This is a genomic window from Priestia sp. YIM B13489 (assembly GCF_042787645.1).
Lineage (GTDB): Bacteria > Bacillota > Bacilli > Bacillales > Bacillaceae_H > Priestia > Priestia megaterium.
Genome location: NZ_JBHZOQ010000053.1, coordinates 2,123,457 through 2,236,517, shown reverse-complemented (window position 1 = coordinate 2,236,517; position 113,061 = coordinate 2,123,457). Strand labels below are relative to the sequence as shown.

Sequence of the window (113,061 nt, the reverse complement as noted above, 5' to 3'; positions counted from 1 at the left end):
GACAATTCAAGACGAAGATGCAGTTATTTTCTACAACTTCCGTCCGGATCGCGCAATTCAAATTTCAAATACGTTCGCAAACGAAGATTTCCGTTCATTTGATCGTGGTGAAAAACATCCGAAAAACTTACATTTTGTATGTTTAACTCACTTCAGCGAAACAGTTGACGGATATGTAGCCTTTAAGCCAATTAACTTGGATAACACGCTTGGTGAAGTATTATCTCAAAATAACTTAAAGCAGCTTCGTATTGCCGAGACAGAAAAATATCCTCACGTAACGTTCTTTATGAGCGGTGGACGTGAAGCAGAGTTTCCTGGTGAAACACGTATCTTAATCGATTCACCAAAAGTAGCAACATATGACTTGAAACCTGAGATGAGTGCTTATGAAGTGACGGACGCGTTGCTTGCAGAAATCGAAGGCGATAAGCAAGACGCTATTTTATTAAACTTTGCAAATCCTGATATGGTAGGCCATTCAGGTATGTTAGAACCAACGGTAAAAGCAATTGAAACAGTAGATGAGTGCTTAGGCAAAATTGTAGATGCAATTTTAGCTAAAGGCGGTACAGCAATCATCACAGCAGACCATGGTAATGCTGATGAAGTGATTACGCTTGAAGGTAATCCAATGACGGCTCATACAACGAATCCTGTTCCAGTAATCGTAACCAAACAAGGCTTAGAGCTTCGTGAAGACGGTATTCTAGGAGATCTAGCTCCTACGATGCTTACTCTTCTAGATGTAGCACAGCCAAAAGAAATGACAGGTAAAACATTAATTAAATAATTAATTATAAAGGAGAGTTTTAAAATGCCAGCAATTCTTGACATTTATGCACGCGAAGTATTAGATTCTCGCGGTAACCCAACAGTTGAAGTTGAAGTATATACTGAATCAGGCGCTTTCGGACGCGCTTTAGTACCAAGTGGTGCTTCTACTGGTGAATACGAAGCAGTAGAATTACGCGATGGTGACAAATCTCGCTACCTAGGTAAAGGTGTATTAAAAGCAGTAGAAAACGTAAACGAAATTATCGCTCCTGAATTAGTAGGTATGGACGTAACTGATCAAATCGGTATCGACCGACTTATGATCGAGTTAGACGGTACTGAAAACAAAGGTAAATTAGGTGCCAATGCTATTCTTGGTGTATCTATGGCAGTAGCTCACGCAGCAGCTGATTTCGTAGGTCTTCCATTATACCGTTACCTTGGTGGATTCAACGCTAAGCAATTACCAACTCCAATGATGAACATCATCAACGGTGGTTCTCATGCTGATAACAACGTTGACTTCCAAGAATTCATGATCTTACCTGTAGGAGCTCCTACATTCAAAGAAGCAATCCGTATGGGTGCTGAAGTATTCCACGCGTTAAAATCTGTTTTATCTGCTAAAGGCTTAAACACAGCTGTAGGTGACGAAGGTGGTTTCGCTCCTAACTTAGGTTCTAACCGTGAAGCATTAGAAGTAATCGTAGAAGCAATCACAAAAGCTGGTTACGAAGCTGGTAAAGACATCCAATTAGGTATGGACGTAGCTTCTTCTGAGTTCTTCAACAAAGAAACTGGTAAATATGATTTAGCAGGCGAAGGCCGTACAGGCGTAACTTCTGCTGAAATGGTAGATTTCTACGAGCAGTTAGTTAACGAATTCCCAATCGTTTCAATCGAAGACGGTTTAGACGAAAATGACTGGGATGGTCACAAGCTATTAACTGAGCGCATTGGCGGAAAAGTACAGCTTGTTGGTGACGATCTATTCGTAACAAACACGAAAAAACTTGCTCAAGGTATCGAACAAGGCGTAGGTAACTCTATCCTTATCAAAGTTAACCAAATCGGTACATTAACTGAAACGTTCGAAGCTATCGAAATGGCTAAACGTGCTGGTTACACAGCAGTAGTTTCTCACCGTTCTGGTGAAACTGAAGATGCAACAATCGCTGATATCGCTGTTGCAACAAACGCTGGTCAAATCAAAACTGGTTCTATGAGCCGTACAGATCGTATTGCGAAATACAACCAATTACTACGCATCGAAGACGAGCTAGGTGTTCTAGCTGTATACGATGGCGCTAAATCTTTCTACAACTTAAAAAAATAAGTTGAAAGTATAAAAAACGGATGACGATTGTCATCCGTTTTTTTACGTTAAAATCCGTTGTATTTCACTGCCATTACTTGTACGAGAGGGTTTTTTATGATAAATTAACGTTAGCGTAGTGCGCGTACTTTATCCCCGGTAATGCCAATCAGAAGGGATGAAGAAACCCCGCTGATTGACTATTACTTGGTGTAGGAGGTGTGTCTTAGTGCATACATTGCTGATTACTTTGCTAGTGATTGTTTCAATTGCTTTGATTGTTGTGGTCGTTTTACAATCAAGTAAAACTACTGGATTATCTGGAGCTATTTCCGGTGGAGCTGAAACGTTATTTGGGAAACAAAAAGCACGTGGAATTGACTTAGTTTTACACCGTTTGACAGTAGTGTTATCTATCTTATTCTTTGTGTTAACACTTGCTGTATCTTATTTCAAACTTTAATATGTTACTGGATAGACTGCCACCTAATGCATATGTACTTGGTGTATACCAACTTATGTATTAGGTGGTTTTTTAATGGGCGTGTTGAATACTTTAATTTCATTTTTAAGTAATGATATAATATAGCTTTAGAAAAAAGTACTAAATATAGTATAAAAGCGTAAAAGTTGATGGCTACATCTCTTTTTATGTGATGACCGTCACATAAATACATGTTTTTTTCTATTAGGACTGCAGATATTATAACTAAAAGGAGTTAAATGATATATGAAAATTGCACAACCAAAGCCATTTACATTTGAAGGCGGCGAAAAAGCTGTTTTATTACTTCATGGTTTTACCGGAAATTCTGCTGATGTTCGTATGTTAGGTCGTTTTTTAGAAAAAAAAGGATACACATGCCACGCACCTCATTACAAAGGACATGGCGTAGCGCCTGAAGAACTTGTTCATACTGGTCCAAAAGATTGGTGGAAAGATGTCATGGACGGCTATGAGTTTTTGAAAAGCAAAGGGCATGAAAGTATTGCCGCTGTAGGTCTTTCACTAGGTGGCGTATTTTCACTGAAATTAGGTTACACTGTACCTATAAAGGGTATTGTGCCTATGTGCGCCCCTATGTATATAAAGAGTGAAGAAGTCATGTATGAAGGTGTTTTAGCGTATGCACGCGAATATAAAAAGCGTGAAGGTAAATCGTCTGAACAGATTGAACAAGAAATGGAAGAGTTCAAGCAAACACCAATGAACACATTAAAGTCTTTACAGGAATTAATCGCTGAAGTGCGAAATTCAGTTGATATGATTTATGCACCGACATTTGTTGTACAAGGTCGTCATGATCATATGATTAATACAGACAGCGCCAATATTATTTATAATAGCGTCGAGTCTCCTACAAAAGATATAAAATGGTACGAAGAATCTGGTCATACCATTACCTTTGATAAAGAGCGTGATCAGCTTCACGAGGATGTATATGCATTTTTGGAATCACTTGATTGGTGATAGAGATAATACGAATAAAGAAAAAGGAGGGACATGATGTGAAAGAAGAAAATCAGCCCTATATAAATGAAATATTGGATTTTATGAAAAGGGATAATTACAAACCTTTGACTGTCCAAGAGCTTGCAAAAGAATTTAATACTGAGGATGCAGAGTCATTCAAAGAGTTTGTGAAGGCACTTGTTATTATGGAAGAGAAGGGTTTAATTATCCGAGCAAGAAACGATCGCTACGGGCTGCCGGAACAAATGAATTTTGTCAAAGGGAAAGTAAGCGGACATGCAAAAGGGTTTGCGTTCGTAGTTCCTGAAGAAAAAGGTGCGGGTGATGTATTTATTCCCCCTACTGAAACAAACAATGCTATGCACGGAGATATTGTGCTTGCAAGAGTGTCATCAGAATCATCAGGTGCTCGTCGTGAAGGAACCATTGTAAAAATCTTAGAACGAGGTACCCAGCAAATTGTAGGTACGTATACGCAAAGCAAAAATTTTGGCTTTGTGATTGCGGATGACAAAAAAATTGCAGGTGATATTTTTATTCCCAAAGCAGCAAGAAACGGTGCGGTTGAAGGCCATAAAGTAGTAGTAGAACTGACAACCTATCCGGAAGGCCGCATGAATGCAGAAGGAAAAGTTGTTCAAATTCTTGGACATAAAAACGATCCGGGGATCGATATCATTTCTGTTATCCATAAGCACGGTCTTCCTCAAGAATTTCCTGCTGATGCTTTAACACAAGCAATTGATACACCTGAAACGATTGACGAAAAAGATATTGGCAACCGCCGCGATCTTCGTGATCAAGTTATTGTAACCATTGACGGAGCAGATGCAAAAGATTTGGATGACGCCGTAACGGTTACAGAGCTTGAAAATGGAAACTACAAATTAGGCGTCCATATTGCAGATGTAAGTCACTACGTTAAAGAAGGTTCTCCGATTGATGTAGAAGCAGCAGAGCGCGGAACAAGCGTCTATTTAGTAGACCGAGTTATTCCGATGATTCCTCACCGTTTATCTAATGGAATTTGCTCATTAAATCCAAAAGTTAACCGTTTTACGCTTTCTTGTGAGATGGAAATCGATCCACAGGGTGAAGTAGTGAAACATGAGATTTTTGAAAGTGTCATCAAAACGACAGAACGAATGACGTATTCAGACGTTAACAAAATCTTAGTGGATAAAGATGAAGAAGTGTTAGAACGCTACGAGCCAATCGTTCCGATGTTTGAGCGTATGGAAAATCTGGCAGCTATTCTTCGTAAAAAGAGAATGGATCGCGGGGCCATTGATTTTGATTTCAAAGAAGCAAAAGTATTAGTAGATGATGATGGCCATCCTCACGATGTTATTTTGCGTGAACGTTCGGTTGCTGAAAAGCTAATCGAAGAATTTATGCTAGCGGCGAATGAAACAGTAGCAGAACATTTTCACTGGATGAACGTACCGTTCATTTATCGTATTCATGAAGATCCAGATGCAGAGAAGCTTACTCGTTTCTTAGAGTTCATTACAAACTTTGGTTACACGGTGAAAGGAACAGGAAACGATATTCATCCGCGTGCGCTACAGGATATTTTAGAAGAAGTAAAAGGCACGCCTGAAGAGATGGTTATTTCAACTGTTATGCTTCGTTCGATGAAACAAGCGAAATATGAAGCAGAAAGTTTAGGCCACTTTGGTTTATCAGCTGAGTTCTATACGCATTTTACGTCTCCAATCCGTCGTTATCCGGATTTAATCGTTCATCGTCTCATTCGCACGTATTTAATTGAAGGAAAAACAGATCAGCAAACGCAAGAAAAATGGCGCGAGCTTCTGCCTGATGTTGCTGAGCATTCTTCTAATATGGAACGTCGTTCAGTTGACGCTGAGCGGGAAACGGACGATATGAAAAAAGCTGAGTTTATGGCTGATAAGGTTGGGGAAGTATTTAATGGTATTATTAGCTCTGTTACTAACTTTGGAATGTTCGTGGAGCTAGAAAATACGATTGAAGGTTTAGTTCACGTCAGTGACTTAACAGATGACTATTATCGTTACGACGAACGTCACTATGCGATGATTGGAGAAAAAACGGGCAATGTCTTCCGAATTGGAGACGAAATTGAAGTGAAAGTCGCCGATGTGAATAAAGACGAGCGTTCGGTTGACTTTATTATTGTAGGAATGAAAGAAAGTCGCAAACGCTTATCTAAAGACCGTCCTAAAGTGATTAAAGCAAAACAAAAGTCACGCAAAGATGATAAAGGAAAAGGTCGCGAGGGCAGCCGAAGCAAAAATGAAGAGTGGTCTACTCAAAAGCCAAAGAAGAAAAAGAAAAAGAGATTCTTCGAGGGTGCCCCAAATGTTAAGCGCAAAAAGAAAAAGCGTAAATAATCGAAATCGACAGCAGTGAAGCAGAAGGGTATTCCTTCTGCTTCAAAACAGCTCCATTAAACGTTTTAGTTGTTGTTTAGATTTCCATACAGTAAAATGATACATAATATCATACATATACGTAAGTACGGCTGAAGGGAAGGAACGTTTTATGCCAAAAGGTGAAGGGAAATTAATTGCACAAAACAAAAAAGCCCGCCACGACTTTTTTATTGAAGAAACATATGAGACGGGTATTGTTCTACAAGGAACGGAAATTAAATCAATTCGTAATGGGCGTGTAAATTTAAAGGACTCTTTTGCTCGTGTGCAAAACGGAGAAGTATTTCTACACAATATGCACGTTAGTCCTTACGAACAAGGAAATCGATACAATCATGAGCCGTTGCGTACACGAAAGCTATTGCTGCATAAGCGTGAAATCAGCAAGCTAATTGGCTATTCAAAAGAAACGGGTTATTCATTAGTTCCTTTAAAAGTGTATTTAAAAAATGGATACGCAAAGGTTTTACTAGGGCTTGGTAAGGGTAAAAAGAAATATGACAAGCGTGAAGACTTAAAGCAAAAAGAAGCGAAGCGCGATATCGAACGAGCATTTCGTGATCGTCAAAAGATGTAACATTACAAAATCTTACAATTGCAAAATGCTCATTTTGTGATATAATAAGTATTGTTATCAGTTAGATTTCATTTTGCACACTGAAGTCGCTATCTGATGTAAGATTTTTTCTTACACATTCCGACTCCCTTTTATATGGGGACGTTACGGATTCGACAGGGGTAGTTCGAGCTTAGGTTGCGAGTCGAGGAGATGGCCTCGTTAAAACATCAACGCCAATAATAACTGGCAAATCTAACAATAACTTCGCTTTAGCTGCATAATAGTAGCTTAGCGGTTCCTCCCTCCATCGCCCATGTGGTAGGGTAAGGGACTCACTTTAAGTGGGCTACGCCGGAGTTCGCCGTCTGAGGACGAAGGAAGAGAATAATCAGACTAGCGACTGGGACGCCTGTTGGTAGGCAGAACAGCTCGCGAATGATCAATATGCCAACTACACTCGTAGACGCTTAAGTGGCGATATTTCTGGACGTGGGTTCGACTCCCACCGTCTCCACCAATACATATTGTATGGTGGCTTACCTTACCTATAACAGGAGTTAATCAAATGTATGCTCTTCATTTGATTAGCTCCTTTTTAATTTATAATTTATGTAAAATTGAAAAAAGCAGGAAAGAAATAAAAGGATGCCTGTTACACAAAGAGGCATCCTTTTATTTTTGTTTAAGCTGAACAAAAAGCAGCATAAGAAAGGAAAGAAAGACGATTGAAATAACCCATAGCCAAGCGAGATTCATGTTTCCAGAGTCAATCGCTACGTAGATAGCGGTAGGCACAGTTTGAGTTTCACCTGGAATATTGCCGGCAAACATCAAAGTGGCTCCAAACTCTCCGAGTGCTCTTGCCAGACTTAGCACTCCTCCTGTTACGATGGCTTTAGAAGCTAAAGGGATAGAAATAAAGAAAAAGACTTTCCATTCGCTTGCACCATCTACTCGAGCTGCGTCTTCAATTTCGTAATCAACGCCTTGAAAGCCTGTTTTGGCAGATTGATACATAAGCGGAAACGCAACGACAACGGAGGCAATAACAGCTGCCCACCATGTGAAAATAACGGGTTGTTGAAAGACCCATTCAATTGCCCGGCCGAGCAGGCTGTGTTTCCCGAATATGACAATCAATAAAAATCCAACAACGGACGGAGGGAGCACCAACGGGAGCATTAACGCCGTTTCAATCATCACTTTTCCCTTAAAGTGTTTCCTGGATAACAGTTTTCCTATAACAGTGCCTAAAATAATAACGACAAATCCTGCTACTAATGCAATTTTAAGCGATAGCTGAAGAGGAGATAAAAATTCTTGAATCATAGCGGCCTCAATTTGCAGTGAAACCGTATTTCTTTAAAGTGTCAAGAGCCGTCTTACTTTGTAAAAATTGATAAAAAGCTTTTGCTTCTTGTGGATGTTTCGAATCCTTAATAACGCCTACAGGATATACAATTGGTTTGTGAGTGCTATTATCTGCAGTAGCGACAATCTTCACCTTTTTTGAAATCAAGGCATCGGTTTTATAAACCACCCCAGCTTCAACGTTTCCTGTCTCTACATAGGAAAGCACCTGGCGTACGTCTTTCGCATAGACGGTTTTTGGCTCAATGTTTTTCCAGAGATTCATGTGTTCAAAAGTCTCCTTCGCATACTGTCCGGCAGGAACGGATTCTGGTATTCCAAGTGCAATTTTTTGAACAGTCGGCTTTGATAGATCTTCAAAATTTGTGATAGCAGACGTATTATTCTTTGGCACGATAAGCACAAGGTCATTGCCAACCAAGTCAGCACCATTCTCTTTGGAGATAGCTCCTGCTTTTACTAGTGCATCAAACTTGTCTTCCGCTGCTGAAAAAAATAAATCAACAGGTGCGCCGTTTGTAACTTGCTGTTGCAGCGAGCCTGAAGCTCCAAAATTAAATTTCAAGTCTATATTTGGATGCTTTTTTTCATATTGCTTTTGAATATCAGTGAGCGCATCTTTTAAGCTGGCCGCAGCGGATATCGTTAAGCTGATGTTTTTGTGCTGAGCTGCGGATTGATCGGTATTTGTTTCGTTCGAACAAGCAGCAGTAAACATAATTAAAAATAATAGTGCGAATAAGGGTTTAAAGTATTGTTGCATCGTGTCACCTCAGTTAGTTGTAGTAAAGCAATTTAGTATAACTATATCACGTTCATTTTAAATTTGACTTCCTAAAAAGAAAACAGCGACTTGAAAGGGGGAAAACTTTCAAGTCGCTGCTTCATTTATTCTTCCAACGCTTTGCCCATTCCTTTTAAAAAGTGAAGCCCAAATCCAATTGCACGATTGACATCTGGATCGTTTAGCGCTTTTATAAGAGCTAATGCACTTACTTTTTTTCCGGTTTTTACATATTCATTCGCTTCGTTCATACCAGCTGTTGCGCTATTTACAAGTTTAGCAGTTACCTCTGGATCTGCCTTCATCAAACCGCTGCTTGCACCCATAAGAGTATTAATTAAATTGGTTACCGGTTCTCTGGAAATTTGATGAAGCGCAATTTTTGAGATTTTTTCTTTCGCTTGAATCATTGAATCAGCAGCTTCAAGAACACCCATGTCGTTAAGTTCGCCAACAATACCGAGAATACGGTTCAATGCTTCTTCATTATCTGCCAGCAGAGAAGTTAAATCTTCTAATTTTTGTTGTTTTTCTTCTTCCTCGCTTAGAAGAGGTTTCTTAATTTCTGTAATAGGTTGTGCCATCTTTTCTCCTCCTATTTACTTGTTAAATGGACGTAGCCAGGACGGTTCCATTTACGCTGAACCTCGACCCCATTTTGAGGATGACGTTTTTTGTTACGCGGATTTGTAGACGGTAAAGGCGTTTCTCCACCTTTACTTAATACTTCCATCCGTACTTTTGTTTGTTTGTAAGCCGGCGTATTTGTTCGTTGGTCGACTGCAGGTCCGGTCAAGAAGTTAATAGCCGAATCTTTATGAACAGAGTGCATTGGAAGATACAGCTCATTTGCTTTTACTCGCTCTGTAATTAATGCCTGTACTTTTACTGCTCCAAACGGTGAGATTAATCTGACAAGCGAACCTTCTTCAATTTCACGCTCCTTGGCAAGCTGAGGTGAAATTTCTACAAATACTTCCGGTACTTTTGATTGGATGCCGCTCGATTTATTGGTCATATTCCCTTCATGAAAATGTTCTAACATTCTTCCATTATTAATGTGTAGATCATATTCTTCTGGGAATTCGGCAGGAAGTACCCAATGTGATAAAGCAAAGCGCGCTTTTTTATCTGGGAAATTAAACCCATCGACGTAAAGTAACGGCGTGCTTTTTCCCTCTAAGCTCCCCCATAAGAAGCTATTCCAGCCTTCAAGATTTTCGTAGCTGGCTTGGCTGAATAAAGGTGATAGACTAGCCATTTCTGCAAAGATATCACCAGGATGTGTATACGTCCAGTTCGCACCTAAGCGGTTGGCAATCTCTTGAACAATCCACCAATCCGGCTTTGAATCACCGAGCGTTGGTAATGCTTGATACAATCTTTGGACACGTCGCTCCGTATTGGTAAATGTTCCGTCTTTTTCAAGAGAAGGAACAGCAGGAAGTACAACATCAGCATATTGAGCCGTTCTCGAAAGGAAAATGTCTTGGACGACAAAAAAATCTAAATTTGATAATATTTCGTGTACATGGTTAGCATTTGAATCAACAAGAGCCATATCTTCTCCGACAAGGTACATGGCCTTCATTTTTCCTTCATCAATTGAATGCAGCATTTGAATATTATCAAGCCCTGGCTTATCTTTAATTTTTACACCGTATGCTTTTTCAAATTTCGCTCGGGCGACTGAGTCTGTGACGTGCTGATAGCCTGGAAGCCAAGCAGGAAGAGTTCCCATATCACATGCTCCTTGGACGTTATTGTGGCCTCGGAGCGGATAAGCGCCCGCTTCAGGGCGTCGATAGTTTCCAGTAGCAAGCAACAGGTTTGAGATAGCCGCTGATGTATCAGAGCCTCCCGTATTTTGCGTTACGCCCATGCCCCACAGCACACAGGTTCCATCGGCGTCTCGAATCATTTCAGCTATTTGAATGAGCGTTGCTGCTGGAATACCCGTAATTTGTTCAGCATATTCAAGCGTGTACTTTTCAAGCAAAGAGTGAAAGTCTTCAAAATAGTTGACGTTTTCTTGGATGAATTTTTCATTGTGCCATCCTTGGTCAATCATGTATTTTGTTACAGCCATTAGCCATACTTGGTCCGTACCTTGTTTTGGACTGATGAAAATGTCAGAGCGTTCAGCCATTTCGTTTTTGCGCAAATCTGCGACGATTAGTTTTTGGTCATGAAGCTTGTGCGCGCGTTTGATGCGAGTTGCTAATACAGGATGACCTTCAGCAGGGTTAGCTCCAACGATGATAACCAGTCCAGCTTTTGCGATGTCTTTTATCGTGCCGGCATCGCCTCCCATTCCCACTGTTCGAAATAATCCATCAGTTGCAGGAGACTGACAGTAGCGAGAGCAGTTGTCTACGTCATTTGTTTCAAACATTTGGCGAGCCAGCTTTTGAATAACATAGTTTTCTTCGTTTGTAATCTTAGAAGAAGAAATAAAACCAACTGATCCATGTCCATACTGCTGATTAATAGAGCTTAACCTGCTTGCTACTAAGTCGAGGGCTTCTTCCCATGACGACTCTACAAATGCACCATTTTTTCGGATTAAAGGCTTAGTAATACGTTTTTCAGAGTTTACAAAATCCCAGCCGAATTTTCCTTTTACACAGGTTGAAATGGCATTTGCGGGAGCATCAGAGCTAGGCTGAACTTTAAGGATTTCACGGCCTTTTGTCCATACTTCAAATGAACATCCAACTCCGCAAAATGTACAGACAGTTTTTGTTTTTTTTGTGCGTGTTTCGCGCATAGCGGCTTCCACTTCTGAAACAGCAAAAATTCCGCTGTATCCAGGTTCTACTTCTTTAACTAAATCAATCATTGGATTTAAAACGTCTTTTGGAAGCCCAGTCATAAATCCAGCTTCTCCAAGCATGGATTTTTCCATCAAGGCATTACAAGGGCATACGGTTACACATTGACCGCAGCTCACACAAGAAGATTCATTGATTGCTACACCGTCATCCCAGAGAACGCGGGGGCGTTTCGCTTCCCAGTCGATAGAGAGTGTTTCATTAACTTGAAGATTTTGACAAACCTCTACGCATTGGCCACAAGCGATGCATTGATTAGGGTCATAACGGTAGAACGGATGAGACATATCGACTTCATTCTCTGAGGCCTTTGGCGTATAGGGGTATTTTTGATGTTCAATCTCCATCATTTCGGCTGTGTTATGTAATTTACAGTTTCCGTTGTTATTGTCGCAAACGGTGCAGTATAGCAAATGATTTTCTAATAAACGATCCATTGCTTCCGTCTGTGCCGCTTTTGCGGGTGCTGATTGTAATTCAATCTTCATGCCGTTTTCAGCTTTTGTAGAACAAGAACGAACTAACTCGCCATTCATTTCAACGATACATGTGTCACAAGTTTGAATAGGATCCACTTCAGGAACATAACAAATCTGAGGGTGCTCAATGCTTTGCTGATTAATAATTTCGAGTATGGTAGAGCCTGAAGCTGCCTTGTATTCGTTACCATTTATATGAACAGTGATGATTTCACGACTCATTTGTTTTCCTCCTTTATATAAAAACAAAAAACCACCATGAATACACACGCCTAATTAAATAAGGGAAGTGCAATCATGGTGGAATAGTTTACTAGCAGGTCTTACTAATATGCCAATCCGGCCCATTTATATCGTTAAGAAAAAGTGATAGAGTAATAACAATTCATTATTATTATTCCATCTCGGTTATTTATAATTATATCGCTACGTTTTTAAATGCACAACTTTTTTAAATACCCAACTCTCTTCAAAAGTTTTGCTGCAAAGATTTTGGGCTTTTATTTTTTGAAGTGTTGATTTATGATAAAAAAACTGTAGGAATAAAATGCACAATTTAATTTTAATCGGTGGGAGAGCGTTGATTATGTCAAAAACTATTCATGAATTTAATGATATTATTCGGAAGCTTCGAAAAGATTTATTTGGAAAAGGACCGGAAAGAATACATACGGTTTTTGTTGAAAATATGGCTGTCTCAACACTGTATGGAAATTTAACTCCGACAGAAACATTTATTGCAAGCACTGCTGAAGGATGTGACATGGTTCATCTAGCTCGAACAAAAATGATCCAAGATGTATATGCATCGAATCCGCCGGAAGGGTTAGAAGAATTGGTAGGAGCAAAGTTGGTTAATTTATTTTCAGATATGAAAATAAAAGAAAATATAGCGGTTTCCGTATTCGTTTTTGATAAAAACATTATTTAAAAAAGGAGACATCACATGAACTCGACCGTTAAGAAGCGTACAGTTCTTAGATTTAAAAATGGTCAAATGGAAAGCGTGGAAGATAAAATTGTAACGGAGTTTCCTGTGACTGTGAAAATTAATGAAGAAGAGTTTGTCACGATGGTATGTAGCCCACAATACATTGAAGATATGGTAATTGGCTATTTAGCATCTGAAGGGGTTATCCGAGCATACACAGACATTAAAAACATATGGGTTCAAGAAAAAGAAGGGTATGTTCATGTTACAATAGATAAATTAAACCCGTATTTTCAAAACCTTCAAAATAAACGATATATCACGTCTTGCTGCGGGGCGAGCAGACAAGGGTTTGTCTTTATAAATGATGCACTGACTGCTAAAAAAATGAACGATATATCGGTAGAACTTTCAATTAAGGATTGTTTTCAATTGATGAATAAGCTGCAGCAATCTGCTGCTACGTTTCAAGAAACGGGTGGCGTTCATAACGCTGCTATTTGTGATAAAAATGGCTTTATGCTTAGCAGAATGGACATTGGTAGGCATAATGCTCTAGATAAACTATACGGGTATTGCTTAAAACACCATATTTCAATTAGAGATAAAGTAGTCGTTTTCAGCGGCCGTATTTCTTCAGAAATTTTGTTGAAAGTAGCGAAGATCGGGTGTGAAGTGGTTCTTTCAAAATCCGCCCCGACTGAACTTGCTTTAAATCTAGCAGAAGAATTGGGAATTACAACGGTAGGGTTTATTCGAAATGATTCGTTGAATATTTATACATGCCCGGAAAGAATTTTAAGAGAGAGTTAATCTGCTGTGGAGAAGCTGACAGCTAGAGAGAGGAGAGATGAGGCAGATGTCATACGCTATAGTTGATACTTTAAAGCGTCCTTTACGAGACTTGCGTTTGTCAGTAACAGATCGCTGTAACTTTCGCTGTCGATATTGTATGCCTGAAGAAATTTTTGGGGCAGACTATCCATTTTTACCTGCCGAAAACATTCTTTCGTTTGATGAATTAGAGAGACTCACTAGATTATTCGCATCGCTAGGAGTAAAAAAAGTGCGTATAACGGGAGGAGAGCCGCTGCTAAGAAAAGGCTTGCCAGATCTAATCAATCGTCTGAAGCAAATTGAGGGTATAGATGATATTGCCATAACAACAAACGGCTCACTGTTAAAGAAGCATGCAGAAGCCTTATCAAAAGCGGGATTATCAAGAGTAACCGTTAGCTTAGACTCGCTTGATGAAGTGAGATTTCAAGAGTTGAATGGAAACCGAGGAAGCGTAAAACGAGTATTAGAAGGAATAGAAGCAGCAGCTCTTGCGGGGATTTCAGTCAAAATAAACATGGTTGTCCAAAAAGGCAAGAATGAGCAGGATATTCTTCCGATGGCCCACTATTTTAAAGACAAAAAACATACGCTGCGTTTTATTGAATATATGGATGTTGGAAATTCAAACGGATGGAAAATGGATGAGGTTATAACAAAGAAACAAATTCTTGATATAGTTGGACAAGAAATGCCTCTTGAAGAAATTACACCTCATTATACGGGAGAAGTAGCCACCAGGTATCGATACGTCGGGACAGAAGAGGAAATTGGTATCATTTCATCTGTCACAGATTCATTCTGTTCCACTTGTTCACGCGCAAGAGTATCGGCTGAAGGAAAGCTCTATACCTGTTTGTTCGCATCAAAAGGATATGACCTCCGCACACTGATACGGTCAGAAGCCTCTGATCATACTGTTTGTGACACCATTTCTGATATCTGGAATCATCGGAAAGATCGTTACTCAGACGAACGAGCTAATGGAAGACAGGTCCAAGGCGCTGAAAAAGTGGAAATGTCTCATATTGGTGGATAATTCAAAGAAGCTTTATACTTCCCAATCACTGCGATGATTCACATTTATAAAAGTGGGATCTTCTGCTGAAAAAGGCACGCGAAGGACGTTTGTCTGATTCAACAATTGCGTAAGCCTTCCTTCACCTTGTGTAACGAGTTGTTCAATAAGAGGAAGCGTTCTACGGTGATAGAGTGCTAGAAGCGGGTGAATGTGATCAGGCTGAACAGGAAGAACAATGTCAGGTGAGTCCGTTTGGGTCAGTGTGATCATGTGATGAACAAACTCAGCATTAATAAAAGGAATATCGCAAGAAAGAATAAAGAACCATTCAGCGCAGCAATCGATCGCAGTTAAAGCGTGATGAATTGCATACAAAGGACCTTGATACGGGCATTTTTCAACTGCAAATGCAACATCCTTTCTTTGAAAATAAGGGAGTAAATCTTGGTTGGTAGACACAAGTATAGGTGTGACGTGATTTTCTTTTAATGCATCTATACTATATTCGTAAAATGATTTCTTGTTATAGGTTTCAAACATTTTTGGTTTACCGTAGCGAGAAGATTTTCCTCCTGCTAATACAATGCCTGCAATGGACATTTATTAAATACCTCCATCAAAATATATTTGTATATTTATGCAAAAAAGTCTCTGTAAAGCAGCGTAGCTTTATGTGTATAATAGCATGTTTCTAAAGAAATATCTTTGACGAAGGAATAGATAGTGAAGTCAGAGATTGAATGAGAAAGGGAGAGAAAAGAGTGACAGAACGTTATTCACGTCAGCAGCTTTTCCAGCCCATTGGAAACAAAGGGCTGCAGCAAATTAGAAGTAAGCATGTTTTAGTTGTAGGTGCAGGGGCTCTAGGCAGCGCTAGCGCAGAAGCCCTTGTGCGTGCTGGAATTGGAAAATTGACTCTTGTAGATCGTGATTATGTAGAATGGAGTAATCTACAGCGTCAGCAGCTTTATACAGAACAAGATGCGCAAAACAAACTACCTAAAGCTGTAGCAGCAAAAAATCGTTTGCGTCAAATAAACACGGAAGTGAAGATTGAAGCGCTGGTGATGGATGCTCAGCCTGCTAATTTAGAAAGTATCGTCCAAACAGCCGATGTGATCATCGATGCGACAGACAACTTCGACATCCGTTTTATTTTAAATGATTTGTCACATAAGTATGAAGTTCCTTGGATATACGGCTCATGTGTAGGGAGTTATGGCGCCACTTATACTGTTATCCCAAATGTAACCCCTTGTCTGCACTGCATATTGAAAAAAGTGCCTGTCGGAGGAGCAACCTGTGAGACAGCAGGAATTATTAGTCCCGCTGTTCAAATTGTGGCAGCCTATCAAATAACCGAAGCATTAAAAATTTTAGTCGAAGATGTTGAAGCTTTGCGCCACACATTTCTAACCTTTGATGCCTGGAATAATCAGCATGCTGAATTTAAGACGGGCAAAATGAAAAGTGATAAATGTTCTTCTTGCGGATCAACCCAAACTTATCCGTACTTAGCGTATGAAAATCAGCTTAAAACAGACGTTCTGTGCGGCAGAGAGACGGTTCAAATCAGGCCCTCGCAGCGCCATTTGTACAACTTCGATGAATTGGAAAAACGGTTAAAAAAACAGGGGAAAGTGGACCGCAATCCATATCTTCTGTCATGTCAGCTTCCAGAGCAGCGCTTTGTAATTTTTCAAGATGGCCGTGTATTTATTCATGGAACGAATGATATTCAATTTGCGAGAAGCTTATATTATCGTTTACTAGGATGAGTAAAGGAGTGAAAAGAATGAGAGAAAAGCGAACTCCTATCCCTGTCGGAGAATGCGTTGGACGAGTGATGCAGTATGCAAAAAACGGAAAGCAAGAAATCATTGCGCTTGAAGAAGCTCACGGCAGATTTTTAGCTGAAGATTTAATAGCAGATCATGACATTCCTGCTTTTGATCGTTCTCCATATGATGGTTTTGCCATTCGGTCGCAAGATACGAAAGAGGCATCATCACTTCATCCAGTAGAACTGGCTGTTCGAGGAGAAATAGGAGCGGGTTCTATTTTTGAACATACAGTCAGCGCGATGCAGGCTGTGCGTATTATGACAGGAGCTCCTATTCCCAAAGGCTGCGATGCGGTTGCCATGCTTGAAGTAACAAAAGAATATACGAAAGACAATCAGCCGATCGTTCAAATCAAGCGTTCGTTTAACAGCGGAGATAACATTTCTTTTCAAGGAGAAGAAACAACAAAAGGAACTGTGTTAGCTTCGAAAGGAACGTATATCACTCCGGGAGTAGCTGCTCTTTTAGCCACATTTGGCTATAGTAACGTAGCTGTCTTCAAAAAACCTGTAGTTGGATTACTTGCAACTGGAAGTGAACTAGTGGAAGTGAGTGATCCTGTTGAACGGGGCAAAATTCGTAATAGCAATACTCATATGCTGCGTGCGCAAATTGAAAAAGCTGGAGGCGAAGTGAACTATTTTGGTATCATGCCCGATGATTTAAGTGAGTGCTACAATGCGGTAAAATCTGCACTATCAGAAGTGGACATGCTGATTACAACGGGCGGCGTTTCAGTAGGAGACTATGATTATCTACCAGATGTTTATAAGCAATTACAAGCCGAAGTTCTTTTTAATAAAATAGCGATGAGGCCAGGCAGTGTAACAACGGTTGCTCGTATGGAAGAAAAGCTTTTATTTGGCCTCTCGGGAAATCCTACAGCGTGCTATGTCGGTTTTGAACTTCTGGCTCGTCCGGTAATCAGTACATATGCGGGTAAGAGCGCCCCTCATCTTCGGAAAGAAAAAGCTTTGTTAGGAAAAGACTTTTTAAAGCCAAATCCTTTTATGCGATTTGTATCTGGCAGGCTTTCATACAGGGAAGGACAGCTCATTGCTTCTCCATTAAGCTTTACAAAATCTAGTGCTGTTTCTTCTTTAGCTCATGCAGATACATTAATTATATTTCCTGGAGGGACGAGAGGATACAAAGAAGGAATGCTGGTTGACGTCTTATTGCTAGATGACGTGCGGGGAAGTGAATGGCCTTGGTAGCTTGTTGTACCGTTTTACAAGTAGTTGGATTTCAAAACAGCGGAAAAACTACTTTAGTGGAAAAGCTCATTAAAAGAGCGAAGCAATTCAATCTATGTGTAGGTTCTATTAAGCATCATGGACACGGCGGACCTCCAGATAGCAGCAGTGAGCTAAAAGACAGTCATCGCCACCAGCAAGCAGGTGCCGATGTGGCAGGTGTAGAGGGAGGTGGAATCCTTCAGCTTACGGCAGTTAGTAAAGACTGGAGCCTAAAAAAGCTGATTGATTTTTATCAATTTTTCTCGCCAGATGTCATTTTTGTTGAAGGATATAAAAAAGAATCCTATCCAAAAGCAGTCTTGATTCGAAGTGAAGAAGATCTTGTTCTGCTTTCCTCTCTAACCAATATTATATGCGTGATTAGTCACGTTCCGCTAAAAAAAGAAGTGCAGGGAGCATATCCAATATTTCACTTACAAGAAGACGAACTTTATCTTAATTTTTTATTGAAAGAAGTGGGGGAAAGAAGATGAACCAGCACTTATTTGAAGTAGTAAATCAGCCAATTGCCGTAGATGAAATAATTAAAAAAGTTTCTAGAAGAGACGCGGGAGCTATTACGACATTTATTGGAACGGTAAGAGAATTTACAAAAGGCAAGAAGACGCTCTCTCTTGAATATCAAGCCTATGTGCCAATGGCAGTGAAAATGCTTAGCCAAATTGGTGACGAAATTCAGGAAAAGTGGCCCGATGCTTTGACAGCTATTACTCATCGAATCGGGAAGCTTGATATAACAGAAGTCGCAGTAGTTATTGCCGTTTCTTCTCCGCATCGCAAAACAGCTTATGAAGCAAACGAGTATGCTATTGAACGTATTAAGCAAATTGTGCCAATTTGGAAAAAGGAATTTTGGGAAGACGGAACAAAATGGATTGGAGATCAGTTAGAAACGAAAGAATATCCTGAAGGAAAGCCAATGAAGGAGATGTAAAAATGATTAACGTCTTATTTTTCGCTGCTATACGTGAAGAGGCTGGAGTGGAACAAGTAACAGTTGATAAGCAAGATATAACAGTGAAGGAATTAAAGGAATATGTGCAAAAAACGTATAAGTTGTCCTCTCTGAAGCAAACGATGACCGCAGTCAACGAAGAGTTTGTAACAGATGAAGAAACCATTGGAACGGGAGATACCGTCGCATTTATTCCGCCCGTTAGTGGAGGATAAAAAAAGGTGCTGAATACACAGCACCTTTTTTTATTATCTAAATTGAGCTACTTTTTCGATTGGTAAACGTACAGACGGGTAACCGCTATTTGCTGCTTTGCCGATTGAAAGTAACATAACCGGCGCATAGCGCTCTTTGTCTAAACCGAATGCTTCGGCAATTTGATCTTTTTCATAACCGCCAATAGCGTTTGTATCATAACCGTGAGCACGTGCAGCAAGCATTAACTGCATAGATACTAAACCGCCGTCAATTAATACTGTTTCTTTATTTAATTCTTCAGAAGCAGCTGCGTAGTGCGCTTTGATTTTAGGAATTTGCATATCTCTAATTTCTTGTGGCATATAGCCTAGTTCAACAGCTTTATCGTAAATTTCATCTAAATTTTCTTCACTTTTTAAATCGCCGAAAATCGCAATAACAGCTGCTGATGTTTCTACTTGTGATTGATTAAATTTAGCAAGCGGAGCTAATGTTGCCTTTCCTTCAGGGCTATCAATTACTAGAAAGCGCCAAGGCTGTGCATTAACAGAAGATGGAGCTAGCGTCGCTTCGGTTAAAATTTCTTTCATTTCTTCACGGCTGATTTTGACAGATGGGTCGTAATAACGAATAGATCTGCGCCCTGTAATAATATCTTGGAAATCATTGTTTAGTGTTTTTGTTTGCGTCATGATGAACTCTCCTTTATGTTAAAAATGTTATGACCGTTCAATGGCCGAAATGTTTACTTTTAAACGCTCAAGCATTTTGGAAAGCAGGAGCTGTTCTTCTTCGCTGAAATCTTTAAATGCTTCATCAATAAAGCGAGCTTTTTCGTTTCGAAATGCACCGATTTTTTCATGTCCGCTTTTCGTAAGCTTTACAAATGTTACGCGGTTGTCATCAGGGTTTTTACGGCGTGATACAACATCTCTTTCTTCGAGCTGCTTTAAATGCCTTGTAATTGCAGCATTGTCAATGTTTACTTGCTGTTGAAGCGCCTTTTGACTCATTTCACCTGTTTCATAAAGCTGATGTAAAATATCAAGACGTGATTGGCTAACACCGGTACAATGCTCAAACTTTTGATTAATTTGTTTATTAACTTCTTGCAGAGCATACAGAACATTTGCTTTTTCAGAACATGAATGTGACAAGAAAGTCGCTCCCTTTTTCTATGATATTTATTGATGAATTAATATTTGATACATCAATGTTTGATACATCAACTAATATAAAATAAATAAAAGTGAAAGTCAAGAAAGTGAACTTTGTTTTTTAAAAATAATAAAAAAGAGGCTGAGACGTAACGAAATGAATCCCATTCAAAGGTGAACAATCTGGCCTGCTTGCTCGACCGCAGTTGATTTCCGTGCAAGGCTTCGCTTTCCGCGAGCGGCCGCTGAGCCTCCTCGTCGCTTGCGCTCCTGCGGGGTTCTCACCTGTTCCACTGTTCCCGCAAGAGTCTTCGCCTTGCCCTCCAATCAACTGCTGGAAGGAACGAAACAGATAAAATCTACGTTCACCATAACAAAAAAAACGAACCACTAATCAAACAGTTTGATTAGTGGTTCGTTTTTCATTTCAGCTAAACTATTTTTGCCTCAGCCTCTTTAAGCTGAATGATTTTTTTTGCTAATTTGTTCATGCGTATAGGAAGATAGAAACGGAATACGCTTGATAATCAAATCGTGAATCCAGAATAATCGCTGAATAAGAGGAGTTGTTTTAGCTGAAACGTATATAATAAAGCATCCGATAGCTCCCGCAATCACCATGCCTCCAAGTACATCTGCTGGATAGTGAACGCCTACGTAAATACGTGAAAGGCCAGAAATGACAGCCCATATAAAAATGATGCTTCTCCATTTGTTTTTTCGTAACCACATGATCCAAGCAGCAGAAAAGACTAAAATCGAATGATCACTCACAAAAGATGAATTAGCCGGGTGCGGAATCAGCTTATGAACGTGATGAGTCACAAACGGACGCGGGTGGTAATACACCAGGTGAATGACCTCATTGATACATAGAGAAAGTACAATTGTAAACAACATGTATAAAGCCGTATAACGGTGATAAATTGTTCTTTCTGTTTTTCCGCTAAACCAAAGCAAAAGCAAACAAGCCATTATAAAATAAGGAACGCTATTCGTGATGATAATCATTACAGAATCCATTGCGCTGGATTCACCAGCAAACGAGTTAATCCATTGAAATACTTCGTAATTGAGGTTCATTTGTTTTCTCCTTATGCAGTACTTTTCACTCTTAGTTTAGATTGACACTCTAAAAAAACGATGAATTTCACATTAAAAATCAATTAAAATCCGAAATTTAAGGGTATTTAATGATATAAAAAGGAGAGGAAGAAACTGCTTTTAGAATAGGAGATGAAACAGTTGAAAAAGGTTTTATTTTTACCTCTTCTAAAAATGCCTTCTGGCCATCATCAAGTGGCAGAGGCGTTAATGGATATATTGGAAAGAAGAACAACAAATATTTGTTATAAAAAAATAGATTTATTAAGCTATACAAACGAACTATTAGAAAAAGTGGTCACAGGCACATATTTGAAATGGATTCGTTATGCTCCAGAAACGTACAATATGGCATACAAACATCTCTTTTATGAACCGCCTGTTCATTCATTCAAATGGTATCATCACGTATTCGCAAAAAAAATGGAGCACTTAGTTAAAGAAGAAAATCCGGATTTAATTATATGCACACATGGGTTTCCTTCTTATTTGCTCAGTCAATTAAAAGCAAAAGGCAAGTGCGATGTACCTATTATAAATGTCTACACGGATTTCTTTATTAATAATTTATGGGGAAAAGAAGAGATTGATTTTCACTTTCTCCCTAGTGAAGAAGTAAAAAAAGGACTTCGTGCTCAAAGTGAAATTCCACTTCAAAATATGATGGTCACAGGAATACCGGTACATGAAGAAATAACAAAAACAAGAACATTTAAGCATCCTGGTAATCGAAATATTTTAATTGCTGGAGGCAGCAGCGGTTTAGGCAATATTATGGATTTCTACAATGATTTAAAAGATGCGAGCCATTTTCATTACTTTGTCTTATGCGGCAAAAATCAAAAGCTATATGAAGAAATCAAGGGATGGGAATTACAGCACGTTACACCGATTCCGTACATTTCATCACGCACAGAAATGAATGAACTGTATGAACAAGTGGATGCTATTGTAACAAAGCCAGGTGGTATCACGGTCAGTGAAGCTCTTCGCAAGAATTTACCGATTTTTGTTCATTCTGCTTTACCAGGTCAAGAAGAAGTGAATTTACGCTATTTAACAGAACGAAACTTAGTTCAAGAACTAAAGGCAGATCAATCGTTAGAAAGTCAGCTGCAGGCAGTGCTGCAGGATGCTGATAAAATGAGCACATTATATAACGCGATTGCTGCTTACCATAAAGAAATCGAAGCACAAACGCCTGAAGAACTTTTAGCAGTAGTCAATTGGATTTTAGGCGAAAAGCAAACGATTGGTCTTCATGCGTAAAACATTCATGTTTACAAACAATAAGGATAAGCTAAAAGACAAGTATGTTGAAAAAGTAGGGTTTAGATAAAAAAACAAACATCTTTTGAAAAAGGTGTTGTTTTTTTATCTAAAGAAGCTATTCTTTCACTTAAGACATTTGGTGAGAGGTGTATAACATGAAAGAGAAAATTTTAATTGTGGAAGATGAAGCGCAAATTGCGAAAGTGTTAAAGATTGAATTGGAATTTGAAGATTATGAAGTAGATGTTGAGTACGACGGGAAAGCGGGGTTAGAGACGGCAACATCCGCTCAATATGACCTCATTTTGCTAGACGTGATGCTTCCAAGTCTGAGTGGTATTGAGGTGTTAAGAAGACTTCGGAAAGCGGAAGTATTTACGCCAGTTATTTTATTAACTGCCAGAAATACGACGCTGGATAAGGTAATGGGCTTAGACCAAGGGGCTAATGATTATGTTACAAAACCGTTTGAAATTGAAGAACTGTTAGCACGGGTTCGCTCTTGTATTCGCTATCGTTCGCTCGTAGAAGCATCAGGAACGAAAGAAGCTGAAGCGGAGCTCTTAACGATAAGTGATTTGACCATTAATCTTGAAACAAGGGAAGTCCTAAGAGACAATGAATCCATTACGTTGACACCGAAAGAGTATGATTTAGTCGTGTATTTGCTTACGAATAAAAATAAAATTGTCACGAGAGAAGGAATTCTCACAAACGTTTGGGGCTATGAATATGAAGGAGAAACGAACGTAATTGATGTATATATTCGCCACTTAAGAAAAAAAGTAGATGAAGGTTTTTCTACTTCTCTCATTCATACGGTGCGGGGCGTAGGATATATGATGAAAGAGGAGAAACATGAAGATCACGACGAAGATTAATTTACTGACAACAGCATGGCTAGTGGTTATTTTATTAATCATGAACATCGTTGTTTTTTTCTCCTTTACTAAATCTACCGTGAATATGGAACAGGACATTTTATTCGAAAAAGCACGCGAGATTATTCAAAAAGGTCAGCAAGATCATTCCGTGGAGCTCTCGCCGGAGTTACTAAAATTTTATTTGACCAACCATTCATTTATCCGAACAGTCTCAGAAAATTCTACAGTCATTAACCAGGTATCAAATGACCCTCATCTGGTGAAAATTAAGCCCGAATTTTCAAAGAAAAAAAAGGTGAAACTTCGCAAAATCAGAGAAAAGCAAGTATTGGTTATTCGCATGCCTGTCAAAGTCAATAATCAAGTCGTTGAAACGCTTGAGATTGGTGAGCTCCTGACTGGTTTTGAAACCCGTAAAGATATTTTGCTATCAATTTTGATTTTTTGTTCGCTTGTGTCCATTTTACTGTCTCTTTTAGGAGGAAGATGGTTATCACGCGTCATTATGCATCCTATTAAAAATATGGTCACAACGATGAAAGAGATCGAAGAGAGCGGTGTTCCTAAAAAAGTCCTCATTCAAACCGAAACGAGAGATGAACTGCAGGGGATGACCGTTACCTTTAATCATATGATTGACCGCTTACGAGAAAATATTGAAAAGCAAAATCAGTTTGTTTCCGATGCTTCTCATGAATTAAAAACCCCTCTAACCGTTATTCGCAGTTATTCTAATTTATTAAGAAGAAGAGGGATTAAAAATGAAGAAATTACGCTCGATGCGATCGACACTATCTATGCCGAAGCAACCAAAATGCAAAAAATGATTGAAACGCTGCTTGATCTGGCAAGTGTGGAAAAAGAACAAACGCTTGATCTGAAGCAAACAGATCTTGTTCTTATTTTTGAACAAATCGTTAAGCAGCTGCAGCAGGTATACAAAAGAGAATTAGTTCTTCATTATGATCAAACGCCCATTATGATTGAAGTGGATGAACTAAAAATGAAGCAAGTATTGATTATTTTGCTTGATAATGCAATTAAATACAGTACGGATAAAATTGAAGTGACCGTTGAAAAAAAGCAGGAAGATGTCATTATCAAAGTAAAAGACTATGGAATTGGCATTCCAAAAGAAGATCTTGCACATATTTTTGAACGTTTCTATCGAGTCGATAAAGCCAGAAGCAGAGCTACGGGAGGAACGGGGCTTGGACTGTCGATTGCACAAACTATTGTCCGTCAGCATAAAGGCGAGATTTTTATTAAAAGTGAAGAAGAACAAGGGACGGAAGTTGTGATTCACCTTCCCGTTTCATCTACAAACTGAGAAAGCCGCCGTTAGGCGGCTTTTGTGTGATTATGATGCTGATTTTTGTTTTCTTACTCTTAATTTTTTTAACTCCGTTTGGAAGAATAGATACAGTGATGCAACTGTAAATACACTAAATCCAATTATTTCAAGGGGTTCTCCACCAGCTTCAAATAGCTTAACCAAGCCTTCACCGCATAACTCTCCTCCAATAAAAATAAGGAAAACACCAAGCGCTTTAAAAATAATCCACAGGTTCAGCTTAATAGCTGTTTTGAACAGAATGTATGTAATAACGATGGCCAGCAAAATGCCACTTATACTGCCGAATACAATAGAAGAGGCGTGTTGATTCACTTGTGTCAGATTAAAAATAATTAGTTCTGTTCCTTCACGAAAGACAGATAAAAAGGCTAAAACGATTAATCCCCATTTGGAAGAGCTTCTGGAAATTTTTGATGTAACCGAAGATGTCATTTCTTTGCTCCGATGCAACCACAGAATAAAGTAAGCGATAAGACCTGCAGCTAAAAGCATCATGACTCCTTCAAAAATTTCTTCTGACTCTTCTTCTAACTCTCTCGCCTCATTAAAGCCAATAAAGCCAAATACTAAGCTGAAAATAAGGCCAGCAGCAGCGCCAATGAAGACGGAATACTTTAAGTCTTTTCGGCCAATTTTTGTAACATGAGCTAAAATAATTCCAATAATAAGTGACGCTTCTAAACCTTCACGAAGCGACAAAGCCAAACTCGACCACATAAAAAGCTCCCCTTACTTTAAATGATAGTAATAATTAAATTCTCTCTAATTTTAATGATAATGATTATCGTTGTCAATTTGTTTTTTTGCTCTTTAATAAAAATCTAATATAGGATTTTTCAGACTAAAGTATGAAGGTATTTCATTATAAAGTCGTTCGAAACGCACGAAAAAAGCGAATAAAATAAGAGTATGAACAATCAGTGGAGGTTTTAGTATGAGTTATACTCTTTTTATAAAAGCAAATGACAGATCGGCAAGTGAAGCGGTTAGCATGAAATTATATGATGCATTTTTAAAAAGCTATCAACAATCGCATCAAGATGAAGAAATAATAGAGCTAAATTTGTTTAAAGAAGAACTTCCTTATTTAGGTGCCGACATGATAAACGGTCAGTTTAAATTAGCAAGAGGGCTAGAAGTGACGGCAGCGGAAAACAAAGCAGCAGAAACTGCTAATTCCTACTTAGAACAATTTGTGAGAGCAGATAAAATTGTTATTGCCTTTCCGCTTTGGAATTTTACTGTGCCAGCCGTGCTTCATACGTACCTTGATTATTTAAATCAAGCAGGCAAAACGTTTAAGTATACGCCCGAAGGTCCGGTGGGATTACTAGGCGATAAAAAAGTGATGTTATTAAACGCGCGAGGCGGAGTGTATTCAGAAGGTCCAGCAGCTGAGGTCGAAATGGCCGTTAAATATGTCAGCAGCGTACTTCAATTCTTTGGAATCACGGATGTGAACTCTGTTATTATTGAGGGACATAATCAGTTTCCAGATCGTGGGCAAGAAATTATTGAAAGTGGTCTAGAACAAGCAGCACAAGCAGCCAAAACATTTTAAATCATATTCGTAAAAGAAGACGGGACAACAGTATTTTAGGTGAAGGTATATCCGAACGATGAATCGTTCGGATTTTTTGATGTTATGGTAAGCGTAGGTTTCATGCATGTAGTAGCTTCTAGATGTTGATTGGAGGGCAAGGCGAAGACTCCTGCCGGAAAAGCGGAACAGGTGAGACACCGCAGGAGCGCAAGTGAAGAGGAGGCTCAGCGGTCGCCCGCGGAAAGCAACAGCGGTGTCACAAGCGGTCCATACCAGCGCCTTTATCCCATTTGTCCTTATTTAGATTAAATTGATTTATTATGTGTCCATCTTTTCTTTATATTTTTACTGTATATCCTAAAAAATAATAGGTAAAATGAATAAAAAATATAAAAGATATTCGCCTTATCTATAGGAGGAGCAGAGATGGATATTCGTCAGCTTAATTATTTTTTAGAAGTCGCTAAATTAAGGAGCTTTACTAAAGCATCTCAAAGTCTCCATATTTCACAGCCGACCTTGAGCAAAATGGTGAAAAACTTAGAAGAAGAATTGGAAGTAGAATTAATTGATCGGTCCGCAAGACAGATTGATTTAACGGATGCCGGGGAAGTGGTGTATGCGCAAGGACAAAAAGTCATGACATCCATTGATGAGCTATCGACTTATTTATATGATGTGATGAATCTGAAGAAAGGAATGATTAAAATTGGAATTCCTCCATTGATTGGAGTTCTGTTCTTTCCAAAGATTATCAAAGGGTTTCAGCAGCTTTATCCAGATATTACGATTAAACTTATTGAATACGGAGCCAATCGTGTTCAAAAAGCAGTAGAAAAAGGAGAGTTAGACTTAGGTGTAGCGGTGCTTCCGGTAAATGAACATCTTTTTGATATTAATCCTTTTATCTCTGAAAAAATGCTTTTATATGTTCACCATTCCCATCCTTTAGCCTCTAAAACTCATGTGGAAATTAATGAATTGGCCCAAGAGAAATTTATTTTATTTAATGAAGATTTTACGCTTCACGACCGGCTTATTCATGCATGTCAACAAGCAGGATTTGAACCTAACGTAGCTTACGAGAGCTCTCAATGGGATTTTATTGGTGAAATGATTGCCGAAAACTTAGGAGTATCTATCTTTCCACAGTCCATTGCGGCAAAAGTAGATTCCTCTATTGTAAAAGCAGTTCCTATTACTAACCCTTCAATTTCATGGGATTTAGGATTGATTTTAAAAAAAGATAAGTATATTTCATATGCCTCTAAGCAATTTCTTCACTATATGAATGAACAGCATTCTGCTTTATATAGATAAAATGCATATGTTGTATTGAATATATGTATTTTACGAAAGAGAGAACGTGCGTTAAAGTAGATAGTGTAGAAAACATACAAGAAAACAAACATTGATTCCGCGCGGTGTCAGTAAAAAATACGGAGGTTGATTTTACATGGCACAAGATAGTTATCAAAAAGGTTTAGATAAATTAATGGAATATACATTAACGAGTAACGATGATATTTCAACTCATTTAAAAATTACAGAAGACTTAAAAGACCTAGCTCCTGACGTTGGGAAATATATTATTGAATTTGCCTATGGAGACATTTATTCACGGCCGGGTCTAACCAATAAGCAACGAGCATTAGTTACCATTTCATCATTAGTCACTCAGGGTACAGAGCCTCAGCTTGAGCTGCATTTAAATACAGGTTTAACAGCTGGACTAGAGCCGAAGGAGATTGTGGAGAGCATTATTCAATTAATCCCATACACAGGCTTCCCTCGCGTGTTAAATGCTTTAAGCGTAGCCAAGAAAGTATTCGCTCAGCGTGACGTGGAAGTAGAGGCAGATGAAAAAGAGCTGGTAGAAAATAAATAATAAGCACAACAAAGACGCTCTAAAAGAGCGTCTTTGTTTATACGAGCTGCTTTTGTTTGGTTTCTTTTCCTAGAAAAACAACCGAACCAACACCGATTAAAATAGCTCCACAAAAGATTGAGAACGTAACGGTTAAAGACGTACCTTGCGTTGACATATATCCAACTAACAGCGGCCCTAAAATTCCTCCAATTCGTCCAAAAGAAGCAGCCATTCCAGCTCCTGTGCCTCGGATAGATGTCGGATATTGCTCAGGTGTATACGCGTATAAAGCACCCCAAGCACCTAAGTTGAAGAAAGACAACAGCATACCTGCTGTTAGCAGCAGCCAAAGTGACTCCGCATTTCCGAAGATATATGCGCTGGCAGCCGTACCTAACAGATATGTGACCAATACGAATTTTCGGCCCATGCGTTCAATAAACCAAGCAGCCGTATAATAGCCAGGCAGTTGAGCTAATGTCATAATCAATACGTATTCAAAGCTTTTGATCAAGCTAAAACCTTTAATGACCATGACGCTAGGTAGCCATAAAAACATGCCGTAATATGAAAATACAACGCAAAACCACAGAACCCAGAGCATAATGGTAGATTGACGATAAGGCTTAGACCACACGCTTCTTACATTGTCCGCAATCGACGGTTTCTTTTCTTTTGTCGCTTCCACAAACTGAGGAGAATCGGGCAGTTTAATGCGCAAATAAATGGCATAAAACGCTGGAATAGCCGTTAGGATAAGCGCTAGCTGCCACCCGTAAGCTGGGATTACAAAATAAGAAATAAGCGCTGCCAGTAGCCAACCGAACGCCCAAAAACTTTCTAACAGCACGACCACTTTACCGCGTTTTTCCGGCGCCACGGTCTCAGAAACAAGTGTAGAAGCAACAGGCAGCTCTCCTCCTAAACCCATTCCAATTAAAAATCGAAATACTAAAAAAGCAGCAAGGGTAGTAGTAAGAGCCGAAAGGCCGCTTGCCACTGAAAAAAGAACAAGAGTTACAATAAAAACAGTTTTTCGCCCAATTCGATCAGCCAGTAACCCAAACACCAAAGCTCCAACCGCCATTCCGATCGAGTTAACGCTGCCTATCCAACTCATTTCAGTAGGGGAAAGTCCCCATTCAGCGTGAAGAGCTGCAATGATAAAAGACAAAATGCCAACATCCATTGCATCAAAGAGCCACCCGAGCCCTGCGATGCCAAGAAGCTGACGTTCTGATAATTGTTTTGTTTTCATGTCTTCCTCCTAGAAGCAAAGAATTTTGCTTTAAGTTTACACCTGTCTTGACATAATGTCACGTCTATTTTAAAGAAAAAATTCAAACGGAAAAGCTCTATACCTACTGGTATAGAACTAATTTTATTCTCACATTTTATCGTAAAGCATTTTTCCAGGCCACGTATACGCCATATGACCGCCGTCTACAGTAATGCAATCACCTGTCACATATGAGCTGTCATCAGATGCTAAAAATAATACAGCACCGGCTACTTCTTCCGGTTTTCCTAGACGCCCCATCGGATCGACCCATTCATATGCTTTTCTGAATTTTTTTCCTTCTTCAGCGCCTGATAAATCATCAAGAAGAGGTGTTTCGATTGTTCCAGGAGCAATTGAGTTAACGCGAATACCTTCACGAGCGTAGTCAATTGCCATGGTTCTTGTTAGGTTGGTAATAGCACCTTTCGCCGCGTTATAGCCAGAACGATCTAAGTCTGCTGCCAGTCCGGACACAGATGAATTATTAATAATCGATCCGCCATTTTCTAACATCAGCGGAATAACGTATTTGCTTACAAGAAACGTTCCGCGTAAATCTACCGACATTAAGCGATCCCAAAGTTCTACTGGATATTCGTGAAGCTTGCCGCCTTCTGTGTCTGTACCGGCATTATTAAAAAGAATGTCCACTTTACCAAATTTCTTTTCAATTTCTGCTGTCAATTCTTTTACTTTTTCTTCTTCAGCTACATCGATATAGTAGGCGTAGGCTTCACCGCCAGCATCTTTAATTTCTTGTGCTACTTTTTTCACACCGTCTAAATTAATATCGGCACAAATAACAACCGCGCCTTCTTTCGCGAAGCGCTCAGCGGTTGCTTTTCCTATGCCAGAGCTTGACCCTGTAATAACAGCAATTTTTGATTCTAAACGTCCCAATTGTATCCCTCCGAAAAAATAAATATATAAGTATGTATGTTCATGTACCCATCTATTATTTTGATAAAACGTCGCTAGTTTATACGTATGTGAATAAGAATAAAGAGGGGCAGCGAAAATAAATCCATTGTATAATGAACAGCAGTATGTTAGAAAAAATGAGGTGTTTGCATGAAAGCAATCATAAAAAGTTTTATTAATGGGCTCTTAACGATTGTTCCTATTATCCTCGTTATTTATATTTTGGTAAGAGTGTTTAATTTTTTAGACAGCATTTTAGGAAACGTATTGAAGCCCTACATGAAGCAGGATTATATACCGGGGGTTGGGATCTTAGCGACTCTTGTCTTAATTACGTTCTTAGGATGGTTATCAACTCGTTTTTTTGCAGGGAAAATCATTAACTTAATTGACCGGTTGTTAGAAAGAATACCGCTTGTTAAAACGCTATATATCGTCATTAAAGATACGCTTCAATCTTTTCTTGGAGAAAAAAAGTCCTTTTCAAAAGTAGTTTTAGTGATGATGCCCGGCACGTCAATGAAAGTCATAGGGTTTGTGACCTCTGAAGAAGTAGAAGAGGTGATTCACTCGTTAAAAGACCACGTAGCCGTCTATGTTCCGCAAACTTTTCAAGTAGCTGGTTTTACTTTTTTGATTCCAAAAGAAGAAATTGAATGGTTAGATATTAAGCCGGAAGAAGCAATGAAGTTCGTGTTATCTGGGGGAGTATCTAGTTCAAAAGCAGAAAAATAACAGAAGGCTTGTTGAAGCCTTCTGTTATTTTTGTTGGAGTAAGGCTGTTAAAAGATTAAGCGGTTCTTCCAACGGTTTAAGTTCCGTTAAATTTCCAACCATGCCTTTTACAATAGCAGCGGTAGGCTTATCTTTTTTTAGCTCCGTTTGTAAAATGTGAAAGCTGTCTGCGTGTTCATCAGAAATATGATCGCTGGTGTCTAGCAGATGTTTAATTTCCTCAAGAGCTTGTTTTACCTGCTCATTTTTACTGAGAAAAGTCGTTCTTTCCTTTCCATATATATCTTCACCAAAAGAAGCAGGAATAAGGGGACGAGGTTTTCTAGCTAATAAATCTTCTACTAATACATCAACTCGATCCATTATGTACTGTGCTACTTCTTTAAATGTAAGTTCGAATTGATTGAAGATAATAATTTCTAAAAAGGAATGATGAATACCTTCAATCATTTTCGTTAAATCCGAGATATAAGGAGTTACGTCTTCTCCGTATACGCTAACGAGGCTTTTGCGATGAAAGTAAAACGTTTCTCGCTGCATTTTATGAACAAAGGTCTCCACTTCTTTGTTAAATGGAATAGATTTTTCACGAATTTGCATGATAATAAAATCTCTGTGCTCCGTAATAAATTCATAGAAATAGATGAGCTGATTCATATAGCGGCTGCGGGCATCGTTTACTTCCTCGTCGAGAGCATAAACAGAGCTAAACAGCTTTTCATAGTAAAAGTTTAGAATTGATAATAAAAGTGCATCCTTAGATTTGAAGTGCAGGTAAAATGCACCTTTTGAAATGTTGCATTCATCTACAATTTCTTGCACAGAGGTAGCATTAAATCCTTTTTTTGCAAAAAGCTTAATCGAAGCTTCAATTATTCTCTTTTCTTTTTCTTTCATGTATTCTACCTCCTTTATTGAACAATTTAGCCATTCATTTCGTTAGATAATAGTATCATACACTAAAAAAGATAAAGGTATATATCAAAGTTAAAACCGGGAGTCAGTTCCTTTAAAAAACGATTTATCGTAAATATGTCTTTATTATGAACATGTTAGGAGAAAGCCTGCTTAGGGTTGACACTGACCGGTTAGTCATTTATATTTTAAGTTGTTGTGACCGATCAGTCAATTTTATTAGTATACATATATTTGAAGGAGGATATGCATTGGGGAAGTTTATTAAATTTTCATTGAAAAATAAATTTGCAGTATGGCTGTTAACACTCTTTGTCATTATTGCAGGGCTGTATTCAGGGTTTAATATGAAGCTAGAGACCATTCCTGATATTTCAACGCCTGTTGTAACAGTCAGTGCAACTTATCCGGGAGCCACTCCGGAACAAGTGGCAGATAAGGTGAGTAAGCCGATTGAACAAAAGCTTCAGGGACTGAGCGGCGTTGACACAGTTAGCTCATCTTCTTATGAAAATATGGCTACTATTCAAGTTGAATATAGCTTTAGTAAAGATATGGAGAAGGCAGAAGACGAAGTTAGACGAGCTCTTTCAAACGTAGATCTGCCAGATGATGTAGAGGAACCAAATGTTTCAAGACAAAGCATTAGTGATTTTCCGATTATTTCATTAAGCGTTTCAGATGATAAAAAATCATTAGAAGAATTAACGAAGTATGTAAAAAATACTGTTGTTCCACAAGTTGAAAAAGTGCAGGGGATTTCTTCGGTCAGCGTGTCAGGAGAACAAGTTGAAGAAGCAGAACTTGTATTCAAACAAGACAAGCTCAAGCAGCTGGGACTCAATGAAGATACGGTGAAAAAGCTTATCCAAGCATCTGATGCAAAAGTGCCGGCTGGTACGTATACGATGGATGGATCTCAAAAATCTGTTGTGGTAGACGGAAAGATGACAACAGAAAAAGATTTGGAAAACTTAGAGATTCCAGCTGTGCCTAGTCAAGGAGCTGCTCGAGATCAGCAACAAGGAATGAGCCAGCAGCAGACACAAGGAGCCGTTCAGCAGGCGCCGTCCGCAGCTTCTATTCCCACTGTGAAATTAAAAGAAATTGCGGATATTAAAGTGACGGGGAAAGCAGAATCTATTTCTCGCACGAATGGAAAACCTTCAATTGCTGTACAAGTTGTCAAAGCGAAGGATGCGAACACAGTAAATGTTGTAAATGATATTAAAGAAAAAATGAATAGCCTAGAAAAGAAAAACAAAGACCTTCATGTTGACAATATTTTTGATCAAGGTAAACCGATTGAAGATTCTGTTCATACGATGCTAAATAAAGCTATTATCGGTGCGGTCTTTGCGGTTATTATTATTCTTTTATTTTTACGTGATATTCGTTCAACGATTATTGCCGTTATTTCGATTCCGCTTTCGTTATTAATCGCCATTTTAGCGCTCAAATCAATGGATATCTCTTTAAATATTATGACGCTCGGAGCGATGACTGTAGCCATTGGAAGGGTTGTAGATGATTCCATTGTCGTTATTGAAAATATTTACCGCCGCATGGCTTATCAGGAAGAAAAGCTTAAAGGAAAAGATTTAATTGTCGCGGCAACGAAAGAGATGTTTGTTCCAATTTTCTCTTCTACAATCGTAACCGTGGCCGTATTCTTACCGTTAGGTCTAGTAGAAGGACCGGTAGGAGAGCTATTCTTACCGTTTGCGTTAACCGTTGTTTTTGCACTGTTAGCATCACTGCTAGTAGCGGTAACACTCGTGCCAATGCTTGCTCATTCGTTATTTAAAACAAATGTAAAAGTAAAAGAAGAAAAACCAAGCAAACTAGCGCACGGATATAAGCGAATTTTGAACTGGACGCTAAACCATAAGCTTATTTCCTTTGGGTTAGCCGTACTACTGTTAGTAGGAAGTTTATTCTTAGTTCCTTCTATTGGCGTGAGCTTCTTATCATCCGATCAAGAAAAAACGCTGACGCTTACGTATACACCGAAAGCCGGACAGTCTCAAAGCGACGTAGAAAAAGCAGCAAATCGCGCAGAAGCGTACTTGATGAAGCGAGATGGTGTCAAAACGGTTCAGTATTCGTTCGGTGAAGGTAACTCTTTTAATCCGGGAAGCAAAAATAACGTTTTAACATTTGTGCAATATGACGAGGATACACAAAACTTTGATAAAGAGCAGGATAAAGTATTAAAAGCTCTTAATAAACAAGCGAATCAAGGTGAATGGGGCTCAATGAATACGGCGTCTAGCGGTAGCAATAATTCATTAAACGTCCTTATTTACGGAGATAGCTTAGATGAAATCAAACCTTATGCTGATAAAGTTCAGCATGTTTTAGACAAGCATAAAGAACTGAAAAATGTCGATTCTACGCTTTCAGATACGTTTGATGAATATACGCTAGTACCGAATCAAAAGAAAGCCGCTAAACTGGGCTTGTCTGCTAGTCAAATCGGCATGCAAATTTCGAACCTTGGCCAGCGTGAAGTATTAACGACTATCCAAAAAGATGGAAACGAAATTAACGTATACCGTCCAAAAGAAAAAGAGGATTTCTCTACTTTTACCGAACTTTCAAGCACAAAAGTGACCTCTCAAACTGGACAGGAAGTTACATTAAATGAAGTTGTCGATATTAAAAAAGGTAAAACATCGAATACGGTAACTCGCCGTGATAATAAAATTTATGCAGAGGTAAGTGCCGATATTAAGAGTGACGATGTAGGCGGCGTTTCTTCTAACGTTCAAAAAGAAGTGAAGAAAATTGATTTGCCAAGTGATATGGATATTAACTTTGGCGGAGCATCAGAGCAAATTAATGACTCATTTAGTCAATTAGGAATTGCTATGCTCGCAGCCATCGGTATCGTGTACTTCGTACTAGTACTGACATTTGGTGGAGGGCTAGCACCGTTTGCTATCTTATTCTCACTTCCATTTACACTTATTGGTGCACTAGTGGCGCTGTTAATATCTGGAGAAACAATCAGCATTTCTTCGATGATTGGAGCTCTTATGCTGATTGGAATTGTGGTAACCAATGCAATTGTTCTGATTGACCGCGTGATTCATAAAGAGCAAGAGGGTCTGTCGACGCGTGAAGCGTTACTAGAAGCTGGAATGACCCGTCTTCGCCCGATCTTAATGACAGCTATTGCAACGATTGGTGCACTGCTTCCATTAGCGTTTGGATTTGAAGGTGGAGGCCTTATTTCAAAAGGGCTAGGGGTTACGGTAATCGGAGGACTAACAAGTTCTACGCTGCTTACGCTCATTATCGTTCCAATTGTCTATGAGTTTTTTATGAAGTTTAAGCGCAAAAAAGTAAAAAAGTAGAAGCAAAACAAATTTCCGCTTTTGAGGTGAATAGCGATGAAGTCAATTGATAAACTAATGAAACAGCTGATTCAACAAGGAATTAAAGCAAAGAAAGTAACGATTGATAAATCAAAGCGCCAGCAGTGGATGTCCATGTCATTGCCTAAAACGGCATGGCAGCATTCAAAATAAAAAAGAGCTGACTTAGAGTCAGCTCTTTTTTTATTAACGATCTGTATCTTCAAATGATCCTTCTTGATAGGCATCGCTTACTTGCTCATGTGTTTCTGCTAGGCCTTGTGAGAGTGCATCTTGTCGGTTATAATCTTCTGTTTCGAACTGACGGTCAGCCATTTCATTTGTATCAGGCTGCTTTTTAGGCTGTTTTTTTGAATTCATTTTCACCACTCCTATTTAATAAAGTGAGACCACGGTTAGTGTGCGATGAAAGGAAATACATTATACATGCAAAAAGAGCTTCGGTTCGTCGAAGCTCTTTCTTTCATATTATTATTGTTTTTTATCTAAGAAGATTTTTTCAATATCATCAAGTACGATATTAGCTGCTAACACACCGCCTGCTGTATTCCAAGTAGCATCATCTACTTTATGAACATGGTCTTCTTGAGCTACTTTTAACTTTTTGAAAAGCGGATCGTTTATCCATTCTTTTTCAAGCTTTGTTGCTTCGCCGTCTCCCGTTTCATAAGAGAAGTAGAATAGCTGATCGCCGTCCATTGCCGGAATGCGTTCTTTTGTTGCATTCATTTCAGCAAAATCATTTTTGTCTTGAGATTCAGGGCGAGCAAAGCCAAGCTGATCTAAAATAACGCCTGAGAACGAATCTTTATGATAGATACGAACGTCTCCAGCTGTAAAGCGTACAACTGAGATTTTTTGTTTTAACTGATCACCAAGACGTTTCTTTAAATCTGCTACGCGATTGTCATAGTCAGCTAATACTTCTTTACCTTTTTCTTCTTTATTCACAGCTTTTGCATATAACTTAAAGTTTGATTTCCAGTCTCCGCGCAGCTCTTCAGAAAATACAGTCGGAGCAATTTGACTCAGCTGATCGTATACTTTTTCTTGGCGCATCTTATTTCCGATAATCAAGTCAGGTTTTAAAGCTGCGATTGCTTCTAAGCTTGGTTCGCTTTCTGTACCTACACTTTTAACGCCTTTCATCTGACCTTTAATATGGTCATACCACGGATTTCCTAACCATGATTGAACAGCACCCACAGGCTTTACACCCATTGCAAGAAGAGCTTCAGTACCTTCGTTTGTTAAAACGACCACTCGTTTAGGTGTTCCTTTAATCTCTGTTTTATCCATTGCGTGTTTTACTGTATAAGTTTCGCCAGAACCCTCAGTTTTTTCTTTTTTATTATCGTCAGCGCTGTTTGAATTACCGCAGGCTGCCAGCACAAGCAGTGTCATAATGGTAAGAATAGATAACAAATATGACAACTTGCCTTTAGAATATGTATTCACATCTCTTCCTCCTCTTAAGTGATAATGATTTTCATTAACAATTAAGATAATATTCTAACTTTTAAGCGGTGTCAATTAAAAATTGAAAATGATTCTCAAAATCATTGACACTTTTTTCAATGTTTCCTAAACTAAAGGTTAGATATATATAGGAATCATCTTAGAGGAGAGCAATGAAAATGATGCTACGCAGTGTTCAAATGAAAGTAATGGGGCTCATCATTGGAATCATGCTGCTTTTAATCTGTATTGGATTAAGTATCGTACTCGGATACACAGATACAAGTATCAAGACAGCATTTGAAGCTTTTCAAGCGTTTAACGGTTCGAATGAGCACATAGTTATTCAAAATATTCGATTGCCGCGCGCTATAATCGGTGCTGTGGTAGGTATTTGTTTAGGAATTGCAGGAGCAATGATGCAGGCGTTAACGAAAAACCCACTTGCTTCACCAGATATTATTGGTGTGAACGCTGGGGCCAGCTTTTTTATTGTTGTTGCAGTGATGATTTTTTCGGTCAATTCACTTCAAGCTTTTACATGGATTGCATTTTTAGGAGCGGCATTAACCGTAGTGGTTGTCTATTTTCTTGGGTCCATCGGAAAAGAAGGATTAACGCCTATTAAATTGACGCTCGCAGGAGCGGCTATTGCAGCCTTTTTCTCTTCTTTAACACAAGGTCTGCTGGCTGTCGATGAATCTTCACTTGATCAAGTTCTCTTTTGGCTGGCTGGGTCTGTTCAAGGGCGCAAGGTGGAAATGCTGTATGACATACTGCCTTATGTAGTGCTAGCAATTATTGTCACGTTTTTTATTGCTTCAAAAATTAATATTTTAACGATTGGTGAAGATGTAGCTAAAGGATTAGGTCAAAGAACGGCTCTTGTGAAAATTATAAGCGGGATCATTATTGCCATTTTAGCTGGTGGAGCCGTTGCAGTAGCCGGTCCGATTAGCTTTGTTGGAATCATTGTTCCTCATGTTGTAAGAGCAATTGTAGGACAAGATTATCGCTGGGTATTTCCCTATAGTGCGGTTGCCGGCGGGATTTTAATTTTATTAGCTGATGTTGCGGCTAGATATGTCATTATGCCTCAAGAAATCCCTGTTGGAGTCATGACTGCTGTTATTGGTACACCTTTCTTTATCTACATGGCAAGGAAAGGGGCCAAGGCGTCATGAAAACATACTTATCTCTTCGCTTAAAGCGGATTTCATTTTTAATTAACATAAAAGCAGCTTTGATTATCACTGGTTTTTCAGCTGCACTTATTGCTCTTTTTTTATTAAGTGCAGGTACGGGTGACTTATTTATCAATCCCTTTCGTGTGATTAACATTTTAGCGGGTCATGGACTGGAGTTTGAACGGTTAGTTGTTACCTCCTTTAGACTTCCGCGCATTATCGTTGCCATTTGTGCCGGTATTTGTTTAGCCATTGCAGGTGCTATCTTGCAGGGGCTTGTGCGAAATCCGCTTGCTTCACCAGACTTAATTGGATTAACAGGGGGAGCGTCAGTCGGTGTAGTGTTATTTTTGACACTATTTAGTGATAAAAGCAACTCGTTAACCGTAAGTATTAATTGGATGCCTGTTAGCGCATTTTTAGGTGCATTGGCAGTGGCGCTTTTACTTTATGTGTTTGCCTGGAAAAATGGCGTCTCTCCTATTACACTAGTATTAATAGGAATTGGATTAACAGCGTTAACGAAAGCTATGACCACGCTGTTTATGATTATGGGTCCTATCTATCGCGCAAGCCAGGCAAATATTTGGATTACAGGAACGGTGTATGGCTCAAACTGGGCCAGTGTTTCCGTACTAGTTCCTGTTACAATAGGGCTGGTTATAATCACGATTTTAATGATTCGAAATTTAAATGTTCAAGAATTAGGTGAAGAAATTGCGACTAACGTTGGAAGTCGCGTTCAAAAAAATCGATTGGCACTATTACTGATGAGTACAGCTTTAACAGGAAGCGCCGTTGCATTTGCCGGCGGGATTAGCTTTGTAGGATTGCTTGCTCCACATATTGCCCGAAAGCTGGTAGGTTCTTCGTTCGGAGCTTTAATACCGCTATCGGCACTAATCGGAGCGATTTTAATCACAGCAGCAGATTTAATTGGCCGAACATTTTTCTTGCCAATCGAAGTGCCAGCAGGTGTATTTACAGCTGCAATTGGCGCACCGTACTTCATTTATTTACTATACAAACAAAGAAACGTATAGCATTCTTTGTAGAAGGAGCGATTCGCATGCATTCGTTAGAAACAAAATCGCTAACATTATCATATGGAGAAGCGATGATTATAGATGAGCTTGACGTTACCATCCCAAAGGGTGAGATTACGGTTTTTATCGGCAGTAATGGATGCGGAAAATCTACGCTGCTGCGTTCACTAGCAAGACTATTAAAGCCACATGCAGGCTCTATTTTACTAGAAGGCTCTAAAATTTCCTCTCTTCCGACCAAGGAAATTGCAAAGCAGCTAGCAATTCTTCCGCAAGGTCCTGTTGCACCTGAAGGGCTGACAGTGCTTCAGCTTGTTAAACAAGGGCGCTATCCGTATCAAAATTGGTTCCGTCAGTGGTCTCAAGAAGATGAAGAAAAAGTACAAAATGCACTCGAAGCAACAGGGTTAGCAGACTTGGCTGATCGTCAAGTTGATTCGCTTTCTGGAGGACAGCGTCAGCGCGCATGGATTGCTATGACATTAGCACAAGATACGGATATTATTTTACTTGATGAACCGACAACGTATTTAGATATGACGCATCAAATTGAGATCTTGGACTTGTTGTTTGAACTGAATGAAAAAGAAAATCGTACCATCGTAATGGTGCTGCATGATTTAAACTTAGCCTGCCGCTATGCTCATCATATCGTGGCGCTTCAAGATAAAAAAATCTATGCACAGGGAAGACCAGAAGAAGTCATTAACTGCGATTTAGTACAGCGAGTCTTTAATATGAACTGTGAAGTGACGGTGGATCCGTTATTTGGAACGCCTCTTTGTATTCCTCATGGGCGCGGACGATGTATTGTGAATAAGCTGCGCGTTGAAACGCAGCATGCTCAATAAGAAAGAGCAAAGCGAGTTAGCAGAAAAATTCCGCTGTACGTTTAAAGATAACTCGCTGTATAGGTTGTCTCCCTCCAGCTGCATGGATGAAAGCACGCTGCGGATGCAGCTGCTATGGATTCAACAGACGATGGAGGCTGATAACTTGAGAGCAGCTGCCTCCATGTTAGCTAAGCGGTATAGCTTTGTTGTGGTGGCGGCTTTGTATTCATTTATTGTGTTTCAAAAAAAGATAAATGCATCGACTAAAAATGTTTCGTTGCATACAGAAGACGCTGAAACGATGTGGCTCCCAAAAGTGTTCATCTCAGAAACTGAGACGAAAGAAGTAACAGAGGACAATCGGAAAATTCTTCTTGATGAACTTCTTGATGAATTGTTTGCTCATCACATTGAGCGGATATGGTCGTCACTGCGTAAAGTGACAAAAATCTCGAAGCTGACGCTGTGGGAAAACGTAGCTGTTTATATCCACTGGCTTTGTGATTTGCTTTTAGCAAATAAAGAAATAGAAAATGTGCAAGTACAAAAGAATTTACGATATGTGTTGGAAGAAGCTGAGGGTCATCACTTTGGTTCATACCATCATAATCCGTTTGCTAGGTACAGTTCACCTCTTCAAGTAGAGAAGCAAAAGCAGGAGATAAGAGGTCGGCAAACGTGCTGTTTGTCTTACCAAACAGGAGATAAAAAGACTTATTGTCGAACGTGTCCGGTTATTTGTAAACCAAAGAAAGGAGTGATTGTGCATGAGTAAAACCTTTCAAGAGCAATTCGACGGTTTAATTGAAAAGTATACGGAACTAATGGTTGGTCAAAGTGACGAGCAGCTACAAGAAAAAGTAAAAATGTGGGCACTTTACAACCATATCTCAAAATCCATGCCGCCTTTAACCAAGCATTGGAATCAATTATACCCAGAAGCAAAAGCGGAAATGGTCGAGATTGTGAAGGAAATAAAAGAGCTGAATGAAGCGCATCGAGCGTCACAGCGAAAACCAGAATAAAAACATTCATCACAAAGCTGATGGATGTTTTTTTATCCAAAAGCTCTCGGTCGCTTTTTGGTTTTGTGTGCATACGTTAATAAAGGGTGCCTATCTAGTTTGAAAAATGGTAAAATTAATGATAATTAAATAAATTTTGTGAGGCGTATGACAAGTGAAGGCGGGGGGTTGCTTTGGAACAAACGATAAGAAACTTTTTTTTATTGTTATCAAAAAGCAAAAAGTTAACAAAGCTGGCTAAGCGCTATGGCTTACGTTTTGGAGCAGCACGTTTTGTTGCAGGGGAAACCATCGATGAAGCTGTTAGTGTGATAAAAAAGCTAAATGAACAGGGATTAAAAGTAACGATTGATTATCTTGGCGAGTTTGTGGAAAGTGAAGTTGAAGTGGATCATGCTGCAGCTCAATGCATAAAGGCCATTCACCTTATACACAAAGAAAGATTAGATTCAGAAATTTCTTTAAAATTAACGTCTATGGGACTAGATATTTCAGAAGATTTGGCGCTTCATCATATGCGGCGTATTCTTGAAGAAGCGGAAAAACATAGCGTATTTGTGACGATTGATATGGAGGACTATAAGCGATGCAGCAAGACGATTAAGCTATTTAAACAATTAAAAAATGAGTATGAACACGTAGGGACGGTGCTTCAAGCATACTTATATCGAACAGAAAGTGACATCCGTGAATTAGATGCTTATGCTCCTAAATTAAGGTTAGTGAAAGGGGCGTACAAAGAAGCAGCAGACGTGGCGTTTCCTGATAAAGAAGACGTGGACGAAAACTTTCAAAACATCATTGGACTTCACTTATTAAACGGTCACTACACAGCAGTTGCTACTCACGATGAACGAATCATTCAGTATACAAAAGAGTTTGTTAAAAAGCATGGAATTTCAATGAATCAGTTTGAGTTTCAGATGCTATACGGGATTCGATCAGAAAGGCAAGTTCAGCTCGTAGCAGAACAATATAAAATGAGAGTGTACGTTCCTTATGGAACGGACTGGTATGGGTACTTTATGAGGCGCCTTGCAGAAAGACCTGCAAATGTCGCATTTGTCTTAAAAGGAATTGTAAAAAAATAATAATGAAATGGTCGTGATGACAAAGTAAGAAATAATCAAAAATCGAACATGATTCGATTACTCATGTTCGATTTTGAGGTTAATGTCCTTGAGTGTTATGCTTTGTGTACTGTTGGTTTTGAGATGTCTTTTTGCCGCGTCCGTGCGGTTCATTGACCGGTCCAGCATTTCCTTTAACGCTTGCTGCGCTTACGCCTGCTGACGATGGATCCTTCTTTAATTTGCTCACAAAATCACCTCCTGTGTATTAAGATAACCAAACACATTAAAAATAGTTAGAGATAATATTGTGAATATATTGCGAAAATTTAAAAAATGTTTTATAGTAAAAACAGAGATTAACAGTGACTCTCTTTTTTTACGCATAAAATGAATGACCATTCATTCAATATATTAAAGGGGATGTGGGGATAATTATGAACATAAAAAAAGCCGCCGTTTTAGGTTCAGGAGTTATGGGCTCTGGAATTGCAGCTCATTTAGCAAATGTAGGAATTCCAACGCTTTTGCTAGACGTGGTTCCAACTTCATTAACAGCAGACGAGGAAAAAAAACAGCTAACGCTTGAAGATAGACAAGTGAGAAATCGGTTGAGTACAACTGCTCTAGCTAAATTAACGAAGCAAAAACCGGCACCTTTAACGTCGAAGTCGTCACTATCGTTAATTACGCCAGGAAATCTTGAAGATCATTTACAGCAGTTAAGCGAGTGTGATTGGATTATTGAAGTAGTAGTGGAACGTCTTGATATTAAACAGCAGTTGTTTGAAAGAATTGACAGTGTACGAAAAAAAGGAAGTATCGTAAGTTCAAATACTTCAGGAATATCGATCCACGAAATGGCTAAAGGACGCTCAGAAGATTTTAAAGCGCATTTTTTAGGAACGCACTTTTTTAATCCACCGCGTTATTTAAAGTTATTAGAAATCATTCCAACTCATGACACAAAATCAGAAATTGTTGAATATATGAAAACGTTTGGTGAAGATGTATTAGGTAAAGGAGTAGTTATTGCAAAAGATACGCCTAACTTTATCGCCAACCGTATCGGTACGTACGGTTTACTTGTGACCGTTCAAGAAATGTTAAAAGGCAATTACAGTGTGGGAGAAGTTGACTCTGTGACGGGCCCCTTAATTGGAAGACCAAAAAGCGCAACGTTTCGAACACTAGACGTAGTGGGTCTAGACACATTTATTCATGTGGCCAACAATGTATTTGACAAAGTAGAAGGCAAAGAAAAAGAAGTGTTCGATGTCCCTTTATTTATGAAACAAATGCAGGAAAATGGCTGGCTGGGAAGCAAGTCAGGGCAAGGCTTCTTTTTGAAGAAAGGAAAGGAAATTTTGGAACTTGATCCTAGTACACTTCAATACGTCGAGAGAAAGAAGTTAAAAACAGCTTCTACCGAATTAAGCAAGCAGGCAAAAGGGCTGCAAAATAAAATGAAAGCGCTTATATATTCTGATGATCGTGCCGGACAGCTTCTTTGGAATGTGATCAGTCCCGTTCTTGTATATGCAGCACAGTTAAAAAATGAAATCGCCGACGATATCGTGGCCGTTGATCAAGCTATGAAGTGGGGATTTGGCTGGAAAATGGGTCCTTTTGAGACGTGGGATGCAATTGGTTTAGAAAAGTCAATTGAGAAGATGGAGCAGTCTGGTTTAGCAGTTCCGCAGTGGGTAAAACAAATGCAGGAAAATGGATTTACAAGCTTCTATAAAGAAATGGAAGGTCAAACGCTTTACTACGAAGATGAAGAGTATAAAGCGGTAAAAGAAAATAAAAAGGTGATTCACCTGTCATCTTTACGTTCTCAAAATAATGTCATTTTAGAAAACAGCGGAGCGAGTTTAATTGATTTAGGAGATGATGTGGCGTGCCTGCAGTTCACCTCTCCTAACAATGCAATCGGGCTAGATATTATTAGTTTATTAAATCAGTCTCTTGAAGAAGTGAATAAGAACTATAAAGGGCTGGTCATAGGAAATCAAGGGAAAAATTTCTGCGTTGGCGCTAACTTAGCTATGATTTTAATGGAAGCACAAGATGACAATTATTTTGAAATTGAATTTGTCATTAAACAATTTCAGCAGGCAATGATGAAGGTGAAATACAATGAAAAGCCGGTTGTTGCAGCTCCATTTGCGATGACTCTTGGAGGCGGAGCAGAAATTTGCTTACCGTCAGCTAAAATTCAAGCTTCTGCTGAAACTTACATGGGCCTTGTAGAAGTAGGAGTCGGACTCATTCCTGGTGGAGGAGGTAATAAGGAGCTTTATATCAAACAGCTAAATGGTTTACCTAACGGTGTAACGCTCGATCTTCAGCAAATTGCCAATAAAACATTTGAAACAATTGCTACTGCAAAAGTATCTGCTTCTGCTGCAGAAGCTAGACAGCTAAACTTTTTAAATCGTCATGATGGCATCAGCGTAAACGGAGATCACTTGCTGAATGATGCGAAGAACTCAGTCCTTGCTTTACATGACACGGGCTATAAACCACCTGTAAGAGCTAAAATTCCTGTGGTTGGAGAAACAGGATATGCAACGTTGCTGCTAGGAGCTCAATCCATGAAGTATTCAGGGTATATATCAGAACATGATTATAAAATTGCTAGTAAGTTAGCATTTGTGTTAGCTGGAGGACGTGTAGCGTTTGGTTCGGAAGTTGATGAAGAGTATTTGCTGGACTTAGAGAGAGAAGCGTTTTTAAGCCTTGTTGGAGAAGCGAAGTCTCAAGAACGTATGCAGCACATGTTAGTTAAAGGAAAACCACTGCGTAATTAAGGGGGAGAAAAAATGAGAGAAGCAGTTATTGTAGCAGGTGCTAGGACACCGGTTGGAAAAGCAAAAAAAGGTTCACTGGCAAGTGTTAGGCCTGATGATTTGGGAGCCATTGCGGTTAAAGAAACTCTTCGCCGAGCAGGCGGATACGAAGGACCAATTGATGATTTAATTATTGGTTGTGCGATGCCTGAAGCAGAACAAGGTTTGAATATGGCTCGAAATATTGGCGCTCTTGCGGGTTTGCCTTATACGGTGCCAGCAATAACGATTAATCGTTATTGTTCATCAGGTTTGCAAAGTATTGCCTACGGTGCAGAACGAATTATGCTAGGGCAAGCCAAAGCAGTGTTAGCTGGAGGAGCAGAATCAATGAGTTTTGTTCCGATGTTTGGAAACGTAGCGCGTCCAAATGTTCAGCTGGTTGAAAATGCGCCGGAATATTATATGGGCATGGGACATACAGCAGAACAAGTAGCGATGAAATACGGCATTTCACGTGAAGACCAGGATGCGTTTGCTGTACGCAGCCATCAAAAAGCAGCAAAAGCACTTCAAGAAGGGAAGTTTAACGACGAAATTGTTCCGGTGGAAGTGACGCTTCGAAAAGTGGATGAAAACAATAAGCTCCGTGAACAAAAGCTGATGTTCTCTCAAGATGAAGGAGTTCGTCCTGGCACAACTGCGGATGTATTAGGAAAACTTCGTCCAGCTTTTTCGGTTAAAGGATCCGTAACAGCTGGAAACTCTTCGCAGACAAGTGACGGAGCTGCATCCGTTTTTCTAATGGATAAAGAGCAAGCTGAAGCAGAAGGGTTAAAGCCTTTGCTTAAGTTTCGCTCATTTGCAGTTGGAGGAGTTCCGCCTGAAGTAATGGGGATTGGCCCGATAGCTGCCATTCCTAAAGCTCTTAAACTAGCAGGGCTGGAGCTTTCTGATATCGGATTGTTTGAATTAAATGAAGCATTTGCTTCTCAAGCACTTGGCGTTATTCGTGAATTAAATATTAATGAAGATAAAGTAAATGTAAACGGAGGCGCTATTGCCTTAGGTCATCCATTAGGCTGTACCGGAGCTAAGCTGACTCTTAGCTTAATGCACGAAATGCAGCGTCGAAATGAGCAGTTTGGAATTGTCACGATGTGTATTGGCGGAGGAATGGGAGCTGCTGGTGTATTTGAATTGTTAGCATAATCATTTCAAAGGGGGATATGAACATGTCAAATAAAACAAAACAAATGATTAAAGGTGGAAGCTTTTTAATTGAAGAAGGCGATGCAAGCCGCGTCTACACGCCGGAGGATTATACATCTGAACAAAAGATGATTGCCAAGACGACAGATGAATTTGTAGAAAATGAAGTCCTTCCACAAGTGGAATATTTAGAAAAGCATGAGTTTGACCGTTCTGTAAAGTTATTAAAACAAGCTGGTGAATTAGGTTTGCTTGGTGCAGATGTACCGGAAGAATACGGTGGACTCGGTTTAGATAAGATTACCTCGGCTTTAATTGCTGAAAAAATGTCTCGAGCAGGCGGATTTTCCATCACTCATGGTGCTCACGTAGGAATTGGGTCATTGCCAATCGTCTTATTTGGAACAGAAGAGCAAAAACAAGCATATTTACCTGCTTTAGCAGTTGGGGAAAAAATAGCAGCATATGCGTTAACAGAACCTGGTTCCGGTTCCGATGCCCTCGGTGCTCGCACAATAGCTCGCCTTAACGCAGAAGGCACACACTATGTGTTAAATGGAGAAAAGCAGTGGATTACAAATGCCGGATTTGCTGATGTGTTCGTCGTGTACGCGAAAATCGACGGCGATAAATTTTCTGCTTTTATCGTTGAACGCGAATTTCCAGGCGTATCGGTTGGACCGGAAGAGAAGAAGATGGGAATCAAGAGTTCATCAACAAGAACGTTGATTCTTGAAGATGCACTTGTTCCAAAAGAGAACGTGTTAGGTGAAGTGGGAAAAGGTCATGTGATTGCTTTTAACATTTTAAATATTGGGCGCTACAAGCTTGGAGTTGGAGCAGTTGGAGCAGGGAAACGTGCGTTAGAAATCACGTCTCAATATGTTAACCAGCGTCAGCAGTTTAAAACGCCAATCGCTAAATTTTCATTAACCCAAGAAAAATTAGCAACAATGGCTTCTAAATTATATGCAACTGAAAGCTCCGTCTATCGTACGGTAGGACTTTTTGAAGACCATATGGGCCAGCTTTCAGAAGAACAGCAAAAAGACGGAAAGCAAATTGCCGCTTCCATTGCTGAATATGCGATTGAATGCTCATTAAACAAAGTGTTTGCCACGGAATCTCTTGACTACATCGTAGATGAAGGCGTCCAGCTTCACGGAGGCTATGGTTTTATGAGTGAGTATGAAATTGAGCGCCTGTATCGTGATTCCCGCATTAACCGTATTTTTGAAGGAACAAATGAAATTAATCGACTCTTAGTACCAGGCACATATTTACGCAAAGCGCTAAAAGGAGAGCTTCCGCTGCTTCAAAAAGCACAAACGCTTCAAGAAGAATTGATGATGCTTATGCCGCAGGAAGTAGGAAATGAGCCGTTAGATCAAGAAAAAATGCTTGTGCAAAATGGAAAGAAAATTGCGCTCTTGCTTTTAGGTCTAGCTGCACAGAAGTATGGGAAAGAGTTAGAGAAAGAACAAGAAATTCTCGTTAATATTTCCGATATGATTAGTAACGTATATGCAATGGAATCCACTGTTTTACGTACTGAAAAAGCGATTTCCAAAACAGGTGCAGATCAAAACAGCTTGAAGGTAAAATATACGCAAGTATTTTGCCAAGAAGCATTTAATCGAATTGAAGCAGATGCAAAGGAAACGTTAATTGGCGTTGAACAAGGTGATACGCTTAGAGTCATGCTTTCGTCTCTTCGCAAGTTAACTCGCTATACACCAATTAATGTAATTAGTGTAAAGCGCGAGATTGCAAAAACGCTTCTAGAAGTAGAGAAGTTCACAGTTTAAGGGAAAAGGAGCTCGTTTTACGAGCTCCTTTTTGTTTAAGAAGCCTCTATCTAGGTAAATGATAAAGGATGTGTTAAAATACGAAAAAAGCTTAAAATAAAGGGTGGTTGACGAAATGTCATTATTTTTTTATTCATATCCAAAGTGTGGTACGTGCCGAAAAGCCAAGAAGTGGCTGGATGATAACGGAGTAGCGTATGAAGAAATCCATATTGTAGAAAACCCGCCAACAAAAGAGCAGCTGCAATCTTATTATCAGAACAGCGGCTTAGAATTAAAAAAATTCTTTAATACAAGCGGTAAAAAATATCGCGAATTAGGACTTAAAGATAAAGTAAGCAGTGCGAGTGAAGATGAACTTCTGTCGATTCTTGCGTCAGATGGCATGTTAATTAAGCGTCCGCTGCTAACAGATGGACAAAAAGTAACGCTTGGTTTCAAAGAAGAGCAGTTTGAGGACGTGTGGAAGTAAGTTTTCAAATAGAAAATTTTTACCTTTTACGTTACACTGTTAATAGGAAGTTATTTTAGGTTGTAGAAAGTGTTCTCCACGTTGAAGGCGCTTTTTATATAAACAAATTACGATACATATTTTGGAGGGATTAAGATGAGTACACCAAAAGATTTGCGTTATTCTGAAGAGCATGAATGGGTAAAAACAGAAGGAGACGTTGTCCGCGTAGGTATTACGCATTTCGCTCAAGCTGAGCTTGGCGACATCGTATTCGTTGAACTGCCAGAAGTAGGAGCAACAGTAGAAGCTGACGAGCCGTTTGGCAGCGTTGAATCAGTAAAAACAGTTTCTGAGCTTTACGCACCAATTAGCGGTGAAGTTGTAGCAGTAAACGACAACTTAAGCGATAGCCCTGAACTTGTTAATGAATCTCCATACGAAGAAGCATGGATGATTACAATCAAACCGTCTGATGCTTCTCAAGTAGATAAGCTAATGACAGCAGAGCAATACGAAGAAATGACAAACGAAGGATAATATTCCTCCATAAATTGTCTTTATGAAAAGTTTTTGACTGGACACTCTATTAGTAAACAAGCTAAAGGAGTGTCTTTTTATGTTTGAAAAACAAAAAATGGACGTTACAGATCGCGTTACAGCTAAATTTCATGACGGCGGTATGAAATTATATGTTGATAAGCAGCCAATTGGTGAAGTTAGTTACGGAACAAGCGGCAATGAATACCGCTTTGAAGAAGGTTATTCGCAAGAAAATAATAAGTTCTATCAATATACGGATGTACAAAAACAAGGTGAAACGCAAAAATATACAGACTGCGACGAAGAAGCAGGATGGTGCTAAACAGTGGCAACTGCCACTGTTTTTCTTGTCTTATGGAAACAATATGGCCTAAGCTGCTTTTTAAAACAGTTCTTTCTTGCAAATTTCTTTTAAAAAACAGGTGAACTGTGATACATTAACGAATATTGTATAGCATAAAGAAATGATGTTACTATACAACTGACGATTATGGGTGATGAAAATGGGGCTAATTGAAATTGAAAAAGTAATTATTGTCGAAGGAAAATCAGATAAAAAGCGTATCCAAGATATCATTCGAGAACCAATTGAAATTATCTGTACAAACGGTACGATTAGTTTATCAAAGCTGGATGAAATTATTGACTGTACGTTTAACAAAGAGGTATACATACTTGTTGACTCTGATGATTCAGGGAATAAGCTAAGAAAACAATTTAAACGAGAGCTTCCGGAAGCAGAGCATCTATATATTGATAAAATGTACCGAGAGGTTGCTGCCGCCCCTAGACATCACATAGCAACAGTATTACTGAGTGCCAATATCGATGTTAATGCAGAATTTTTAACATAAAAGGAATGAGCAACATGCAAGAATGGAGCGAAAAACAGCTTGAAGATCAGTTAAAAGAAGGACAAAGAACGTTTATCTTTTTCCATACACCTTTTTGCGGGACATGTCAGCTGGCAAAAAAAATGTTAACCGTAGCAGAAGCGATGCTGCCCGGTGTGACCATCGGAATGAGCAATTTAAATTATATGCCTTCAAAAGCAGAAATATTTTCAATTGAAAGTGTACCTTGTTTGATTGAAGTGAAAAATGGCGAAATGGTAAAAAAACTCTATGCGTTTCATTCCATCGAGCACGTACTTGAAGAGCTTCGATAATCAAACGTTTGTTTAAAATGAAGAAATTGAAAGAGAGTGAACCGTTGGGGCTGTTGGAATCTTGGGATATTATCCCAAGAACAAAACCTGTTGACAGCCTATCTGACACATGCTAAAATCACACTCATGAATGTTCATAAATGAATGAATATTTCCCAAAAACAAAATAATTGTTGCGAACTCTTATCAAGAGAGGTGGAGGGACTGAGCCCTGTGAAACCCGGCAACCGTCAGACTAACTGAAATGGTGCCAATTCCTGCAAAGCTATGTGCTTTGAAAGATGAGAGAAAGGATTAAATATCGAGCCTTTCTGTCATGCGCAGAGAGGCTTTTTTGATGGGGAAAATTGTTTTACGGCTTTTTCATCCTATAGGGCAACCTAACATAATTAAGTTTTTACTAAAGAAGGTGAAGAAATATGATTACATTAACAGACGTTACAAAAATTTATCAGGCCAAAAGTGGTCAAATAACAGCTGTTGATAATGTGAATCTAACCGTTAACCAAGGTGAAATTTACGGAATTATTGGTTATAGCGGAGCGGGGAAAAGTTCTTTAATTCGCTTGCTAAACGGGTTAGAAACACCAACGACAGGAACGGTAGAAGTAGCAGGTAATGATATTGGAAAAATTAAAGGCGGAAAACTCAGAAAAGCTAGACAAGAAATTAGTATGGTATTTCAGCACTTTAATATCTTGTGGTCGCGTACGGTGCGAGAAAATATTGCTTTTCCGTTAGAAATAGCAGGGATCTCAAAAGAAAAAAGAATGAAACGAGTAGACGAGCTTATCAAGTTAGTCGGGCTTGAAGGGCGTGAAAATGCTTATCCATCACAGCTTAGCGGTGGACAAAAGCAGCGTGTTGGTATTGCTCGAGCGCTAGCCAATAACCCAAAAGTATTGCTGTGTGATGAAGCAACATCAGCGCTTGATCCTCAAACGACAGATTCCATTTTAGATCTGTTAGTAGATATTAATGAGAAGCTAGGGTTAACCATTGTATTGATTACTCATGAAATGCACGTTATTCGTAAAATTTGTCATCGGGTAGCCGTTATGGAAAATGGGGCAGTGGTAGAAGAAGGACAAGTGCTAGAAGTATTCAGAAAACCTAAGCAGCCGATTACAAAACGGTTCGTTCAACAGATTTCTGAACCAGAAGAAACGTTTGAAACAATTGAACAAGTACAGGGGTTATATCCAAGCGGGCAAATTATTCAGCTTACGTTTGTTGGCGGAAAAGCAGAGCAACCGCTCATTACAACGATTTTAAAACAGTTTGATGTAACGATTAATATTTTGCAAGGAAAGATTTCTCATACACAAACAGGTTCATACGGGACGTTGTTCGTTCATTTAGATGGAGAATTAACAGAAGTTGAAAAAGTCATTGCATACATTCATGAGCAGCAGGTAGAAGTGGAGGTAATGACAAATGCTTGAGAAACTATTTCCGAACGTTATTTTAGATGATTTTATTCAAGCGACAAATGAAACACTATATATGACGGCTATTTCAGTTATAGCCACGTTTGTTCTAGGTATTTTATTGGGCTTGCTTTTATTTTTAACGTCCAAAGGACAGCTCTGGCAAAACAAACCTTTATATGCCATTGTGTCAGCAGTTGTAAATATCTTTCGTTCCATTCCATTCATTATTTTAATTGTTTTACTGATTCCATTTACCAAAGCATTGGTAGGAAGTATTTTAGGCGCTAATGCAGCGTTACCTGCTTTAATTGTGGGAGCAGCACCATTTTATGCGCGTCTTGTAGAAATTGGTCTGCGTGAAATTGATAAAGGTGTTATTGAAGCTGCTAAATCAATGGGAGCAACAACAAGCACTATTATCTTTAAAGTGCTGTTACCTGAATCGCTGCCAGCTTTAATTTCTGGTTTGACGGTAACGACGATTGCGCTAGTCGGCTATACGGCAATGGCGGGTGTGATTGGAGCTGGAGGTCTTGGGAATCTTGCATATTTAGAAGGATTCCAGCGCAGTCATAATGATGTAACGCTAGCTGCTACGATCTTAATTTTGATTATTGTATTTATTATCCAACTTATTGGAGATGCGATTACTGCAAAAATTGATAAAAGATAAAGGGAGGATTATTTATTATGAAAAAATGGCTTTCGGCTTTAGCACTAACATCTGCGCTAGTAGTAGGATTAGCTGCATGTGGATCTAACAATGGATCAAAAGATGAAAAGAAAATTGTTGTGGGTGCATCTAATACGCCTCATGCTGAAATTTTAGAACAAGCAAAACCGATTTTAGAAAAACAAGGAATCGACTTAGAAATTAAAAAATTCCAAGATTACATCTTACCGAACACAGCTCTTGCAAACAATGAAATTGATGCAAACTACTTCCAGCACGTTCCTTATATGAATTCAGTGCTGAAAGATCACAAGGGTGAAAAAGGGTATGATTTTGTAAGTGCCGGTGCCATTCACATTGAACCAATCGGTATCTACTCTAAAAAATACAAAAGCTTAAAAGATCTTCCGAAAAACGGCACAGTTATTATGCGTGATGCAGTAGCAGAGCAAGGACGTATTTTATCGATTTTTGAAAAAGCCGGCGTAATCAAATTAAAACCAGGCGTAAAGAAAACAGATGCACAAATTAAAGATATCGTAGAAAACCCGAAGAATTTAAAATTTAAAGCCGATGTTGAAGGCGGATTGCTACCTCAAATGTACAAAAATAATGAAGGTGACGCTGTTGTTATCAATGCTAACTATGCTATTGATGCTGGCTTAGATCCAGTAAAAGATCCAATCGCAGTGGAAAGCAAAGAAAATAACCCTTATGCAAACATCATTACGGTTCACAAAGGCGACGAAAATAAAGATACAGTGAAAGCTTTAGTGAAAGTTCTTCACTCTAAAGAAATTCAAGACTACATTAAAGAAAAATACAAAGGCGGAGTACTGCCGGTAAATAAATAATAGAAGAAAAGCGCTTGTCCACTCTGGGCAAGTGCTTTTTTTGTATGCGTGAAAACGAATAACTCTTATTTTTCTCACGCATACTAACCGTGAAAACTTTACTGATGATGGGAGCTGACGTTATGCAGCAAGAAGCACGTCATTCAACTGAGCAAGCACTTCATGATTATAAAATGGGTGTTGGGAAATTTAGCGAAAAATTGCCGGAAGTAACAAAAACGTTTAATGCGTTTACTGAAGCATGTTTTGGAGAAGGTTCTCTTTCTAAAAAAGAAAAGCAGTTAATCGCGCTAGGAATCAGCGTAGTAGCTCAAGACGAGTACTGTATGATTTATCATACAAAAGGCTGCATCGATCAAGGCGCAACTGAGCAAGAAATTTTAGAAGCATGCGGAGTGTCAGCAGCATTTGGCGGAGGCGCAGCGATGAGTCAGTCCGTTACGCTTGTCCAAGAGTGTATTTCAGAACTGACTAGCCACACGCACTAAGTAAATAAAGAGGGTAAAAAAGCTTGTCTTAGAAGGCTCTATGGAGTCTTTTAAGGCAACTTTTTTATGAGTGGATTTAGTCTTGAAAAACGTACATAATGGTTTAAAACCTTTTGGGTCAAAAGGTTGCTATAAGTTTTCATTTGTTATAAGATTGTAATGAGAATAAAATGAGAATAATTAAAAAGATATAGGTATATCGTTTTTTACTATATACGTCTATAACTGGAGGTTTTAATATGGCAGGGTCAACTTTAACAATTAAAGATCTTCATGTTGCAATTGAAGGTAAAGAAATTTTAAAAGGTGTTAATTTAGAAGTTAAGGGCGGCGAAATCCATGCAATCATGGGACCAAACGGTACTGGTAAATCAACATTATCTTCAGCAATCATGGGACATCCTAAATACGAGGTTACACAAGGAAGCATCACGCTAGACGGCGAAGATGTACTTGAGATGGAAGTAGATGAGCGCGCTCGTGCAGGTCTATTCCTAGCTATGCAATATCCAAGTGAAATCAGCGGGGTAACAAATGCTGACTTCTTACGTTCAGCAATTAATGCTCGTCGTGAAGAAGGCGAAGAAATTTCACTAATGAAATTCATCCGTCAATTAGACAAAAACATGGATTTCTTAGAGATGGATCAAGACATGGCTCAGCGTTACCTAAACGAAGGTTTCTCTGGCGGTGAGAAGAAACGTAATGAAATTCTGCAATTAATGATGCTTCAACCAGGAATTGCAATTTTAGATGAAATCGACTCTGGTTTAGATATCGATGCGTTAAAAGTTGTATCAAAAGGTATTAATGAACTGCGCGGCAGCGAGTTTGGTTGCTTAATGATTACTCACTACCAACGTTTACTAAACTACATTACACCAGATAAAGTTCACGTTATGATGCAAGGTCGCGTTGTAAAATCAGGCGGACCAGAATTAGCACAGCGTCTAGAGGCAGAAGGTTATGATTGGATCAAACAAGAATTAGGTATTGAAGACGAAACTGTAGAGCAAGAAGCTTAAGAGTTAGGAGGATCTCTATGACTATTGATACGAAATTACCATTTGATCAAGAGTACATCAGCAGCTTTTCAAAAGAAGCTAATGAACCAAGTTGGCTGCTAGATCTTCGCTTACAAGCTCTTGCGAAAGCAGAAGATCTTGCACTTCCAAAGCCAGATAAAACAAACATTTCGAAATGGAACTTTACTGCATTTGACAAGCACACTTCACAGGCAAGCACAATCTCATCTGTAGACGAGCTTCCAGAAGTGGTTAAAGCATTGATTGATACAGAAGCTGTTAAAAATCTATATGTTCAGCGTGACCAAACAGCTGCATATTCAACATTAACAGAAGAGCTAAAGTCTCAAGGCGTTATCTTTACAGATATTCAAACAGCTGCTAAAGAGCATAGCGACCTTGTCGAGAAGTACTTCATGAAAGACGGAGTTAAAGTAGATGAGCACCGTTTAACTGCATTAAACGCAGCGTTATTAAACGGCGGTGTATTCGTGTACGTTCCTAAAAATGTAGAAGTACAAGAGCCGCTTCAAGCTGTATTTGTCCGTGAAGATGAAGAAGCTGCTTTATTCAACCATGTGATTGTTGTAGCTGAAGACAACAGCTCAGTAACATATGTAGAAAACTACATTGCTACTGCTGAAGAGTCAAAAGGTGTTGTCAATATCGTGACGGAAGTATTTGCTAACAGCAATGCAAAAGTAACATTTGGGGCTGTTGACTACTTAGCTAAAGGCACAACTACTTATGTGAACCGCCGCGGCGTAGCGGGCAAAGATGGTCGCATTGAGTGGGCTTTAGGCTTAATGAGTGAAGGAAATACAGTTTCAGAAAATACAACGTATCTAATGGGCGACGGTTCATATGGAGATACAAAAACGGTAACAGTTGGACGTGGAGAACAGTCTCAAAACTTAACAACAAGTATCGTACATTTTGGAAAACATTCTGAAGGCTACATTTTAAAACACGGCGTTATGAAAGAAAGCGCGTCTTCAATCTTTAACGGTATCGGTAAAATTGAACACGGTGCTTCTAAATCAAACGCTGAGCAAGAATCTCGTGTGTTAATGTTAAGTGAAAAAGCACGTGGAGACGCAAACCCAATTCTTCTAATTGATGAAGACGATGTAACAGCAGGACACGCTGCATCTGTTGGACGCGTAGATCCAATTCAGCTTTACTACTTAATGAGCCGCGGTATTCCGCAAACAGAAGCAGAACGTCTAGTTATCCACGGGTTCTTAGCACCAGTTGTAAACGAGTTGCCAATCGAAACGGTTAAAAAGCAATTAACAGATTTAATTGAAAGGAAAGTTCGATAATGAATATCTCTGATATTCGTAAACAATTTCCTATTTTAGACCAAGAGGTAAATGGCAGCCCGCTCGTTTATTTAGACAGTGCAGCAACTTCACAAAAGCCGCTTGCTGTAATTGAAGCAATTGAGAAGTATTATAAAGAATATAACTCAAACGTACACCGAGGTGTTCACACGCTTGGTACAAGAGCAACAGACGGATACGAAGGCGCTCGTGAAAAGGTTCGTAAGTTTATTAATGCAAAATCAACGGAAGAGATTATCTTTACGCGCGGTACAACGACAGCTCTTAATACAGTAGCTGCAAGTTATGGCCGTGCTAATCTCAAACCTGGTGATGAAATTGTGATTACTTATATGGAGCATCACAGCAACATCATTCCTTGGCAGCAAGTTGCCAAGGAAACAGGTGCAACGTTAAAATATATTTCATTAACAGAAGATCATGCACTTTCACTAGAAGAGGTAAAAAGCACGATTACATCCAACACCAAAATTGTATCGATTATGCAAGTATCTAACGTATTGGGCACGATTAACCCAGTAAAAGAGATTGCAGAAATTGCACATGCTAACGGTGCAGTAATGGTTGTGGATGGTGCGCAAAGTACGCCTCATATGAAGGTGGATGTACAAGATTTAGACTGTGATTTCTTTGCTTTCTCTGGACACAAAATGGGCGGACCGACTGGAATTGGCGCTCTTTATGGAAAGAAAGAGCTTCTTGAAAAAATGGAACCAATCGAGTTTGGCGGCGAAATGATTGACTTCGTAAACCTATACGAATCAACGTGGAAAGAGCTTCCTTGGAAATTTGAAGGAGGTACGCCAATCATTGCAGGTGCAATTGGTTTAGGTGCAGCGATTGATTTCTTAGAAGAAGTTGGTTTAGATAATATTCAAGCACATGAGCACAAGTTAGCGCAGTATGCACTGGATCGCTTATCGCAAGTAGATGGAATTACGATTTACGGACCGAAAGAGCGAGCGGGTGTTGTGACGTTTAATATTGAAGATGTGCATCCGCACGACGTTGCAACAGTAGTAGACGCTGATGGAATTGCGATTCGTGCAGGTCATCACTGTGCGCAGCCGCTGATGAAATATTTAAACGTATCTTCTACTGCACGTGCAAGCTTCTATTTGTATAACACGGAAGAAGAAGTAGATAAATTGGTGTCATCATTAATAAAAACGAAGGAGTATTTTACAAATGGCTTTTAATAATTTAGATACTCTCTATCGTCAAGTAATTATGGACCATTATAAAAATCCGCGTAATCGTGGAACGTTGAATGAAGATACTGTGAACATTCATATGAATAACCCGACTTGTGGAGACCGCATTGAACTTTCTTTAAAAGTAGAGGACGGCAAAGTGGTGGATGCAAAGTTCGAAGGCGAAGGATGTTCAATTTCAATGTCATCAGCTTCAATGATGACACAAGCAATTAAAGGTCAAGAAGTAGACAAAGCGTTTAAAATGGCCCATATCTTCTCTGACATGATGCAAGGTAAAGAGTATGATGATAGTATAGATTTAGGAGATATTGAAGCACTTCAAGGTGTAGCAAAATTTCCTGCGCGTATTAAATGTGCAACACTAGCGTGGAAAGCGATGGAAAAAGGTCTTAACGAACAAAAATAAGACCTTCATTCATTCCCAATCCTATCAAGTAGGGGGTAATAAAAGATGGCTAAAAAAATGCCAGAAATCGGCGATTATAAATATGGATTTTCCGATAAAGACGTATCAATTTTCCGCTCAAAACGCGGTTTAACGAAAGAAATCGTAGAAGAAATTTCTCGTATGAAAGAGGAACCACAATGGATGCTTGACTTCCGTTTGAAATCTCTAGAGCACTTCTACAACATGCCAATGCCACAGTGGGGCGGAGACATGGCAAGCTTAGACTTTGATGAAATTACGTACTACGTAAAACCATCTGAGAAGTCTGAACGCTCTTGGGATGAAGTTCCTGAAGAAATTAAACAAACGTTTGATAAACTAGGTATTCCTGAAGCAGAGCAAAAGTATCTTGCGGGTGTATCAGCTCAGTACGAATCTGAAGTTGTTTATCACAATATGAAAGAAGATCTTGAAGCACAAGGTATCGTATTTAAAGATACGGATACGGCGCTAAAAGAAAACGAAGATATTTTCCGTGAGCATTTTGGAAAAGTTATCCCGCCAACGGATAACAAATTCTCTGCACTTAACTCGGCGGTTTGGTCTGGTGGATCATTCATTTACGTACCAAAAGGCGTAAAAGTAGATACACCATTACAAGCTTATTTCCGTATTAACTCTGAAAATATGGGACAGTTTGAGCGTACGTTAATTATTGCTGATGAAGGCTCACACGTTCACTATGTAGAGGGCTGTACAGCACCTGTTTATACAACAAACTCTCTTCACAGTGCCGTTGTAGAGATCATCATCAAAAAAGATGCGTATTGCCGCTATACAACAATTCAAAACTGGGCGAACAACGTATACAACCTTGTAACAAAACGCGCGGTTTGTGAAGCAAATGCAACAATGGAATGGATTGATGGAAACATCGGTTCTAAGTTAACAATGAAATATCCAGCTGTTATCTTAAAAGGTGAAGGTGCACGTGGTATGACATTATCTATTGCCCTTGCTGGTAAAGGACAGCACCAAGATGCTGGTGCAAAAATGATTCACTTAGCACCGAACACATCTTCAACGATCGTATCAAAATCAATTTCAAAACAAGGCGGTAAAGTAACATACCGCGGTATCGTACACTTCGGCCGTAAAGCAGAAGGTGCACGTGCGAACATTGAGTGTGATACGCTGATTATGGATAATCAATCAACTTCTGATACAATTCCGTACAATGAGATTTTAAATGACAACATCTCACTTGAGCATGAAGCGAAGGTATCGAAAGTATCTGAAGAACAATTATTCTATCTAATGAGCCGCGGTATTTCTGAAGAAGAAGCAACAGAAATGATTGTAATGGGCTTTATTGAGCCATTTACAAAAGAGCTTCCAATGGAATATGCAGTAGAAATGAACCGTCTAATCAAATTTGAAATGGAAGGTTCAATCGGTTAATAATAGATCAAAACTCGTTTGCTGTTTATGCAAACGAGTTTTTTTGTATCGTTTGTATTAAAATAAAGAAAAGCGAAGCTAAGAACATAGAGGAGGAGTGGCATGATTTATATTGGAGTTACAGGCTGGGGAGATCATGATTCATTATATGAAGCGGGGGTTTCATCAAGAGACAAGCTTGCCGTATATGCAGGCCATTTTCCAATTGTTGAAGTCGATTCATCTTTTTATGCAATTCAACCAACATCAAATGTAGAAAAATGGGTGAACGATACACCGGAATCTTTTCGTTTTGTGGTAAAAGCCTATCAAGGTATGACAGGCCATATGAGAGAAGGAAATCCGTTTGATAGCAAAGAAGAAATGTTTCATGCGTTTTTAGAATCAGTGAAGCCTTACGTAACATCGAATAAGCTTGGTATGATTTTATTTCAAATGCCGCCCTGGTTTGACTGTACAAAAGAAAATGTAGCCTATTTGAGATATAGCCGCGAGAAGTTTGGCGATTTGCCAGTAGCGCTTGAGTTTCGAAATCAATCTTGGTTTAAGCCATTTTTCTACGATAAAACGCTGACGTTTATGGAACAAGAGAAGTGGATTCACGGTATTTGTGATGAACCGCAGGCAGGAGAAGGCTCTATTCCTATTGTGATTCATGCTACAGATAAACAGAAAACACTTATCCGTTTTCACGGACGAAACGTACACGGTTGGAATAAGCCCGCAGAAGGCAATTGGCGAGCAGTAAGGTTTTTGTATCGTTACAATGAAAAAGAGCTCCTAGAGTGGAAAGAACGGCTTGAAAAGCTACAAAAACAAACGAAGGACATTTACCTGTTATTTAATAATAACTCGGGCGGAGATGCTGTACATAATGCCAAACAGCTCATGAGTTTATTAAATATTGAATATGAGAATTTAGCTCCTAAACAATTAGATTTTTTTAATGAATTTTAGAACTGAGTCCTATAAAAGTTTATATAAATAAGGAAGAAGGAATATAAACGTCAAATAGGTAGAAAAGTATATGTAAAACCTCACTTTTTTCTTTCAAAATCATAAATTGATTAAGAAAGGAGTGAGTTACTATGATTACCTTAGTGCCTATCGTAATTGAAGGTCATACGTTTAATGCAGTTACCGTATTGCTGCCAAAAACAACTCTGTTAACAATCTCATCAGATAAAGGGTACATTATGTGCGGAGCACTAGACGTAGGTCTATTAAATGATAAATTAGCTGATCGTCAAATAATAGCTGGAAGAGCTGTAGGTGTACGTACAATTGAGCAGCTTCTTGAAGCGCCTCTTGAATCTGTAACGCTTGAAGCTGAAAAAAGAGGGATTTTTAAAGGGACAATTGGTAAAGATGCTTTATTGAAAATGCTTTAATATAGTGGAAAATTTAAGATAAAACTTTTTAAAAGAAGCGTGAACCTCCTTATACATGCATACATATAGCTTGTAAGGAGGGATTTTTTTTGGTTAAACTTCGTCGGAAATTAACAAGAAAAGGCCCGCTTCCTTTTCGCTACGTTCTGTTGCTCACCTTTCTTTTTTTTATGCTTTCCACAGGGGTAGGATTATGGCTAATTAATAGAGGGATTGAACCGACGTTAATGAAATATGCTGAAGCACAAACAAAAGAGATTGCAACTTTAGTTATTAATAAAGCGGTGAATAAACAGGTACTTGATCAACTGGACGTAGATGTTATTAAAGTGGAATCCACACCTAACGGTCAAGTAGCCAAAATTGACACAGCGCTTGTAAATCGGGTCAGAGCTCAAACTACGTCATTTGTCCAGGCTAACTTAAAAGAAGCAGAGAAAGGGAATTTAGATGCACTTGAACTTCCAACAGATATTCGTATTGAAAAAAGTGAAAAGTTGCGGAATCAAGGAATTGTATACCAAGTTCCGCTTGGGCAAGCGACTAATAATGCGCTGCTTGGAAATCTAGGTCCGCTGATTCCGGTTAAATTTCATGCTATTGGTGACGTTCAAACAGACGTAGTGCGAAAAATCGAAGAGTATGGAATAAATAATGCGTTTCTTGAAGTATCTATCAAAGTAAAAGTAAACATGCAAATCATTATCCCATTTGCAACTAAAAAAACAACCGTTACGGCTACAATCCCGGTCGGAGGCACCGTTATTCCTGGAAACGTTCCTGACTATTTTAACGGTGGAAACTCGTCTTCTCCGGCGATTGAACTTCCGAAGAAAAATTAACAATATTATATTAACGTGATAAAGTATTATTAAAAAAGCAGGTGCGGAAGTTCAAAAAGACTTTCATACTTGCTTTTATTCATTAGAAAATTTGTCTGAATTTTCTATAAAAAATATTTTGACATACTATCTTCTCCCTTCTATAATTTGAGATAGGAAGTTATAGAAAGAATAATCTAAAAATTATAAAAATTCTCGGTGATCTACGATAAAAAGAGAGTAGGGAGAGAACAAGAGGGGGAATTACAGTGGAAAATAGGCCGCAGTGGGGATCGAGAGCAGGGTTTATTTTAGCAGCAGCAGGTTCAGCAATTGGACTAGGGAATATATGGAGGTTTCCAGCTACTGCATATGAAAACGGAGGAGGAGCATTTTTTCTTCCCTATTTATTTGCTTTGTTGACGGCAGGAATTCCTATTTTAATCATGGAGTTTGCTATAGGTCATAAATATAAAGGTTCTTCTCCTTTATCATTAGCGAGACTAAGTCCAAAGGCTGAGTGGCTAGGCTGGTGGCAAGTAGCTATTTCCTTTTTTATTTCAGTTTACTATTCCGTTATTATCGCGTGGGCGATGTCGTATTTTATCTTTTCATTTAAGTTAAGCTGGGGAAAGGATACGGAAGCGTTTCTATATGGAGATTACTTAAAGTTAGCTGAAGCACCAGGACAAACAGGAAGCATCGTATTACATGTTTTAATTCCGCTTGTACTTGTATGGATTGTCACGTTAGGTGTGTTATTAAAAGGAATCAAAAAAGGAATTGAAGCGGCAAACAAAATCTTTTTACCAACACTAATTGTTCTATTTTTAATCATCGTTATTCGAGCAGTAACATTGGACGGAGCAATGGAAGGTCTGCACGCTTTCTTTAAACCAAACTGGAGCGCAATTGGAGATGGAAAGGTTTGGATTGCGGCATATGGTCAGATTTTCTTTAGTTTATCTGTTGGTTTTGCTATTATGATCACTTATTCCAGTTACCTTCCAAAAAAATCTGATTTAACTAATAATGCGTTTATTACTGGATTCGGTAATTCCGCTTTTGAATTACTAGCAGGAATCGGTGTGTTTAGCGCACTTGGTTTTATGGCTACTCAGCAAGGTATCCCAATCGATAAGGTGGTTCAGGGAGGGGTAGGACTAGCCTTTGTTGTTTTCCCGCAAATTATTAATGAATTTCCGGCCTTTAAACAGCTGTTTGGAATGTTATTCTTTGCTTCCTTAACATTAGCAGGATTAACGTCGCTTATTTCAATTATCGAAACCTTTGTAGCAGGCATTCAAGATAAATTTACTATCTCACGTACAAAAGCTGTATTAATAGGCGGAGGAATCGCTTCAATTTGCTCGCTGTTATTTGCAACACAAGGCGGACTTTATTTCTTAGATGTGGTCGACTATTTCATTAATAACTTCGGAGTTGCTTTAGCAGGCTTAGTAGAAGTTGTATTAGTTGCTTGGGTATTTAAAAAGTTGAGCAGCCTTCAGCAGCATGCAAATGAAGTCTCTGATATCCGAATCGGATCATGGTGGAAGATATGTTTAGGAGTCGTTACACCACTTGTACTTGGGTATATGATGTTTGATAACTTCCGGAAAAATATTTCGGAAAATTACGAGCAGTATGCAACGACTTTTGTAGGTCCTTTTGGTTGGGGCGTGGCAGCTCTGGCTGTTATTTTAGGAATTGTTTTCTCTTTTGCACGATGGAAAGATGGGACGATCCGTTTATCAGTTAAAGAGAAGGGGGTTTCTAAATAATGGATGGAAGTTCAATTACAATGATGGTTGTAGGAATGGTCATCATATGGGGCGGCTTGGCCGCGAGTATTGCTCATGCTGTGAAAAAAGCAAAAGAAAGCAAAGCGTCAGGATAAAAAAACAGGAAGCGTCGGCTTCCTGTTTTTTTATTTTTTCTTTAGTTCTAAACGATCATTTCTTTCCCACGTTCTTAACTGAGGATATGGGTCAAACGACCACTCATTTTTGCCGTTATCTTTATACATTCCATAATGCAAGTGAGGAGGGAATTTCCCAGAAGTCCCAGGAGGTCCATAACCGGAACTTCCTACTCCGCCAATGAGCGTTCCTGGTTCTACAATTTGTCCTACTTTTAAATTTTTTGCAAATCCGCTTAAATGAGCTAAATAGTGATAGTTATTATGAAGGTCACGAATACCGATTCGCCAGCCTCCATATTTATTCCATCCTTTAAGCTCAATAATGCCATAGCAAGGGGATTTTACTGGAACTCCGTAATCTGCAAAAATGTCTGTTCCTTCATGAATTCGTTTGCCACCCCAGCCGCGCGCATCTCCCCATGTACTTCGATAACTGTAGTTCGCACGGAGAGGCACCGGAAATGAAGAACCTTTTAAATCAATCCGACCGTAATGGCGAAAAATTTTGGCATTCCCTAAAATAATATCAACTGCTTTAGCCCGGTGATAATAGTTCCAAAGCGCAATTTTAATATAGTCTTCGGACACCCCGAACGTCCGAATATAATCTGCCATTGTAAAAAGCATATCTTCATCATTAAATTGGTCTGCTTTTTTGTCTCCGTTCCCATCTTTGCCCATTCCCCCGAGCAGAGAAATAGTAAGTGGGTTTGTATCTTCCAAATTTGGATTTAAAGAACCTGACCATTTTTCTGGAGGATAATAAATGGCGATCGCGCCTTTTTCTCTTGGAATATCTTTATGAGAGCGTCGAATATTTCGTTCATACTGGTCAATCCCAGCAAAGTAGTACCAAGGAATTGTAGTAGCGGCTTCCATTTGTTTATACAGCTCTAATCTCTTTTGAATAAGCATTTTTTCTTGATCTGCTGATGATTCAGCTATTACATGGTGCCATCCTGTGAATATAGACATGAACATAAAAAGTAAGATAATCGTTTTGCGCATCGTGTTTCCCCCTTTCTAAAGATAGTGTGTAATACTAGTTTGCAGCGAGAAAAAAGATTTCATAAATATTAATTAATGGAAATCGCTTCAAAACTTTTTTAAAGAATTTTATTCAGAAGATAAATGGAAATTATACGGAGGATGAAAACGCACACATTTGAATGGGAAATAGAAGAAAACTGAGGAAAATAAAGAGCAGACAACTTGTCGAATCTCACTTTTTTATGATAAAGTGACATATAGTTATGTTTTTAATATGTAGTTAAAATTAAGCATATAGGTTATAGACATTTTCTAGATTGGTGGAGTTGATAATATGGCAACAAAAGAAGAGCATGTCCGCAAACCCGAGTGGCTGAAGATTAAGCTAAACACAAACGAAAATTACACAGGCTTAAAGAAAATGATGCGTGAGAAAAACCTTCATACAGTTTGTGAAGAAGCAAGATGTCCGAATATTCATGAGTGTTGGGCTGTTCGTCGTACGGCAACTTTTATGATTTTGGGAGAAGTATGTACACGTGCCTGTCGTTTTTGCGCGGTTAAGACAGGTTTACCAACAGAATTAGATTTAGAAGAGCCAGAACGCGTAGCGGATTCTGTTCAGCTAATGAACTTAAAACATGCGGTTATTACAGTAGTAGCTCGCGATGATTTAAAAGACGGAGGAGCAAGCGTATTAGCTGAAACAATTCGTGCGATTCGTCGTAAAAATCCATTCACAACAATTGAAGTATTGCCTTCTGATATGGGCGGTGTGGAAGAGAATTTACGTATTGTAATGGACGCGCGTCCTGATATTTTAAATCATAATATTGAAACAGTGCGCAGCCTTACGCCTCGTGTTCGTGCTCGTGCTAAATATGAGCGTTCTCTTGAGTTCCTTCGCCGTGCAAAAGAAATGCAGCCGGATATCCCTACGAAATCAAGTATCATGCTTGGTCTAGGAGAAACAAAAGAAGAAATTATTGAAACGATGGATGATTTGCGTGCAAATAATGTAGATATTATGACGCTAGGCCAATATCTACAGCCAACTAAAAAGCACATAAAAGTTCAAAAATATTACCATCCAAATGAATTTGAAGAGCTAAAAGAAATTGCATTATCAAAAGGATTCAGCCATGTTGAAGCAGGTCCTCTTGTACGTTCTTCTTACCATGCAGATGAGCAAGTTAACGCTGCTGCAAAAAACAAAGCACAAGAAAGCAAATAAGGTAAAAAAGGTGATGATATGCTCATCACCTTTTTTGTTTATTCCACCATATCTTTGTCCGTCATCGGTTCATTCAATTCGTTTTTCTCTCTTCCATTTGCATCTTCTCCACCGTTCATTTTACGCCCTTGGGGAGATTTCAGCATCTGTTGAATAACGGCATCGATTCGTTTTCTAGCATCATTCGTTTGCGTATTCATTTCACTGATATTTTCAATTTGGTCCATCTGTTTCGGATTATCTGAGACGTATACATGATAATAACGAGGAACTACAGACATAGCTGTACGTTTTACCTGATCGGCTGCGTTATTCCGGTTTTTAGCATCTGTTTTATAAGCAACAAGCACATCTTTATCGGTTACTAGCGTAGCGGCTTGCTTAATATTTGGTATAGCGGTGCTCAGTTTACTAATATTGTCGGCTGCTTCTTCTCGATTAAATGTTCCTACTTGGTTCATATTGGAATTTTGCTCATTTGTGTTTTTAGTGTATCGGACATATCCATAATTTGTGCCGCTATTATTATTTGGATTATAATAATGATTAGGCTCGTTTACATTAATGGCATCTGGGTTGTTTGGTGATAAATTTTCATTTTCAGCTGTGTTTTTATTTTGACAGCCAATGGTTAAAATACTTGTTATCAAAGCGATTCCAAGAATAGATTTCTTCACCATTTCCACCTCCTGTAGTTAAATATCGTACGCCAGGTAAACCGGCGAACCTTCATGTGGAGCATAAAAGATCAGTAGGTATACCGATAAAACTCCTACAGGATTAGAGTGCTGCTTATACGTGAAAAATTTCATGTTAATTGATGGTTTCATCATCATAATTATGGTATGGTAAATTTTAAGAGAAGAGGTGTGAGCAATGGTCTGTATCAATAATATTTGTTATGAAGTATTAAAAGATGAGCGTGAGGCATTTAATGAAGAGGCATTTAGAGGTCGCTTTATTGATGTGCTGAGCCGCTATGACTATATTGTGGGAGATTGGGGATACAATCAGCTTCGACTGCGAGGCTTTTTTGATGACCGAAATCAAAAGGCAACGTATGATACGAAGATTAGTACGCTTCAAGACTATTTACATGAATATTGTAATTTTGGCTGTGCGTATTTTGTCTTAAAAAAAGTCCATAAGTAAAAAAAGGCAAGCCGAAGACACTAATTGTCCTTCACGCTGCCTTTTTTTTTAGATGATTTCATATAAAAATTCGCGAAGTTCCTGACCGTCTTCACTGTTTAATTTAAATACTTCTTCAAGATAGTTTGGTTCTTCAAGGTCATCTTGTCCAATGATGGCAAAGCGTCCTCCTTGAATATCAAGAACAACTTGTTTGCCATAATAACGGTCGGTTTGGATAATAGCTAAATCAAATCGTTGATTTTCGCCCATAAAGCTGACAAACCGGGTCTTTGTAGATACAACATCGTCATATAGATAAAAGCGTTCGCTCATAGGTATACTCCTTTCATAGGTTGTATGTGTATCATATCAAATAAGGTCAAAAACAAAAATGAATTTATCAAATGGATAATGGGTCATGATAAAATAGAACAGGAACCCCGTTTGTTTATGAAAAAAGATTTATAGAGAGCTGACAACTAGGGAGGAAATAATATGTACTTTGTAGATCGTGAAAAAATAGAAGCCACGCTTGTTTTTTTTGATGAACATGTTCGCTTGTTTGCTGAGCATTCGAGCTGGAACACAGAAATAGAGAAAAAAGCATTAGAGAGAATTGTACACCTTTTAATTGAAAACGTTTTAGATGTAGGAAATGCAATGATTGATGGGTTTATTATGAGAGATCCAGGCAGTTACGACGATATCATTGACATTTTAGTTGACGAGAAAGTGGTTAAAAAAGAGGAAGAAACGCCATTAAAAGAGATCGTTCAATTGCGTAAAAGCGTTGTTCAAGAATATGTGGATGTTAATCATCAGGATATTTATCAAAAAGTGATGCAGCATAAAGACGTACTGGCAGCATTTTCAGAGCGCGTAAGGACATATCTAGAGACAGAGTTAGGGCCTGTGTCTGCTTTTCGTAACTAAAGGCAAGCAAGTTGTAGTTGTATAAAAAATAAGCTATGATTTCAAGTATGAGACTTGAAAGGAGATCACACAACATGAAGGAATATAAAGGATATTTGATTGATTTAGACGGAACAATGTACAAAGGAACAGAGCTAATTGCCGAGGCGCGTGATTTTGTTATTAAATTAAAGGAAAAAGGAATTCCTTATTTATTTGTAACAAACAACTCAACAAAAACGCCTGATAAAGTAGCTGAAAAGCTAGAGGCATTTGGCATTCCTGCAACAGAAGAGCAAGTTTTTACAACGAGCCAGGCAACAGCTAATTATTTACACGAACGCAAAGCAAACGCTTCAGCTTATGTAATTGGTGGAGAAGGAATCCGACATGCGCTGCTTGAAAAAGGATTTACCATTGAAGAGGAAGATACGGATTTTGTAGTTGTTGGTTTAGATCAAGAAATTACATATGAAAAATTAGCAAAAGCATGTTTAAACGTTCGAAACGGCGCCTTTTTTGTTTCAACGAACGGAGATATTGCGATTCCTACTGAAAGAGGCTTACTGCCCGGTAATGGATCTATCACGTCTGTTATTACGGTTTCTACTCAAACAAATCCAGTATTTATTGGCAAACCAGAAAGTATTATTATGGAGCAAGCCCTTGAAGTCATCGGTACGCCAAAAGAAGAAACAATCATGATTGGTGATTACTATGATACAGATATTTTAGCAGGGATGAATGCAGGCTTAGATACATTATTAGTCCATACAGGTGTAACAACAAGAGAGTTACTAGAAGGATATGAGAAAAAGCCAACATATACGGTAGATTCACTAAAAGAGTGGATGGAGCGAATTTAAAAAGCTGTCAATTGACAGCTTTTTTTGTTTTTTAACCTATTCTTGACTGGCAGCCCGATGCGCTAACCGGCTAGAAGCAGCGGCGGCAATTGCGCCTACTAAATCATCTAAGAAAGTGTGGCACTCTCCAGTCGATTTATCGTTTAATCGTTCTAGAATACCCGGCTTTTGTTTATCAATATACCCGTAATTGGTAAAGCCGATTGATCCGTACACATTTACAATCGATAATGCTAAAATCTCGTCGATACCGTATAAACCTTCGTCTTTCTCAAGAATATCCAACAGAGGCGGCTCAATCACTTTTTTTTCTGTGAGGACGTCTAGTTGAATACCCGTTAAAATAGCATTTTGAACTTCCCGTTTAGAAATGACGCGCTCAACGTTATATAAACAGTCTTCGATTGTTAAATTTGGGTGATACTTTTTTTGCAAGTAATAGACCAGTTCAGCAATGTCTGTAAGAGCCACGCCGCGTTCTATTAACCATTCTCTTGCTTTTTTTTCTAACTCACTTTGTGTATGTTTTTTCTCCAAGTATCATCACCTGTTTTCTATATATTTTTAAGTCTAAAGTTGTTTCATACTACTAACCCGGAGTAAATAACTATAAATGGTGTATTTCTAATCTATTCATTCCTCCGTAAATATTATGACAAGTAATGTTGTTTTCCATCATATAATTTCTTGAATGAATGAAGAGAGGGATTAAAATGATACAAACCATTTATGAGCATTACGGATTACGTCCAAATGAATTTATGCCCGTAGGTAAATTTGAAGGTTTTCAGTATCGAGATATTTTATATACAATCATTAATGTAAAACAAATGGAACAAGACGAGTTAAATGAACTATATCAAATGAGTCAATTTCTGATGGGCCAAGGTGATCGCCATGTGGCAACATTTATGCCTAATTTGAATGGTGAAATGATTACAGAAACTGAAACTGAAAAATTTATCATTTGCCGCTGTCTTGCGGAAGAGAAAAACCCCAACTTTTCACCTGGGCACGAGCTAGCTGTTTTTCATCAAAAAGGGAGACTGTTTCCTTATGAAGTGGAAAAAGCAAACCGGCTAGGGCAATGGAAGTCCATGTGGGAGAAGCGTCTCGACCAGATGGAGCAATTTTGGTATGGAAGATTACGTGCTTTGCCTAATCAAGAGATGGAAAAACGTTTTTTAGAAACTTTTCCTTATTACCTAGGATTAACGGAAAATGCTATTCAATACCTAGTAGACACGGAAATTGACGATTTGCCTCGTTCAGTTGACGCTGCGACGATTTGTCATCATCGGTTCGGGCAAAAAACATGGGGGGAAGACTACGTTTACAAGCTCCCAGCAGATTGGGTCTTCGATCATCCGAGCAGAGATATAGCTGAATATATAAGGGAACAATATTTATTAACATACGCTGTCGATGAAAGGCACATGCATCAGTTTTTAAGTGAATATGAAAAGGTAAATCCGCTTTCTTCTTTTTCATGGAGACTGTTATATGCTAGACTTCTTTTTCCGGTTCATTATTTTGAGGTCATTGAAGGGTATTACAGTGTACAAGATGAGAGGCAAAAACAAAAGTATTATGAGAAGCTGGAAGGAGTATTAGCTCATTCTTCTCACTACGAAGCTTTTCTGAAGCGCTTTTACCAGTCGGTGGGTATTTCAACGTCTCGTTATCACATTCCTGAATTAACATGGATTCATTAAAAAGCGATTACTATAGAATATGATAAAATAGAAAAATAGGTGTTGGATAATCCAAACCTGTTTTTCTATTTTGTTTTTGTGCATGCAGTTTAAAAAGGATAAAGAGGTGGCGTACATATGGACAAGCCGTTTGTATTTATTACGAGAAAAATACCGAATGAATTAATCGAACCTTTAAAGGCAGTAGCGAATGTGGAAATGTGGAATAAAGAAGATGAGGCAGTCCCTCATGAGCTGCTTTGTGAAAAAGCTAAGCGCGCACATGCTCTATTAACAATGCTTTCAGATCGTATTGACAGTGAATTGCTTACGCAAGCTCCTCATTTAAAGCTTGTAGCTAACTTGGCGGTCGGATTCGATAATATTGATGTAGAAGCGGCAACTGAACGAGGAATTATCGTTTCTAATACCCCCGATGTTTTATCTGATACAACAGCAGATTTAACGTTTGGTTTATTAATGAGTGTAGCTAGACGTTTAGTAGAAGCTGCTGGATATGTGAAAGAAAATCAGTGGAAAAGCTGGAGTCCATTTTTGTTAGCGGGTAGAGATATTCATCATAAAACATTAGGTATTGTTGGAATGGGGAAAATTGGAGAGACGCTTGCGAAACGTGCTACAGGTTTTGATATGGAAATCTTGTACCACAATCGAAGCCGCAACCTTCAAGCAGAAAAAAAGCTCAATGCAGTTTACTGTGAGTTAAATGAGCTGCTTGAACGATCTGATTTTGTTGTTTGTTTGACACCGTTAACGGACGAAACCAAACATTTATTTAATGTTTCAGCATTTGAACAAATGAAAACAACTGCGATTTTTATTAATGCTTCAAGAGGAGCAGTGGTTGATGAGCAAGCATTGTTACATGCGGTTCAATCCGGTGAAATTGCTGGAGCTGGCTTGGATGTATTCGATCAAGAGCCTATTTCTGCTTCTCACCCTCTTCTTCAGTTGCCTAATGTTGTAGCTCTTCCTCATATCGGCAGTGCGAGTATCGAAACGCGCACGGAAATGATTTCTTTATGTGTTAAAAACATTAAAGCAGTACTTACAAACGAGTCTCCTATTACAATTGTAAATAAAGAAGCGTTTGCAAAAAAATCATAACAGAAAAAGGCAATTTCATTTCCGTGAAATTGTCTTTTTTTTGTTAAAAAACAGTGGGAGCCATGTTATGATAATAAAATGAAATATTTTAAAAATTTACATTTATCTTTATATACCAATTTTTTTAACGAATTTACGAGAAAAGATGGCAAGTAAACCTTGTAAAAAAGAAAAATAAGGTCTATAATGTCCTCTATAAGAGAACAAATGTATACGTAGAAAGAACACAGAGGTGAGGAATATGACAAAAAGTATTTCAGTAGGATTATTAGGGTTAGGAACGGTAGGAAGCGGAGTAGTCAAAATTATTGAAAATCATCAGGATAAATTAAGTCATCAAGTCGGGTGTCCTGTAGAAGTTAAAAAAGTAGTAGTTAAAGATATTGATAAGAAACGTGACGTAGAAATCAGCGAAGAGAAATTAACAACGAATGTTGAAGACGTTTTACATAACGCGGAGATTGACGTTGTCATTGAAGTAATGGGTGGCGTTGAAGAAACAAGAGACTATATCTTAACAGCCCTTCGTAATAAAAAGCATGTTGTAACGGCAAACAAAGATTTGATGGCAGTTTACGGCTCAGAATTGTTAACAGTAGCTTCTGAAAATAACTGTGATTTATTTTATGAAGCAAGTGTAGCAGGCGGTATTCCAATTCTTCGTGGATTAGCAGATGGATTAGCATCTGATCGTATTACCAAAATGATGGGAATTGTAAATGGTACAACAAACTTCATTTTAACGAAAATGACAAAAGAAGGAAGCGCTTATGATGAAGTGTTAAAAGAAGCGCAGGATTTAGGATATGCTGAAGCGGATCCAACTTCTGACGTAGGTGGTTTAGATGCTGCTCGCAAAATGGCAATCTTGGCTACACTAGGATTTTCAATGAAAATTGACTTAGACGATGTTCGTGTTCAAGGTATTACAGAAGTAACGGAAGAAGACTTGCAATATAGTAAACAATTAGGCTATACGATGAAACTGATTGGATATGCACATCGTGACGGCGACAATGTAGAAGTGAGTGTTCAGCCAACTCTTTTAGCAGACACACATCCTCTTGCTTCAGTAAGCGATGAGTACAATGCTGTATATGTATACGGAGAAGCTGTTGGAGAAACGATGTTTTATGGACCGGGGGCAGGAAGCCTGCCAACTGCCACTGCTGTCGTATCAGATTTAGTAGGTGTTATGAAAAACATGCGTTTAGGTGTGAATGGTAAAAGTGCGGTAACGCCTCAGTATCCAAAACAGTTAAAAGCAGAAGATGAAATGTTCTCGAAGCATTTCTTACGTATTCATGTTAAAGATCAAGTTGGAGCATTTGCAAAATTAACAACGCTATTTTCAGAGCGTGGCGTGAGCTTCGAAAAAATTATTCAACTTCCTGTGAAAGGAAGCGAATTAGCTGAGATTGTTGTTGTTACACACAAAACATCTCAAAAAGATTATGAGGAAATCCTTCAGCAGCTTCGGGATTTACCAATTGTAGAAAATGTAAAAAGCAGTTACCGCGTAGAGGGAGTTGGCACAGTATGATGTGGAAAGGTCTATTAGCTGAATATAAAGAGTTTTTACCTGTAACAGAGAAAACACCTATGCTTACACTACATGAAGGAAATACACCTTTAATTCATCTTGCTCATTTATCAAAAGAGCTAGGCATTGATTTACATGTGAAAGTAGAAGGGTTAAATCCAACGGGGTCATTTAAAGACCGCGGAATGGTAATGGCTGTAGCAAAAGCCAAAGAAGAAGGAAGCAATACGGTTATTTGTGCATCTACAGGTAACACATCCGCAGCTGCAGCAGCTTATGCATCACGCGCTGGCATGCGCTGTATCGTTGTTATTCCAAATGGAAAAATTGCGATGGGGAAATTAGCTCAAGCTGTTATGTATGGTGCAGAAATTGTAGCAATTGAAGGAAACTTTGACCAAGCACTTTCTATGGTTCGTAAGCTGAGTGAAACATCACCGGTTGCACTTGTAAACTCTGTAAACCCATACCGTATTGAAGGGCAAAAAACAGCTTCTTTCGAGATTTGTGAACAGCTTGGAAAAGCGCCTGACGTTTTAGCTATCCCAGTGGGGAATGCAGGAAATATTACAGCTTACTGGAAAGGCTTCAAAGAATACAGTGAGCGTCACCAAACGTCTCTTCCTCACATGCACGGGTTTGAAGCAGAAGGTGCAGCGGCGATCGTGCGTAATCAAGTTATCGAAAATCCAGAAACAATTGCAACGGCTATTCGAATCGGAAATCCAGCAAGCTGGGATTATGCTGTAAACGCAGCAAAAGAATCAAACGGGAAAATTGATGAAGTAACAGATGAACAAATCTTAGAAGCATATCGTACAATTGCACGCAAAGAAGGTGTATTTGCAGAGCCAGGTTCTTGCGCTTCAATAGCTGGGGTGTTTAAAGATGTAGCTTCTGGTAAAATTGCAAAAGGTTCAACGGTTGTAGCTGTACTAACAGGTAACGGATTAAAAGATCCAAACGTAGCAATCGATGCTCATAACGTAAAGCCAGTGGTTTTACCAAATGATGAAGAAAAGGTATTTGAGTATATCCAAGGTGTCGTTGCTTCATGCTAGAAAATGAGCGTTTTGTCATTACGGTCCCAGCTAGCTCTGCTAATTTAGGGCCAGGATTTGATTCCATTGGAGTGGCTTTATCTCGCTACTTAAGATTAACAGTAGAGTGTCATGAGGAATGGATTTTTATCCCTGAAACGAAAGAAGTGCAAAGTATTCCTACAGGTACAGATAACTTAATGTATGAAGTGGCACAAGACGTGGCTCGTCAATTTAACATTGACCTTCCAAGTGCGAAGGTCAATGTTTGGAGCAACATTCCATTAGCAAGGGGACTTGGAAGCAGCGCATCGGCTATCGTAGCTGGAATCGAGCTGGCTAATGTACTGTGTGACTTGCGTTTATCAAAAAGAGAAAAGCTTCGCATCAGCAGCTTAATGGAAGGACATCCTGATAACGTCAGCCCGTCTATTTACGGGGGCATCGTTGTTGGTTACCATCATGAAAATGAAACATATATTGCTCAAATACCTGAATTTGATGTCGATATCGTGATGGCCATTCCAGAATATGAATTAAAAACAACCGATGCTCGTGATGTGCTGCCTTTGGATATTAATTATCGCCACGCAGTAGAAGCTGGGGCAATCGGGAACATGCTAGTAGCAGCCCTTTTAAATAAAGATTTACCTCTGGTAGGCGAATTTATGGAGAAAGATTTATATCACGAACCTTATCGTATGAGACTCGTGCCAGAGCTTTCTCTTGTGCGAAAAGAAGCAAAAGCTCTCGGCGCATACGGTGTGTCACTAAGTGGAGCCGGTCCGAGTGTATTATGTTTAGCACCAAAAGGAAAAGGCAAAGCGATTGCCGAACATATGTATGCTTTAATGCCGAGCTGCGAAATAGATGTTTTACAAATTGACCGCAAAGGTGTATTTGTAGAAGCTGAAGTCACAACGAGTTAATAAAAAAATCCTCATTCATTTGAATGAGGATTTTTCATTCGCAAGCCCCAATAAAATGGGAGGTTGCTTTTATAATAAAATCAAAGAGATTAGAATACTTGTTCTACTTCAACTACACCAGGTACTTCTTCTAAAAGGGCACGTTCGATACCAGCTTTTAGCGTGATTGTTGAACTTGGGCAGCTTCCGCAAGCGCCTAAAAGACGTAACTTTACAATACCATCCTCTACGTCTACTAGCTCACAGTCTCCACCGTCGCGAAGTAAAAACGGACGAAGTTTTTCTAATACTTCTTGAACTTGCTCGTGCATTTCTGACATAACTATCGACTCCTTTCTTCTACTCTTATTATAAACGGTCTTTCATGAAAAATCTATTGGAGTATACATCGTAATATTACCTTAAAAGAAAAAGATGTGCAATGAATCAGTTTTGTGTAAAATAGTATTCATAATGAAGTAAAAGTGTGAATAATCGTACAGTTTGAATGTAAAGATTTAAGGGGGATGTGCTATGCAATCAACTGAGGTAGAAGTGTGTATTTATGGAGCTGAAATTGTTTGTGCAAGCTGCGTTAACCTGCCGTCTTCAAAAGACACCTATGATTGGCTAGAGGCAGCTATTTCTCGTAAATATCCGAATCAGCCGTTTGCTATCACGTATGTAGATATAAACGAGCCGCATACGGATCCGGAAAAAACAGCTTTTTCCAAGCGTGTGATTGAAGAAGATTTATTCTATCCTGTAGTGGTCATTAACGGAGAAATTGTTGGGGAAGGCAACCCGAAATTAAAGCGCGTATTTGAGGAAATGGAGAAGTATGGTTTCTGCGCATCATAATGAAAAAAGCCGTTAGATTGTCAGTCATCTAACGGCTTTTATTTTATCCACTATGGTGTTTATACATCCAAAGAATACCTGATTTTAATAATCGAGCTACGCGTCCTGTAATTGGACGTTCGGCAACTAAGCCAAATCCATGCTTTTTGCCTAATGAACCAAGTATGCCTTTTAATTTAATAGTTGGCAATTCATCCGGAAGCGCTTCGCCTTTCCAGCGGTGAAGAAGTACTTGCACGATTTGTTCAGCTTGACCTTCTGCCAGCTGAGCGCTTGGTGCATGCGGTAGGCTTGCACAATCACCTAAAATGTAGACATTTTCGTCGTCAGGCAAGTTATGGTATTTCGTTAAGACGACGCGTCCTTGAGGGTCTTTTTCTACGTCTAAATCGCGTACCACTTTATTTGGCTGGATACCTGCTGTCCACACGATTGCATCGCTTTGAATGGGCTCATCATGATTATAAAGAATGTTCGGTTCTACTTTTGTAATATTAGCACTATTTACGATTTCAACACCGTTTGAAGTAAACCAAGTTTGAACGTAATTACTTAAACGTTCTGGGAAAGCAGACAAAATTAATTTACCGCGGTCAAATAAGATGATTTTTAAATCCGGGCGGCTTTCTCTTAGCTCGCTTGCTAGTTCTACTCCGCTTAATCCAGCTCCTACAATTGAAACAGTAGCGTGGGCTGGCAAGTTGTTTAATGTCTGATAAGTTGCTCGTGAAGCATCAATGGATTGAATGCTGTATGTATGCTCAAGAGCTCCGGGAACTCCATGATATTTATCTTCGCATCCGAGTCCTACAATCAGGTCATCATAAGCGATCATTTGATCATCCACATAGACACATTTCTCTTTTAGGTCTATGCGTTTTACACAGCCGTAGTGAATCTTTAAGCGAGGGTGTTCAGGAAAAGCAACACGAACATGCTGATCAGAAATTGTTCCAGCTGCAAGTGCATAGAATTCAGTTTTTAGTGAGTGATAAGGTGCTTTGTCAATAAGTGTTACTTCTACATCGTTAGGCAATTGATTCGGAAAAAGGCGCTGCAAAACGCGCATACCACCGTATCCGCCGCCCAGTATGACAAGGTTCTTCATGTGAATTTCCCCTTTAGCTTCATGCATTTTTGTTTTCTCTCTATTATTCTTGCTTTTAAGAATAGGAGAGTACAAATTACCGTTAATAAGGATGGTTGCCAAAAAGATATGAAAGGCTATATAAGATAACATATTTTACTTAAATAATAATTTAATATAACCTCTTTTGGTTTTCTATACATAAAAGTATAACTAAATTAATAAAAAACCACAATATGTTTCAACATAATTTCAAGCTATCCCTATAATAAAGCTTTATTTATACGTTTTTTTGAAAAAGTCTGTGAAGCTAAAAAGCGTGCGCAAAATGAACGTGAATTTCCAAAGTTGACGTTGAAAATGAAAGAAGATAGGATAAACTAATAGTAGAGAGGTGAAAAACGTGATACAGCCAATTATTGAATTTTGCGTTAGTAATTTAGCCAGTGGTTCTCAAGCAGCTTTAGCAAAGCTTGAAAAAGATCCAAATCTAGATATCATTGAATACGGATGTTTAGGTTATTGCGGGAAATGTTCACAATCTTTATTTGCCTTGGTAAATGGAGAGATTGTTACAGCGGAAACACCTGAACAGTTAGTGGATAATATTTACATTCATTTAGAAGAAAATCCAATGTTTTAAACTATCCCCGCTGTCGTATCTCTTTTTATCAGGAGAGGGACATGAGGCTAATAGAATAGATGATGTAAGCACGGCTGTCTTGCCGTGCTTTTTTATGCGTTTTTGCGCAAATATCTGCGCTTTAATCATTCTCTTTGCAATCATAATGCTTCTTGTGTTTTTTAATACTCCAAATGAGGACAAAATAAAAAACCCCTTAATCTTTATGATTAAGGAGCTAAAAAAACGGGGGATGATATTATTGTGTACAAAAGAGAATCACTTTATACTAGAGCTACATAAAAAAATAATGGGTGATAATATGAAAGAATTTCAGTTTACAAAAATGCATGCACTTGGCAACAACTATATCTACGTAAATATGTTTGAAGAACATATAGAAGAGCAAGAGTTAGCACCGCTTGCTGTAAAAGTCTCAAATGTTTATACGGGAATTGGATCGGATGGAATGATTCTTATTTGTCCATCTGAACGTGCAGATGTGAAAATGCGCGTATTTAATAATGACGGCTCGGAAGCAAAAAACTGCGGAAACGGTTTAAGATGTGTAGCTAAATATGCATATGAACATAATTTAGTAACAAGCGAAAGATTTTTTATCGAAACGCTTTCTGGAGTTGTAGAAGCAACGGTGCATCCGCAGGGAAATGAAGTTCCAGAAGTGACAATCGATATGGGAGCGCCTATTTTAGCTAGAGAACAAATTCCAATGACGGGAGCAAGCCAAGACCAAGTCGTTAATGAAGAGATGGAATTTGGAAAAGAACGGTTAAAAGGGACGGCTGTATCAATGGGAAATCCTCACGTTGTCTTTTACGTAAATAATATTGAACAAGCGCCTCTTACTACATTAGGGCCTGTGGTTGAAAAAGATTCGCGTTTTCCAGAAGGAGTGAACGTTGAATTTGTTGAGGTAGTGAACGAAAGAGAGCTGAATTTTCGTGTATGGGAAAGAGGTTCGGGTATCACTCAAGCATGTGGAACAGGAGCATGTGCTGCTGTTGTTTCGTCTGTATTAAATGAGAAGACGAAAAAAGATGTTCCTACTGTCGTACACCTCGCTGGAGGAGATTTAACGATTGTTTGGCAAAATAAAGGCAATGTATTAATGACAGGTCCAGCCAATGTGATTTGTGACGGCGCGTATTATTATTAGAAACGAAGAAGCAGACGATTTGTCGTCGCAGACATTTCGTCGTATACTAAACAAAAAAGGAGGTCTGTTTAAAAATGAGTCAAGATATCCTAACAATTACAGAAGCTGCAAGCTTTCAAATAAAAGATATGATGAAAGAACATGAAGAAGAAAATGCTTATTTACGTGTTAATGTAAATGGAGGAGGCTGTTCAGGTCTTTCTTACGGCATGGGTTTTGCTCACGAAGTAAATGAAAACGATATGTTGTTTGAACAACATGGCATTAAGATTCTTGTAGATAGAGAAAGTGCTCCAATTTTAAAAGATGTAAAAATTGATTACAAGCAATCTATGCTAGGCGGAGGGTTTACAATTGATAACCCGAACGCCATTGCAGCATGCGGCTGCGGCTCTTCTTTCCGTACAGCAAGCAACGCAGGTGCTCCTGAAGAGTGCTAAGTATATTTTTATAAAAAAGCTTTCTTCACCTCATCTGGTGAAGAAAGCTTTTTTAGTGAGAAATTTTTGTATGTTACATCATCTGTCAAACTTGTTGACTGAATAATCAGTCTTTTTTATACTCAATAAAAAAGAGGAGATGAACGGATTTGATAGATGCGACTCGTTACGAAGCGGAACAAGTAGGAGGGTACGGAAGTTTTCGCAAAAAAAACACCCTGCCTATTCTATGGAAGGGGTTTATAAACTGGTTAAAACTTGAAAGTAGGAAAATGGAGTCTAAGGATGCAAAAAGTATTCACTTCAGTGAATCGCATTTATTTGTTCAACATTTGCCTTTTTCCTCAGGTGAAGCCTGTCATCAAAACTCGTCCTCTGCGCCTCTTAACCATTCTGAACCTTACATTCGCTATTATGAAAATGCTAACGCATCTCTGGCTGAAAGCTACGGAGCAGTTGAAGGAGAGCATATTTTACTTATTGAACGTATTGTCGGTCAATCAGAGGTAGTAAAATATTTAAGTAAGCTCGAAGGTTTGAAGGCCTACAGAATGAGCGTAACTAGTCAAGAAGGAAACCATTCCTTTTATGAAATCTGTTTAGTAAGCAGTGATGCAGAAATGATGAGTGAAATCATCCATCGAATGGTTACACCAATCCAGCAATGAAAAAAAGCAGGCGAGAGCCTGCTTTTTTTATGAGAACATTGACGTACTGTGCATAGGCTGTAAGCGAGCCTTTGGATCAATGTATGCTTTAGCGTTATTAACGGCAGTCGGACCTTCGCCAAATCCTGCCACGATGAGTTTTACTTTTCCATCATATGTGCAGACATCACCTGCTGCATAGATGCCAGGAATATTTGTTTCTTGCTTTGAGTTAACAACAATTGCATTTTTCTCTAAATCTAAGTCCCATTCTTTAATTGGACCTAGAGAAGAAACAAATCCAAAGTTTACAATAACATCATCTACGTCTACTACTGTCTTTTCTTCGCCTTTTGTATTTTCTAACACAACTTGTGTAATACGGTCATCTCCAATAAATTCAACCGGTACATACGGTGTTTTAATATCAACTGATGAATTATGCAAGTTTTCTACGCTGTGTTCATGAGCGCGGAACTTGTCTCGGCGATGCGTTAACGTTACTTTTTCTGCGATCGGCTCTAACATAAGAGACCAGTCTACAGCAGAATCCCCGCCCCCGCACACTAATACTTTGCGGCCTTTGAATTTATTCATATCATCCACAAAATAATGAAGATTCGTTTGCTCGAACTGTTCTGCGTTTTCTAGCTCGATTTTACGGGGCTTAAATGCACCGTTTCCAGCCGTAATAATAATTGTTTTTGAATAGTGGACTTCAGAATTAGTAGTTAATCGAAATACGCCGTCCGCTTGTTTTTCTACCTTTTCTACGGCTTGCTCTAGCGCAACTGCAGGTTTAAATTGATCCATTTGCTCTTTTAGGTTATTGACTAATTCTTGAGCGCGTACTTTTGGAAAACCAGCTACGTCATAAATATATTTTTCAGGATATAAAGCAGAAAGCTGTCCACCAAGCTGTGGTAAGCTTTCAATAATTTTTACGCTCGCTTGACGCATACCGCCATAAAATGCTGTAAATAAGCCTGTAGGGCCGCCTCCGATGATGGTAATATCATATACTTGTTTATCTTCTTTCATTTATAATCACCTCTAGATTGTTCTGTGCCAATGCATATTCTACTTTATGATAGCATAGTAAATTATAAAATATCATTAAAACACGCTGGAATGTTTGAGAAACTTTCTCAACTTAAAGATCAGTATTTGTAATCATTAACATAACCACACGTTTTGGTCAAATATAAAACTGGGTATACAGGAAAGTAATTGAAAATTTAAAAGCTTGTAAATACAAAGTGAAGGGTTGAAAAACCGATTAAAAAAGCATAAGATGTTTGTGTAAATCAAGCTAGGGCTTATGCTTACATTTTTTTTGAAAAAGAAAAATGTATTTTTTTAAAAAAGAACGTGAAGTGATTCACATTATTTTTCTTATATGAATAATAAATGGATAGCGATGATCGTTCTTGCTCAAACTAACATAAAAAAGCAAACCAAATAAAATTGCTCTTATCATTATATTTGTAAGACATACTTGTGACTATAACTAAAAAAGGTGGATGACATTCCTATGAAAAAGCCTAAAATCGTCATTTTGGGTGCCGGGTATGGCGGCATTATGACAATTGTTAATTTACAAAAGAAACTGGGTGCTAGTGATGCGGAAATTGTTTTGGTAAATAAAAACGATTACCATTACGAAACGACATGGCTTCATGAAGTATCAGCAGGTACAATTCATCAAGATCGCTCTCGTGTTCCTGTTAAAAATTTAATTAACACAAATAAGGTTACATTTATCAAAGACACGGTCGTAGATATTAAGTTAGATGAAAAGCGTGTTCTTCTTGAAAACAGTGAGCTAACGTACGATTATTTAGTTGTTGCTTTAGGGTATGAAGCAGAAACTTTCGGAATTAAAGGTTTAAAAGAACATGCATTTACCATTACGAGCATTAATGCAGCACGTCAAATTCGTGAGCATATTGATTATGTGTTTGCGACGTACAACAATGAAGTGGAAAAAAGAGACGAACTTCTGACCATTATTGTTGGGGGTGCTGGCTTTACTGGCATTGAATTTGTGGGAGAATTAGCAAATCGAGTCCCTCAGCTTTGCAAAGAGTTTGATATTCCGCGTGAAAAAGTACGCGTTATTTGTGTAGAAGCAGCCCCTACGGCTTTGCCAGGTTTTGATCCAGAACTTGTAGAATATGCGGTAACACAACTAGAACGAAAAGGAATCGAGTTCAAGATCGGAACAGCGATTAAAGAGTGTACAGAAGAAGGAATTATTGTATCAAAAGATGACCAAGTAGAAGAAATCAAATCAGCAACAGTTGTATGGGCTGCGGGTGTTCGAGGCAGTCATGTGATTGAAAAAGCTGGATTTGAGAACATGCGCGGACGTGTAAAAGTAAGCAATAGCTTGCTGGCACCAGGGCATGAAGATGTGTTTGTTATTGGAGATTGTTCACTAATGATTAACCCTGAAACAGAACGTCCTTATCCGCCAACAGCTCAAATTGCTATGCAGCAAGGCGGTACCTGCGCTGAAAATATTAGCCGTTTGATGAAAGGTCAAAAGGAATTAAGCGAGTTCAAACCAGATATTAAAGGAACGGTATGTTCGTTAGGGCATGATGACGCAATTGGCGTTGTATATGGTCGAAAACTATTTGGTTCAAGCGCATCTTTTATGAAAAAAGTTGTTGATAATCGCTCGCTTTTCCTTCAAGGCGGAGCAGGTCTTGTATTGAAAAAAGGAAAATTTAATTTCTTTTAAAACAAAAAGCAAAAGGTCTTTAAACCTTTTGCTTTTTTTGGTATTAACTTACTTTTCTGTGATTGACGCCTTCATTACTCTTAAGTAAACTGAGAGTATAAAGAGTAACGGAGGCGAAAAGCAATGGAAATGAGTGTGCCTGTACTAATTATCTCCATCTTGTTGTTTTTTGTTTTGTTTTTTGGAATCGGTTTCTTATTGAATATGCTGCTTCGCATGTCTTGGATTATGGCCATTATTTATCCCGTGATTTTTATTTTTATTATTGATGATGTAAGAGCGGTGGATTACATTCAACATCCCACTCACTCCTTTCAGCAGCTAGGGACAAAAGTGCTGTCTTTAGCCACAGCTGACATTGTGATTTTAATGGCTGGTTTTATAGGTGCACTAGCTTCAGGCATTACTATTAAATCTTTACGAACAAGAGGGTACCAAATGTTTTAAATGTAAATTCTTCTCGCAAACGAATAATTTGTTTTTATGTTGGAAACAAATAGATTCGTGAGAGGAGTTGTGGAAATCACAATGATTGGAAAAATAGCAAAGCGATTCATTATGTGCCTACTACTGGTCGGAGCGCTGTTTACAACATATGAAGCAATTACCGGCGTCCCAATAACTACAGTCATCAAATATATGCCTTTTATAAACAGTACAGGGCATCCTCTAATGAATGAAAGGCTCTTGCCATCATTTCTAAAACCACTAAGAGCTGAAGCGGCTAGCAATGACAAAGAGCGTCTGACGATTGAAGAAGCATTTGATTGGTCGCGTTATCCAACTAAGAATGTATTGGCTACGGGTTACACAGCTGGTTACGAATCAACTGGGAAAAATCCCAATCATCCAGGGTATGGTATTACATATTCGGGCGTTAAAGTAAAACGTGACTTGTATTCAACCATCGCTGCTGATTTAACCATATTTCCAATCGGCACGATCTTGTTTATTCCGGGCTATGGCTATGGAGTGGTAGCAGATAAAGGTGGGGCTATTAAAGGCAATCATCTTGATTTATATTTTGAGACTGTTTCCGATGTGTACAACATATGGGGTAAAAAAGAATTAAACGTCTATGTAGTAAAATCAGGGGACGGCCGCTTAACTGAAGAAGAGTTAACAATGCTGAATGAAAAAAAGTCGATGCAAGTTTTTCGCCAGCAGGTAAAATAAACGAGAAACACATGAAGAACTCTTCATGTGTTTTCTTATGTTTTATGGCCATACATAATACGTTACAAAAGCAACTGCTATCCCGGTTAAGGCCCCAAAGAAAACTTCAATAGGCTTATGTCCAAGTAGCTCTTTTAGCTTCACTTGTTTTTCGTCTTCTTCATTGGTCGTCCACAGCTTTGCCTCTTTTACTGCGCGCTGAAAGTCTTCAACCAAACGATTTAAAACCGTTGCTTGCTCTCCTGCATGTCTTCTTACTCCTTTAGCATCGAACATGACAATAATGGCAAAAATAGCGGAGAGAGCAAAAATAGGGGATTTAAGACCTTCTGCTAGCCCAATGGCAGTTGCTAAGGAAGTTACTGCTGCGGAGTGGGAGCTTGGCATGCCTCCCGTACTAAAAAATAAGCTGCCGTCTATTTTCTTAGTAGCTACAAAAGAAAGGGGAATCTTAATAAATTGAGCAAAGAAAATAGCGATTAATGAACTCCAAAGTGGAAAATTTGAGAATAAATCCATTGAGACGTCCTCCCTCAACTTAAAATGTCTGAAAAGCTAAACCCGTATGATGAAAAAAGCGGTAGATGAAAGTATATGTGTGAAACTAAGGTTTTTGAACTGTGATTAAAAATTGTATTTCTGCTATCATATGTATATAGATGAAAACAGTGGTGAATATGATATATATTCCACTTGCTGAATAGATTAAACAAAGCAGATGATAAATAAAAATAAAATCTCTATACGTAAAAGGGAGGAATTTTATGTTTTCGCATGTAGAAACATTTGGTGCTGATCATCAAACAGAAGCGCTCGTAATCGGGTTATTTAATCAAAATCAACAATTTGAAGGCCTTCTAAAAGAAATTGATGAAGCTTTAGGTGGACAGCTCATTCATTTGATTAAAGAAGGGGATATACGTGTACAAGAAAAACGTATATCAACGATTCATACACTAGGAAAATTAGGAGCAAAACGTCTTTATTTTGTGGGACTCGGACGAAAGCAAGCGCTAACTAAAAATGGGCTCAAAGAGAGCTTTGGGCTGTTATTTAAAAAGTTAAAAGAAGCGAAGATTTCAAACGCATCGGTTGCCCTTTCTACATTTGATACGGGAGCGTGGTCAGAGCAAGAAACTGCAGCTTTATTAGGAGAAGCTCAACAGCTTGCTATGTACGAGTTTGAAAACTACAAAAAGAAATCAAACGAACCTGACAAGCAGCTTGAGAAAATTGAACTGTTTTCTTTTTATAAAGACGTGGTACAATCTGCTTTGGTTGGATATACGTATGGAAAAGCAACAAACTCAGCGCGCACCCTTGTTAACTTACCAAGCAACATGCTAACGGCTACAGATTTAGCTAATTATGCAGTAGAAATGGCACATACATATGGTTTTGAATATGAAATTTTAGAAAAAGAAGAGATGGAAACATTGGGAATGGGCGCACTGTTAGCAGTTAATCAAGGTTCCGCAGAGCCTCCTAAAATGATTGTCCTGAAATATCAAGGAAAAGAAAAATGGGAAGACGTTATTGGGTTAGTAGGAAAAGGGATTACCTTTGACACAGGTGGTTACTCTATTAAATCTAAAGACGGGATTGTAGGTATGAAAACAGATATGGGCGGAGCTGCATCTGTTCTTGGTGCAATGGAAGCGATTGGAGAATTAAAACCTCATCAAAACGTAGTAGCTGTCATTCCATCAACTGACAACGTTATTAGCGCGCGTGCTTTTAAGCCAGATGACGTAATTACAGCAATGAATGGAAAGACAATAGAAGTACTGAATACAGACGCTGAAGGGCGTTTAGCGTTAGCTGATGGTATCTCCTATGCCAAACACCACGGAGCAAATTATTTAGTAGACGTGGCGACATTAACGGGTGGTGTAATTGTAGCTCTTGGTACACATACAACGGGGGCAATGACGAATGATTCTGCTTTATTGCAGCAAATAGAAAAAGCGAGCATTGAGACAGGCGAACCGATTTGGGAGCTGCCTATTACGGAACGAGACAAAAAGCGTGTTCGGGGAAGTAAGGTAGCAGATTTAAATAACTCTCCTGGACGAGAGGGGCACGCAATTATGGCAGGAACTTTTATTGGTGAGTTTGCAGAGCAAACACCATGGGTTCACTTGGATATTGCTGGAACTGCAACATCCGCTGCTTCTCATGAGTTAGGACCTTCAGGTGCAACAGGCGTGATGGTGCGAACACTAGCTGCAATGGTTTGTTTATTTGAAGCCAATTAATGAAAAAAGTATAGCAGTGATAGAAAAAAACGTAAAAAGAAGCATCGATGATGCTTCTTTTTTAATATGTTTACATAATGTTTTTTCTTTTTAGTAAGAAAAGATTATTTAGAAAAATCCTTATATCGTTAAGGGTGTAGAGAAGTTAAACAAACTTTTATTTAGTAAGATGATTGACTTTTTTTCTATACCTAATATAATGAATATGTTGTTTATCTCTCTAATGTTTTAATGAGATAAAGTAAAAAGAAAAATGGAGGTTTCAAAATGAATGCAGTATTAATAGCTGTGCTCGTGATGCTGATTTTGAGCTTAATGCGCATCAACGTTGTCTTTTCTTTAGCAGTAGGAGCGCTAATTGGAGGACTTGTTGGCGGTATCAGCCTCACAGATACAGTAAGTATATACACAGATGGTCTTGGAAATAGTGCTTCTGTTGCATTAAGCTATGCTTTGCTTGGAGGATTTGCAATGGCTGTTTCGCGGACAGGGCTGCCTGATGCCGTTGTTCAACTAGCGTTAAAAATAGTAGGGAAAGAAGGAGAAACGAAAAAGAAGTCACTGTCAAAAGTACTGATCTTATTGATCATCCTTATTATTTCATGTTTTTCTCAAAACGTTATTCCGGTTCACATTGCATTTATTCCGCTTTTAATTCCACCTCTATTAAAAGTATTTAATCAGTTAAAAATCGATCGCCGATTAGTCGCAACCGTTATTACGTTTGGACTGGTTACACCTTATATGTATTTGCCGGCAGGATTCGGTAAGATTTATCACGACATTTTATTTACTAACATTAAAGAAAGTGGACTAACGATTGATAAAGGAGATATTACCGCAGCGATGGCTCTGCCAGCTTTAGGAATGATAGCGGGCTTATTGTTTGCTGTTTTTATTTCATACCGCAAACCACGTCGGTATGAAGACATTGATATTGATCAAGGTGCAGAAGAGAGTACAGGTTATACAACAAGAGGCATTATTATAGCTTTGGTTGCGATTGTAGCAGCTTTAACTGTGCAGCTCTTAGTAGATTCTATGATTTTTGGCGCGCTGGCAGGAATTGTTGTACTTTACTTCAGCGGAGCTTTGAAGTGGAGTGAAGCAGATCCAGTATTAACAAACGGAATGAGAATGATGGCTTTCATTGGATTCGTTATGCTGTCAGCCTCTGGTTTTGCAAAAGTTCTTCAAGAAACTGGAGATGTAGAAGCGCTTGTAAAAGATTCTGTTGCTCTTATTGGAGGGAATCAAATGCTGGGGGCATTTCTTATGCTTGTCATCGGGCTTTTAGTGACAATGGGCATTGGTTCTTCTTTCTCTACTATTCCAATTATCGCGACTATTTTCGTTCCTCTTTGCTTAGAACTTGGTATGAGTCCAATGGCAACGATTTGTATTGTTGGTACAGCAGGAGCGCTTGGAGACGCTGGTTCACCAGCTTCAGACAGTACGCTTGGACCCACATCTGGATTAGCAGTCGATCGTCAGCATGATCATATTTGGGATACGTGTGTACCAACTTTTCTTCACTATAACATTCCACTTATTATTTTTGGGTGGATTGCCTCGGTTATCTTGTAAATAGAGGCCCGATAATGAAAAAAAGCAGCCGATCAAAACCGGCTGCTTTTTTCATGCTTGAGAAAGAGTAGAAGCAGTACTGTCACAAGCTCCTAATGCTTGCTCTACAGCCTGAAGAGATTGTTCAATACGTTCACGATTTGAATCTTTCTCTACTGTTTGAAGAGCTTGTTCAAGGCTTGCTTTTGCCTGATTTAATGATGTGCAAGAATCTTGCACGTAACCTCTAGCGTTTTTAGACATTCTTCTTCCTCCTAACTAACCAAAAATGAGAATCAATAAGTAGTATGAGTAATTTGCAGGGAATTATGAGGAGAAATAATAAAAAGGATTAACTCTTATGAAAGGAGTTAACCCTGTCAGCCTAACTGTTTAAATTGGTTGGAATGTAGAAGTTCAAGCACTTTCTTATCAAGCTCCTTAATTTTCTTTACAGCCAGATTATATTCCAATTCACGGTAATGGTGTTTGCCGCCTGGCTCTTCATCAGCTTCGTCAGCTAGTTTGACTACTTTTTGAAGAGGGCGTTGTTGAATTGTTCCTTCAGGCAAATATGAGTCTGTGTGTAGTAAAATAGCTAAAGCAATTTCTTTTGCCGCCTGAGGTTCCTCACCCAAACGAATGAGTAATTTATGTGCACGTTCAGCCCCTTTAATAGCGTGAATATCATTTTGACGATACTTCTCATAATCCCACTGACCATTTGTGTACCACTCGTAGTGGCCAATATCATGAAGTAGCGCTGCTTTTGTAGCTAAATCCGGGTTTACATTATGCTGTACGGATAGACGAAACGCATGATAGGCGACGGATACAGCATGCGCAACGCCAGATCGAGTTAAATATTTTTGAGCGATAGGATGCGTGAAAATTTCTACTAGCGTAACATGTCTCATCATGTCATCCCTCCTAAAGAAAAAATATATTTCCAAATACAATATCATATTTGTATCCTAAATACAATTATCGTGTAATTTGTTTTTACATACAAAAATGGCATATATTATAATATTCGAAACGAAACAACATGTACATCTTTTTTTGAAGAAAATAAGACTTTTTTCCTTGTATTTTACCATCTAATATTTAACGATACGTGACAGCAGTCAAATTGGTTATCGGGATGAATAAACGTAATTTTAATATAGTCTGGAGTATAAAAAACATCGATTTTTGTCTTAACACCAGTGGAAAGAATGAGTCTTTTTACTTCACTCATTTTGGATTCTTGAGCAGCAGCTTTTATTTTTTTTATTAAATTTGGCGAAGTATTAGCTCTTTGAATAAATATAGTAGCGCTTTGCATCGTAGAGGGAATAACTTTAAGAGATTGCTGAAATGTCGCGATGTCCGCCTCAGGTAAGTTAGGTACCCTGTATGTATAAGGGTGAGGCATGTAGTACGGTAGCCAATAGTAAGACAAGGGAGCAAATGATTTCATATAAGAACCCTCCTAGAAAACGGATTTTTATTATGTATATGTAGAGGGTTCGTATATGTTGTAGCAAAACCGTTATTGTATACTAGATACAAAGGGAGGTATGGATATGAAAACAAAAGATACGCTGTTAGAAGCATTAGGAATTGAGATTATTAGTGCGAGTGAACAAAGAGTGGAGGCGACGATGCCTGTTGATGAACGAACGCGTCAGCCATTCGGGCTTTTACACGGAGGAGCATCGGTGGCGTTAGCTGAAACTGTGGCTAGTCTAGGTGCCATTAAAAGTGTAGATCTCGAAAAAGAAATCTGCGTAGGTTTAGAAATTAATGCCAATCATATCAAAGGGAAAAAAGACGGAATCGTTACAGCTATAGGCGTTCCTTTACATAAAGGAAAAAAAACAGCGGTTTGGGAAGTGAAAATTCAAGATGAAGAAGAGAATTTAATCTGTATATCCAGATGTACGCTTGCTATTCTGCCTAAAGCTTAAACATAAGAATGCTTACTTAGTCTAGAAGGTGTGAGGTATGCTTTTAGAGCCAGGAGGAGCCACCTCACACACTTGAGTTAGAGTTTAAAGAGAATTTGGAAGAGCGGATACGTAAAAAAGTGAAAAAATAGGTAAAAAAATAAGCGAAATTATGTCTATTCGTGACAGTTACCCTGCGCATAGAGACATGCTCTAGAATATAGTAGTAGTAAAGTATTCTTTTTATTCAGCAACTAGAATATTCATAATATTAAAAATAAGAACAGAAAATAGACCTTCCGATTGTTCAATCGTGCTATAATAGCATTAATATAGTAGGGCGGTTTATTTTACAAAGGGGTGATAATATTGGATAAGAACTCTCAGTATTTATTCATTGATTTTGAATTTACAATGCCAGAGTATAAGGGTTTTCCAAAAGGCTTTTTTCCGGAAATCATTGAAGTTGGTTTGGTGTTTGTTAAAAATCAAGAAATCATTGATCGTTTCTCCTCTTACGTACAGCCTACACACTTTACAAAATTAACTGAGCGTTGTAAATCATTTCTCCATATCGAACAAAATCAAGTAAATGAAGGCATTACGCTAGAGCAGCTTGTACAGCGACTGGGCATGTATAAACACAGCACGATCATTACATGGGGGAACATGGATATGAAAGTATTAAGGCAGTGCTGTCAAAAAAATAAGGTGCCATTTCCTTTTGCAGGTAAAGAAATTGATCTTTCAATGGAGTATAAGCGCTTTTTTGGAGATCAAAATCAAACTGGCCTTTGGAAAGCTGTGCAAGAGTACGGTAAAGAAGGAACTGGAAAGCACCACTGCGCGCTTGATGATGCGATGACGACACTCAACATCTTTAAGCTTGTAGAAAAAGATAAGCGGTACCTTCAAAAACCAGAGCCAACGACCATAGGAGATCGAATCGATTTTTCAAAAGTATTAAATAAATTTGCATTATAAAAGCCAAATCACTTCTACGTGAATTTGGCTTTTTACTTAATGAATACCGTACTCTTTTTTTAACTCTTCTAAACAGGCAATACTTGCTTGAGCAAAAGGGCTATCTTTGGCTTGTTGCTCAGCTATCTTTAATTCAAGCGCTTTTTTTAGTGAATTTTTATAATCGGGAACGCTGTCTTCATAGAGATGAACCATTTTTTGAGGAATATTGGCCTGCTCTCGAAATGCAAGTGCTTTTCGCTCATGAAAAAAAGGTACGTCCACTTGTCCAGGGTTATGTAAGTCACCTTGTTCTGGATGCTTTAACACAGCTTGAATCCGCACAACATAATGCAGGTCTCGAACTTGTGTAATTTCACCGATGTATTTCCCAGTTTTATAAAGTGCCGTAACGGTTTGACCAATTGTAAATGTCATATTGCCAGATCTCCTTTAAGTAAATTGTTTGTTATCACCAGTATAAATCAAAACCCTCTACCGTTTCTATGAAAGGATGTTGTACATGATGTATTTAATGTTTTTGCTTTATTTTCCGGAAGATAAAAGAGAATATATTCCTGCTTTTGCTACTATGGCGATTTTTGTACTAGCAGCAGTTGCAGTATGGCGTTTAATCATTAAGATTTCGAAAAAAGAAGAAGAAAAAACGAAGGAGTTAGAAGCAAAGCTAAAAGAACAGGATAATAAGAAATCACTGTAATGAAATGCAAATAAAATGTAAGCGTTTAAAATATTATGTTGCTGGACAATCTATGGAAAGACATCTAAAACTTTCGCTAGTGCATATGCGATTGGAGGGCAACATGAAAAAACTACTACTCATTGGAACCGTGCCTTTTTTCTTGTTAACGGGGTGTATGGAAAAAGAAATATCCAATAAAGAAGTCAAAGTCTATAACGCAGATGGAGATAGCATCGGTACAGTCAAGTTGAAAGAACAGGCCGATGGAATTGAGTTTACGTACAATTTAAGTGGACTTCCACCTGGCGAACACGGCGTACATATTCATGAAATGGGAATTTGCAAAGCTCCTAACTTTAAAAGTGCGGGCAATCACCTTGATCCTGATAAAAAGAAACACGGACTGTTAAATCCAAAAGGACCGCATTTAGGCGATATGAAAAATATTGTGGTAGAAGACGATCAGACGTATACAGGAACAGATATGGTTCCTCAAGTCACGTTAAAAGAAGGAAAGACATCGCTTGTTAAGCGTATGGATGGTTCATCTCTTGTTATTACCGAACAAGGGGATGACGGAATGACAGAGCCATCAGGTAATTCTGGAAAGAGAATCGCCTGCGGGGTTATTTCAAAAAAACATTAAAAACAGCGTTCTTTCGTGAGAAAGAACGCTGTTTTTTACGTTAAAGCTACTTTTAAGCGATTCAATCCTTCTTGAAGTTGTTCATGTGAACAGCCAATGTTCAAGCGAATAAAGCCTTTTCCATATGTGGAGCTGTATTTTTCACCTTTTTCTACGGCGATTTTACCTTTTTTTAATAAGCGTTCATGTAATTCTTCTTCTGACAAATGCAGCTTGTTGCAGTCAATCCATAGTAAATAAGTTCCTTCTGGCTGAACCACTCGCAGTTCAGGCAAGTTATCACTTATAAAACGCGTCACGAGATCTACATTTTTCTTCAGATACACAAGCAGTGCTTCTAGCCACTCTTCACCTTCGCTGTAAGCCGCCTCTAATCCAATTATTCCGAATGTGTTTAAATTAGAAAACCCTTGCTTTTGCTGCTGCTGAACATACTGTGTGCGCAGTTTCTCATTTGGAATAATAACAGCTGAAGCCTGAAGTCCCGGTATATTAAATGTTTTGCTAGGGGCCATACACGTAATGGTTCGATTGGCCGCATCTTCACTCACCATGCTAATGGGAATGTGTTTATAAGGCTGGTAAATTAGATCAGAATGGATTTCATCTGAAACAATTAATACATTGTATTTTTCACAAAGATCGGCAAGCTTCTTCAGTTCTTCTTTTGTCCACACGCGTCCTACTGGATTATGAGGGCTGCAAAGAATCATTAATTTTACACCTTCTGCAAATTTTTGCTCTAAATCTGCAAAATCAATTTCGTATTTATCGCCTGCAAGTTTTAACGGATTTTCAACAACTTCTCGATCATTTACCTTTATCATGTTAAAAAATGGAGTATAGACTGGAGGCTGAATTAAAATTGAATCTCCGGGTTCCGTAAATGCTTGAATAGCCATACTTAAGGCAAATACAACTCCTGGACTGTATGTAATCCATTCATGATCAATGGTCCACTGGTGCTTTTTTTCTATCCAAGATGATAAAGCATTTGCCGTAGATTCAGTAGGGGAAGTGTAGCCGAAAATACCGTGTTTGACACGCTCATTAATGGTTTGAAGAACATTAGGCGGCGCTTGGAAATCCATATCAGCTACCCAAAAAGGCAGAACATCTTTTGCTCCAAAAACAAGATCAGTTTTGTCCCACTTTACGGACTGCGTACCTGTACGGTTAATTAATTGATCAAAAGAATAAGTAGACAATAAAAGTACCCCCTTTTTTAATATAATAGTTTGCTTATTTTTAATACGTTTGTCAACGAAGTTAACTTGTGAAGTCAATAAAGAAAGTGAAAAAATTGCTAAAGCACGACTAATGAATTTTTTATTAAAGTTAGCGCCTCGTGTGCAATATACGAACCCGCCCCGTCATTATTGAGACAGGGCTTTTTCACCGTACAAGAAATCGACCATATGAGATTGCACAATGTCAGGACACTCTTCTGGTAAAAGGTGCCCAATTTCCTTTAAAGAGATAAAGGTAGAGTCTGTTAAATCATCTTTTAACTTACGTCCGAGATGCAAAGGAACAACCCGGTCTTCTTCTCCCCAAATGAGTAAACTTGGTTTTTTTATGTGCTGCAAATCCTTTGAGGATAGGTCTCCTTCTCGATCGCGAATCATTCTTGTTAAAGCCATAAACGTACGGTCATCCAAAAATGGTTCAGTATAGCCATCAATCATTTCTTCGTCGATTAACTTATGATCAAATACGACATTTTGCAAGTTGCCTAATACACCTTTGCGAGAAAGCCACGTTTTTACCCACAGATAAAAGAAGGGAACATAAGAAGACATAACCAATCCATAATGTGAGGGGCCTAAATAAGCTGAGCTGCACAGAAGAACTAGTTTTGATACGCAAGAAGGCTTTAACTTTGCTACGTTTAAACAAACTTGTCCTCCCATTGAGTGTCCCGATAGTACAACATCTTTCAACTTTAAATATTCAATCAACTCGATGACAATTCTGGCTAAATTTTTATACGAGTATTGAAAGGTTAACGATTTTTCACTTCGCCCAAATGGCGGAAGGTCCAGCGTAATGATAGAAAACGTATCTTCAAATAAAGGAATTAAACGTCGAAAGCTAAAACTCGATGATAAAAAGCCGTGAATAAATACAATGGCGGGTTTATCAGGGTGATAGTTATGGCATTCGTAGTAAACATTGACTCCATTAAAAGTACGCTGGTGGCAAGTAATTTTAGATTCAGTCAATTTGTTTCACTCCATCTTTTTCTTTCTAGTCTGTCCTAATTTCCAGCAATCTATAAAATGAAACTCAATTAACGGTATAGATTTCACATTAAAGATGTGTTTAAATTTGATATAATGGAAAAAGTGAAAAAATTTAATCGTTGTAGGAGGGGAACGCGGTGTTCTTAGAAGAAAAAGAGTTAGAAATTTTAGAAATTCTAGAAAAAAATAGCCGTATTTCGATAGATAGTATTTCAAAAATGGTGGATTTAACGTTTGAAGAAACCTCTAATATTGTTAAAAAGCTAGAGAGAGAAAAAGTAATTGTGCAATATTCAGCTGATATTAACTGGAGACGAGTAGATGGACATGAGGGCGTCACAGCTATGATAGATGTAAAAGTTGCACCAAAGCGAGGAGTAGGCTTTGATGAGATTGCGGAGCGCATCTATCGTTTTCAAGAAGTGAAATCCGTGTACCTAATGTCAGGAGCATATGATTTGTCTGTTATTATTGAAGAAAAATCAATGTCTGAAGTAGCATTTTTTGTTTCTGAAAAGCTTTCTACGCTAGACTCTGTTTTATCTACAACGACTCACTTTATTATGAAAAAATACAAGCACGATGGTACCATCTACGACCAAGGCGATGAAGATCGCAGAATCGTGGTGTCTCCGTAATGAAAGAGCGCTTGTCAACAACTGTACAACAGCTGAAACCTTCAGGTATTCGCCGCTTTTTTGATTTAGCAGCAAGTATGGATAACGTCATCTCTCTTGGAGTAGGTGAACCTGATTTTGTCACATCTTGGGCTGTTCGAGAAGCGAGTATTTTATCGTTGGAAAGAGGATATACCTCTTATACAGCAAATGCGGGGCTTTTAGAGCTTCGCTTTGAAATTATGAAGTATATGAAAAGAAATTTTAACGTCTCGTATGATTATAAAGATGATATTATTGTGACCGTTGGAGGAAGTCAGGCTTTAGACATTACAATGAGGGCTTTGATTAACCCTGAAGATGAGATTATTGTCGTAGAGCCAAACTTTGTGTCCTACAGCCCGTTAATTTCGCTAGCAGGAGGAGTTCCTGTGGCAATTGAAACAACAGCAGAAACAGAGTTTAAGCTGCAGCCTAAGCAGATTGAAGAAGTGATTACAAGCAACACAAAAGCTCTTCTTTTATGCTCTCCTAATAATCCAACAGGAAGCTCACTCTCTAAAGAAGAGCTGCAGGCTATTGCGGATATTGTCATAAAGTATGACTTGCTTGTTATCACGGATGAAATATATGCAGAATTAACATATGATGAAGAATTTACATCTATTGCTTCTTTAGAAGGGATGAAAGAACGCACTATTATTATTTCTGGCTTTTCTAAAGGGTTTGCCATGACTGGATGGCGTCTTGGATACATATGTGCACCAACTGAGATTGCTAAAGCAATGCTGAAAATTCATCAGTATACAATGATGTGTGCGCCTACCATGGCACAATATGGAGCAATTGAAGCACTACAAAATGGGCAGCATGACGTAGAAGAGATGAGAAAAAGCTATCGCAGAAGACGGAACTATATGGTGAAGTCATTAAATCAAATTGGTCTGGAATGTCATTCTCCCGGAGGAGCGTTTTATGTGTTCCCTTCTATCGAGAAAACTGGATTGTCATCGGAAGAATTCGCTGAGCAGCTTTTGCTTGAAGAGCGAGTAGCCGTGGTGCCAGGCAATGTATTTGGAAAAGGCGGAGAGGGACATATTCGCTGTTCATACGCCTCTTCAATGGAATCATTAGAAGAATCCATAAAACGGATTAGCCGTTTTGTTGAAAATAAGTTATAATAAAAATAAGATATTATGTCATATCCTATAGACGGTTTGATATAATATCTTTTTTGCTATGATGAAATGTAGTGTTAGTTTATATTTGTGACGAAATTGGTAAATAATAAATATAGTATAACTACTTTTTGATTCAATCTATGAACTGTGCTATAATTTTAAATTGGCTATAATGGTGAAAATAATAAGGTATCTAGGAGTGTTTATATGTCAAAATTTGAAATCGGTACTGTTACAAAAGGTAAAGTAACAGGAATTCAACCATACGGTGCATTCGTTGCATTAAATGAAGAAACTCAAGGATTAGTTCATATCTCAGAAGTAAAACATGGCTTCGTTAAAGATATTAACGAACATTTATCAGTAGGAGACGAAGTAAACGTTAAAGTTTTATCTGTTGATGAGTCAACTGGTAAAATTGGTTTATCTATTCGTGCTACTGAGCCAGCTCCAGAAAAAACTGAAGCTTCTGCACCTAAAAAACCTGCTAAAAAACGTCAAGGTCAAGCAACAGTTCATACTGAATCTACTCAAGGATTCAACACATTAAAAGAAAAATTAGAAGAGTGGATTGAGCAATCAAACCGCGAAGATCTAATTAAGAAATAAGAAAAAAAGAAGGATAGCTTAGCTATCCTTCTTTTTTTAATGTTCCGTTCTAGGTTCTGTACGCTCTACTTCAGCAGAAGGTTTAAATAATAGACCTAGGTTAATCAGTCCTGCGATTCCAACCAATCCATAGATAATGCGGGAGAAAGCAGATGTTTGACCGCCGAAGATTGCTGCTACTAAATCAAATTGAAAAAAGCCAATAAGTCCCCAGTTAATTGCTCCAATAATCGTTAATACGAGCGCAATACGTTGAATACCACTCATGATGAACCCTCCTTGTTTTGTAGTTCACTTATTAGCCTGCTTTTTTTAGAGGGAAATATGCATATTTGCTTTTGGAAGATACAGACAAATAAACGTTCATTTGGATGGGGTGAGCATCTAGCCAACAGGGAATAATCTTTAGGAAGTCAATTTTCTTTACAATCAAAAAGTTGTTCTTCATAATGATGCATGTAATCAAGCTCGTAAGGAGGAGTTTATAGTGAACAATTTTACATTTTATAATCCTACAAAATTAATTTTTGGTAAAGGTCAATTAGAGCAGTTAAAAACAGAAGCAGGGCGCTTTGGCAAAAAGATATTATTAGTATACGGCGGAGGAAGTGTAAAACGCAGCGGTTTATACGATCAAGTAATGGATGTACTGAATGACATGAATGCAGAAGTACATGAGTTAGCGGGAGTAGAGCCGAATCCTCGTCTGACAACTGTTCGCAAAGGAATCGATATTTGTAAAGAAAACGGTATTGAATTTTTACTTGCAGTTGGTGGAGGAAGCGTAATCGATTGTACAAAAGCAATCGCAGCAGGCGCAAAATATGATGGAGACGTATGGGACATCATTAACCGCGACGTATTCGCAGCTGAAGCTCTTCCATTTGGAACAGTGCTGACATTAGCAGCAACAGGTTCAGAAATGAATGCTGGTTCTGTTATTACAAATTGGGAAACACAAGAAAAATACGGCTGGGGCAGTCCCGCAACATTCCCTCAATTCTCTATTTTAGATCCTGTTAATACATTTACTGTACCAAAAAATCAAACAGTTTATGGCATGGTCGACATGATGAGCCACGTATTTGAACAATATTTCCATGCTGCAACAAATACGCCGCTTCAAGATCGCATGTGTGAAGGAGTACTGCAAACGGTTATTGAAACGGGACCAAAATTATTAAACGACCTAGAGAACTACGAGTTACGTGAAACGATTTTATACAATGGGACAATCGCATTAAACGGTATGTTACAAATGGGACACCAAGGCGATTGGGCTACTCACAATATTGAGCATGCGGTATCAGCTGTATATGACATTCCACATGCAGGTGGATTGGCAATTTTATTCCCGAACTGGATGAAACACGTAATGGATGAGAACGTAGACCGCTTCAAGCAAGTAGCTGTACGCGTATTTAACGTAGATACAGAAGGCAAGACGGATAAAGAAGTAGCACTTGAAGGTGTTGATAAGCTTCGTGAATTCTGGTCAAGCCTAGGTGCACCAACTCGCTTAGCTGATTATGATATTGGTGAAGACAAATTAGATCTTATGGCTGATCGTGCAATGGCTAAAGGTGAATTTGGCAAATTTAAAAAATTAAACAAAGAAGATGTACTAGCAATCCTACGCGCTTCTTTATAAGATTTTCGATAAAAAACGCCGTGCAAACCGCACGGCGTTTTTTTCTATTCATGATGGGTAAGTTTTTTCTGCTGTTTGGTTTTCAAATCATCCCGAACGGTTTTATCAGAAAGAGGAACTCCGCTGTAATAAGCCGCTCTTCCTAGTAAATGCCCAGCAATAGGAGAGGTGATAAACACAAAGACAATCGCTAAAATTAACCGTGCACTAATATGGCCGGTATCAATCCAAAAGTAGAGTAAGCAGCCCACTAATATAAACAGGACGCCTAAGGTGGCACTTTTGGAGGCAGCGTGACTTCTTGTGTACGTATCAGGCAAGCGAATAAGCCCAATCATGGTCACAACTGTCAGAAGAGACCCTATTAGTACTAAAGCTCCTACAATGATTTCACTGATCACGTTCATATTCGATCACTTCTCCTTTCTCTAAAAACTTAGAAAAAGCAACGGTACCTACAAAGGCTATGATGCCTAGCAGTAAAATGACTTCGAAAAAAGCCTGGGTTCGAAAAATAATCGAGATGATGGCCGTAATGGCAATGATGTTAATTCCAATAGCGTCAAGGGCCATTGCTCGATCAGCAGTTGACGGACCTTTCACCACTCGATAAACAAACCCAATAGTTGAAGCAGAAATGAGAATGAGCGAAACGTTTAAAAAAATATCGAGCATTTAACGACTCACCTCCATAATGGCTTTTTCGAATGTTTGCTGAATATCTGTAATAATGTCATCAATATCGTCTGTATTGATTGCATGAATATAGATAGTAGAATTATCATCTGACACATCCATCACCAGTGTACCTGGCGTTAGCGTAATTAAAAGAGAAAGAATGGTAATTTCCCATTCACTCTCCAGACGGGTTGGCATTGCAAAGATGGCTGGCTGAATATTTAATTTAGGGCGCAATACGTCCTTAGTCACTGCAATATTGGCTTTGAATAATTCTCGTATAAAAATAAACAGCAGTTTAATGATCGCATACACTTTATGCAAATAAAAACGTCTGTGAAAAAAACGGCGGAAAACAAACAGCAGTACCGCTCCCCAGAAAAAACCTATAATAAAGGAAGGGAGTGTCCAAATCCCTCTCAAAAACATCCATGTGAATGCAATGATTACGTTTAATAATAGTTGAAATGACATGCAGATCTACTCCTTTAACACTGATTGGATATAAATTGAAGGATCCATAAGCGTTTGAGCGGCTGTTGACACATAAGGGATAACAGCTTCTGCACCTAGTCCTAAAAAGACAGAAACAGCAAGTAAGATAGCGGATGGGTATAGAATACCTTTAAGGGATACTTTTTCATGCTCAGAAGAAAGCTTAGGTTCACCCCAGAAGCAGCTCATGAAAATCTTAATGGCAGAATATAAAACAAGCAGGCTTGAAACTAGTAAAACTCCTACAAACGTGTAGCTCTCTGATTCTAAGCCGCCCTGAACTAAAAGGAATTTTCCAATAAAGCCGCTTAGGGGAGGAATTCCTGCCAAAGAAATAGTAGCGATAAAAAACATCCAGCCAAGCAGCGGATAGTCTTTAATTAATCCACCCATTTTCTTTAATTTTGTTGTTCCAGTTATTCGAACGATGCTTCCAGCAAGAAGGAATAGAGCTGCTTTAATAATCATGTCGTGAATTAAATAATAAATAGCTCCTTCAAAACCTGCGTTTGTTGTCAAGGTCACCCCGTAGACAATGACTCCGACAGCAATAATAATGTTATAAATTAAGATTTTATTTACATCCGAATAAGCAATGGCGCCTACTGCACCAACAACGATAGTCAAAAGCGCAACGTAGCCGATAATTTGATGAGTAAATTCAGGATGATGGTAAAACAGTAAAGTGAAAGTCCTGAAAATCGAATAAACGCCTACTTTTGTGAGCAAGGCACCAAACAACCCGATAATAACGGGTGGAGGCGCACTATATGAACCTGGAAGCCAGAAATACATTGGAAATAAAGCTGCTTTTAAGGCAAAGACGATAAATAAAAGCATGCCAATGGTTGTTAAAATTCCCGGCTGGTTCGCCTCAGCAATTCGCTGTGAAAGGTCCGCCATGTTGAGAGTTCCTGTTACAGCATATAAATAAGCAACGGCAATGACAAACAAAGCGGATGAAATGACATTGACTAAAATATACTTAAGTGACTCTCGAAGCTGTGCTTTTGTACCGCCAATTACAATAAGAGCGTACGAAGACATAAGCATGACTTCAAAAAAGACAAATAAGTTAAAGATATCACCTGTTAAGAAGGCGCCGAATACGCCTACTAATAAAAACTGCACAAACGAATAAAAGTAAAAGCGTTCACGCTTTTCCCCAATTGTATGAAAAGCAAAAAGAACGCAGCATAGTGTTACCACACTAGCAGTAAGTACGAGAAGGGACGCGAACATGTCCGCTACTAGAATAATTCCAAAAGGAGGTTTCCAGTTCCCAAGCTCGTGAGTTAAAACACCTTTTGATTGAACCAGTTGTACTAAATAGGCAGCAAAAGCAGTGGTGGTGATTAATGATAAAACACTGATTATCCTTTGAAGTTTAATATTGTCTTTGAAAAAAATGAGCACAACACCTACAACAAACGGGATAAGCAGTGGGATGATTACAAAATTACTCGTCATGTTCATTTCCCCTTAACTTGTCCATATCGTCTGTTCCGAGTTCCTGATAAGCCCTGTACGCTAGTACAAGGAAAAAAGAAGTGACGCCAAAGCTTATGACAATGGCAGTTAAAATTAGAGCTTGAGGTAAAGGATCTGTATAAGAAGAAGCCTTTTCTCCCAGAAGGGGAACACTCCCCCCTTTTAATCCGCCCATCGTTAAAATTAACAGGTGAACACCGTGGCTTAATAAGCCTGTTCCAATAATAATTCGCAGTAAACTGCGGGATAACATGAGATATACAGCGGCAGTGAATAGAATCCCTGCCACTATGGACATTAATATTTCCACTATTCACTCTCTCCAATCGTTTGAATAATGGTCATCGTAACACCAACAACTACTAGATATACACCTAAATCAAACAGTACAACGGTAGCTAAAGATGTTTTCCCGAGAAGGGGAAGGTTAAAGTAGCTATATGTGTGAGTTAGAAATGGGACTTTGAAAATAAATGACCCAAGCCCCGTTAAAATAGCTAGCAGCAGTCCAGAAGCCGCGACCTTCTTATAATCAAATGGGATGACTTTCGATACGGTTTTTATATCGAAAGCCAGCAGTAATAATACAAGAGCTGCTGAGGTAGTAAGTCCCCCAACAAATCCTCCCCCCGGTGTATAATGACCTGCAAAGAAAAGATGAATGGCAAAAATGATAATAATAAACGTGACTACTTTCGTTGTGGTTTGTAGTATCAAATCATTTTTTTTCACTCTTCTTCCTCCTTTGTTAACCGAAGACGAATCATGCCATAGATAGCAAGAGCTGCTATACAAAGTACGGTAATTTCAAATAATGTATCAAATCCGCGGAAGTCCACAAGGATTACGTTCACCATGTTTTCGCCGCCTGCTTTTTCATAGCTGTTTTCAATAAAGTAATGTGAAATCGATTCAAATAGTTTCGTACTGTTTGCTGATATGCCAAGCAGTGTAACAGTCGTTCCTACAAGAAGAGCGACCAGTAAGTTTGGCAGCTGAAACTTTACCCTTACTTTTCGCTTCCGAAACTCCGGCAAGTAGTAGAAACATAGTAAAAACAGTGATACCGATACAGTTTCAATCACTAATTGAGTCAAAGCTAAGTCAGGAGCTCGGAATAATACGAAAAATAAAGAGAGTGTATACCCGACAACTCCGAGCGAAATAATGGCTGTGAGGCGTGATTTTGCCAATAAAGTTGTAATAGTAGCTGCAACCATTACGACTGCTAATATGGCTTCATAAACGCCTATAGAAGAAGTATCTTTTAAATCAATCGCAAAGGCATTCTGAGAAAAGAGCGTCAAGAGAAGTAAGATGCCTATGAAAGTAAAAATGATTAAAAGATAGTCTCTAATAAATCCTGTCATTAATGTTTTCATGATACGTGTTGACCCTTTTTCTATCCCTTTAATTCCATAATTATAGCCGTTATTAAGCGTTAAAGAAGAAGGGAATCGTGTATAAATTTTTGACCATTTTTGAACCGTCATAAATAACAAAATACCAAATATGATGACCCCTAGCGTCATAAATAATTCTGGCGTAAAGCCATGCCAAAATTTAATATGCACTTGATATTCTTTACCTTCAGCTAGCAGGCTAGGTGCGATAGAGGCCATTGTTGGCTCAATAAGGGTCGATTCTAATAAATTAGGAGCAAAGCCAAAAATAACAACCAGTGATGCTAAAATAACAGGTGAAATAAGCATGCCTACGGGTGCTTCATGAGGTTTCTTCTCTAACTTTTCGGGCTGGTATTTGCCTGTAAAGGTTTTAAAGACAAGAATCATACTATAGATGAAAGTGAAGATACTTCCTAACCAAGCGATGATAGGCAGCAAAATTCCCCACGTCTGCATGCTATACATATCCATTTTTGTCACGTTTACCATGCCTGTAAAAAACATCTCTTTACTTAAGAATCCATTAAAAGGAGGCAGACCCGCCATTGAAAATCCCCCGATGATAGCAATGGTAAATGTCACAGGCATAACGCTCATTAACCCGCCTAACTTTCTAATGTCACGCGTGCCTGTTTCATGATCGACAATACCTACTACCATAAACAAGCTGCCTTTGAAGGTAGCGTGGTTAATCAAATGGAAAACCGCTGCAGTAAGAGCTACTAAGTAGATATTATCGTCTAAAAAATCATAGTGAATAGCTGCGCTACCTACTCCTATAAGTGACATAATCATCCCCAGCTGACTAATAGTTGAAAAAGCTAAAATCCCTTTCAGGTCTTGTTGCTTTACTGCTGAAAATGAGCCCCAAAACAGTGTAATTAGTCCTATGATTGAAATAGCAAAAAACCAAGTGGCGCTTATAGCAAAAACAGGGCTGAGTCTTGCTAAAAGATAAATTCCCGCTTTTACCATTGTGGCTGAATGAAGGTATGCACTCACTGGGGTTGGAGCTTCCATTGCATCTGGCAGCCAAATATGAAAAGGAAACTGAGCAGATTTTGTAAAGGCCCCTAATAAAATGAGGACTAGAGCTGGAATGAATAGATGACTTGATGTGACTACATCTACGTTTGAGATAATTTCGCGTATGCTGAAAGTACCTGTCATAACGTATAAAAGCACAATTCCTGCTAAAAGGGAAAGTCCTCCGAATACGGTAATGAGCATAGATTTTAAGGCTCCGTATTGAGATTTCTCTCGTTTGTACCAATAACCAATCAATAAAAAAGATGAAAGGCTTGTTAATTCCCAAAAGCTGTAAAGGCTCATTAGGTTGTCTGATAATACAACTCCTAGCATCGACCCCATAAAAAGAAGCAAATAGACATAAAACGAATGCAGTGCTTCTTTTGTCTTAGAAAGATAATAAATGGAGTAAAGAATAACAAGTGTCCCAATTCCGGTGATTAATAGAGAAAACAGAAGACCAAGTCCATCCACATAGGCATCAAAGTTAATGCCCAGACTAGGTATCCATTTCATTGAATGTAGATATGTTCCCCCCTTAGAAACACCACTGATATATTGTGTGAAATAAATGAACAACACAAGTGGAAGAGGTAAAACGAACCACCCTGTATGAATACGCTGGAATTTCCTATACAGAAGGGGGACAAAAAAGGCTAATAAAAAAGGCGATAAAATCACCAAGTGCAACCACGACAAAAGACAAACCTCCTTGTGATATTCAATTCTGTAACCGATTATATAATAATTTAATTATGCATGCATCCATGCTATTTCTTAGTATCAGCAGATTTTTCAAACCTTATTAAATAAATAGAAACTCGTCACAAAATCCATAAAAAAAACATAAAAAAATTTTTTTGGACGTATAAAAATCACTCAAAATTGTCACTCTAAGAGTGAGGTGATGGAAATGTATAGGAAACAAATAGCCATCAGTTTTCTCATTTTTACCGCATTATGTATGGGCGGATTTGTGCTGAATAATCACTTGGAAATGAAAGAAGAAAACAGGATGTTCCTCACTTCTAAAAACCAAGCTGAAAATTCCATTTCAATAGACTCTTCCCTTTTAAAAGCCTCTTATAAACCGAGACAATATGTGAAGATAGGTGAAATGAACTATATTGCACCATCCGATAAGCAAATAAAAAACGATTGAAGACCAATCTTTAGTCGTTTTTTATTTGCTTATTATTTGCGTAATTGTGCATGAATTACGTCCTGTAATCAAAGAACATTAGTTGACTTCACAACTGAATTTATCGTTAAATAAAAAGGTACATACAATGATTGCAGTTTCAACAAACTATAATGATTGTGTCAAATTGTAAGTGGATTCACTTGAATTCAGCTAACAGTTTCGATAAAGTGAAAAATAAAGATATTTTAATGGAGGAACAGACTATGACACATGTTCGTTTTGATTATTCAAACGCGTTATCATTTTTTGGTGAACATGAACTTACATACTTACGTGATGCCGTGAAAGTAGCTCACCATTCAATTCATGAGAAAACAGGTGCTGGAAACGACTTTTTAGGATGGGTCGACCTTCCTACAGAGTATGACAAAGAAGAATTTGCACGCATTCAAAAAAGTGCAGAAAAAATTAAATCTGATTCAGATGTATTAATTGTTATCGGTATTGGAGGATCTTACTTAGGTGCTCGTGCTGCTATTGAAATGCTTCAGCATTCATTCTATAACACATTATCAAAAGAACAGCGTAAAACTCCGCAAGTTATTTTTGCTGGTAACAACATCAGCTCAACGTACATGAAAGACTTAATGGATGTTTTACAAGATAAAGATTTCTCTATTAATGTTATTTCAAAATCTGGTACAACAACAGAACCGGCGATTGCTTTCCGTATCTTCCGTAAATTATTAGAAGAGAAATATGGCAAAGAAGAAGCACGCAAGCGTATTTATGCAACAACAGATAAAGCGCGTGGCGCATTAAAAACATTAGCGGACGAAGAAGGCTATGAAACATTTGTTATTCCAGATGATGTAGGCGGCCGTTATTCAGTATTAACAGCGGTTGGCTTATTGCCAATTGCCGCTGCGGGTCTTGATATCGAACAAATGATGAAAGGGGCAGCTGATGCTCAAGAAGCATTCTCATCATCAGAGCTAGAAGAAAACCCAGCTTATCAATATGCTGTAGCTCGTAATGTTCTTTATAATAAAGGAAAAACAATTGAAATGCTGATTAACTATGAGCCAGCTCTTCAATACTTTGCTGAGTGGTGGAAACAGTTATTTGGCGAAAGTGAAGGAAAAGACCAAAAAGGTATTTACCCTTCATCAGCTAACTTCTCAACGGATCTTCATTCTTTAGGTCAATATGTACAAGAAGGTCGTCGTGATATTTTTGAAACAATTGTACAAGTTCAAGATTCTCGTCATGAGCTAACAATTGAAGAAGATGCAGCGGACTTAGATGGATTAAATTACTTAGCTGGTGAAACAGTTGACTTTGTAAATAAAAAAGCCTTCCAAGGTACAATGCTTGCTCACACAGATGGGGGCGTTCCAAACTTAGTTGTGAACATTCCTGCGCTAGATGAGTATACGTTCGGATATGTTGTATATTTCTTCGAAAAAGCATGTGCAATCAGCGGCTATTTATTAGGCGTAAACCCATTCGATCAGCCGGGAGTAGAAGCATACAAAGTAAATATGTTTGCTCTGCTTGGAAAACCTGGTTTTGAAGAGAAAAAAGCAGAATTAGAAAAGCGTTTGAAATAAATAAAAAGAGGGCGGTACAAAAGTATTTTAGCCCAAGTGAAAAACGAACCATTGATCAACATGTTTGATTAGTGGTTCGTTTTTTTTGTTATGGTGAATATAGTTTCATCTGTTTAGGTCCTTCTAACAGTTGATTGGAGCGCAAGTGACGAGGAGGCTCAGCGCCCGCCCGCGGAAAGTGAAGCCTCTCACAGACATCAACTGCGGTGTCGCAAGCGATTTATATGAGCTGCTTTATCCAGTTTGTTCGTCTTTAGGTTGGATTCATTTAGTTATGTCTCACCCTCTTTTTTGCTTTTGAGATAAAGGATAAAACGCTGGAAAAAGGACATGTTAAAACAGAGGAGGGATAACATGATTGAATTATCTTCAAGATTAGAGGGAACATTATTCAAGCTTTACGAATTAGAAAAAACGCTTAAGGCGCTTGGGTATAATATTGGAGGAAATTGGGATTACGACCATGGTTCATTTGACTATAAGATGAACGATGAAGTCGGCTATCAGTTTTTACGTATCCCGTTTACAGCTACGAATGGAGAGCTGGATTCTAAAGGAACAACCGTACAGATTGGCACGCCATTTTTACTTTCACATAAATATCAAATTGGTCTAGATGACGATGTTCACAATGGAAATGTTAGTGCTTCATTTAATCAGTTTGCAGAGCCCCAAGACGCAGACGCTTCATTTCCAGAAAAGTATATCAGCTTAGGAGAAGAGCTAATTAGAGAGGCAGAAAATGCGCTGCTTCAGTAATTGAAGGAACTATTCTTTTTTTAAACTCTCTAATTTTTTCACAAAAATATGTTCGTACATGACTTGACTAATCAACTCGTTTGTTTTAATCATTTCATTCACCCCCAAGTTTTGTGCATTTTGAATATGCTTTTTTGTTAAAAGTTCAACGATGCTGTAAATAGAAGGGTTCAATCCTTGCAGAGCGACTAACGTAACAATAGTATTCATGTCTGCATATTCTTCTGTCTTATGCTGATCGGCAGTAATCAGCACTTTTTTTGCGTACCGAGCGTTGGCAAGTTCTAATACTTCATAATGAGAGGGACTTCCTTTAATAAAATGAACGCGATCACAAATCATGGGATTTTTAGTCAGAGAGTCGTCGATAAGCACAATGTCTTCTTTATGAAATGCGTCGCGATAATACTCTAACACGAGTTTGGCGCGCTCATTCCACCCAACAACGATGAAGTGATCTTTTCCATAAAATTTTAAATTCCCTTCCAAATAAGCGCTCTCAGCAGAAACAGCAATTTTAGAAAGCGTGACAAAATAAGTAGTAATAAATCCCGTTCCGATCAGAACTAAAATAATTGCAGCTAACCTTCCAATCGTAGTGGTCGGAGCAAAATCACCGTACCCTATAGTAGAGATTGTAATAATAACCCACCAAATTCCTTCAAACACATTCCCAAACGTTTGCGGCTCTAGGAAATGTATAAGCATGCCAAAAAACAGAACAAGGCAGCCGATAATAAAAAGAAGCCGCACTAAAATAGAACGACGAAAAAGTCGAAATAATAGCCATTCCATCATAAAAAAACCTCCAGTGATTAGTCATAGCCACAGTATGACCATTTTTCACTGAAGGTATAAGATATCTTTATCTTTTTACTTCGTAATATTCAATCCATTCTTTGTCTGGACCGTAGAAAAATAAGTATCTTGCTCCATTTGGCAAAGTTACAATGTTTTCTTCCACAAATGAAACGCCTGCTGATTTTAAACGCTCAAACTCCTCTTCAATTCCGTCTACTGCCAGCGCAAAATGATGAACTTTACCTTCGTTAGGTAAGCTTGAGTTATACCCTTGAATTAACTCTACGATTACATTGCCTTCTAAACCTAGAAAAGCTAGCTTCAAAGACGGATCGGTATGTGGTAGTTTTTCGATGAGCTCTAATCCCACTTTTTGCGTATAGAACTCAATCGATTCTTCTATATCCTTTACTTGAACGCCTACATGTTCAAATTTTAAAATTGTCATATGCATCACCCGTATCTATAGTATGTAAAAACTATGAAATATATTAAAGAGAAAGGATATAGAAGTCAAGATAGGGCTGCTTATCAGGAAAGGGCTCTTAAATCATATTTTTGCTGGAGTGAATAGGGTAGAGGCTTCCATCAAGAGCAAACGAAATTTTGCCTGTTTCTTCAGATACAACTAAAATTAATGCATCCGATTTTTCCGACATTCCAATGGCTGCACGGTGACGTGTTCCCAATTTTTTGTTCGTTAAAATAATAGACGAAAGAGGTAAAACATTAGCAGCTGAAATAAGCTGATTATTTCTAATTAGGACGGCTCCGTCATGTAAGGGTGTCCCTGGATAGAACAGTGTCTCAACTAGCGTAGCGCTGACAGGAGCTTGAATAGGCATTCCTTTTTGAATAAGAGGGTCTACATTTTGTTCCCGTTCAATGACAATTAAAGCGCCGTGACGTTTCTCCGAAAGGTTATGAATAGCTAAAGACAGAGCAGCATATTCAAATGTATAAGGCGATAAATAATGGCGCAAGTAATAAGAGGCAGCCGTAGCTTGAACATCTTGAAATAACCTTCTCATCTCCTCAAAATCACATAGGATACAATGATCACTCGTGTCTAAATGTTTAATTAAATTAGAGGCTTCAGTTGAAATCTGCTGTAAATATGTTCGCACATTATTTTTAATTGTATCGTCTAATTGAAAAGGTTGTCTCTCCATCTTATATAGCTCCTATCTGTCAGTCAGTGTTATCTGTAATGTGTGCTAATGTGGGTGAATTATCCGTAAAGCTTATAAATCCCTTATTAATTTTATAGAGAGGTTTTGTGTTTTATTTAGCAAGAGAATATAAAAAGTTGGAGAAAAAAGAAAGCGTTTTATAAATTGATATGTTCACATTTGGGTTAAATTTACATATGTTGTTTTAAATAAAAGTATAGATATTTCTGTGAATTTAAAGTATAGTTTTCTTATCGGATATATGATTTTTAATGTTGACAAATATTCTAAATATGCTAAAATTTTTAAAAAATGCTTATCAAGAGTGGTGGAGGGATCTGGCCCGCTGAACCCCGGCAACCTGCTTAGCAAGGTGCTAATTCCAGCAAAGTGTGTATCATTTTGAAAGATAAGGTGAAAATTTATTGCCTACCCAGTCTTTCAATATGGAAGACTTTTTATTTTGATATAGCGCAAGCGATAATTTGAGGAGGGACACCAATGACTGTAACCCCCGACTTAAAACAAATTTTTGAGCATGTCGAAGCAAAGTAAGAATTAAATAGTTTCGCTGACTAGACACACTAGAGGCGGTTTTATCCAATTCTAGTGGGTAAAACCGTCTTTTTTTATTGGATAACGCGGATAACTAAGAATTGGAGTGAAGAAAATGGCAGACTTATATACGTACGAAAACTGGAGTGATACATTTCCAGAGTTCGACAGTGAAGATGAAACAAAAGGAGCCCTTTCAGCATTGCAGTGGGCGTATGATACCTACGGAGATTCAATTATTTACGCATCAAGCTTTGGTATCGAAGGAATCGTGTTAATTGATTTAATTTCAAAAGTGAAAAAAGATGCTGAAATTGTCTTTTTAGATACGGGCGTTCATTTTAAAGAAACATATGAAGTAATTGATGCAATTAAAGAACGCTTTCCTGATTTGCGTATTCATATGAAAAAACCGGATTTAACGCTTGCAGAACAAGCTGAGAAACATGGAGATGAGCTTTGGAAGAGTCAGCCTAACCTATGCTGTCAAATTCGAAAAATCATCCCGCTAAGGGAATCTCTTGCTCCTTATGATGCGTGGATTTCTGGTTTGAGACGCGAGCAGTCTGAATCTCGTGCCAACACGAATTATTTTAATAAAGATGAGAAATTCAAGAAAGTGAAAGTCTGCCCGTTAATTCATTGGTCCTGGAAAGAAGTTTGGCGCTATGTGTATAAGCATGATTTACCATATAACAAACTTCATGATCAAGGCTACCCAAGTATCGGCTGTGAGCCCTGTACCGCACCTGCCTACAATGTAGACGATTTACGTTCAGGAAGATGGGCAGGTACACAAAAAGTTGAATGCGGATTACACGAATCTTAAATACGAAAGAGCTGAATAAATGATGCTTTTATATGTTGCCTTTATCATTGCGCTTTTTTTTGCAATGAATATTGGGGCAAGCGGTGCAGCAGCAGCTATGGGCGTTTCATACGGCTCCGGTGCGATTAAAAAGAAAAGAGTAGCCCTGTTCATCTGTGCTGTAGGTATTGTGCTCGGAGCCATTATCGGAGGCGGCGAGGTGGTAAAAACCATCAGTTCAGGTATCATACCTGAAAAATTGCTGTCAGTAGAATTAGTTATTATCATTCTGGCTGCTGCAACGCTGTCACTCTTTTTCGCGAATTTAATTGGTATTCCTCTATCAACAAGTGAAGTAACGGTTGGTTCAGTTGTTGGAGTAGGCGTAGCTTATCAATCTCTGTATGTGGAAAAACTTTTAGTTGTCATGTCTTTTTGGATTATTGTTCCGCTGGTTTCATTTGTCATTGCTTTTTTGATTGGAAAAGTGATAAAACGCGGAGCGCATAAAAAAGAAGCAAAGGGAACGTGGAAAAGAGTTTTAACGATTTTAGTTATAGCGACGGGATTCTTTGAAGCCTTCTCAGCTGGAATGAATAACGTGGCAAATGCTGTCGGTCCTCTAGTAGGAGCTGGATTAATGGATGCCACAACGGGTGTCATAGCAGGAGGATTGGCAGTGGCGCTCGGAGCTCTTTTACTAGGAGGCCGAGTTATTGAAACAAACGGGAAAAAAATTACTCGCTATTCTGTAGGGGAAGGGTGCATTATCTCGGGTACTGGTGCTTCTCTTGTCACAGTCGCTTCACTGTTTGGTTTGCCAGTACCCCTTACACAGGTCACTACGTCTTCTATTATTGGAATAGGAGCAGCGAAAACGGGATTCACGAAAGAACAGCGCGAAGTTGTCATTCAAATGTTAAAGGTTTGGGTGGTCTCCCCTGTATTTTCACTCGTAATCTCATATGTTCTTGTGAAATTAGTACTTGAAAGCGACTTATATTCATTTGTGGTGCTAGCTAGCGGATGTATTGCCACAGCAGGTGTTCTAAGCTTAGCTAGAGCGACTAGAAGAAAAAGAGCAAGCTTGCAGTCGGAAAAAGAAAAAATGACTGCGTGATTCAAGTGCTTTTTATTATATTGTGTTAATTATTTAAGGAGGATTTTACAAAATGACAACAATTCAAGCACACGGTGGAGAATTAATTAATTTATATCAACCAACATATGACTACACGTCACTAACAAAAGAAATCGAAGTAGATAACATGGCCCTAAGTGATTTAGAACTAATTGGAATTGGTGCTTACAGCCCAATTACAGGATTTTTAGGAGAAAAAGATTATCAATCAGTTGTTGAAAATATGCGTTTAGCAGATGGAACAGTATGGAGTATTCCTATCACTCTTCCTGTAACAGAAGAGCAAGCTAAAGAATTAAACATTGGCGACAAAGTAAAACTTGTTCAAAACGGCGTAACGTATGGTGTTTTAGAAGTTTCTGAAGTATATACGCCAAATAAAGAAAAAGAAGCGGAGAACGTGTACCGCACGGCAGAACTTGCTCATCCTGGCGTGAAAAAAATGATGGAACGCCCAAATGTATATGTAGCAGGTCCAATCGTACTTGTAGAACGTACACCTAAAACGCGTTTTGAAAAGTATTACCTAGATCCTACTGAAACAAGAGCAGCATTTGAAGAACGCGGTTGGAAAACGGTTGTTGGATTCCAAACTCGTAACCCTGTTCACCGTGCGCACGAATATATTCAAAAAACGGCATTAGAAATTGTAGACGGCCTGTTTTTAAATCCACTTGTAGGAGAAACAAAGTCAGATGATATCCCAGCAGATATCCGTATGGAAAGTTATGAAGTACTTTTAGAGAACTATTATCCTAGCGATCGTGTAGCTTTAGCAGTTTTCCCTGCTGCGATGCGCTATGCTGGACCTAGAGAAGCTATTTTCCATGCAATGGTTCGCAAAAACTTTGGATGCACACATTTCATTGTAGGCCGTGACCACGCTGGTGTTGGTGACTACTATGGAACATATGACGCACAAAAAATCTTCAGTAACTTTACAGCAGATGAATTAGGAATTACACCTTTATTCTTTGAACACAGCTTCTATTGCAAGAAATGTGAAGCGATGGCATCAACGAAAACATGCCCTCACAGCAAGGAAGATCATATGATTCTATCTGGAACAAAGGTACGTGAAATGCTTCGTAACGGAGAAGTGCCACCAAGCACATTCAGCCGTAAAGAAGTAATTGAAGTGTTAATTAATGGATTAGCAAAACAAAAAGTATCTTCAAAATAAGGAGCGGTTGAAGTGAGCAAATCAACAAACATTACGTGGCATGATGCTGGAATTACAAAAGAGGAAAGACGCGAGCAAAATAATCATCACAGTTTTGTACTATGGTTTACAGGTCTTTCGGGTTCAGGTAAATCTACCGTAGCAAACGCAGTGGCAAAAGCGCTTTTTGATAAAAATATTCGCAACTATGTATTAGATGGTGACAATGTTCGTTTCGGCTTAAATAAGAATCTAGGGTTTTCTGCTGAAGATCGTACAGAAAATATTCGCCGTATCGGTGAGGTTTCTAAGCTGTTTGTAGACAGCGGTCAAGTGGTACTAACAGCATTTATCTCTCCATTCCAAGAGGACCGAGCTCAAGTGCGTGAGATCTTAGAGGGGAATGAATTTTTGGAAGTATACGTGGAGTGCCCGTTAGAAGAATGTGAAAAAAGAGATCCAAAAGGCCTTTACAAAAAAGCAAGAAGCGGAGAAATTCGTGATTTTACAGGAATTGATTCTCCGTATGAGTCACCGGCTAATCCTGAATTAACAATTAATACAAGCACACAGTCTGTAGAAGAATGTGTACAAACTGTTATTGAATATTTAGCTAACCGAAAATTTATCTAAATGACAGCGGACTTTGTCCGCTGTTCTAATTCAAATTAAAATGTGGGAGCGCTGCGGAAACGTGGAAATGATGGAAGGGTGAAAGGCATTCATGGGGAAAGTATATCTAGTCGGTGCAGGACCGGGAGATCCAGATTTAATTACATTAAAAGGGTTGAAAGCAATTCAGCAAGCAGATGTTATCTTATATGATCGTTTAGTGAATAAGGACCTGCTGGAGTATGCTAAAAGTGATGCAGATATCATTTACTGCGGAAAGCTTCCGAACTACCATACCCTCAAGCAAGAAACAATTAACAACTTTTTAGTGAAATTCGCTAAAAAAGGAAAAATTGTAACGCGCTTAAAAGGCGGAGATCCATTTGTTTTTGGACGCGGAGGGGAAGAAGCAGAAGCTCTCGTGCAGCAGGGCATTTCATTTGAAATTGTTCCAGGGATTACATCAGGCATCGCAGCCGCTGCTTATGCAGGAATCCCTCTCACTCACCGGGAATACA

126 protein-coding genes, 1 other RNA gene and 2 riboswitches (2 of these 129 running past the window's edge) are annotated in these 113,061 nt (G+C 38.6%); of the genes, 87 read left to right on the top strand and 40 right to left on the bottom strand.

Annotated elements, in window-relative coordinates:
• The 7 genes from gpmI to ssrA all read left to right on the top strand — a co-directional run.
• On the top strand, positions 1-793 hold the 3' portion of the coding sequence (gpmI, locus tag ACFX4W_RS17240; protein WP_043977316.1) for a 2,3-bisphosphoglycerate-independent phosphoglycerate mutase. 740 nt of this gene lie to the left of the window's left edge; 793 of the gene's 1,533 nt are visible here — the last part of the coding sequence; its start codon lies beyond the left edge, outside the window; it ends in the stop codon at positions 791-793.
• Between the two features lie 24 nt (positions 794-817).
• Positions 818-2,113, top strand: a complete 1,296-nt coding sequence (eno, locus tag ACFX4W_RS17235; RefSeq protein ID WP_013059698.1) for a phosphopyruvate hydratase — start codon at positions 818-820, stop codon at positions 2,111-2,113.
• A gap of 208 nt (positions 2,114-2,321) precedes the next feature.
• Positions 2,322-2,555, top strand: a complete 234-nt coding sequence (gene secG, locus ACFX4W_RS17230) for a preprotein translocase subunit SecG (RefSeq protein ID WP_013059697.1) — start codon at positions 2,322-2,324, stop codon at positions 2,553-2,555.
• A gap of 267 nt (positions 2,556-2,822) precedes the next feature.
• Positions 2,823-3,563 (top strand): alpha/beta hydrolase, encoded by a 741-nt coding sequence (locus ACFX4W_RS17225; protein ID WP_013059696.1) that lies wholly within the window; start codon positions 2,823-2,825, stop codon positions 3,561-3,563.
• A gap of 38 nt (positions 3,564-3,601) precedes the next feature.
• On the top strand, positions 3,602-5,944 hold the full coding sequence (gene rnr / locus ACFX4W_RS17220; RefSeq protein ID WP_377559830.1) for a ribonuclease R: 2,343 nt from the start codon (positions 3,602-3,604) through the stop codon (positions 5,942-5,944).
• 151 nt (positions 5,945-6,095) lie between these two features.
• Positions 6,096-6,563 (top strand): SsrA-binding protein SmpB, encoded by a 468-nt coding sequence (gene smpB, locus ACFX4W_RS17215; RefSeq protein ID WP_034648422.1) that lies wholly within the window; start codon positions 6,096-6,098, stop codon positions 6,561-6,563.
• A 137-nt stretch (positions 6,564-6,700) separates the two neighbouring features.
• Positions 6,701-7,062: a transfer-messenger RNA gene (gene ssrA, locus ACFX4W_RS17210) on the top strand.
• Between the two features lie 155 nt (positions 7,063-7,217).
• On the opposite strand, the gene modB is transcribed toward ssrA, so the two are convergent.
• The 4 genes from modB to fdhF form a co-directional block, all read right to left on the bottom strand.
• Positions 7,218-7,874 (bottom strand): molybdate ABC transporter permease subunit, encoded by a 657-nt coding sequence (gene modB / locus ACFX4W_RS17205; RefSeq protein WP_013059693.1) that lies wholly within the window; start codon positions 7,872-7,874, stop codon positions 7,218-7,220.
• A gap of 7 nt (positions 7,875-7,881) precedes the next feature.
• Positions 7,882-8,679, bottom strand: a complete 798-nt coding sequence (modA, locus tag ACFX4W_RS17200; protein ID WP_034648423.1) for a molybdate ABC transporter substrate-binding protein — start codon at positions 8,677-8,679, stop codon at positions 7,882-7,884.
• Positions 8,680-8,804: 125 nt separating this feature from the next.
• Positions 8,805-9,284 (bottom strand): helical membrane plugin domain-containing protein, encoded by a 480-nt coding sequence (locus tag ACFX4W_RS17195; protein WP_013085382.1) that lies wholly within the window; start codon positions 9,282-9,284, stop codon positions 8,805-8,807.
• 11 nt (positions 9,285-9,295) lie between these two features.
• Positions 9,296-12,235 (bottom strand): formate dehydrogenase subunit alpha, encoded by a 2,940-nt coding sequence (fdhF, locus tag ACFX4W_RS17190; RefSeq protein ID WP_162215080.1) that lies wholly within the window; start codon positions 12,233-12,235, stop codon positions 9,296-9,298.
• A gap of 364 nt (positions 12,236-12,599) precedes the next feature.
• Here fdhF and ACFX4W_RS17185 point away from each other — a divergent pair, with 364 nt between their 5' ends.
• The 3 genes from ACFX4W_RS17185 (at position 12,600) to moaA (ending at position 14,820) form a co-directional block, all read left to right on the top strand.
• Positions 12,600-12,944 (top strand): Na-translocating system protein MpsC family protein, encoded by a 345-nt coding sequence (locus ACFX4W_RS17185; RefSeq protein ID WP_013085380.1) that lies wholly within the window; start codon positions 12,600-12,602, stop codon positions 12,942-12,944.
• Positions 12,945-13,010: 66 nt separating this feature from the next.
• Entirely contained in the window at positions 13,011-13,757 is a 747-nt protein-coding gene (fdhD, locus tag ACFX4W_RS17180) for a formate dehydrogenase accessory sulfurtransferase FdhD (protein ID WP_370506938.1), read from the top strand.
• A 46-nt stretch (positions 13,758-13,803) separates the two neighbouring features.
• On the top strand, positions 13,804-14,820 hold the full coding sequence (moaA, locus tag ACFX4W_RS17175; protein WP_013085378.1) for a GTP 3',8-cyclase MoaA: 1,017 nt from the start codon (positions 13,804-13,806) through the stop codon (positions 14,818-14,820).
• Between the two features lie 12 nt (positions 14,821-14,832).
• Here moaA and mobA read toward each other — a convergent pair whose 3' ends face one another.
• Positions 14,833-15,402 (bottom strand): molybdenum cofactor guanylyltransferase, encoded by a 570-nt coding sequence (mobA, locus tag ACFX4W_RS17170; RefSeq protein WP_377559825.1) that lies wholly within the window; start codon positions 15,400-15,402, stop codon positions 14,833-14,835.
• A 161-nt stretch (positions 15,403-15,563) separates the two neighbouring features.
• On the opposite strand from mobA, the gene ACFX4W_RS17165 reads away from it, so the two are divergent.
• Genes ACFX4W_RS17165 through moaD form a run of 5 tightly spaced genes read left to right on the top strand, consistent with a single transcriptional unit; the run spans position 15,564 to position 19,075 of the window.
• Entirely contained in the window at positions 15,564-16,580 is a 1,017-nt protein-coding gene (locus tag ACFX4W_RS17165; protein ID WP_162215078.1) for a molybdopterin-synthase adenylyltransferase MoeB, read from the top strand.
• 17 nt (positions 16,581-16,597) lie between these two features.
• Complete coding sequence (locus ACFX4W_RS17160; RefSeq protein WP_377559823.1) at positions 16,598-17,863, top strand: molybdopterin molybdotransferase MoeA; 1,266 nt, start codon at positions 16,598-16,600, stop codon at positions 17,861-17,863.
• Entirely contained in the window at positions 17,851-18,378 is a 528-nt protein-coding gene (mobB, locus tag ACFX4W_RS17155; protein ID WP_162215076.1) for a molybdopterin-guanine dinucleotide biosynthesis protein B, read from the top strand. Before ACFX4W_RS17160 ends, mobB begins: the two co-directional genes overlap by 13 nt.
• The gene (locus ACFX4W_RS17150) at positions 18,375-18,839 is read left to right on the top strand and encodes a molybdenum cofactor biosynthesis protein MoaE (RefSeq protein WP_013059682.1); all 465 of its coding nucleotides are present in this window, start codon (positions 18,375-18,377) and stop codon (positions 18,837-18,839) included. The genes mobB and ACFX4W_RS17150 overlap by 4 nt, the downstream gene beginning before the upstream one ends.
• Before the next feature lie 2 nt (positions 18,840-18,841).
• Entirely contained in the window at positions 18,842-19,075 is a 234-nt protein-coding gene (gene moaD / locus ACFX4W_RS17145) for a molybdopterin converting factor subunit 1 (RefSeq protein WP_013085372.1), read from the top strand.
• 33 nt (positions 19,076-19,108) lie between these two features.
• Here moaD and ACFX4W_RS17140 read toward each other — a convergent pair whose 3' ends face one another.
• From ACFX4W_RS17140 to ACFX4W_RS17130, 3 genes are all read right to left on the bottom strand, one after another.
• Entirely contained in the window at positions 19,109-19,750 is a 642-nt protein-coding gene (locus ACFX4W_RS17140) for a nitroreductase family protein (RefSeq protein ID WP_013059680.1), read from the bottom strand.
• A gap of 27 nt (positions 19,751-19,777) precedes the next feature.
• Positions 19,778-20,215: a MarR family winged helix-turn-helix transcriptional regulator gene (locus ACFX4W_RS17135; RefSeq protein ID WP_013085370.1), complete on the bottom strand. Its 438-nt coding sequence runs from the start codon at positions 20,213-20,215 to the stop codon at positions 19,778-19,780.
• 456 nt (positions 20,216-20,671) lie between these two features.
• Positions 20,672-21,298, bottom strand: coding sequence for an undecaprenyl-diphosphatase (locus tag ACFX4W_RS17130; RefSeq protein ID WP_043977288.1), 627 nt, complete (start codon positions 21,296-21,298; stop codon positions 20,672-20,674).
• 162 nt (positions 21,299-21,460) lie between these two features.
• Here ACFX4W_RS17130 and ACFX4W_RS17125 point away from each other — a divergent pair, with 162 nt between their 5' ends.
• From ACFX4W_RS17125 to ACFX4W_RS17115, 3 genes are all read left to right on the top strand, one after another.
• Positions 21,461-22,588, top strand: a complete 1,128-nt coding sequence (locus tag ACFX4W_RS17125) for an MGDG synthase family glycosyltransferase (RefSeq protein WP_034648446.1) — start codon at positions 21,461-21,463, stop codon at positions 22,586-22,588.
• A gap of 158 nt (positions 22,589-22,746) precedes the next feature.
• Positions 22,747-23,472 carry a response regulator transcription factor gene (locus ACFX4W_RS17120; RefSeq protein WP_162215074.1) on the top strand — a complete coding sequence of 242 codons (726 nt, stop codon included), beginning with the start codon at positions 22,747-22,749 and terminating at the stop codon, positions 23,470-23,472.
• Entirely contained in the window at positions 23,450-24,805 is a 1,356-nt protein-coding gene (locus tag ACFX4W_RS17115; protein ID WP_097824871.1) for a sensor histidine kinase, read from the top strand. Before ACFX4W_RS17120 ends, ACFX4W_RS17115 begins: the two co-directional genes overlap by 23 nt.
• Before the next feature lie 30 nt (positions 24,806-24,835).
• Here ACFX4W_RS17115 and ACFX4W_RS17110 read toward each other — a convergent pair whose 3' ends face one another.
• Positions 24,836-25,549 (bottom strand): FTR1 family iron permease, encoded by a 714-nt coding sequence (locus ACFX4W_RS17110; RefSeq protein WP_043977283.1) that lies wholly within the window; start codon positions 25,547-25,549, stop codon positions 24,836-24,838.
• Positions 25,550-25,766: 217 nt separating this feature from the next.
• Between ACFX4W_RS17110 and ACFX4W_RS17105 the strand changes: the two genes are divergently transcribed.
• The 3 genes from ACFX4W_RS17105 (at position 25,767) to ACFX4W_RS17095 (ending at position 28,263) form a co-directional block, all read left to right on the top strand.
• Positions 25,767-26,393 carry an FMN-dependent NADH-azoreductase gene (locus ACFX4W_RS17105; RefSeq protein WP_043977282.1) on the top strand — a complete coding sequence of 209 codons (627 nt, stop codon included), beginning with the start codon at positions 25,767-25,769 and terminating at the stop codon, positions 26,391-26,393.
• Between the two features lie 408 nt (positions 26,394-26,801).
• The gene (locus ACFX4W_RS17100; protein WP_162215073.1) at positions 26,802-27,695 is read left to right on the top strand and encodes a LysR substrate-binding domain-containing protein; all 894 of its coding nucleotides are present in this window, start codon (positions 26,802-26,804) and stop codon (positions 27,693-27,695) included.
• Between the two features lie 136 nt (positions 27,696-27,831).
• Positions 27,832-28,263 (top strand): carboxymuconolactone decarboxylase family protein, encoded by a 432-nt coding sequence (locus ACFX4W_RS17095; protein ID WP_016765843.1) that lies wholly within the window; start codon positions 27,832-27,834, stop codon positions 28,261-28,263.
• A 37-nt stretch (positions 28,264-28,300) separates the two neighbouring features.
• On the opposite strand, the gene ACFX4W_RS17090 is transcribed toward ACFX4W_RS17095, so the two are convergent.
• Together ACFX4W_RS17090 and ACFX4W_RS17085 are read right to left on the bottom strand one after the other, a co-directional pair.
• A complete protein-coding gene (locus tag ACFX4W_RS17090) occupies positions 28,301-29,503 on the bottom strand; it encodes an MFS transporter (protein ID WP_162215072.1) in 1,203 nt (400 codons plus the stop codon).
• A gap of 129 nt (positions 29,504-29,632) precedes the next feature.
• Positions 29,633-30,427: an SDR family oxidoreductase gene (locus tag ACFX4W_RS17085; protein WP_322552531.1), complete on the bottom strand. Its 795-nt coding sequence runs from the start codon at positions 30,425-30,427 to the stop codon at positions 29,633-29,635.
• A 171-nt stretch (positions 30,428-30,598) separates the two neighbouring features.
• Between ACFX4W_RS17085 and ACFX4W_RS17080 the strand changes: the two genes are divergently transcribed.
• Positions 30,599-31,183, top strand: a complete 585-nt coding sequence (locus tag ACFX4W_RS17080) for a DUF502 domain-containing protein (RefSeq protein WP_043977273.1) — start codon at positions 30,599-30,601, stop codon at positions 31,181-31,183.
• Positions 31,184-31,207: 24 nt separating this feature from the next.
• Here the strand turns inward: ACFX4W_RS17080 and ACFX4W_RS17075 are convergent, their stop codons facing one another.
• Positions 31,208-32,080, bottom strand: coding sequence for a TetR/AcrR family transcriptional regulator (locus ACFX4W_RS17075; protein ID WP_013085359.1), 873 nt, complete (start codon positions 32,078-32,080; stop codon positions 31,208-31,210).
• Positions 32,081-32,349: 269 nt separating this feature from the next.
• Here ACFX4W_RS17075 and ACFX4W_RS17070 point away from each other — a divergent pair, with 269 nt between their 5' ends.
• Together ACFX4W_RS17070 and ACFX4W_RS17065 are read left to right on the top strand one after the other, a co-directional pair.
• The gene (locus ACFX4W_RS17070) at positions 32,350-35,460 is read left to right on the top strand and encodes an efflux RND transporter permease subunit (protein ID WP_377559816.1); all 3,111 of its coding nucleotides are present in this window, start codon (positions 32,350-32,352) and stop codon (positions 35,458-35,460) included.
• Positions 35,461-35,496: 36 nt separating this feature from the next.
• Complete coding sequence (locus ACFX4W_RS17065; RefSeq protein WP_014457868.1) at positions 35,497-35,634, top strand: hypothetical protein; 138 nt, start codon at positions 35,497-35,499, stop codon at positions 35,632-35,634.
• A gap of 33 nt (positions 35,635-35,667) precedes the next feature.
• Here the strand turns inward: ACFX4W_RS17065 and ACFX4W_RS17060 are convergent, their stop codons facing one another.
• Entirely contained in the window at positions 35,668-35,841 is a 174-nt protein-coding gene (locus ACFX4W_RS17060; protein WP_013085357.1) for a YozQ family protein, read from the bottom strand.
• A 111-nt stretch (positions 35,842-35,952) separates the two neighbouring features.
• Positions 35,953-36,939 (bottom strand): ABC transporter substrate-binding protein, encoded by a 987-nt coding sequence (locus ACFX4W_RS17055; RefSeq protein WP_034648466.1) that lies wholly within the window; start codon positions 36,937-36,939, stop codon positions 35,953-35,955.
• 179 nt (positions 36,940-37,118) lie between these two features.
• On the opposite strand from ACFX4W_RS17055, the gene ACFX4W_RS17050 reads away from it, so the two are divergent.
• The 6 genes from ACFX4W_RS17050 to ACFX4W_RS17025 all read left to right on the top strand — a co-directional run bounded on the left by ACFX4W_RS17050 (position 37,119) and on the right by ACFX4W_RS17025 (position 42,121).
• Positions 37,119-38,123 (top strand): FecCD family ABC transporter permease, encoded by a 1,005-nt coding sequence (locus ACFX4W_RS17050; RefSeq protein WP_043977266.1) that lies wholly within the window; start codon positions 37,119-37,121, stop codon positions 38,121-38,123.
• Entirely contained in the window at positions 38,120-39,169 is a 1,050-nt protein-coding gene (locus tag ACFX4W_RS17045) for a FecCD family ABC transporter permease (protein ID WP_043977265.1), read from the top strand. Before ACFX4W_RS17050 ends, ACFX4W_RS17045 begins: the two co-directional genes overlap by 4 nt.
• Before the next feature lie 26 nt (positions 39,170-39,195).
• Positions 39,196-40,023 (top strand): ABC transporter ATP-binding protein, encoded by an 828-nt coding sequence (locus tag ACFX4W_RS17040; protein WP_013059664.1) that lies wholly within the window; start codon positions 39,196-39,198, stop codon positions 40,021-40,023.
• Positions 40,013-40,780, top strand: coding sequence for an IucA/IucC family C-terminal-domain containing protein (locus ACFX4W_RS17035; protein WP_043977262.1), 768 nt, complete (start codon positions 40,013-40,015; stop codon positions 40,778-40,780). The genes ACFX4W_RS17040 and ACFX4W_RS17035 overlap by 11 nt, the downstream gene beginning before the upstream one ends.
• Positions 40,773-41,030, top strand: a complete 258-nt coding sequence (locus ACFX4W_RS17030; protein WP_013059662.1) for a YusU family protein — start codon at positions 40,773-40,775, stop codon at positions 41,028-41,030. The genes ACFX4W_RS17035 and ACFX4W_RS17030 overlap by 8 nt, the downstream gene beginning before the upstream one ends.
• Before the next feature lie 173 nt (positions 41,031-41,203).
• The gene (locus tag ACFX4W_RS17025; protein ID WP_043977260.1) at positions 41,204-42,121 is read left to right on the top strand and encodes a proline dehydrogenase family protein; all 918 of its coding nucleotides are present in this window, start codon (positions 41,204-41,206) and stop codon (positions 42,119-42,121) included.
• A 79-nt stretch (positions 42,122-42,200) separates the two neighbouring features.
• On the opposite strand, the gene ACFX4W_RS17020 is transcribed toward ACFX4W_RS17025, so the two are convergent.
• Entirely contained in the window at positions 42,201-42,350 is a 150-nt protein-coding gene (locus ACFX4W_RS17020) for a YuzL family protein (protein ID WP_013059660.1), read from the bottom strand.
• 184 nt (positions 42,351-42,534) lie between these two features.
• Between ACFX4W_RS17020 and ACFX4W_RS17015 the strand changes: the two genes are divergently transcribed.
• From ACFX4W_RS17015 to ACFX4W_RS16910, 22 genes are all read left to right on the top strand, one after another.
• Positions 42,535-44,916 carry a 3-hydroxyacyl-CoA dehydrogenase/enoyl-CoA hydratase family protein gene (locus ACFX4W_RS17015; RefSeq protein WP_230184065.1) on the top strand — a complete coding sequence of 794 codons (2,382 nt, stop codon included), beginning with the start codon at positions 42,535-42,537 and terminating at the stop codon, positions 44,914-44,916.
• 12 nt (positions 44,917-44,928) lie between these two features.
• Complete coding sequence (locus tag ACFX4W_RS17010) at positions 44,929-46,107, top strand: acetyl-CoA C-acetyltransferase (protein ID WP_028409611.1); 1,179 nt, start codon at positions 44,929-44,931, stop codon at positions 46,105-46,107.
• 23 nt (positions 46,108-46,130) lie between these two features.
• On the top strand, positions 46,131-47,915 hold the full coding sequence (locus tag ACFX4W_RS17005; protein ID WP_280560523.1) for an acyl-CoA dehydrogenase family protein: 1,785 nt from the start codon (positions 46,131-46,133) through the stop codon (positions 47,913-47,915).
• 115 nt (positions 47,916-48,030) lie between these two features.
• Positions 48,031-48,387, top strand: a complete 357-nt coding sequence (locus tag ACFX4W_RS17000; protein ID WP_013059656.1) for an arsenate reductase family protein — start codon at positions 48,031-48,033, stop codon at positions 48,385-48,387.
• A 135-nt stretch (positions 48,388-48,522) separates the two neighbouring features.
• On the top strand, positions 48,523-48,906 hold the full coding sequence (gene gcvH, locus ACFX4W_RS16995) for a glycine cleavage system protein GcvH (protein WP_013059655.1): 384 nt from the start codon (positions 48,523-48,525) through the stop codon (positions 48,904-48,906).
• Positions 48,907-48,985: 79 nt separating this feature from the next.
• Positions 48,986-49,231 carry a YusG family protein gene (locus tag ACFX4W_RS16990; protein ID WP_013059654.1) on the top strand — a complete coding sequence of 82 codons (246 nt, stop codon included), beginning with the start codon at positions 48,986-48,988 and terminating at the stop codon, positions 49,229-49,231.
• Positions 49,232-49,412: 181 nt separating this feature from the next.
• Positions 49,413-49,763 (top strand): toprim domain-containing protein, encoded by a 351-nt coding sequence (locus tag ACFX4W_RS16985; protein WP_025752660.1) that lies wholly within the window; start codon positions 49,413-49,415, stop codon positions 49,761-49,763.
• Positions 49,764-49,777: 14 nt separating this feature from the next.
• Positions 49,778-50,077, top strand: a complete 300-nt coding sequence (locus ACFX4W_RS16980; RefSeq protein WP_043977253.1) for a thioredoxin family protein — start codon at positions 49,778-49,780, stop codon at positions 50,075-50,077.
• A gap of 180 nt (positions 50,078-50,257) precedes the next feature.
• Positions 50,258-50,365: riboswitch (SAM riboswitch) on the top strand.
• Positions 50,366-50,496: 131 nt separating this feature from the next.
• A complete protein-coding gene (locus tag ACFX4W_RS16975) occupies positions 50,497-51,522 on the top strand; it encodes a methionine ABC transporter ATP-binding protein (protein ID WP_043977252.1) in 1,026 nt (341 codons plus the stop codon).
• Positions 51,515-52,183, top strand: coding sequence for a methionine ABC transporter permease (locus ACFX4W_RS16970; RefSeq protein ID WP_013085342.1), 669 nt, complete (start codon positions 51,515-51,517; stop codon positions 52,181-52,183). The genes ACFX4W_RS16975 and ACFX4W_RS16970 overlap by 8 nt, the downstream gene beginning before the upstream one ends.
• Positions 52,184-52,200: 17 nt before the next feature.
• The gene (locus ACFX4W_RS16965) at positions 52,201-53,037 is read left to right on the top strand and encodes a MetQ/NlpA family ABC transporter substrate-binding protein (RefSeq protein ID WP_014457885.1); all 837 of its coding nucleotides are present in this window, start codon (positions 52,201-52,203) and stop codon (positions 53,035-53,037) included.
• Positions 53,038-53,159: 122 nt separating this feature from the next.
• A complete protein-coding gene (locus tag ACFX4W_RS16960; protein WP_013059648.1) occupies positions 53,160-53,525 on the top strand; it encodes a carboxymuconolactone decarboxylase family protein in 366 nt (121 codons plus the stop codon).
• Between the two features lie 239 nt (positions 53,526-53,764).
• Positions 53,765-54,550 carry a Fe-S cluster assembly ATPase SufC gene (gene sufC, locus ACFX4W_RS16955; RefSeq protein ID WP_013059647.1) on the top strand — a complete coding sequence of 262 codons (786 nt, stop codon included), beginning with the start codon at positions 53,765-53,767 and terminating at the stop codon, positions 54,548-54,550.
• Between the two features lie 17 nt (positions 54,551-54,567).
• Positions 54,568-55,875, top strand: a complete 1,308-nt coding sequence (gene sufD, locus ACFX4W_RS16950; RefSeq protein WP_043977250.1) for a Fe-S cluster assembly protein SufD — start codon at positions 54,568-54,570, stop codon at positions 55,873-55,875.
• Positions 55,875-57,095, top strand: coding sequence for a cysteine desulfurase (locus tag ACFX4W_RS16945; protein WP_013059645.1), 1,221 nt, complete (start codon positions 55,875-55,877; stop codon positions 57,093-57,095). Before sufD ends, ACFX4W_RS16945 begins: the two co-directional genes overlap by 1 nt.
• Positions 57,085-57,519, top strand: a complete 435-nt coding sequence (gene sufU / locus ACFX4W_RS16940; RefSeq protein ID WP_013085338.1) for a Fe-S cluster assembly sulfur transfer protein SufU — start codon at positions 57,085-57,087, stop codon at positions 57,517-57,519. The genes ACFX4W_RS16945 and sufU overlap by 11 nt, the downstream gene beginning before the upstream one ends.
• 45 nt (positions 57,520-57,564) lie before the next feature.
• A complete protein-coding gene (sufB, locus tag ACFX4W_RS16935; protein ID WP_013059643.1) occupies positions 57,565-58,962 on the top strand; it encodes a Fe-S cluster assembly protein SufB in 1,398 nt (465 codons plus the stop codon).
• 102 nt (positions 58,963-59,064) lie between these two features.
• Positions 59,065-59,919, top strand: coding sequence for a DUF72 domain-containing protein (locus tag ACFX4W_RS16930; RefSeq protein ID WP_013059642.1), 855 nt, complete (start codon positions 59,065-59,067; stop codon positions 59,917-59,919).
• Positions 59,920-60,050: 131 nt separating this feature from the next.
• Positions 60,051-60,353 carry a YunC family protein gene (locus ACFX4W_RS16925; RefSeq protein WP_028409608.1) on the top strand — a complete coding sequence of 101 codons (303 nt, stop codon included), beginning with the start codon at positions 60,051-60,053 and terminating at the stop codon, positions 60,351-60,353.
• Between the two features lie 89 nt (positions 60,354-60,442).
• Entirely contained in the window at positions 60,443-61,195 is a 753-nt protein-coding gene (yunB, locus tag ACFX4W_RS16920) for a sporulation protein YunB (RefSeq protein ID WP_013085335.1), read from the top strand.
• Positions 61,196-61,443: 248 nt separating this feature from the next.
• Positions 61,444-62,958 (top strand): sodium-dependent transporter, encoded by a 1,515-nt coding sequence (locus ACFX4W_RS16915; protein ID WP_043977246.1) that lies wholly within the window; start codon positions 61,444-61,446, stop codon positions 62,956-62,958.
• Entirely contained in the window at positions 62,958-63,074 is a 117-nt protein-coding gene (locus ACFX4W_RS16910) for a methionine/alanine import family NSS transporter small subunit (protein WP_016765823.1), read from the top strand. Before ACFX4W_RS16915 ends, ACFX4W_RS16910 begins: the two co-directional genes overlap by 1 nt.
• A gap of 30 nt (positions 63,075-63,104) precedes the next feature.
• Here the strand turns inward: ACFX4W_RS16910 and ACFX4W_RS16905 are convergent, their stop codons facing one another.
• Positions 63,105-64,106, bottom strand: a complete 1,002-nt coding sequence (locus ACFX4W_RS16905) for a M23 family metallopeptidase (protein WP_043977245.1) — start codon at positions 64,104-64,106, stop codon at positions 63,105-63,107.
• Positions 64,107-64,422: 316 nt separating this feature from the next.
• Here ACFX4W_RS16905 and lipA point away from each other — a divergent pair, with 316 nt between their 5' ends.
• On the top strand, positions 64,423-65,322 hold the full coding sequence (lipA, locus tag ACFX4W_RS16900) for a lipoyl synthase (protein WP_013059637.1): 900 nt from the start codon (positions 64,423-64,425) through the stop codon (positions 65,320-65,322).
• 38 nt (positions 65,323-65,360) lie between these two features.
• On the opposite strand, the gene ACFX4W_RS16895 is transcribed toward lipA, so the two are convergent.
• On the bottom strand, positions 65,361-66,002 hold the full coding sequence (locus ACFX4W_RS16895; protein ID WP_013059636.1) for a YhcN/YlaJ family sporulation lipoprotein: 642 nt from the start codon (positions 66,000-66,002) through the stop codon (positions 65,361-65,363).
• A 196-nt stretch (positions 66,003-66,198) separates the two neighbouring features.
• On the opposite strand from ACFX4W_RS16895, the gene ACFX4W_RS16890 reads away from it, so the two are divergent.
• On the top strand, positions 66,199-66,474 hold the full coding sequence (locus tag ACFX4W_RS16890) for a YutD family protein (protein ID WP_013059635.1): 276 nt from the start codon (positions 66,199-66,201) through the stop codon (positions 66,472-66,474).
• A gap of 48 nt (positions 66,475-66,522) precedes the next feature.
• Here the strand turns inward: ACFX4W_RS16890 and ACFX4W_RS16885 are convergent, their stop codons facing one another.
• The gene (locus ACFX4W_RS16885; RefSeq protein WP_013059634.1) at positions 66,523-66,789 is read right to left on the bottom strand and encodes a DUF3055 domain-containing protein; all 267 of its coding nucleotides are present in this window, start codon (positions 66,787-66,789) and stop codon (positions 66,523-66,525) included.
• A 162-nt stretch (positions 66,790-66,951) separates the two neighbouring features.
• On the opposite strand from ACFX4W_RS16885, the gene ACFX4W_RS16880 reads away from it, so the two are divergent.
• A complete protein-coding gene (locus ACFX4W_RS16880; RefSeq protein WP_043977243.1) occupies positions 66,952-67,389 on the top strand; it encodes a DUF86 domain-containing protein in 438 nt (145 codons plus the stop codon).
• 74 nt (positions 67,390-67,463) lie between these two features.
• Positions 67,464-68,234: a TIGR01457 family HAD-type hydrolase gene (locus ACFX4W_RS16875; protein ID WP_013059632.1), complete on the top strand. Its 771-nt coding sequence runs from the start codon at positions 67,464-67,466 to the stop codon at positions 68,232-68,234.
• A 36-nt stretch (positions 68,235-68,270) separates the two neighbouring features.
• On the opposite strand, the gene ACFX4W_RS16870 is transcribed toward ACFX4W_RS16875, so the two are convergent.
• Positions 68,271-68,771 (bottom strand): phosphatidylglycerophosphatase A family protein, encoded by a 501-nt coding sequence (locus tag ACFX4W_RS16870; RefSeq protein WP_013059631.1) that lies wholly within the window; start codon positions 68,769-68,771, stop codon positions 68,271-68,273.
• A gap of 176 nt (positions 68,772-68,947) precedes the next feature.
• Here ACFX4W_RS16870 and yutH point away from each other — a divergent pair, with 176 nt between their 5' ends.
• The 5 genes from yutH (at position 68,948) to thrB (ending at position 74,568) form a co-directional block, all read left to right on the top strand.
• Positions 68,948-69,949 carry a spore coat putative kinase YutH gene (gene yutH / locus ACFX4W_RS16865; RefSeq protein WP_013059630.1) on the top strand — a complete coding sequence of 334 codons (1,002 nt, stop codon included), beginning with the start codon at positions 68,948-68,950 and terminating at the stop codon, positions 69,947-69,949.
• A 117-nt stretch (positions 69,950-70,066) separates the two neighbouring features.
• Positions 70,067-71,056, top strand: a complete 990-nt coding sequence (locus ACFX4W_RS16860) for a 2-hydroxyacid dehydrogenase (RefSeq protein WP_043977241.1) — start codon at positions 70,067-70,069, stop codon at positions 71,054-71,056.
• 241 nt (positions 71,057-71,297) lie between these two features.
• Positions 71,298-72,599, top strand: coding sequence for a homoserine dehydrogenase (locus tag ACFX4W_RS16855; RefSeq protein ID WP_043977239.1), 1,302 nt, complete (start codon positions 71,298-71,300; stop codon positions 72,597-72,599).
• A complete protein-coding gene (thrC, locus tag ACFX4W_RS16850) occupies positions 72,599-73,660 on the top strand; it encodes a threonine synthase (RefSeq protein WP_025752680.1) in 1,062 nt (353 codons plus the stop codon). Before ACFX4W_RS16855 ends, thrC begins: the two co-directional genes overlap by 1 nt.
• Positions 73,654-74,568, top strand: coding sequence for a homoserine kinase (gene thrB / locus ACFX4W_RS16845; RefSeq protein ID WP_043977237.1), 915 nt, complete (start codon positions 73,654-73,656; stop codon positions 74,566-74,568). Before thrC ends, thrB begins: the two co-directional genes overlap by 7 nt.
• An 89-nt stretch (positions 74,569-74,657) precedes the next feature.
• Here the strand turns inward: thrB and ACFX4W_RS16840 are convergent, their stop codons facing one another.
• Positions 74,658-74,888 (bottom strand): NifU family protein, encoded by a 231-nt coding sequence (locus ACFX4W_RS16840; RefSeq protein WP_013059625.1) that lies wholly within the window; start codon positions 74,886-74,888, stop codon positions 74,658-74,660.
• A gap of 193 nt (positions 74,889-75,081) precedes the next feature.
• Here ACFX4W_RS16840 and ACFX4W_RS16835 point away from each other — a divergent pair, with 193 nt between their 5' ends.
• A complete protein-coding gene (locus tag ACFX4W_RS16835) occupies positions 75,082-75,408 on the top strand; it encodes a YuzD family protein (protein ID WP_043977235.1) in 327 nt (108 codons plus the stop codon).
• 43 nt (positions 75,409-75,451) lie between these two features.
• Here ACFX4W_RS16835 and ACFX4W_RS16830 read toward each other — a convergent pair whose 3' ends face one another.
• Positions 75,452-76,516 (bottom strand): NAD(P)/FAD-dependent oxidoreductase, encoded by a 1,065-nt coding sequence (locus ACFX4W_RS16830; protein ID WP_097824959.1) that lies wholly within the window; start codon positions 76,514-76,516, stop codon positions 75,452-75,454.
• Positions 76,517-76,898: 382 nt separating this feature from the next.
• On the opposite strand from ACFX4W_RS16830, the gene ACFX4W_RS16825 reads away from it, so the two are divergent.
• The 4 genes from ACFX4W_RS16825 (at position 76,899) to ACFX4W_RS16810 (ending at position 79,402) form a co-directional block, all read left to right on the top strand.
• On the top strand, positions 76,899-77,138 hold the full coding sequence (locus tag ACFX4W_RS16825) for a YuzB family protein (RefSeq protein ID WP_025752683.1): 240 nt from the start codon (positions 76,899-76,901) through the stop codon (positions 77,136-77,138).
• A gap of 301 nt (positions 77,139-77,439) precedes the next feature.
• Positions 77,440-78,294, top strand: a complete 855-nt coding sequence (dapF, locus tag ACFX4W_RS16820; protein ID WP_043977620.1) for a diaminopimelate epimerase — start codon at positions 77,440-77,442, stop codon at positions 78,292-78,294.
• A gap of 74 nt (positions 78,295-78,368) precedes the next feature.
• Positions 78,369-78,734 carry a HesB/IscA family protein gene (locus ACFX4W_RS16815; RefSeq protein ID WP_377559809.1) on the top strand — a complete coding sequence of 122 codons (366 nt, stop codon included), beginning with the start codon at positions 78,369-78,371 and terminating at the stop codon, positions 78,732-78,734.
• 149 nt (positions 78,735-78,883) lie between these two features.
• A complete protein-coding gene (locus ACFX4W_RS16810; protein ID WP_043977229.1) occupies positions 78,884-79,402 on the top strand; it encodes a hypothetical protein in 519 nt (172 codons plus the stop codon).
• 27 nt (positions 79,403-79,429) lie between these two features.
• Here the strand turns inward: ACFX4W_RS16810 and ACFX4W_RS16805 are convergent, their stop codons facing one another.
• Positions 79,430-80,422, bottom strand: a complete 993-nt coding sequence (locus ACFX4W_RS16805) for an NAD(P)/FAD-dependent oxidoreductase (RefSeq protein WP_013059618.1) — start codon at positions 80,420-80,422, stop codon at positions 79,430-79,432.
• 493 nt (positions 80,423-80,915) lie between these two features.
• Between ACFX4W_RS16805 and ACFX4W_RS16800 the strand changes: the two genes are divergently transcribed.
• From ACFX4W_RS16800 to ACFX4W_RS16790, 3 genes are all read left to right on the top strand, one after another.
• Complete coding sequence (locus tag ACFX4W_RS16800; RefSeq protein ID WP_025752690.1) at positions 80,916-82,130, top strand: NAD(P)/FAD-dependent oxidoreductase; 1,215 nt, start codon at positions 80,916-80,918, stop codon at positions 82,128-82,130.
• A 123-nt stretch (positions 82,131-82,253) separates the two neighbouring features.
• Positions 82,254-82,577 (top strand): YuiB family protein, encoded by a 324-nt coding sequence (locus ACFX4W_RS16795; RefSeq protein ID WP_043977225.1) that lies wholly within the window; start codon positions 82,254-82,256, stop codon positions 82,575-82,577.
• 81 nt (positions 82,578-82,658) lie between these two features.
• Entirely contained in the window at positions 82,659-83,306 is a 648-nt protein-coding gene (locus ACFX4W_RS16790; protein ID WP_013085320.1) for a 3D domain-containing protein, read from the top strand.
• A gap of 42 nt (positions 83,307-83,348) precedes the next feature.
• Here the strand turns inward: ACFX4W_RS16790 and ACFX4W_RS16785 are convergent, their stop codons facing one another.
• Positions 83,349-83,825 carry a divergent PAP2 family protein gene (locus ACFX4W_RS16785; RefSeq protein ID WP_013059614.1) on the bottom strand — a complete coding sequence of 159 codons (477 nt, stop codon included), beginning with the start codon at positions 83,823-83,825 and terminating at the stop codon, positions 83,349-83,351.
• A gap of 245 nt (positions 83,826-84,070) precedes the next feature.
• Here ACFX4W_RS16785 and ACFX4W_RS16780 point away from each other — a divergent pair, with 245 nt between their 5' ends.
• Both ACFX4W_RS16780 and ACFX4W_RS16775 read left to right on the top strand, forming a co-directional pair.
• A complete protein-coding gene (locus ACFX4W_RS16780; protein WP_043977222.1) occupies positions 84,071-85,564 on the top strand; it encodes a leucyl aminopeptidase in 1,494 nt (497 codons plus the stop codon).
• 267 nt (positions 85,565-85,831) lie between these two features.
• The gene (locus tag ACFX4W_RS16775; RefSeq protein ID WP_162215060.1) at positions 85,832-87,151 is read left to right on the top strand and encodes a Na+/H+ antiporter family protein; all 1,320 of its coding nucleotides are present in this window, start codon (positions 85,832-85,834) and stop codon (positions 87,149-87,151) included.
• Positions 87,152-87,202: 51 nt separating this feature from the next.
• Here the strand turns inward: ACFX4W_RS16775 and ACFX4W_RS16770 are convergent, their stop codons facing one another.
• The 3 genes from ACFX4W_RS16770 to ACFX4W_RS16760 form a co-directional block, all read right to left on the bottom strand.
• Complete coding sequence (locus tag ACFX4W_RS16770) at positions 87,203-87,394, bottom strand: hypothetical protein (protein ID WP_013059611.1); 192 nt, start codon at positions 87,392-87,394, stop codon at positions 87,203-87,205.
• A 116-nt stretch (positions 87,395-87,510) separates the two neighbouring features.
• On the bottom strand, positions 87,511-88,047 hold the full coding sequence (locus ACFX4W_RS16765; protein ID WP_028409590.1) for an HD domain-containing protein: 537 nt from the start codon (positions 88,045-88,047) through the stop codon (positions 87,511-87,513).
• Between the two features lie 176 nt (positions 88,048-88,223).
• The gene (locus ACFX4W_RS16760) at positions 88,224-88,592 is read right to left on the bottom strand and encodes a YuzC family spore coat inner layer protein (protein ID WP_162215059.1); all 369 of its coding nucleotides are present in this window, start codon (positions 88,590-88,592) and stop codon (positions 88,224-88,226) included.
• A 106-nt stretch (positions 88,593-88,698) separates the two neighbouring features.
• On the opposite strand from ACFX4W_RS16760, the gene ACFX4W_RS16755 reads away from it, so the two are divergent.
• On the top strand, positions 88,699-89,082 hold the full coding sequence (locus ACFX4W_RS16755) for a hotdog fold thioesterase (protein WP_013059608.1): 384 nt from the start codon (positions 88,699-88,701) through the stop codon (positions 89,080-89,082).
• A 348-nt stretch (positions 89,083-89,430) separates the two neighbouring features.
• Complete coding sequence (gene kapD / locus ACFX4W_RS16750; RefSeq protein ID WP_013059607.1) at positions 89,431-90,045, top strand: 3'-5' exonuclease KapD; 615 nt, start codon at positions 89,431-89,433, stop codon at positions 90,043-90,045.
• A gap of 36 nt (positions 90,046-90,081) precedes the next feature.
• Here the strand turns inward: kapD and kapB are convergent, their stop codons facing one another.
• Entirely contained in the window at positions 90,082-90,462 is a 381-nt protein-coding gene (gene kapB / locus ACFX4W_RS16745) for a kinase-associated lipoprotein KapB (protein ID WP_013059606.1), read from the bottom strand.
• 85 nt (positions 90,463-90,547) lie between these two features.
• Between kapB and ACFX4W_RS16740 the strand changes: the two genes are divergently transcribed.
• Entirely contained in the window at positions 90,548-90,745 is a 198-nt protein-coding gene (locus tag ACFX4W_RS16740) for a hypothetical protein (protein WP_078082210.1), read from the top strand.
• A 103-nt stretch (positions 90,746-90,848) separates the two neighbouring features.
• The gene (locus tag ACFX4W_RS16735; RefSeq protein ID WP_013059604.1) at positions 90,849-91,373 is read left to right on the top strand and encodes a superoxide dismutase family protein; all 525 of its coding nucleotides are present in this window, start codon (positions 90,849-90,851) and stop codon (positions 91,371-91,373) included.
• Positions 91,374-91,408: 35 nt separating this feature from the next.
• Here ACFX4W_RS16735 and ACFX4W_RS16730 read toward each other — a convergent pair whose 3' ends face one another.
• Positions 91,409-92,581: a MalY/PatB family protein gene (locus ACFX4W_RS16730; RefSeq protein ID WP_043977210.1), complete on the bottom strand. Its 1,173-nt coding sequence runs from the start codon at positions 92,579-92,581 to the stop codon at positions 91,409-91,411.
• Between the two features lie 168 nt (positions 92,582-92,749).
• Complete coding sequence (locus ACFX4W_RS16725; protein WP_013059602.1) at positions 92,750-93,598, bottom strand: alpha/beta fold hydrolase; 849 nt, start codon at positions 93,596-93,598, stop codon at positions 92,750-92,752.
• Between the two features lie 158 nt (positions 93,599-93,756).
• On the opposite strand from ACFX4W_RS16725, the gene ACFX4W_RS16720 reads away from it, so the two are divergent.
• The 3 genes from ACFX4W_RS16720 (at position 93,757) to yugI (ending at position 96,026) form a co-directional block, all read left to right on the top strand.
• A complete protein-coding gene (locus tag ACFX4W_RS16720; RefSeq protein ID WP_013059601.1) occupies positions 93,757-94,257 on the top strand; it encodes an Lrp/AsnC family transcriptional regulator in 501 nt (166 codons plus the stop codon).
• Positions 94,257-95,417 (top strand): aminotransferase, encoded by a 1,161-nt coding sequence (locus ACFX4W_RS16715; protein ID WP_043977208.1) that lies wholly within the window; start codon positions 94,257-94,259, stop codon positions 95,415-95,417. The genes ACFX4W_RS16720 and ACFX4W_RS16715 overlap by 1 nt, the downstream gene beginning before the upstream one ends.
• A 207-nt stretch (positions 95,418-95,624) precedes the next feature.
• A complete protein-coding gene (gene yugI, locus ACFX4W_RS16710) occupies positions 95,625-96,026 on the top strand; it encodes a S1 domain-containing post-transcriptional regulator GSP13 (protein ID WP_013059599.1) in 402 nt (133 codons plus the stop codon).
• A gap of 36 nt (positions 96,027-96,062) precedes the next feature.
• Here yugI and ACFX4W_RS16705 read toward each other — a convergent pair whose 3' ends face one another.
• Complete coding sequence (locus ACFX4W_RS16705; protein ID WP_013059598.1) at positions 96,063-96,293, bottom strand: DUF378 domain-containing protein; 231 nt, start codon at positions 96,291-96,293, stop codon at positions 96,063-96,065.
• A 220-nt stretch (positions 96,294-96,513) separates the two neighbouring features.
• Between ACFX4W_RS16705 and ACFX4W_RS16700 the strand changes: the two genes are divergently transcribed.
• A complete protein-coding gene (locus ACFX4W_RS16700; RefSeq protein WP_043977206.1) occupies positions 96,514-97,677 on the top strand; it encodes an iron-containing alcohol dehydrogenase in 1,164 nt (387 codons plus the stop codon).
• 44 nt (positions 97,678-97,721) lie between these two features.
• On the opposite strand, the gene mnhG is transcribed toward ACFX4W_RS16700, so the two are convergent.
• The 7 genes from mnhG to ACFX4W_RS16665 are packed head-to-tail and all read right to left on the bottom strand — an operon-like array spanning position 97,722 to position 103,475.
• Positions 97,722-98,084, bottom strand: a complete 363-nt coding sequence (gene mnhG, locus ACFX4W_RS16695) for a monovalent cation/H(+) antiporter subunit G (RefSeq protein ID WP_013085304.1) — start codon at positions 98,082-98,084, stop codon at positions 97,722-97,724.
• Complete coding sequence (locus ACFX4W_RS16690; RefSeq protein ID WP_013059595.1) at positions 98,068-98,352, bottom strand: Na(+)/H(+) antiporter subunit F1; 285 nt, start codon at positions 98,350-98,352, stop codon at positions 98,068-98,070. Before ACFX4W_RS16690 ends, mnhG begins: the two co-directional genes overlap by 17 nt.
• A complete protein-coding gene (locus ACFX4W_RS16685) occupies positions 98,353-98,829 on the bottom strand; it encodes a Na+/H+ antiporter subunit E (protein WP_013059594.1) in 477 nt (158 codons plus the stop codon).
• 6 nt (positions 98,830-98,835) lie between these two features.
• The gene (locus ACFX4W_RS16680) at positions 98,836-100,320 is read right to left on the bottom strand and encodes a Na+/H+ antiporter subunit D (RefSeq protein ID WP_043977204.1); all 1,485 of its coding nucleotides are present in this window, start codon (positions 100,318-100,320) and stop codon (positions 98,836-98,838) included.
• The gene (locus tag ACFX4W_RS16675; RefSeq protein WP_013059592.1) at positions 100,310-100,651 is read right to left on the bottom strand and encodes a Na(+)/H(+) antiporter subunit C; all 342 of its coding nucleotides are present in this window, start codon (positions 100,649-100,651) and stop codon (positions 100,310-100,312) included. Before ACFX4W_RS16675 ends, ACFX4W_RS16680 begins: the two co-directional genes overlap by 11 nt.
• A complete protein-coding gene (locus ACFX4W_RS16670) occupies positions 100,651-101,073 on the bottom strand; it encodes a Na(+)/H(+) antiporter subunit B (protein WP_013085301.1) in 423 nt (140 codons plus the stop codon). The genes ACFX4W_RS16675 and ACFX4W_RS16670 overlap by 1 nt, the downstream gene beginning before the upstream one ends.
• Positions 101,070-103,475, bottom strand: a complete 2,406-nt coding sequence (locus ACFX4W_RS16665; RefSeq protein WP_043977202.1) for a Na+/H+ antiporter subunit A — start codon at positions 103,473-103,475, stop codon at positions 101,070-101,072. Before ACFX4W_RS16665 ends, ACFX4W_RS16670 begins: the two co-directional genes overlap by 4 nt.
• 214 nt (positions 103,476-103,689) lie before the next feature.
• On the opposite strand from ACFX4W_RS16665, the gene ACFX4W_RS16660 reads away from it, so the two are divergent.
• The 3 genes from ACFX4W_RS16660 (at position 103,690) to ACFX4W_RS16650 (ending at position 106,292) form a co-directional block, all read left to right on the top strand.
• Positions 103,690-103,938 carry a hypothetical protein gene (locus ACFX4W_RS16660; RefSeq protein ID WP_230183979.1) on the top strand — a complete coding sequence of 83 codons (249 nt, stop codon included), beginning with the start codon at positions 103,690-103,692 and terminating at the stop codon, positions 103,936-103,938.
• A gap of 245 nt (positions 103,939-104,183) precedes the next feature.
• Complete coding sequence (locus ACFX4W_RS16655) at positions 104,184-105,533, top strand: glucose-6-phosphate isomerase (protein ID WP_013059589.1); 1,350 nt, start codon at positions 104,184-104,186, stop codon at positions 105,531-105,533.
• 354 nt (positions 105,534-105,887) lie between these two features.
• Positions 105,888-106,292, top strand: a complete 405-nt coding sequence (locus ACFX4W_RS16650) for a YugN-like family protein (protein ID WP_043977199.1) — start codon at positions 105,888-105,890, stop codon at positions 106,290-106,292.
• Between the two features lie 9 nt (positions 106,293-106,301).
• Here the strand turns inward: ACFX4W_RS16650 and ACFX4W_RS16645 are convergent, their stop codons facing one another.
• The 3 genes from ACFX4W_RS16645 to cdaS form a co-directional block, all read right to left on the bottom strand.
• Positions 106,302-107,090 (bottom strand): potassium channel family protein, encoded by a 789-nt coding sequence (locus ACFX4W_RS16645; RefSeq protein WP_043977198.1) that lies wholly within the window; start codon positions 107,088-107,090, stop codon positions 106,302-106,304.
• Between the two features lie 67 nt (positions 107,091-107,157).
• Complete coding sequence (locus ACFX4W_RS16640) at positions 107,158-107,541, bottom strand: VOC family protein (RefSeq protein ID WP_013059586.1); 384 nt, start codon at positions 107,539-107,541, stop codon at positions 107,158-107,160.
• A 97-nt stretch (positions 107,542-107,638) separates the two neighbouring features.
• A complete protein-coding gene (gene cdaS / locus ACFX4W_RS16635; RefSeq protein WP_043977196.1) occupies positions 107,639-108,265 on the bottom strand; it encodes a sporulation-specific diadenylate cyclase CdaS in 627 nt (208 codons plus the stop codon).
• Positions 108,266-108,578: 313 nt separating this feature from the next.
• A riboswitch (SAM riboswitch) is annotated at positions 108,579-108,681 on the top strand.
• Positions 108,682-108,935: 254 nt separating this feature from the next.
• Between cdaS and ACFX4W_RS16630 the strand changes: the two genes are divergently transcribed.
• The 5 genes from ACFX4W_RS16630 to cobA all read left to right on the top strand — a co-directional run.
• Entirely contained in the window at positions 108,936-109,649 is a 714-nt protein-coding gene (locus tag ACFX4W_RS16630) for a phosphoadenylyl-sulfate reductase (protein ID WP_025752724.1), read from the top strand.
• 19 nt (positions 109,650-109,668) lie between these two features.
• A complete protein-coding gene (locus ACFX4W_RS16625; RefSeq protein WP_080781573.1) occupies positions 109,669-110,748 on the top strand; it encodes a sulfate permease in 1,080 nt (359 codons plus the stop codon).
• 52 nt (positions 110,749-110,800) lie between these two features.
• Positions 110,801-111,952 (top strand): sulfate adenylyltransferase, encoded by a 1,152-nt coding sequence (gene sat, locus ACFX4W_RS16620; protein ID WP_097824843.1) that lies wholly within the window; start codon positions 110,801-110,803, stop codon positions 111,950-111,952.
• Positions 111,953-111,964: 12 nt separating this feature from the next.
• Positions 111,965-112,564: an adenylyl-sulfate kinase gene (cysC, locus tag ACFX4W_RS16615; RefSeq protein ID WP_014457932.1), complete on the top strand. Its 600-nt coding sequence runs from the start codon at positions 111,965-111,967 to the stop codon at positions 112,562-112,564.
• A gap of 91 nt (positions 112,565-112,655) precedes the next feature.
• Positions 112,656-113,061: the 5' portion of a uroporphyrinogen-III C-methyltransferase gene (cobA, locus tag ACFX4W_RS16610; protein ID WP_165575746.1), read on the top strand. 374 nt of this gene lie beyond the right edge of the window; the window shows 406 of its 780 coding nt (coding positions 1-406); it begins with the start codon at positions 112,656-112,658; its stop codon lies off the right edge, out of view.

Coding starts and splice junctions, on each gene's coding strand:
- eno (WP_013059698.1), top strand. CDS start 818: ATGCCAGCAATTCTTGACATTTATGCACGCGAAGTATTAGATTCTCGC.
- ACFX4W_RS17225 (WP_013059696.1), top strand. CDS start 2,823: ATGAAAATTGCACAACCAAAGCCATTTACATTTGAAGGCGGCGAAAAA.
- smpB (WP_034648422.1), top strand. CDS start 6,096: ATGCCAAAAGGTGAAGGGAAATTAATTGCACAAAACAAAAAAGCCCGC.
- modB (WP_013059693.1), bottom strand. CDS start 7,874: ATGATTCAAGAATTTTTATCTCCTCTTCAGCTATCGCTTAAAATTGCA.
- modA (WP_034648423.1), bottom strand. CDS start 8,679: ATGCAACAATACTTTAAACCCTTATTCGCACTATTATTTTTAATTATG.
- ACFX4W_RS17195 (WP_013085382.1), bottom strand. CDS start 9,284: ATGGCACAACCTATTACAGAAATTAAGAAACCTCTTCTAAGCGAGGAA.
- fdhF (WP_162215080.1), bottom strand. CDS start 12,235: ATGAGTCGTGAAATCATCACTGTTCATATAAATGGTAACGAATACAAG.
- ACFX4W_RS17185 (WP_013085380.1), top strand. CDS start 12,600: ATGTCAAAAACTATTCATGAATTTAATGATATTATTCGGAAGCTTCGA.
- fdhD (WP_370506938.1), top strand. CDS start 13,011: ATGGAAAGCGTGGAAGATAAAATTGTAACGGAGTTTCCTGTGACTGTG.
- moaA (WP_013085378.1), top strand. CDS start 13,804: ATGTCATACGCTATAGTTGATACTTTAAAGCGTCCTTTACGAGACTTG.
- mobA (WP_377559825.1), bottom strand. CDS start 15,402: ATGTCCATTGCAGGCATTGTATTAGCAGGAGGAAAATCTTCTCGCTAC.
- ACFX4W_RS17160 (WP_377559823.1), top strand. CDS start 16,598: ATGAGAGAAAAGCGAACTCCTATCCCTGTCGGAGAATGCGTTGGACGA.
- mobB (WP_162215076.1), top strand. CDS start 17,851: ATGGCCTTGGTAGCTTGTTGTACCGTTTTACAAGTAGTTGGATTTCAA.
- ACFX4W_RS17150 (WP_013059682.1), top strand. CDS start 18,375: ATGAACCAGCACTTATTTGAAGTAGTAAATCAGCCAATTGCCGTAGAT.
- moaD (WP_013085372.1), top strand. CDS start 18,842: ATGATTAACGTCTTATTTTTCGCTGCTATACGTGAAGAGGCTGGAGTG.
- ACFX4W_RS17140 (WP_013059680.1), bottom strand. CDS start 19,750: ATGACGCAAACAAAAACACTAAACAATGATTTCCAAGATATTATTACA.
- ACFX4W_RS17130 (WP_043977288.1), bottom strand. CDS start 21,298: ATGAACCTCAATTACGAAGTATTTCAATGGATTAACTCGTTTGCTGGT.
- ACFX4W_RS17120 (WP_162215074.1), top strand. CDS start 22,747: ATGAAAGAGAAAATTTTAATTGTGGAAGATGAAGCGCAAATTGCGAAA.
- ACFX4W_RS17115 (WP_097824871.1), top strand. CDS start 23,450: ATGAAGATCACGACGAAGATTAATTTACTGACAACAGCATGGCTAGTG.
- ACFX4W_RS17110 (WP_043977283.1), bottom strand. CDS start 25,549: ATGTGGTCGAGTTTGGCTTTGTCGCTTCGTGAAGGTTTAGAAGCGTCA.
- ACFX4W_RS17105 (WP_043977282.1), top strand. CDS start 25,767: ATGAGTTATACTCTTTTTATAAAAGCAAATGACAGATCGGCAAGTGAA.
- ACFX4W_RS17100 (WP_162215073.1), top strand. CDS start 26,802: ATGGATATTCGTCAGCTTAATTATTTTTTAGAAGTCGCTAAATTAAGG.
- ACFX4W_RS17095 (WP_016765843.1), top strand. CDS start 27,832: ATGGCACAAGATAGTTATCAAAAAGGTTTAGATAAATTAATGGAATAT.
- ACFX4W_RS17090 (WP_162215072.1), bottom strand. CDS start 29,503: ATGAAAACAAAACAATTATCAGAACGTCAGCTTCTTGGCATCGCAGGG.
- ACFX4W_RS17080 (WP_043977273.1), top strand. CDS start 30,599: ATGAAAGCAATCATAAAAAGTTTTATTAATGGGCTCTTAACGATTGTT.
- ACFX4W_RS17075 (WP_013085359.1), bottom strand. CDS start 32,080: ATGAAAGAAAAAGAAAAGAGAATAATTGAAGCTTCGATTAAGCTTTTT.
- ACFX4W_RS17065 (WP_014457868.1), top strand. CDS start 35,497: ATGAAGTCAATTGATAAACTAATGAAACAGCTGATTCAACAAGGAATT.
- ACFX4W_RS17060 (WP_013085357.1), bottom strand. CDS start 35,841: ATGAATTCAAAAAAACAGCCTAAAAAGCAGCCTGATACAAATGAAATG.
- ACFX4W_RS17050 (WP_043977266.1), top strand. CDS start 37,119: ATGATGCTACGCAGTGTTCAAATGAAAGTAATGGGGCTCATCATTGGA.
- ACFX4W_RS17045 (WP_043977265.1), top strand. CDS start 38,120: ATGAAAACATACTTATCTCTTCGCTTAAAGCGGATTTCATTTTTAATT.
- ACFX4W_RS17040 (WP_013059664.1), top strand. CDS start 39,196: ATGCATTCGTTAGAAACAAAATCGCTAACATTATCATATGGAGAAGCG.
- ACFX4W_RS17035 (WP_043977262.1), top strand. CDS start 40,013: ATGCTCAATAAGAAAGAGCAAAGCGAGTTAGCAGAAAAATTCCGCTGT.
- ACFX4W_RS17030 (WP_013059662.1), top strand. CDS start 40,773: ATGAGTAAAACCTTTCAAGAGCAATTCGACGGTTTAATTGAAAAGTAT.
- ACFX4W_RS17010 (WP_028409611.1), top strand. CDS start 44,929: ATGAGAGAAGCAGTTATTGTAGCAGGTGCTAGGACACCGGTTGGAAAA.
- ACFX4W_RS17005 (WP_280560523.1), top strand. CDS start 46,131: ATGTCAAATAAAACAAAACAAATGATTAAAGGTGGAAGCTTTTTAATT.
- ACFX4W_RS17000 (WP_013059656.1), top strand. CDS start 48,031: ATGTCATTATTTTTTTATTCATATCCAAAGTGTGGTACGTGCCGAAAA.
- gcvH (WP_013059655.1), top strand. CDS start 48,523: ATGAGTACACCAAAAGATTTGCGTTATTCTGAAGAGCATGAATGGGTA.
- ACFX4W_RS16990 (WP_013059654.1), top strand. CDS start 48,986: ATGTTTGAAAAACAAAAAATGGACGTTACAGATCGCGTTACAGCTAAA.
- ACFX4W_RS16985 (WP_025752660.1), top strand. CDS start 49,413: ATGGGGCTAATTGAAATTGAAAAAGTAATTATTGTCGAAGGAAAATCA.
- ACFX4W_RS16980 (WP_043977253.1), top strand. CDS start 49,778: ATGCAAGAATGGAGCGAAAAACAGCTTGAAGATCAGTTAAAAGAAGGA.
- ACFX4W_RS16975 (WP_043977252.1), top strand. CDS start 50,497: ATGATTACATTAACAGACGTTACAAAAATTTATCAGGCCAAAAGTGGT.
- ACFX4W_RS16970 (WP_013085342.1), top strand. CDS start 51,515: ATGCTTGAGAAACTATTTCCGAACGTTATTTTAGATGATTTTATTCAA.
- ACFX4W_RS16965 (WP_014457885.1), top strand. CDS start 52,201: ATGAAAAAATGGCTTTCGGCTTTAGCACTAACATCTGCGCTAGTAGTA.
- ACFX4W_RS16960 (WP_013059648.1), top strand. CDS start 53,160: ATGCAGCAAGAAGCACGTCATTCAACTGAGCAAGCACTTCATGATTAT.
- sufC (WP_013059647.1), top strand. CDS start 53,765: ATGGCAGGGTCAACTTTAACAATTAAAGATCTTCATGTTGCAATTGAA.
- sufD (WP_043977250.1), top strand. CDS start 54,568: ATGACTATTGATACGAAATTACCATTTGATCAAGAGTACATCAGCAGC.
- ACFX4W_RS16945 (WP_013059645.1), top strand. CDS start 55,875: ATGAATATCTCTGATATTCGTAAACAATTTCCTATTTTAGACCAAGAG.
- sufU (WP_013085338.1), top strand. CDS start 57,085: ATGGCTTTTAATAATTTAGATACTCTCTATCGTCAAGTAATTATGGAC.
- sufB (WP_013059643.1), top strand. CDS start 57,565: ATGGCTAAAAAAATGCCAGAAATCGGCGATTATAAATATGGATTTTCC.
- ACFX4W_RS16930 (WP_013059642.1), top strand. CDS start 59,065: ATGATTTATATTGGAGTTACAGGCTGGGGAGATCATGATTCATTATAT.
- ACFX4W_RS16925 (WP_028409608.1), top strand. CDS start 60,051: ATGATTACCTTAGTGCCTATCGTAATTGAAGGTCATACGTTTAATGCA.
- ACFX4W_RS16910 (WP_016765823.1), top strand. CDS start 62,958: ATGGATGGAAGTTCAATTACAATGATGGTTGTAGGAATGGTCATCATA.
- ACFX4W_RS16905 (WP_043977245.1), bottom strand. CDS start 64,106: ATGCGCAAAACGATTATCTTACTTTTTATGTTCATGTCTATATTCACA.
- lipA (WP_013059637.1), top strand. CDS start 64,423: ATGGCAACAAAAGAAGAGCATGTCCGCAAACCCGAGTGGCTGAAGATT.
- ACFX4W_RS16895 (WP_013059636.1), bottom strand. CDS start 66,002: ATGGTGAAGAAATCTATTCTTGGAATCGCTTTGATAACAAGTATTTTA.
- ACFX4W_RS16890 (WP_013059635.1), top strand. CDS start 66,199: ATGGTCTGTATCAATAATATTTGTTATGAAGTATTAAAAGATGAGCGT.
- ACFX4W_RS16885 (WP_013059634.1), bottom strand. CDS start 66,789: ATGAGCGAACGCTTTTATCTATATGACGATGTTGTATCTACAAAGACC.
- ACFX4W_RS16880 (WP_043977243.1), top strand. CDS start 66,952: ATGTACTTTGTAGATCGTGAAAAAATAGAAGCCACGCTTGTTTTTTTT.
- ACFX4W_RS16875 (WP_013059632.1), top strand. CDS start 67,464: ATGAAGGAATATAAAGGATATTTGATTGATTTAGACGGAACAATGTAC.
- yutH (WP_013059630.1), top strand. CDS start 68,948: ATGATACAAACCATTTATGAGCATTACGGATTACGTCCAAATGAATTT.
- ACFX4W_RS16860 (WP_043977241.1), top strand. CDS start 70,067: ATGGACAAGCCGTTTGTATTTATTACGAGAAAAATACCGAATGAATTA.
- ACFX4W_RS16855 (WP_043977239.1), top strand. CDS start 71,298: ATGACAAAAAGTATTTCAGTAGGATTATTAGGGTTAGGAACGGTAGGA.
- thrC (WP_025752680.1), top strand. CDS start 72,599: ATGTGGAAAGGTCTATTAGCTGAATATAAAGAGTTTTTACCTGTAACA.
- thrB (WP_043977237.1), top strand. CDS start 73,654: ATGCTAGAAAATGAGCGTTTTGTCATTACGGTCCCAGCTAGCTCTGCT.
- ACFX4W_RS16840 (WP_013059625.1), bottom strand. CDS start 74,888: ATGTCAGAAATGCACGAGCAAGTTCAAGAAGTATTAGAAAAACTTCGT.
- ACFX4W_RS16835 (WP_043977235.1), top strand. CDS start 75,082: ATGCAATCAACTGAGGTAGAAGTGTGTATTTATGGAGCTGAAATTGTT.
- ACFX4W_RS16830 (WP_097824959.1), bottom strand. CDS start 76,516: ATGAAGAACCTTGTCATACTGGGCGGCGGATACGGTGGTATGCGCGTT.
- dapF (WP_043977620.1), top strand. CDS start 77,440: ATGAAAGAATTTCAGTTTACAAAAATGCATGCACTTGGCAACAACTAT.
- ACFX4W_RS16815 (WP_377559809.1), top strand. CDS start 78,369: ATGAGTCAAGATATCCTAACAATTACAGAAGCTGCAAGCTTTCAAATA.
- ACFX4W_RS16805 (WP_013059618.1), bottom strand. CDS start 80,422: ATGAAAGAAGATAAACAAGTATATGATATTACCATCATCGGAGGCGGC.
- ACFX4W_RS16800 (WP_025752690.1), top strand. CDS start 80,916: ATGAAAAAGCCTAAAATCGTCATTTTGGGTGCCGGGTATGGCGGCATT.
- ACFX4W_RS16795 (WP_043977225.1), top strand. CDS start 82,254: ATGGAAATGAGTGTGCCTGTACTAATTATCTCCATCTTGTTGTTTTTT.
- ACFX4W_RS16790 (WP_013085320.1), top strand. CDS start 82,659: ATGATTGGAAAAATAGCAAAGCGATTCATTATGTGCCTACTACTGGTC.
- ACFX4W_RS16785 (WP_013059614.1), bottom strand. CDS start 83,825: ATGGATTTATTCTCAAATTTTCCACTTTGGAGTTCATTAATCGCTATT.
- ACFX4W_RS16780 (WP_043977222.1), top strand. CDS start 84,071: ATGTTTTCGCATGTAGAAACATTTGGTGCTGATCATCAAACAGAAGCG.
- ACFX4W_RS16775 (WP_162215060.1), top strand. CDS start 85,832: ATGAATGCAGTATTAATAGCTGTGCTCGTGATGCTGATTTTGAGCTTA.
- ACFX4W_RS16770 (WP_013059611.1), bottom strand. CDS start 87,394: ATGTCTAAAAACGCTAGAGGTTACGTGCAAGATTCTTGCACATCATTA.
- ACFX4W_RS16765 (WP_028409590.1), bottom strand. CDS start 88,047: ATGAGACATGTTACGCTAGTAGAAATTTTCACGCATCCTATCGCTCAA.
- ACFX4W_RS16760 (WP_162215059.1), bottom strand. CDS start 88,592: ATGAAATCATTTGCTCCCTTGTCTTACTATTGGCTACCGTACTACATG.
- ACFX4W_RS16755 (WP_013059608.1), top strand. CDS start 88,699: ATGAAAACAAAAGATACGCTGTTAGAAGCATTAGGAATTGAGATTATT.
- kapB (WP_013059606.1), bottom strand. CDS start 90,462: ATGACATTTACAATTGGTCAAACCGTTACGGCACTTTATAAAACTGGG.
- ACFX4W_RS16740 (WP_078082210.1), top strand. CDS start 90,548: ATGATGTATTTAATGTTTTTGCTTTATTTTCCGGAAGATAAAAGAGAA.
- ACFX4W_RS16735 (WP_013059604.1), top strand. CDS start 90,849: ATGAAAAAACTACTACTCATTGGAACCGTGCCTTTTTTCTTGTTAACG.
- ACFX4W_RS16715 (WP_043977208.1), top strand. CDS start 94,257: ATGAAAGAGCGCTTGTCAACAACTGTACAACAGCTGAAACCTTCAGGT.
- yugI (WP_013059599.1), top strand. CDS start 95,625: ATGTCAAAATTTGAAATCGGTACTGTTACAAAAGGTAAAGTAACAGGA.
- ACFX4W_RS16705 (WP_013059598.1), bottom strand. CDS start 96,293: ATGAGTGGTATTCAACGTATTGCGCTCGTATTAACGATTATTGGAGCA.
- mnhG (WP_013085304.1), bottom strand. CDS start 98,084: ATGAACGTGATCAGTGAAATCATTGTAGGAGCTTTAGTACTAATAGGG.
- ACFX4W_RS16690 (WP_013059595.1), bottom strand. CDS start 98,352: ATGCTCGATATTTTTTTAAACGTTTCGCTCATTCTCATTTCTGCTTCA.
- ACFX4W_RS16685 (WP_013059594.1), bottom strand. CDS start 98,829: ATGTCATTTCAACTATTATTAAACGTAATCATTGCATTCACATGGATG.
- ACFX4W_RS16680 (WP_043977204.1), bottom strand. CDS start 100,320: ATGACGAGTAATTTTGTAATCATCCCACTGCTTATCCCGTTTGTTGTA.
- ACFX4W_RS16660 (WP_230183979.1), top strand. CDS start 103,690: ATGTATAGGAAACAAATAGCCATCAGTTTTCTCATTTTTACCGCATTA.
- ACFX4W_RS16655 (WP_013059589.1), top strand. CDS start 104,184: ATGACACATGTTCGTTTTGATTATTCAAACGCGTTATCATTTTTTGGT.
- ACFX4W_RS16650 (WP_043977199.1), top strand. CDS start 105,888: ATGATTGAATTATCTTCAAGATTAGAGGGAACATTATTCAAGCTTTAC.
- ACFX4W_RS16645 (WP_043977198.1), bottom strand. CDS start 107,090: ATGATGGAATGGCTATTATTTCGACTTTTTCGTCGTTCTATTTTAGTG.
- ACFX4W_RS16640 (WP_013059586.1), bottom strand. CDS start 107,541: ATGACAATTTTAAAATTTGAACATGTAGGCGTTCAAGTAAAGGATATA.
- cdaS (WP_043977196.1), bottom strand. CDS start 108,265: ATGGAGAGACAACCTTTTCAATTAGACGATACAATTAAAAATAATGTG.
- ACFX4W_RS16630 (WP_025752724.1), top strand. CDS start 108,936: ATGGCAGACTTATATACGTACGAAAACTGGAGTGATACATTTCCAGAG.
- ACFX4W_RS16625 (WP_080781573.1), top strand. CDS start 109,669: ATGATGCTTTTATATGTTGCCTTTATCATTGCGCTTTTTTTTGCAATG.
- sat (WP_097824843.1), top strand. CDS start 110,801: ATGACAACAATTCAAGCACACGGTGGAGAATTAATTAATTTATATCAA.